104 protein-coding genes and 1 tRNA gene (2 of these 105 running past the window's edge) are annotated in these 115,343 nt (G+C 57.5%); 38 read left to right on the plus strand and 67 right to left on the minus strand.

The genetic code is table 11. From position 1 onward, the window contains the following. Positions 1–1,563 carry the beginning of a phosphoribosylformylglycinamidine synthase gene (gene purL, locus KZH41_RS25515; protein WP_094949454.1) on the minus strand. 2,334 nt of this gene lie to the left of the window's left edge, so 1,563 of the gene's 3,897 nt are visible here — the first part of the coding sequence; its start codon is at positions 1,561–1,563; its stop codon lies beyond the left edge, outside the window. A 286-nt stretch (positions 1,564–1,849) separates the two neighbouring features. Here purL and mltF point away from each other — a divergent pair, with 286 nt between their 5' ends. After that, on the plus strand, positions 1,850–3,310 hold the full coding sequence (gene mltF, locus KZH41_RS25520) for a membrane-bound lytic murein transglycosylase MltF (protein WP_094949453.1): 1,461 nt from the start codon (positions 1,850–1,852) through the stop codon (positions 3,308–3,310). Positions 3,311–3,444: 134 nt separating this feature from the next. On the opposite strand, the gene KZH41_RS25525 is transcribed toward mltF, so the two are convergent. The 5 genes from KZH41_RS25525 to treP form a co-directional block, all read right to left on the minus strand. Continuing rightward, complete coding sequence (locus KZH41_RS25525; RefSeq protein ID WP_242152378.1) at positions 3,445–3,723, minus strand: PTS transporter subunit EIIB; 279 nt, start codon at positions 3,721–3,723, stop codon at positions 3,445–3,447. Between the two features lie 2 nt (positions 3,724–3,725). Further along, a complete protein-coding gene (ptsP, locus tag KZH41_RS25530; protein WP_094949451.1) occupies positions 3,726–6,257 on the minus strand; it encodes a phosphoenolpyruvate--protein phosphotransferase in 2,532 nt (843 codons plus the stop codon). 152 nt (positions 6,258–6,409) lie between these two features. Continuing rightward, complete coding sequence (locus KZH41_RS25535) at positions 6,410–7,630, minus strand: maltoporin (RefSeq protein ID WP_263273934.1); 1,221 nt, start codon at positions 7,628–7,630, stop codon at positions 6,410–6,412. A 72-nt stretch (positions 7,631–7,702) separates the two neighbouring features. Continuing rightward, a complete protein-coding gene (gene treC / locus KZH41_RS25540) occupies positions 7,703–9,349 on the minus strand; it encodes an alpha,alpha-phosphotrehalase (RefSeq protein ID WP_094949449.1) in 1,647 nt (548 codons plus the stop codon). 64 nt (positions 9,350–9,413) lie between these two features. Next, positions 9,414–10,856 carry a PTS system trehalose-specific EIIBC component gene (treP, locus tag KZH41_RS25545; protein WP_263273935.1) on the minus strand — a complete coding sequence of 481 codons (1,443 nt, stop codon included), beginning with the start codon at positions 10,854–10,856 and terminating at the stop codon, positions 9,414–9,416. 253 nt (positions 10,857–11,109) lie between these two features. Between treP and treR the strand changes: the two genes are divergently transcribed. Genes treR through KZH41_RS25565 form a run of 4 tightly spaced genes read left to right on the plus strand, consistent with a single transcriptional unit; the run spans position 11,110 to position 13,121 of the window. Further along, the gene (treR, locus tag KZH41_RS25550; protein ID WP_094949447.1) at positions 11,110–11,814 is read left to right on the plus strand and encodes a trehalose operon repressor; all 705 of its coding nucleotides are present in this window, start codon (positions 11,110–11,112) and stop codon (positions 11,812–11,814) included. Beyond that, complete coding sequence (locus KZH41_RS25555) at positions 11,811–12,605, plus strand: APH(3')-II family aminoglycoside O-phosphotransferase (protein ID WP_406991130.1); 795 nt, start codon at positions 11,811–11,813, stop codon at positions 12,603–12,605. Before treR ends, KZH41_RS25555 begins: the two co-directional genes overlap by 4 nt. 17 nt (positions 12,606–12,622) lie before the next feature. Further along, positions 12,623–12,805: a hypothetical protein gene (locus KZH41_RS25560; RefSeq protein WP_263273937.1), complete on the plus strand. Its 183-nt coding sequence runs from the start codon at positions 12,623–12,625 to the stop codon at positions 12,803–12,805. A gap of 4 nt (positions 12,806–12,809) precedes the next feature. Next, positions 12,810–13,121 carry a hypothetical protein gene (locus KZH41_RS25565; protein WP_094949460.1) on the plus strand — a complete coding sequence of 104 codons (312 nt, stop codon included), beginning with the start codon at positions 12,810–12,812 and terminating at the stop codon, positions 13,119–13,121. Between the two features lie 555 nt (positions 13,122–13,676). On the opposite strand, the gene KZH41_RS25570 is transcribed toward KZH41_RS25565, so the two are convergent. The 7 genes from KZH41_RS25570 to KZH41_RS25600 form a co-directional block, all read right to left on the minus strand. Further along, positions 13,677–15,191: a hypothetical protein gene (locus KZH41_RS25570; protein WP_263273938.1), complete on the minus strand. Its 1,515-nt coding sequence runs from the start codon at positions 15,189–15,191 to the stop codon at positions 13,677–13,679. Continuing rightward, complete coding sequence (locus KZH41_RS25575; RefSeq protein ID WP_122576269.1) at positions 15,191–15,520, minus strand: hypothetical protein; 330 nt, start codon at positions 15,518–15,520, stop codon at positions 15,191–15,193. The genes KZH41_RS25570 and KZH41_RS25575 overlap by 1 nt, the downstream gene beginning before the upstream one ends. Positions 15,521–15,633: 113 nt before the next feature. Next, a complete protein-coding gene (locus KZH41_RS25580; protein ID WP_263273939.1) occupies positions 15,634–15,810 on the minus strand; it encodes a hypothetical protein in 177 nt (58 codons plus the stop codon). A gap of 345 nt (positions 15,811–16,155) precedes the next feature. Next, complete coding sequence (locus KZH41_RS25585; protein WP_263273940.1) at positions 16,156–17,910, minus strand: UvrD-helicase domain-containing protein; 1,755 nt, start codon at positions 17,908–17,910, stop codon at positions 16,156–16,158. Then, a complete protein-coding gene (locus tag KZH41_RS25590; protein WP_263273941.1) occupies positions 17,903–19,981 on the minus strand; it encodes an ATP-dependent nuclease in 2,079 nt (692 codons plus the stop codon). The genes KZH41_RS25585 and KZH41_RS25590 overlap by 8 nt, the downstream gene beginning before the upstream one ends. Before the next feature lie 280 nt (positions 19,982–20,261). Then, positions 20,262–23,411, minus strand: coding sequence for a DEAD/DEAH box helicase (locus tag KZH41_RS25595; protein ID WP_263273942.1), 3,150 nt, complete (start codon positions 23,409–23,411; stop codon positions 20,262–20,264). Further along, entirely contained in the window at positions 23,408–24,277 is an 870-nt protein-coding gene (locus KZH41_RS25600; RefSeq protein WP_263273943.1) for a hypothetical protein, read from the minus strand. The genes KZH41_RS25595 and KZH41_RS25600 overlap by 4 nt, the downstream gene beginning before the upstream one ends. A gap of 1,057 nt (positions 24,278–25,334) precedes the next feature. Between KZH41_RS25600 and trbJ the strand changes: the two genes are divergently transcribed. The 3 genes from trbJ (at position 25,335) to KZH41_RS25615 (ending at position 28,202) form a co-directional block, all read left to right on the plus strand. Continuing rightward, on the plus strand, positions 25,335–26,072 hold the full coding sequence (trbJ, locus tag KZH41_RS25605; protein WP_263273944.1) for a P-type conjugative transfer protein TrbJ: 738 nt from the start codon (positions 25,335–25,337) through the stop codon (positions 26,070–26,072). 193 nt (positions 26,073–26,265) lie between these two features. Further along, complete coding sequence (gene trbL / locus KZH41_RS25610) at positions 26,266–27,921, plus strand: P-type conjugative transfer protein TrbL (RefSeq protein ID WP_263273945.1); 1,656 nt, start codon at positions 26,266–26,268, stop codon at positions 27,919–27,921. Next, positions 27,921–28,202 (plus strand): hypothetical protein, encoded by a 282-nt coding sequence (locus KZH41_RS25615; protein WP_122763837.1) that lies wholly within the window; start codon positions 27,921–27,923, stop codon positions 28,200–28,202. The genes trbL and KZH41_RS25615 overlap by 1 nt, the downstream gene beginning before the upstream one ends. A 797-nt stretch (positions 28,203–28,999) precedes the next feature. Here KZH41_RS25615 and KZH41_RS25620 read toward each other — a convergent pair. Next, complete coding sequence (locus tag KZH41_RS25620; RefSeq protein WP_263273946.1) at positions 29,000–30,103, minus strand: replication initiator protein A; 1,104 nt, start codon at positions 30,101–30,103, stop codon at positions 29,000–29,002. Positions 30,104–30,164: 61 nt separating this feature from the next. After that, a complete protein-coding gene (locus tag KZH41_RS25625; RefSeq protein ID WP_122552950.1) occupies positions 30,165–30,392 on the minus strand; it encodes a helix-turn-helix transcriptional regulator in 228 nt (75 codons plus the stop codon). A gap of 79 nt (positions 30,393–30,471) precedes the next feature. Between KZH41_RS25625 and KZH41_RS25630 the strand changes: the two genes are divergently transcribed. After that, positions 30,472–31,332 (plus strand): hypothetical protein, encoded by an 861-nt coding sequence (locus KZH41_RS25630; protein WP_263273947.1) that lies wholly within the window; start codon positions 30,472–30,474, stop codon positions 31,330–31,332. A gap of 17 nt (positions 31,333–31,349) precedes the next feature. Here the strand turns inward: KZH41_RS25630 and KZH41_RS25635 are convergent, their stop codons facing one another. The 5 genes from KZH41_RS25635 to KZH41_RS25655 all read right to left on the minus strand — a co-directional run bounded on the left by KZH41_RS25635 (position 31,350) and on the right by KZH41_RS25655 (position 37,741). Then, complete coding sequence (locus KZH41_RS25635; RefSeq protein WP_263273948.1) at positions 31,350–32,570, minus strand: tyrosine-type recombinase/integrase; 1,221 nt, start codon at positions 32,568–32,570, stop codon at positions 31,350–31,352. Between the two features lie 308 nt (positions 32,571–32,878). Beyond that, on the minus strand, positions 32,879–34,456 hold the full coding sequence (guaA, locus tag KZH41_RS25640) for a glutamine-hydrolyzing GMP synthase (RefSeq protein ID WP_094949445.1): 1,578 nt from the start codon (positions 34,454–34,456) through the stop codon (positions 32,879–32,881). An 82-nt stretch (positions 34,457–34,538) separates the two neighbouring features. Then, positions 34,539–36,008 (minus strand): IMP dehydrogenase, encoded by a 1,470-nt coding sequence (guaB, locus tag KZH41_RS25645; protein WP_242152385.1) that lies wholly within the window; start codon positions 36,006–36,008, stop codon positions 34,539–34,541. Positions 36,009–36,280: 272 nt separating this feature from the next. Further along, on the minus strand, positions 36,281–36,829 hold the full coding sequence (locus KZH41_RS25650; RefSeq protein WP_015885727.1) for a hypothetical protein: 549 nt from the start codon (positions 36,827–36,829) through the stop codon (positions 36,281–36,283). A gap of 144 nt (positions 36,830–36,973) precedes the next feature. After that, positions 36,974–37,741, minus strand: a complete 768-nt coding sequence (locus tag KZH41_RS25655; RefSeq protein ID WP_263273949.1) for a sulfite exporter TauE/SafE family protein — start codon at positions 37,739–37,741, stop codon at positions 36,974–36,976. 99 nt (positions 37,742–37,840) lie between these two features. Between KZH41_RS25655 and KZH41_RS25660 the strand changes: the two genes are divergently transcribed. The 4 genes from KZH41_RS25660 (at position 37,841) to leuA (ending at position 43,050) form a co-directional block, all read left to right on the plus strand. Then, complete coding sequence (locus tag KZH41_RS25660) at positions 37,841–38,731, plus strand: LysR family transcriptional regulator (RefSeq protein WP_242152390.1); 891 nt, start codon at positions 37,841–37,843, stop codon at positions 38,729–38,731. 10 nt (positions 38,732–38,741) lie between these two features. Beyond that, positions 38,742–40,121, plus strand: a complete 1,380-nt coding sequence (xseA, locus tag KZH41_RS25665; RefSeq protein ID WP_094949441.1) for an exodeoxyribonuclease VII large subunit — start codon at positions 38,742–38,744, stop codon at positions 40,119–40,121. 3 nt (positions 40,122–40,124) lie between these two features. Then, the gene (locus tag KZH41_RS25670) at positions 40,125–40,946 is read left to right on the plus strand and encodes a peptidoglycan DD-metalloendopeptidase family protein (protein WP_094949440.1); all 822 of its coding nucleotides are present in this window, start codon (positions 40,125–40,127) and stop codon (positions 40,944–40,946) included. 424 nt (positions 40,947–41,370) lie between these two features. Further along, positions 41,371–43,050 carry a 2-isopropylmalate synthase gene (gene leuA / locus KZH41_RS25675; protein WP_083356880.1) on the plus strand — a complete coding sequence of 560 codons (1,680 nt, stop codon included), beginning with the start codon at positions 41,371–41,373 and terminating at the stop codon, positions 43,048–43,050. Positions 43,051–43,229: 179 nt separating this feature from the next. Here the strand turns inward: leuA and KZH41_RS25680 are convergent, their stop codons facing one another. The 21 genes from KZH41_RS25680 to trmJ form a co-directional block, all read right to left on the minus strand. Next, a complete protein-coding gene (locus KZH41_RS25680) occupies positions 43,230–44,021 on the minus strand; it encodes an amidohydrolase (protein WP_094949438.1) in 792 nt (263 codons plus the stop codon). After that, positions 44,009–45,157: a pyridoxal phosphate-dependent aminotransferase gene (locus KZH41_RS25685; RefSeq protein WP_263273950.1), complete on the minus strand. Its 1,149-nt coding sequence runs from the start codon at positions 45,155–45,157 to the stop codon at positions 44,009–44,011. Before KZH41_RS25685 ends, KZH41_RS25680 begins: the two co-directional genes overlap by 13 nt. Positions 45,158–45,291: 134 nt before the next feature. Further along, the gene (gene der, locus KZH41_RS25690; protein WP_094949436.1) at positions 45,292–46,761 is read right to left on the minus strand and encodes a ribosome biogenesis GTPase Der; all 1,470 of its coding nucleotides are present in this window, start codon (positions 46,759–46,761) and stop codon (positions 45,292–45,294) included. A gap of 134 nt (positions 46,762–46,895) precedes the next feature. Then, the gene (gene bamB, locus KZH41_RS25695; RefSeq protein WP_094949435.1) at positions 46,896–48,047 is read right to left on the minus strand and encodes an outer membrane protein assembly factor BamB; all 1,152 of its coding nucleotides are present in this window, start codon (positions 48,045–48,047) and stop codon (positions 46,896–46,898) included. Beyond that, entirely contained in the window at positions 48,040–48,681 is a 642-nt protein-coding gene (locus KZH41_RS25700) for a YfgM family protein (RefSeq protein WP_094949434.1), read from the minus strand. Before KZH41_RS25700 ends, bamB begins: the two co-directional genes overlap by 8 nt. A 41-nt stretch (positions 48,682–48,722) precedes the next feature. Then, positions 48,723–50,012, minus strand: coding sequence for a histidine--tRNA ligase (gene hisS / locus KZH41_RS25705; protein WP_094949433.1), 1,290 nt, complete (start codon positions 50,010–50,012; stop codon positions 48,723–48,725). Between the two features lie 21 nt (positions 50,013–50,033). Next, on the minus strand, positions 50,034–51,143 hold the full coding sequence (gene ispG, locus KZH41_RS25710) for a flavodoxin-dependent (E)-4-hydroxy-3-methylbut-2-enyl-diphosphate synthase (RefSeq protein WP_094949432.1): 1,110 nt from the start codon (positions 51,141–51,143) through the stop codon (positions 50,034–50,036). A gap of 2 nt (positions 51,144–51,145) precedes the next feature. Beyond that, positions 51,146–52,144, minus strand: a complete 999-nt coding sequence (locus tag KZH41_RS25715) for a helix-turn-helix domain-containing protein (protein ID WP_263273951.1) — start codon at positions 52,142–52,144, stop codon at positions 51,146–51,148. Beyond that, positions 52,144–52,902 (minus strand): type IV pilus biogenesis/stability protein PilW, encoded by a 759-nt coding sequence (gene pilW / locus KZH41_RS25720; RefSeq protein WP_263273952.1) that lies wholly within the window; start codon positions 52,900–52,902, stop codon positions 52,144–52,146. The genes KZH41_RS25715 and pilW overlap by 1 nt, the downstream gene beginning before the upstream one ends. A 12-nt stretch (positions 52,903–52,914) precedes the next feature. Continuing rightward, positions 52,915–54,063, minus strand: a complete 1,149-nt coding sequence (rlmN, locus tag KZH41_RS25725; protein WP_242152399.1) for a 23S rRNA (adenine(2503)-C(2))-methyltransferase RlmN — start codon at positions 54,061–54,063, stop codon at positions 52,915–52,917. A gap of 29 nt (positions 54,064–54,092) precedes the next feature. Continuing rightward, a complete protein-coding gene (gene ndk, locus KZH41_RS25730) occupies positions 54,093–54,518 on the minus strand; it encodes a nucleoside-diphosphate kinase (RefSeq protein WP_083356869.1) in 426 nt (141 codons plus the stop codon). A gap of 91 nt (positions 54,519–54,609) precedes the next feature. Further along, positions 54,610–54,810, minus strand: a complete 201-nt coding sequence (iscX, locus tag KZH41_RS25735; protein WP_083356868.1) for a Fe-S cluster assembly protein IscX — start codon at positions 54,808–54,810, stop codon at positions 54,610–54,612. Between the two features lie 14 nt (positions 54,811–54,824). Then, on the minus strand, positions 54,825–55,166 hold the full coding sequence (fdx, locus tag KZH41_RS25740; protein ID WP_083356867.1) for an ISC system 2Fe-2S type ferredoxin: 342 nt from the start codon (positions 55,164–55,166) through the stop codon (positions 54,825–54,827). Between the two features lie 3 nt (positions 55,167–55,169). Beyond that, positions 55,170–57,032: a Fe-S protein assembly chaperone HscA gene (gene hscA / locus KZH41_RS25745; protein WP_263273953.1), complete on the minus strand. Its 1,863-nt coding sequence runs from the start codon at positions 57,030–57,032 to the stop codon at positions 55,170–55,172. Positions 57,033–57,080: 48 nt separating this feature from the next. Further along, the gene (gene hscB, locus KZH41_RS25750) at positions 57,081–57,602 is read right to left on the minus strand and encodes a co-chaperone HscB (protein ID WP_094949427.1); all 522 of its coding nucleotides are present in this window, start codon (positions 57,600–57,602) and stop codon (positions 57,081–57,083) included. 8 nt (positions 57,603–57,610) lie between these two features. Beyond that, on the minus strand, positions 57,611–57,934 hold the full coding sequence (gene iscA / locus KZH41_RS25755; RefSeq protein WP_003209680.1) for an iron-sulfur cluster assembly protein IscA: 324 nt from the start codon (positions 57,932–57,934) through the stop codon (positions 57,611–57,613). A gap of 28 nt (positions 57,935–57,962) precedes the next feature. Continuing rightward, complete coding sequence (gene iscU / locus KZH41_RS25760; protein ID WP_003175965.1) at positions 57,963–58,349, minus strand: Fe-S cluster assembly scaffold IscU; 387 nt, start codon at positions 58,347–58,349, stop codon at positions 57,963–57,965. 99 nt (positions 58,350–58,448) lie between these two features. After that, entirely contained in the window at positions 58,449–59,663 is a 1,215-nt protein-coding gene (locus KZH41_RS25765) for an IscS subfamily cysteine desulfurase (RefSeq protein WP_242152402.1), read from the minus strand. Positions 59,664–59,713: 50 nt separating this feature from the next. Further along, positions 59,714–60,205 (minus strand): Fe-S cluster assembly transcriptional regulator IscR, encoded by a 492-nt coding sequence (gene iscR, locus KZH41_RS25770; RefSeq protein ID WP_003194020.1) that lies wholly within the window; start codon positions 60,203–60,205, stop codon positions 59,714–59,716. Between the two features lie 226 nt (positions 60,206–60,431). Continuing rightward, a complete protein-coding gene (gene cysE, locus KZH41_RS25775; protein ID WP_242152404.1) occupies positions 60,432–61,217 on the minus strand; it encodes a serine O-acetyltransferase in 786 nt (261 codons plus the stop codon). 2 nt (positions 61,218–61,219) lie between these two features. Further along, entirely contained in the window at positions 61,220–61,990 is a 771-nt protein-coding gene (gene trmJ / locus KZH41_RS25780; RefSeq protein WP_263273954.1) for a tRNA (cytosine(32)/uridine(32)-2'-O)-methyltransferase TrmJ, read from the minus strand. 145 nt (positions 61,991–62,135) lie between these two features. Between trmJ and suhB the strand changes: the two genes are divergently transcribed. Further along, complete coding sequence (gene suhB / locus KZH41_RS25785) at positions 62,136–62,951, plus strand: inositol-phosphate phosphatase (protein ID WP_003175971.1); 816 nt, start codon at positions 62,136–62,138, stop codon at positions 62,949–62,951. Between the two features lie 205 nt (positions 62,952–63,156). Here suhB and KZH41_RS25790 read toward each other — a convergent pair whose 3' ends face one another. From KZH41_RS25790 to queA, 6 genes are all read right to left on the minus strand, one after another. Then, positions 63,157–63,699 (minus strand): glycine zipper 2TM domain-containing protein, encoded by a 543-nt coding sequence (locus tag KZH41_RS25790; RefSeq protein WP_065908615.1) that lies wholly within the window; start codon positions 63,697–63,699, stop codon positions 63,157–63,159. 123 nt (positions 63,700–63,822) lie between these two features. After that, positions 63,823–64,737, minus strand: a complete 915-nt coding sequence (gene secF / locus KZH41_RS25795) for a protein translocase subunit SecF (RefSeq protein WP_263273955.1) — start codon at positions 64,735–64,737, stop codon at positions 63,823–63,825. Between the two features lie 9 nt (positions 64,738–64,746). Continuing rightward, the gene (secD, locus tag KZH41_RS25800) at positions 64,747–66,618 is read right to left on the minus strand and encodes a protein translocase subunit SecD (RefSeq protein ID WP_094949423.1); all 1,872 of its coding nucleotides are present in this window, start codon (positions 66,616–66,618) and stop codon (positions 64,747–64,749) included. Positions 66,619–66,680: 62 nt separating this feature from the next. Continuing rightward, entirely contained in the window at positions 66,681–67,019 is a 339-nt protein-coding gene (gene yajC, locus KZH41_RS25805; protein WP_003175975.1) for a preprotein translocase subunit YajC, read from the minus strand. Positions 67,020–67,062: 43 nt separating this feature from the next. Beyond that, the gene (gene tgt / locus KZH41_RS25810) at positions 67,063–68,178 is read right to left on the minus strand and encodes a tRNA guanosine(34) transglycosylase Tgt (RefSeq protein ID WP_162490598.1); all 1,116 of its coding nucleotides are present in this window, start codon (positions 68,176–68,178) and stop codon (positions 67,063–67,065) included. Positions 68,179–68,183: 5 nt separating this feature from the next. Then, positions 68,184–69,233 carry a tRNA preQ1(34) S-adenosylmethionine ribosyltransferase-isomerase QueA gene (gene queA / locus KZH41_RS25815; protein ID WP_094949422.1) on the minus strand — a complete coding sequence of 350 codons (1,050 nt, stop codon included), beginning with the start codon at positions 69,231–69,233 and terminating at the stop codon, positions 68,184–68,186. Between the two features lie 108 nt (positions 69,234–69,341). Between queA and KZH41_RS25820 the strand changes: the two genes are divergently transcribed. Together KZH41_RS25820 and KZH41_RS25825 are read left to right on the plus strand one after the other, a co-directional pair. After that, positions 69,342–69,426 (plus strand) — tRNA-Leu (locus KZH41_RS25820). A 94-nt stretch (positions 69,427–69,520) separates the two neighbouring features. Then, positions 69,521–69,850, plus strand: a complete 330-nt coding sequence (locus KZH41_RS25825; protein WP_263273956.1) for a hypothetical protein — start codon at positions 69,521–69,523, stop codon at positions 69,848–69,850. Here the strand turns inward: KZH41_RS25825 and KZH41_RS25830 are convergent. Then, positions 69,800–70,459 (minus strand): LysE/ArgO family amino acid transporter, encoded by a 660-nt coding sequence (locus KZH41_RS25830; protein WP_263273957.1) that lies wholly within the window; start codon positions 70,457–70,459, stop codon positions 69,800–69,802. The genes KZH41_RS25825 and KZH41_RS25830 overlap by 51 nt on opposite strands. Positions 70,460–70,483: 24 nt before the next feature. After that, the gene (locus tag KZH41_RS25835; RefSeq protein WP_263273958.1) at positions 70,484–71,290 is read right to left on the minus strand and encodes a 2OG-Fe(II) oxygenase family protein; all 807 of its coding nucleotides are present in this window, start codon (positions 71,288–71,290) and stop codon (positions 70,484–70,486) included. Positions 71,291–71,521: 231 nt separating this feature from the next. On the opposite strand from KZH41_RS25835, the gene KZH41_RS25840 reads away from it, so the two are divergent. Then, positions 71,522–72,214 carry an NBR1-Ig-like domain-containing protein gene (locus KZH41_RS25840; RefSeq protein ID WP_094949419.1) on the plus strand — a complete coding sequence of 231 codons (693 nt, stop codon included), beginning with the start codon at positions 71,522–71,524 and terminating at the stop codon, positions 72,212–72,214. A gap of 112 nt (positions 72,215–72,326) precedes the next feature. Here KZH41_RS25840 and KZH41_RS25845 read toward each other — a convergent pair whose 3' ends face one another. Continuing rightward, positions 72,327–72,962, minus strand: a complete 636-nt coding sequence (locus tag KZH41_RS25845; protein WP_242152409.1) for a LysE family translocator — start codon at positions 72,960–72,962, stop codon at positions 72,327–72,329. 134 nt (positions 72,963–73,096) lie between these two features. Here KZH41_RS25845 and KZH41_RS25850 point away from each other — a divergent pair, with 134 nt between their 5' ends. Both KZH41_RS25850 and KZH41_RS25855 read left to right on the plus strand, forming a co-directional pair. Continuing rightward, a complete protein-coding gene (locus KZH41_RS25850; RefSeq protein WP_263273959.1) occupies positions 73,097–73,468 on the plus strand; it encodes a PH domain-containing protein in 372 nt (123 codons plus the stop codon). Between the two features lie 261 nt (positions 73,469–73,729). Further along, positions 73,730–74,413, plus strand: coding sequence for a peptidase M12 (locus KZH41_RS25855; RefSeq protein ID WP_141240508.1), 684 nt, complete (start codon positions 73,730–73,732; stop codon positions 74,411–74,413). A 209-nt stretch (positions 74,414–74,622) separates the two neighbouring features. On the opposite strand, the gene KZH41_RS25860 is transcribed toward KZH41_RS25855, so the two are convergent. Further along, complete coding sequence (locus tag KZH41_RS25860) at positions 74,623–74,931, minus strand: DUF3077 domain-containing protein (RefSeq protein WP_263273960.1); 309 nt, start codon at positions 74,929–74,931, stop codon at positions 74,623–74,625. 413 nt (positions 74,932–75,344) lie between these two features. Beyond that, complete coding sequence (locus tag KZH41_RS25865; protein WP_263273961.1) at positions 75,345–80,669, minus strand: reverse transcriptase domain-containing protein; 5,325 nt, start codon at positions 80,667–80,669, stop codon at positions 75,345–75,347. A 324-nt stretch (positions 80,670–80,993) separates the two neighbouring features. Between KZH41_RS25865 and KZH41_RS25870 the strand changes: the two genes are divergently transcribed. From KZH41_RS25870 to KZH41_RS25880, 3 genes are read left to right on the plus strand one after another with little or no spacing between them, the layout of a single operon-like run. Further along, the gene (locus KZH41_RS25870) at positions 80,994–82,130 is read left to right on the plus strand and encodes an S-type pyocin domain-containing protein (protein WP_242152416.1); all 1,137 of its coding nucleotides are present in this window, start codon (positions 80,994–80,996) and stop codon (positions 82,128–82,130) included. Continuing rightward, positions 82,127–82,351: a hypothetical protein gene (locus KZH41_RS25875; protein WP_094949413.1), complete on the plus strand. Its 225-nt coding sequence runs from the start codon at positions 82,127–82,129 to the stop codon at positions 82,349–82,351. Before KZH41_RS25870 ends, KZH41_RS25875 begins: the two co-directional genes overlap by 4 nt. A gap of 39 nt (positions 82,352–82,390) precedes the next feature. Continuing rightward, positions 82,391–82,873 (plus strand): hypothetical protein, encoded by a 483-nt coding sequence (locus KZH41_RS25880; RefSeq protein ID WP_263273962.1) that lies wholly within the window; start codon positions 82,391–82,393, stop codon positions 82,871–82,873. Positions 82,874–82,876: 3 nt separating this feature from the next. Here KZH41_RS25880 and KZH41_RS25885 read toward each other — a convergent pair whose 3' ends face one another. The 3 genes from KZH41_RS25885 to KZH41_RS25895 form a co-directional block, all read right to left on the minus strand. Continuing rightward, the gene (locus tag KZH41_RS25885) at positions 82,877–83,443 is read right to left on the minus strand and encodes a hypothetical protein (RefSeq protein WP_263273963.1); all 567 of its coding nucleotides are present in this window, start codon (positions 83,441–83,443) and stop codon (positions 82,877–82,879) included. A 229-nt stretch (positions 83,444–83,672) separates the two neighbouring features. Further along, a complete protein-coding gene (locus KZH41_RS25890; protein ID WP_094949410.1) occupies positions 83,673–85,025 on the minus strand; it encodes an ATP-binding protein in 1,353 nt (450 codons plus the stop codon). Then, on the minus strand, positions 85,022–85,684 hold the full coding sequence (locus KZH41_RS25895) for a response regulator (protein ID WP_094949409.1): 663 nt from the start codon (positions 85,682–85,684) through the stop codon (positions 85,022–85,024). Before KZH41_RS25895 ends, KZH41_RS25890 begins: the two co-directional genes overlap by 4 nt. 257 nt (positions 85,685–85,941) lie before the next feature. Here KZH41_RS25895 and KZH41_RS25900 point away from each other — a divergent pair, with 257 nt between their 5' ends. The 3 genes from KZH41_RS25900 (at position 85,942) to KZH41_RS25910 (ending at position 89,973) form a co-directional block, all read left to right on the plus strand. Continuing rightward, positions 85,942–87,210: a sialidase family protein gene (locus tag KZH41_RS25900; protein WP_242152422.1), complete on the plus strand. Its 1,269-nt coding sequence runs from the start codon at positions 85,942–85,944 to the stop codon at positions 87,208–87,210. Next, positions 87,210–87,812 (plus strand): hypothetical protein, encoded by a 603-nt coding sequence (locus KZH41_RS25905; RefSeq protein ID WP_263273964.1) that lies wholly within the window; start codon positions 87,210–87,212, stop codon positions 87,810–87,812. Before KZH41_RS25900 ends, KZH41_RS25905 begins: the two co-directional genes overlap by 1 nt. Before the next feature lie 139 nt (positions 87,813–87,951). Then, the gene (locus tag KZH41_RS25910; RefSeq protein WP_263273965.1) at positions 87,952–89,973 is read left to right on the plus strand and encodes an LTA synthase family protein; all 2,022 of its coding nucleotides are present in this window, start codon (positions 87,952–87,954) and stop codon (positions 89,971–89,973) included. On the opposite strand, the gene KZH41_RS25915 is transcribed toward KZH41_RS25910, so the two are convergent. Together KZH41_RS25915 and KZH41_RS25920 are read right to left on the minus strand one after the other, a co-directional pair. After that, the gene (locus tag KZH41_RS25915) at positions 89,974–90,348 is read right to left on the minus strand and encodes a c-type cytochrome (protein ID WP_094949405.1); all 375 of its coding nucleotides are present in this window, start codon (positions 90,346–90,348) and stop codon (positions 89,974–89,976) included. Positions 90,349–90,390: 42 nt separating this feature from the next. Continuing rightward, positions 90,391–90,933 carry a demethoxyubiquinone hydroxylase family protein gene (locus KZH41_RS25920; RefSeq protein ID WP_263273966.1) on the minus strand — a complete coding sequence of 181 codons (543 nt, stop codon included), beginning with the start codon at positions 90,931–90,933 and terminating at the stop codon, positions 90,391–90,393. 195 nt (positions 90,934–91,128) lie between these two features. On the opposite strand from KZH41_RS25920, the gene KZH41_RS25925 reads away from it, so the two are divergent. From KZH41_RS25925 to KZH41_RS25935, 3 genes are all read left to right on the plus strand, one after another. Beyond that, positions 91,129–91,509 (plus strand): response regulator, encoded by a 381-nt coding sequence (locus KZH41_RS25925; RefSeq protein WP_094949404.1) that lies wholly within the window; start codon positions 91,129–91,131, stop codon positions 91,507–91,509. 196 nt (positions 91,510–91,705) lie between these two features. Beyond that, positions 91,706–92,320 (plus strand): biliverdin-producing heme oxygenase, encoded by a 615-nt coding sequence (locus KZH41_RS25930; RefSeq protein WP_263273967.1) that lies wholly within the window; start codon positions 91,706–91,708, stop codon positions 92,318–92,320. Then, positions 92,317–94,560: an ATP-binding protein gene (locus tag KZH41_RS25935; protein ID WP_263273968.1), complete on the plus strand. Its 2,244-nt coding sequence runs from the start codon at positions 92,317–92,319 to the stop codon at positions 94,558–94,560. Before KZH41_RS25930 ends, KZH41_RS25935 begins: the two co-directional genes overlap by 4 nt. Positions 94,561–94,632: 72 nt before the next feature. Here the strand turns inward: KZH41_RS25935 and KZH41_RS25940 are convergent, their stop codons facing one another. Beyond that, positions 94,633–95,952 carry a sensor histidine kinase gene (locus KZH41_RS25940; protein ID WP_263273969.1) on the minus strand — a complete coding sequence of 440 codons (1,320 nt, stop codon included), beginning with the start codon at positions 95,950–95,952 and terminating at the stop codon, positions 94,633–94,635. After that, entirely contained in the window at positions 95,949–96,659 is a 711-nt protein-coding gene (locus tag KZH41_RS25945) for a response regulator (RefSeq protein ID WP_094949400.1), read from the minus strand. Before KZH41_RS25945 ends, KZH41_RS25940 begins: the two co-directional genes overlap by 4 nt. 164 nt (positions 96,660–96,823) lie before the next feature. Between KZH41_RS25945 and KZH41_RS25950 the strand changes: the two genes are divergently transcribed. From KZH41_RS25950 to KZH41_RS25965, 4 genes are all read left to right on the plus strand, one after another. Beyond that, positions 96,824–97,612, plus strand: a complete 789-nt coding sequence (locus tag KZH41_RS25950; RefSeq protein ID WP_094949399.1) for a VacJ family lipoprotein — start codon at positions 96,824–96,826, stop codon at positions 97,610–97,612. A 158-nt stretch (positions 97,613–97,770) separates the two neighbouring features. Further along, a complete protein-coding gene (locus KZH41_RS25955) occupies positions 97,771–97,956 on the plus strand; it encodes a hypothetical protein (RefSeq protein ID WP_094949398.1) in 186 nt (61 codons plus the stop codon). 110 nt (positions 97,957–98,066) lie between these two features. After that, positions 98,067–99,962 carry an alkaline phosphatase D family protein gene (locus tag KZH41_RS25960; RefSeq protein WP_094949397.1) on the plus strand — a complete coding sequence of 632 codons (1,896 nt, stop codon included), beginning with the start codon at positions 98,067–98,069 and terminating at the stop codon, positions 99,960–99,962. Positions 99,963–100,244: 282 nt separating this feature from the next. Then, entirely contained in the window at positions 100,245–101,258 is a 1,014-nt protein-coding gene (locus KZH41_RS25965; RefSeq protein ID WP_263273970.1) for a sensor domain-containing diguanylate cyclase, read from the plus strand. A 108-nt stretch (positions 101,259–101,366) separates the two neighbouring features. Here KZH41_RS25965 and KZH41_RS25970 read toward each other — a convergent pair whose 3' ends face one another. After that, a complete protein-coding gene (locus KZH41_RS25970; protein WP_263273971.1) occupies positions 101,367–102,383 on the minus strand; it encodes an amino acid ABC transporter substrate-binding protein in 1,017 nt (338 codons plus the stop codon). Between the two features lie 144 nt (positions 102,384–102,527). On the opposite strand from KZH41_RS25970, the gene KZH41_RS25975 reads away from it, so the two are divergent. Both KZH41_RS25975 and KZH41_RS25980 read left to right on the plus strand, forming a co-directional pair. Beyond that, positions 102,528–103,421: a LysR substrate-binding domain-containing protein gene (locus tag KZH41_RS25975; protein WP_094949394.1), complete on the plus strand. Its 894-nt coding sequence runs from the start codon at positions 102,528–102,530 to the stop codon at positions 103,419–103,421. An 89-nt stretch (positions 103,422–103,510) separates the two neighbouring features. After that, positions 103,511–104,758 carry an aspartate aminotransferase family protein gene (locus tag KZH41_RS25980; RefSeq protein ID WP_094949393.1) on the plus strand — a complete coding sequence of 416 codons (1,248 nt, stop codon included), beginning with the start codon at positions 103,511–103,513 and terminating at the stop codon, positions 104,756–104,758. On the opposite strand, the gene KZH41_RS25985 is transcribed toward KZH41_RS25980, so the two are convergent. Then, positions 104,755–106,770 carry a c-type cytochrome gene (locus tag KZH41_RS25985; protein ID WP_263273972.1) on the minus strand — a complete coding sequence of 672 codons (2,016 nt, stop codon included), beginning with the start codon at positions 106,768–106,770 and terminating at the stop codon, positions 104,755–104,757. The genes KZH41_RS25980 and KZH41_RS25985 overlap by 4 nt on opposite strands. Positions 106,771–106,971: 201 nt before the next feature. Here KZH41_RS25985 and KZH41_RS25990 point away from each other — a divergent pair, with 201 nt between their 5' ends. Together KZH41_RS25990 and KZH41_RS25995 are read left to right on the plus strand one after the other, a co-directional pair. Then, positions 106,972–107,475 carry a DUF6622 family protein gene (locus tag KZH41_RS25990; RefSeq protein WP_242152448.1) on the plus strand — a complete coding sequence of 168 codons (504 nt, stop codon included), beginning with the start codon at positions 106,972–106,974 and terminating at the stop codon, positions 107,473–107,475. A gap of 69 nt (positions 107,476–107,544) precedes the next feature. Then, on the plus strand, positions 107,545–108,264 hold the full coding sequence (locus KZH41_RS25995; RefSeq protein ID WP_094949391.1) for a hypothetical protein: 720 nt from the start codon (positions 107,545–107,547) through the stop codon (positions 108,262–108,264). 118 nt (positions 108,265–108,382) lie between these two features. Here KZH41_RS25995 and KZH41_RS26000 read toward each other — a convergent pair whose 3' ends face one another. Beyond that, positions 108,383–109,465, minus strand: coding sequence for a pyridoxal phosphate-dependent aminotransferase (locus tag KZH41_RS26000; RefSeq protein WP_094949390.1), 1,083 nt, complete (start codon positions 109,463–109,465; stop codon positions 108,383–108,385). 96 nt (positions 109,466–109,561) lie between these two features. Further along, positions 109,562–110,917: a serine hydroxymethyltransferase gene (glyA, locus tag KZH41_RS26005; protein WP_263273973.1), complete on the minus strand. Its 1,356-nt coding sequence runs from the start codon at positions 110,915–110,917 to the stop codon at positions 109,562–109,564. Positions 110,918–111,173: 256 nt separating this feature from the next. On the opposite strand from glyA, the gene KZH41_RS26010 reads away from it, so the two are divergent. Beyond that, a complete protein-coding gene (locus KZH41_RS26010; protein WP_094949388.1) occupies positions 111,174–111,779 on the plus strand; it encodes a helix-turn-helix transcriptional regulator in 606 nt (201 codons plus the stop codon). Then, entirely contained in the window at positions 111,766–112,644 is an 879-nt protein-coding gene (locus KZH41_RS26015) for a queuosine precursor transporter (RefSeq protein ID WP_094949387.1), read from the plus strand. Before KZH41_RS26010 ends, KZH41_RS26015 begins: the two co-directional genes overlap by 14 nt. 305 nt (positions 112,645–112,949) lie before the next feature. Here KZH41_RS26015 and queC read toward each other — a convergent pair whose 3' ends face one another. The 4 genes from queC to KZH41_RS26035 form a co-directional block, all read right to left on the minus strand. Beyond that, positions 112,950–113,648, minus strand: a complete 699-nt coding sequence (gene queC / locus KZH41_RS26020; protein ID WP_094949386.1) for a 7-cyano-7-deazaguanine synthase QueC — start codon at positions 113,646–113,648, stop codon at positions 112,950–112,952. A 103-nt stretch (positions 113,649–113,751) separates the two neighbouring features. Then, positions 113,752–114,639 carry a heme o synthase gene (cyoE, locus tag KZH41_RS26025; RefSeq protein WP_094949385.1) on the minus strand — a complete coding sequence of 296 codons (888 nt, stop codon included), beginning with the start codon at positions 114,637–114,639 and terminating at the stop codon, positions 113,752–113,754. Positions 114,640–114,650: 11 nt separating this feature from the next. Then, positions 114,651–114,992: a cytochrome o ubiquinol oxidase subunit IV gene (cyoD, locus tag KZH41_RS26030; protein WP_094949384.1), complete on the minus strand. Its 342-nt coding sequence runs from the start codon at positions 114,990–114,992 to the stop codon at positions 114,651–114,653. After that, on the minus strand, positions 114,992–115,343 hold the 3' portion of the coding sequence (locus KZH41_RS26035) for a cytochrome o ubiquinol oxidase subunit III (protein WP_094949383.1). The gene runs 275 nt beyond the window's last position; only the last 352 of its 627 coding nucleotides appear in the window; its start codon lies beyond the right edge, outside the window; the stop codon is at positions 114,992–114,994. Before KZH41_RS26035 ends, cyoD begins: the two co-directional genes overlap by 1 nt.

The following is a 115,343-nucleotide window of genomic DNA, read 5'->3' on the forward strand; positions in this document are numbered from 1 at the left end:
ACCACCGCGCTCGCCATCGTTGACCAGTTCCGGGAAGGCGTTGGACAAACCACCCGCGCCGACGTCGTGGATGAAGCTGATCGGGTTCTTGTCACCCAACTGCCAGCAACGGTCGATAACTTCCTGGCAACGGCGTTCCATTTCAGGGTTTTCGCGCTGTACGGAAGCGAAGTCCAGGTCAGCCGAGCTGGTACCGGTGGCCATGGAAGAGGCTGCGCCGCCGCCCAGGCCGATCAACATCGCCGGGCCGCCGAGCACGATCAGCTTGGAGCCGACCAGAATCTCGCCTTTCTTGACGTGTTCTTCACGGATGTTGCCCATGCCGCCGGCCAACATGATCGGCTTATGGTAGCCGCGCACTTCATCGCCACGCGGGGTGGTGATGGATTGTTCAAAGGTACGGAAATAGCCGGTCAGCGCCGGGCGGCCGAACTCATTGTTGAACGCGGCGCCGCCCAGCGGGCCTTCGATCATGATGTCCAGCGCGGTAACGATGCGCTCAGGCTTGCCGTACGGCACTTCCCACGGCTGTTCGAAGCCCGGGATCTGCAGGTTGGACACGGTGAAACCGGTCAGGCCAGCCTTTGGCTTGGCGCCACGGCCGGTCGCACCTTCGTCGCGGATCTCACCGCCGGAACCGGTGGCTGCGCCCGGGAACGGGGCAATCGCGGTCGGGTGGTTGTGGGTTTCAACCTTCATCAGGATGTGCACCGGCTCCTGCACCGCGCCGTACTGGCGGGTTTCAGGGTCCGGGAAGAAACGGCCGGCGACGGAGCCGACGATCACCGAGGCGTTGTCTTTATAAGCCGACAGAACGCCTTCGCTGTGCATCACGTAGGTGTTCTTGATCATGCCGAACAGGCTTTTTTCCTGGCTCTGGCCGTCGATATCCCAACTGGCGTTGAAGATCTTGTGACGGCAGTGCTCGGAGTTGGCCTGCGCAAACATCATAAGCTCGATGTCATGCGGGTTGCGCGCAAGGCCGGTGAAGGCGTTGACCAGGTAGTCGATCTCGTCTTCAGCCAGGGCCAGGCCCAGTTCGGTGTTGGCCTTCTCGAGGGCGGCGCGGCCACCGCCAAGCACATCAATCGCGGTCAGCGGTTTGGGCTCGGCATGGCTGAACAGGCCGGCAGCCTGTTCCAGCTGGCTGACGATGATCTGGGTCATGCGGTCGTGCAGGCTGCTGGCGATCAGCTCGGCTTCGGCATCGCTGAACTGGCCAGCGACGTAGAAAGCGATACCGCGCTCCAGGCGCTGGATTTTTTCCAGGCCACAGTTGCGGGCGATATCACTGGCCTTGCTCGACCAGGGCGAGATGGTGCCGAACCGTGGCAGAACCAGGAACAAGCGGCCGTTAGGCTCTTGAACGGGAACGCTTGGGCCGTACTTCAGAAGGCGTGCCAGCACTTGCTGTTCGTCGGCGGTCAACACGCCGGTAACGTCGGCGAAGTGAGCAAATTCAGCATACAAGCCTGTAACCGCTGGAACCTTTTGGCTCAGTTGCTCAAGGAGTTTGCTGTGGCGAAAGGCAGAAAGGGCAGGAGCGCCGCGCAGGATCAACATCTTCGGGACAGCCTCGGGAAGGGGTGTGCTTTGAGGCCGTGCATTCTAGCGTAAACCGTCGCCAACGGCACCCGAAACGGCACGGCTGGCCGCTGCCGAACGTCAGTTGGCAGGGTTTGCACGGTATCGGGGCGTTTTCCAAGGGTTGGCGCGCAGTTATTTTAACCGTCATAAACCCTCGCCAACCCGCGTTTCTGCGGGCTGCAGCCCAGTTTTGAGGGTGCTAGCAGACAAGTCCCCTGCTGTCGAGATATGGCGCCGTGGGCCGTTTGCGTATACTGCGCAGATGTTCTCCCCTACTGCTTTGCGCCCGCGATGCGCCAAATGGCTTATCGCAACCGGACTCTTCCTGATGCTCAGCGCCTGTGTTGATAAACCCAGCACGCTCGAGCGAATCAAGGAGGATGGCGTATTGCGGGTGATTACCCGGAACAGCCCCGCTACTTATTTCCAGGACCGCAACGGTGAAACCGGTTTCGAATACGAACTGGTCAAGCGCTTTGCCGACGACCTGGGCGTTAAGCTGGAGATCGAGACGGCCGACAACCTCGATGACCTGTTCGGCCAATTGGGTAAACCCAACGGCCCGGTTCTGGCTGCCGCCGGCCTGGTCAGCAGCGAGCAGCGCAAGCAGCAGGTGCGTTTCTCCCATCCTTACCTGGAAGTGACCCCGCAGATCATCTACCGCAATGGCCAGTCCCGGCCTACTGCTCCGGCAGACTTGGTGGGCAAGAAGATCATGGTGCTCAAGGGCAGCATCCACGCCGAGCAATTGGCGGCGCTTAAAAAGCAGAACCCTGCGATTGAATACGAAGAATCCGACGCCGTTGAGGTGGTCGACCTACTGCGCATGGTCGACGAGGGTCAAATCGACCTGACCCTAGTGGACTCCAACGAAGTCGCGATGAACCAGGTGTACTTCCCCAACGTGCGCGTGGCCTTCGACCTCGGCAATGCCAGCAATCAGAGCTGGGCCGTGGCGGCCGGTGACGACAACAGCCTGCTCAACGAGATCAACAGCTACCTGGACAAGGTCGAGAAGAACGGCACCCTGCAGCGCCTTAAAGACCGCTATTACGGGCACGTGGATGTACTCGGTTATGTCGGCGCCTACACCTTTGCCCAGCACTTGCAGCAACGCTTGCCCAAATACGAGAAGGACTTCCGGGCCTACGCCAAGAAAGAAAAAGTCGATTGGCGCCTATTAGCAGCCATCGGCTATCAGGAATCGCTGTGGCAACCGACCGTCACCTCCAAGACCGGCGTGCGCGGCCTGATGATGCTGACCCAGAACACCGCCCAGGCGATGGGCGTGTCCAACCGCCTGGATGCTAAGCAAAGCATCATGGGCGGCGCCAAATACCTGGCCAAGATCAAGGATGAGCTGGACGATAGCATCGCCGAGCCGGATCGCACCTGGTTCGCCCTCGCCGCCTACAACGTCGGCACCGGCCATCTGGAAGACGCACGCACGTTGGCGAAGAAGGATGGCCTGAACCCGAACAAGTGGCTAGACGTTAAGAAGATGTTGCCGCGCCTGTCGCAGAAGCAGTGGTACAGCAAGACCCGTTACGGCTATGCGCGCGGCGGCGAGCCGGTGCACTTTGTGGCGAACATCCGGCGTTACTACGACATCCTCACCTGGGTGACCCAGCCGCAGCTGGAAGGCAACCAGGTGGTCGAAGGCAACTTGCATGTGCCGGGTGTGGATAAGACCAAGCCGCCGGAAGATAACCCGAAGCTGTAGCGCTCTCCCAAACATCACAAAACTAATGTGGGAGCGGGCTTGCTCGCGAAAGCGGTGGGTCAGTCGATACATCTGGTGACTGACACTCCCTCTTCGCGAGCAAGCCCGCTCCCACATATAGATCTGCTCTTGGCTTAGAGACCGGTGATCAAATGAACGACCCCACCGGTCAAGACCATCACACCCGGCACACCCGCCGCCTTGAGTGCCGGTTCATCCAACCGCCCCGCATCCTGCAATTGCACACGCACCCGCGTCAGCGCCACGCGTTGTTGTGACTTGAGGTTATCCGCGCCGCCCAATGCCTTCAGTACATCGGCCGACAACAGACTCGGGGTCGCCGTCACCGCCGTCTCGGCAATCAAGTCCGGGGTCAGGGCTTTCCAGAACGCCCGCTGCAATTTCTCGAACATGCTCAGTGCTCCACAACAGGTGAGGTTTCAACAGTGGCCGCGTGGTACAGGCGCAGGGCCTCGCGTACTTGGGCGGCTTCTTCCAAGCCCAGCACCTGGCGGGCGATGCTCTGGCAGTCGGCCAGGTCCAGCTCACGCACGGTGGCCTTGATGGTCGGGATCAGCGGCACGCTGACCGACAATTCATCCACGCCGAGCCCGATCAACACCGGCACCGCCAGCGCTTCGGACGCCAGCGCACCACACACACCGACCCACTTGCCATGGGCATGCGCGGCCTTGACGGTGGTGGCAATCAGGCGCAGTACCGACGGGTGAAAGCTGTCGGCCTGGCTCGCCAAACGTGGATGGTCACGGTCCATGGCCAGGGTGTATTGGGTCAGGTCATTGGTGCCAATGGAGAAGAAATCCACATGCGGGGCAAAAACGTCGGCCATCAGCGCCGCAGACGGCACCTCGATCATGATCCCCAGCTTTGGCAGTTCCTTGAGCCCCAGCGCCAGCGCTTCCTCCTCAAGAATCTTGCGCGCCAGGTGCAGCTCCGACAACAGGCTGACCATCGGCAACATGATATGCAGCCGCGCGAAACCGGCGCTGGCGAGGATCGCGCGGAACTGTTCGCGCAGCAGCTCCGGGCGCTCCAGGCACAGCCGAATACCGCGCAAGCCGAGGAACGGGTTGGTTTCGCTTTCCATCGGTACATAGGCCAACGGCTTGTCGCCACCGACGTCCAGGGTGCGCACCACCAAATTACGCTCGGTGCCCAGGGCGCGGGCGATGGCGGTGTAAGTGCCGGCCTGCTCCTCGGGGCTGGGTGCGCGGTTGCGGTCCAGGTAGAGGAACTCCGAACGCAACAGGCCGACGCCTTCACCGCCCAAGGCCAGGGATTGCTCGACCTCCTGCAACGACGCGACGTTGGCCGTGACCTCGACGTGATGGCCGTCGCGGGTGGTGGCCGGCAAGGCGGCTTGCGCCACTTCACGCTGACGGCGCTGCATTTGCTGATAGCGGGCAGCCTGCAGTTTTTCGATTTCAGCCAGGTCCGGCACCAGGTGCAGCTCACCTTTGTCGGCGTCGAGCAGGACTTGTTTGCCATTGGCCAGCGTCAGCACGTGCACCGGCACACCGCAAATCGCCGGCAGGCCGAGCGCGCGAGCGAGGATCGCGACATGGCTGGTCGCCCCGCCGCCGACGGTGACAAACCCCAGCACCTTGCGCGTATCCAGGCTGGCGGTTTGCGACGGGGTCAGTTGCTCGGCGATCAGGATGGCCTGCTCGGGTAAATCCCATGCCCGGTCCTGGATACCGAGGATCAGTTTGAGCACGCGCTGGCCCACATCGGCCAAGTCCGCCGCACGTTCGGCGAGCAGTGCATTGCCCAGGCCCTGGAACAAGGTGGCAGTGGTCACCGTGGCCCGGTTCCAGGCAAAAGCAGCACTTTTGCCATTAGCCAACTGGGCATGGGCTTGCTCGAGCAAGGTTGGATCTTCGAGCAGTTCTTGATGGGCGCGAAAAATCTCCGCCTGGGCACTGCCGGCCGCTTTGGCTTGCAAGGCTTGCAGCGCCTCGGCGGCCGCCAACAGGCCACGCGCCAGTGCGGCACGCTCAATCGCCTCGCCACTCCCGGCTTCGGTAATGTTCAGTTCCGGCTCAGCCACTTGCACCACCTGGCCAAACGCCGAACCCGGCGACGCACACACGCCGCGCAACAAGGTGGCCGACGATACCGGCGCGACAGGTTTGACCACTTCACGCGTTTGCGCGATTGTCTCGCCACAGCCCTCGGCCAACAGCGCCACCAGCGCGTTGATTGCCGCTTCGGCATCGTCGCCGGCCGCGCTCACCTGCAAGGAATCGCCCTGCACGGTTTGCAACGCCATGATCGCCACCAAGGATTTTGCGTTGGCGCTCTGGGTTTGCTTGTGCAGGTAAATGCTCGCGCTGAACCCCTTCGCCGCCTGGGCAAACACCGCCGCAGGACGCGCGTGCAAGCCGTTGGCGTTGGGCAAGGTCAGCGGTTTGGAGAACAGTGCATCGCCCTCCTCCTCATCCACTGTTGCAGCAGCTTCGCCAGGTGACACACGCAGCAGCGGCTGGCCCACATCCACCAGAGCACCGTCCGGCGTCAGCAGCGTAAACGGCTCGCCGCTGACCACCAACATCAAGGTCAGCAAACTGCGTGCATTGAGCGCCACGTAGTCAGCATCGAATTCAATCAGCGGCTGCCCGACCTCCACCCGCTGGCCTTCCTTCACCAGCGGCGTGAAGCCCTGGCCCGCCAGGTTTACGGTGTCCAGGCCGATATGCATCAGCACCTGGACGCCGTTGTCGTCGGTAACGCTGACCGCATGACCACTGTCCTGGATACTGCTGATCACCCCGGCCAACGGCGCGCAAAGGGTCTGCGAGGTGGGATCGATGCACAGGCCGTCGCCGATCATGCGACTGGCGAACACCGGGTCGGGCACCTGATCCAGCGCCAGCAGCACACCGGACAGCGGCGCCAGCAGTTCCAGGGGTTGAGTTGTGGTCATGACTTCACCTGCTGTTTTGTTCTGTAAAAATCATAGGGCCAACAACGGTCCAATGTGGGAGCTGGCTTGCCTGCGATAGCATCGCCTCGGTGTCACTGAAAAACCGAGTCGCTCGCATCGCAGGCAAGCCAGCTCCCACAGTGAGTCCGTGTTTATTTCCACCAGTATTCGACCTGCACACCCACGTTCGAGCCATGCCGCGCCGTGCCGTAGGCGCCGGTGTCGGACAACGCCGAGCCCGCCGCCAGTTCATTTGCCGCACGCTTGGCCGCTTCGTTCCAGGTTGCATAGGTGTAGTACAAACGCACTTCCGGCCGTGCCCAGAAATCTGGGCCTTTAGGCGACCAGGTCGGGGCAAAGGTAAATTTGCTCAGCTTGCGCGTACCGCCGGCAGCGTCGACCTGATCATGCCCAAGTTCGGTGACCAGCTTGAACTGTTCGCTGATGGCATACGCCGGGCGCACACCGATGGACATCCAGGTCTGGTCCTGGCTGCCTGGGCGAATGTCTTTCTGGTACACCGCCTCGACCTGCCCGCCGAAACGCGGGGTGATCTGCCAGTCGAAAAACTCCACGGCGCGGTAGCTTTTGCTGCTGTTATCCAGGGCCGTATTACCGGTGTAGCCCAAGCCGGTGCCGGGGCCTTCGCCGTACTGCAAGGCGAATTTGTTTTTACCGCCAAGGAAAGCTTTTTGCACATGCTGCGCCGTGATCGCCCAGCCACTGTTGGCATCACGCCCGCCGGCTTTTTCAATGTAGCTCAAGCCCAACTCGAGCTCACCGCCGGGGCTGGTCTTGAAGCCCGCGACGTTGAAGTCGTGGCGGGTGGCGTATTCCTTCTGGTACAGGTTGTCTTTGCGCGACAGGGCATAGCTGTATTTGAGGTCGCCGATTTTTACGTCCTCGACACCGCCGCCGGTGGCGCTCTGGTTCCAGTAGTAGAAGTCGGAGATATGGATGTCGTTACGTTTGTAGTAACGACGCCCGGCCCACACCGAGCCGCCATTGAGGCTGGGCAGGTTGGACCACTGCGCATACATCTGCGGCATGCGCGCCGAGCCGTTGTCTTCGCCCTGGAATTTCAGGGCACGGTCGTACTTGTTGTACAGCGATGCCATGGCATCGACGCTGAGCACCGAGCCGTCGTCGAGGGTCAGCAGGTCCTGGCGCAATTCAAGTTCGGCGTATTGCTCGCATTCGTTGCCCAAGCGGTATTTGGATTGCGCCCCCGGCAGTTGGAAGCATTGCTGCTTGCCGCTGCCCGTTGAAGTGCCCGCGCCGCTGCGCAAGTAACCAGCAAACTCGAGGGCCTGAGCGGCAAAAGGTGCGCTAAGACATGATGCAATGAGGCCCAGCTTTATTTTTGTTTTCATGAAGCACTCCGGTATTTTTATTATGATTTTTTCAAGCGCCCCCGCACGCTCATACGGGGGTTACAGCGGGCCTCAATCCTTGAGGTGCAGCACAAACGATTCGTAAGGTCGCAACACCACCGTGCGCGTACGCACCGGGCAGTCGGGGTAGTTGCTGATCAGCAGGCGTTGCTCGCTCGTCGCGTCGATGACGCCTTGGGGCAGTTGGATTTCGCAGGGCTTGGCGTAAAAGTTATTCAGCACCAGCAAGCGCTCGCCCTGCCCTTCGCGCACGTACGCCCAAACCTGGAGATGGTCTTGTAGCAACTGGCGATAAACGCCTTCCTGGATCAGCGGCTCAAGGCGACGCAGCGCGATCAGCGCGCGGTAGTGATGCAACACCGAGTCTGGGTCATCCAGTTGGCTCTCGACGTTGATCTGCTGCGCATTCGCCGGGATGCCGATCCACGGTTCACCCGTGCTGAAACCGGCGTTGGCGTTGCTGCTCCATTGCATCGGCGTGCGGCCGTTGTCGCGGGACTTCTGCATGATCGCCGCCATGCTCGACGCCTCGGATTCACCCGCATCACGCTTGAGACGGAAGATGTTCAGGGTCTCGACATCGCGGTACTGTTCGATTCTGTCGAAGCCCGGATTGGTCATGCCCAGCTCTTCGCCCTGGTACACATACGGCGTGCCTTGGAGGAAGTGCAGCGCGGTGGCAAGCATCTTGGCCGAGACCACACGGTGCTCGCCGTCGTCACCAAAACGCGAAACCACCCGCGGCTGGTCGTGGTTACACCAGAACAGCGCGTTCCAGCCGCCACCGGCCTGCATGCCCAGTTGCCAGTCGGAAAAAATTTGCTTGAGTTGCAGGAAATCGAAGTCGGCCTTCACCCACTTTTGCAGGTTCGGGTAATCCACTTTCAGGTGATGAAAGTTGAAGGTCATCGACAGCTCTTTCGACGCCGGATTGGAGTAGCGAATGCAGTGTTCCAGGCTGGTGGACGACATCTCGCCGACGTTGATCAGGTCGTGCCCCTCGAAGACTTCGCGGTGCATTTCCTGCAGGTATTCGTGCACGTTCGGGCCGTCGGTGTAGAAGCGGCGGCCGTCGGTGTTGTCTTCGGGGAAATCGGCGGGTTTGGAAATCAGGTTGATCACGTCCAAGCGGAAACCACCCACGCCTTTGTCGCGCCAGAAGCGCATCAGCTTGAACACTTCGGCGCGCACCTTGGGGTTGTCCCAATTCAGGTCGGCCTGGGTGTGGTCGAACAGGTGCAGGAAGTACTGGCCGGTTTGCGCCTCGTATTCCCAGGCCGAACCGCCGAACTTGGATTCCCAGTTATTCGGCTGGTCGCGCCAGATGTAGAAGTCGCGGTACGGGTTGTCGAGGCTGCTGCGCGCTTGCTGGAACCACTCGTGCTCAATGGAAGTGTGGTTGACCACAATGTCGAGCATCAGCTTGATGCCGCGCTTGGCCGCTTCGCTGATCAGCAGGTCGCAGTCGGCCATGGTGCCGTAGCTGGGGTCGATGGCGTAGTAGTCGCTGATGTCATAGCCGTTGTCGCGTTGCGGCGAGCGCAGGAACGGGGTGATCCACAGGCAATCCACGCCCAGCCACTTGAGGTAATCGAGCTTGTCCACGATGCCCAGCAGGTCACCGGTGGCGTTACCCGCGTGGCTATGGAAGCTTTTAGGGTAGATCTGGTAGATCACCGAGTGTTGCCAGTTTTGCATGGAGACTCCTTCAGCTTGGAATGCGATCAAATGTGGGAGCGGGCTTGCTCGCGAAAGCGGTCGGTCAGGCGACGCGATACCCCGGCCGCACAATTTTCATGCTTAACGCACAGGTCAGAACAAACGGCACCACAATCGCGATGACCATCCCGATGACAAAAACCGGGATGTACTGCGGAAGGATTGAGATAAACGCCGGCAAGCCACCCACGCCGATGGCCGAGGCGGTCACCTTGTTCAGCGACAGGAAAATGCTGCCCAGTGCCGACCCCAACAGGGCGGCGTAGAACGGAAATTTGAAGCGCAGGTTCACGCCAAACATCGCCGGCTCAGTGATGCCGAAGTAGGCGGAAATCGCCGAGGTCGAGGCCATGCTTTTGTCCCGCGCATTGCGGGTCATGTAGAGCACGCCAAGTGCGGCGCTGCCCTGGGCCAAGTTGGACATGACGATCATCGGCCAGATAAAGGTGCCGCCCTGGGTAGAGATGAGCTGCAGGTCCACAGCGAGGAACATATGGTGCATGCCGGTGATCACCAGCGGCGCGTACAGCAGGCCGAAAATCGCACCGCCGACCATGGGTGCCAGGTCAAACAAGGTGACCACGCCTTCGGTAATCAGGATGCCCAGGTGACGAGTGACCGGGCCGATGATCGCCAGTGCCAGCACGCCGGTCACGACGATGGTGGTGATCGGCACCACCAGCAGTTGAATCGCGTTAGGCACGCGGGCCCGCAGCCATTTTTCGATGACGCTCATCACATACGCCGCCATCAGGATCGGCAGGATCTGCCCCTGATAACCGACTTTTTCAATCTTGAACCAGCCGAAAATATCGAAGTACGGCAGGCTCTGGCCGTCGAGGCCGGCCACCGCCTTGCCGTAGTTCCAGGCATTGAGCAGGTCGGGGTGTACCAGCATCAGGCCGAGCACGATGCCGAGGATTTCACTGCCGCCAAACCGCTTGGCCGCCGACCAGCCCACCAGCGCCGGCAGGAACACGAACGAGGTGTTGGCCATCAGGTTGATCAGGCTCCACAGGCCATCCAGGTTCGGATACGCCTCCAGCAGCGTCTTGCCCTCGATGAACATGCCCTGGGCGCCCATCAGGTTGTTTATGCCCATCAGCAGGCCGGCGATGATCAGCGCAGGCAGGATCGGCATGAACACATCGGAAAATACGCGCACCAGACGCTGCATGGCGTTGGTCTTGTCAGCGCCCTTCTTCTTCACGTCAGCGATGGTGGCGGCGGCAAGGCCGGTCTGTTCGCGCAGGGCGGCGTAGACCTTTTCCACCTCGCCTGGGCCGATGACTACCTGGAACAGGCCGCCAGTGAAGAACGAGCCCTTGACCAGGTCGACCTGGTTCAACGCGCTGCTGTTGACCAGACTCGGGTCCTTGAGCGCCAGTCGCAGGCGGGTCACGCAGTGGGCAGCTTGCTCAAGGTTGTCGCGGCCCCCGAGGTTCTCGAGAATCTGGTGGGCAATAGTCGAATAGTCGTGGCTCATGCTTGGTTTCCACTTTAATTTTTTTATTTGGGGGCAGTCATTGGCAGCACGCCGAGGCCAAAAGTACTCGTCTGTACGAGTTAAATCAACAACTCGTCTGTACGAGTAACAAATTGTTTATATTTCTGAATTTTGAGTCAGATATTTCCCTTTCTTCCATGTGGGTCCAATGGACAAACTTCACCTCTGCCACTAAGGTTCCTGCCTTGAACTGCGCAGTCCACCTTCATCAAGTCGGGCATAGAGCCAAACCATGAGCAAATACAACCAGATCTATACGGATCTGCTTGCCAGCATCACCACCGAACGCCTGCAACGCGGCACGCGCCTTCCCTCCGAAACCGAACTGATGGACGCCTACCAAGCCAGCCGTGGCACCGTGCGTCGTGCGATCGAGCAGTTGCAGGAACGCGGGTTTGCGCAAAAAATCCACGGCAAGGGCACCTTTGTGTTGTCGCCCAACCCCATCGAGTTCCAGTTGGGCGGCATCGTTAGCTTCCACGAAACCCATGCCGACCTGGGCGATGACGTACGCACTGAAGTCGTCGATTTCAGCCAATTCCCGCTGGAAGGCTCGCTGCTGCAACACATCGAAGCCGAACCCGGCACCCTGATCACCCGCATCAAACGGGTACGGCGCATCGGCGGCAAACGGGTGATCCTCGACATCAACCACTTCGTCGCCGAGCTGATCCCAGGCCTTGACCGCGACATCGCCGAGCAGTCGATCTACGCGTTTATCGAGCAAACGCTGCAGCTGCACATCAGCTTCGCCCAACGTACCATCGAAGCCCTGCCGCGCAGCAAAGACGACCAGGCACACCTGGACCTCGATGGCCAAAGCCATGTGATCGTGGTGAGCAACCAGACGTTTTTGCAGGATGGGCGGCAGTTCGAGTACACCGAATCACGGCATACGTTGGATAAGTTTTACTTTTCGGACATCGCGCGGCGCTGAGGCGAAAAAGGGCAAACACCGTGAATATCCCCAGCAAGTGGCGCGAACAGTTCCCGCAGGCGCTGATTGAGCAACAAGCCATCGGCGAATCGCGGGCGGACGTGTTTCGCCTGCACCAGCACGATGGTGCGGACCTGTTCCTGAAGGCTGAGCCTGTGGGCGAATTCGGCGAACTTGCGCACGAAATCGAACGCCTTCGGTGGCTCCAGCAGGTTAATTTGCCTGCGCCCGTCGTGCTCGATGCGCTCACAGAAAACCATCACCACTGGCTGCTGATGACCGCCGTCCCAGGGCAGGATCTGGCCAGCGCGAACACGCTGTCAGCCGCCCAAATTGTCGACATTTTGGCGACAGCCCTGCGTACCTTGCACCAGATACCTATTGCGCAATGCCCCTTCGATCACACCCTTGACCAGCGCATCGCGCTCGCTCGGCAGCACCTCAGTGCCGGGCTGGTCGATGAGGCGGATTTCGACGACGAACGACTCGGACGCAGCGCCGAGGATGCGCTCGCCGAACTCTTGTCGACTCAGCCAAACACCCATGATCTGGTGGTGGCCCACGGTGACGCCTGCCTGCCAAATTTCATGGTGCAAGGCGGCCGTTTCAGCGGCTTTATCGACTGCGGGCGCCTGGGCGTCAGCGACCGTTATCAAGACTTGGCGCTGGCGGCGCGTAGCATCGAACGTAATCTTGGACCGGAATGGGTGAAGCCATTTTTCGAGCGTTATGGTGTTGAGCCTGATGAGCAGCGCATGAGGTTTTACTGCTTGCTGGATGAGTTTTTCTGAAATGCGTGGAGCCCAAAATGCAAAGCCCCAGCACATGGCCGGGGGTTGTTATGGCTTCATGGTCTCGCTGCGCGGTCATGCTGGACAGCGATAAAACAATGCTCAACGGCCATGACAATGATGGAGCCGCTCGCAAGCCTTTCTGGAAAGATTCACCCCACGGCATCTCATACTTATCCGAGTCAAAATATGAAGAATAACGCCATGTGCACGAGAAGCCTGTTGCTGAGTTTTTGCGCTGTATTACTGGTTGGCTGCACGGGAAGGGGCTTTCAACCGCCGCCTCCGGAATTTACCAATTGGAAGAAGGCCGGGGTGTCTGAAAAGGGCGTCAAGAACGCTATGACCGCATGCGGCTATACCAACCTCACAGGGACGGGGGACAGAACGCCGATTGACCAGGTACTCACGCAGTTTTATTGCATGAAAGACTCCGGCTTCAAGCGCACAGATAACATTGACCTGTGCAAGGAAGGCCGCATCGGAGAATCACCGGTGTGCGAAGGCCGCCGGTAATCCATTAGGGATTGAGCCATCTGGCACCGCAGGGATGTCGGCGGTAGCAGCGCTGGGCAGTTGCGCCTTCTCGACCGCCAGCATCGGCGAGCCAGGGGAGCCCCAAAAAGCCAAAAGCCCGCAATTACGCGGGCTCCAGGGCATTTCTTGCTAGATCGTGCCGGACAATGCCGGACGTCCAATCATTCCCACTCAATTATCAATAGCCCCGCATAGACCAGTAAATCCAAAGTCGACAAGGCACGAAAAACTTTAAAACCATGAGAAATACCATAGAGGATCAAAATCACCTTTGTGAGCCTGTCCCGCTTGGAAAATGTCTAGGAGACCAGGGGCGATTCAGTGTTAGTCCTGAGGCGTTTGAACGCGCCTCGTTATGAGGCCGGGAAATGTCTACCGGAGTGGGGGTAGTCCAAGCATAGGCCGGGGATGTCTATCGGAGCGGGGGTAGTCCAACCTACGTTGCAGAAATGGGCCAGAGGAGATTTGGCTTACAGGGTGCTAACAACCATCAATCCCCTGGCGACATTTAGCGAAGCTGGTCTACAGCTTCGTTCAGCGAACAGCCTTGAGGTCTTTCTCAAGCTTTTTGATAGCCTCGTAGTCATCTTCGACCTTGCCCAGGTACCAAGCTTCGCAGAGTGCGTCGAACTTGGGCATGAAGTCCTCATCCTCTTCAGCCCTGAGGGCAAGCTCTTCATAGATATTGATGAGGGGCTCAAGCTTATCGGGGTATCTCGACGCCAGAACTCGAACGCGTGTGGACTGGCACCCTGCGTTGTGCAGGCGATCATCAAGTGATTTTGGCATGAGTTTGCCTCCTTCAATAACGGTCAGCGTGGGTCTGATTCTGATTCCTGTGCGTGCAGTAAATTCAGCTAAGTTGCTGGATCTGTAGGTTTGAGAAAGGTTGATGAGCCTGTCGTAATGCTCTCTTTGGACCCTTGGGTAAACCCAGAGATGCCTCATAGCAGCGGCAAAGGCGAAGTAGTTGAGGTTCCATGGGTCGCCTTTGACAAGAGCCTTGAACGAGCTGCCAGCGCAAAATACGCACTGCGCTGCTATGCGCATGTCCATGTATTTCGGCTGTGCTCTCCACTCTTTGGCCTTTGTGACCAATGAGCCAATCCCGTCTTTGAGGTTGATAAATCCTAGGGATATGCCTTCGGCGAAGGCATAGATCTCAACGCCAACTTCAAGGAGCGCGGTGATGAAAATCCGTCGTTTAGCGCCGCCGAAAGCCGCCCCGAAATCGCTTGTCCAGAAAACGCGTTCATTCAGAGTGCCGGTCTCGTAAAGCTTGAGCATAGCTTCGCCAAGCGATGAGCCCTCTGGAATTGGGTTTTTCACCCCTTCCTTGTGGAAAACCTTGTTGAGCAGCTTGGCCCAATCAATGTTTGGCATATATGCATTGAGCAGTTTATAGAGCGGATTGGCCTCACCGAATTTCTCGGGATTGCCTGCTTTTACGCCCTGCTCCCAAAGCCACGACATTATTTCAAGGGGAAGGCTTTGCTTGGTGCCCCGGTCTGCCCTGATGTGGGCGTCGTAGATTTTCTTGGCCGCTTCATAGCTCATTTCTGGATAGAGCTTGATTTTGAATTTGCCGAATCCAACCTCGCCCTTCATCAGCATCTGAATGACGGCCTCTTCATTCATATGATTAAGGATGCGGTGGTTTTTGGGCCTGAGCTTGTGGCCTTGTCTCAGTTCCATCTCTTCATTGAGGGTTCTGTACCAATCCATGGCTGAGTCGGGATCGCCGTCCTCTCCTCCAGGTTCTACACCGGCCTCCTCCATGGCTTTTTTGGCTTCAGCCTCAAGAACAGCCTGCTCCTCAGGCGTTCGCTCGCGGTGTTTCTTCTCCATTTCCTCGCGGAACATGCTGTCCATGATGACATCAACGATGGCAGCAAAAGTGCCAATGATAACGGCATACCCGATGCTCAGGCTGTCAGTTTCGGAGGATGGCAGTCGCATAACCTGCTGCGATGACTTCACGCTTTCGTAGGTGTTGATCAGGTCATCACCACCCAATGTTGCCAGACGCTTTTTGATCTCGGCGTCCATCAGGCTGCCCTTTGCTGTTCGCCGGGAAAGCGTAGCTGCACCACTCTGTTTGCCTGTATGTCGTTCAGGCCGTATGCCTTGAGGAATTCGCGAAGCTCTTCAGCGTTGGTTATGCTTTCATCTGAGGCTCTGGCCACGATGAACTCCATTTTTTCGGTCGTCATCTCGAAGGTCTTTAGCAGAGCCATGAAGTCGGCATTGGCCTTCTCGACATCATCCTTCATTTTCTGTTTTACAGGCCTGTCAGCCCAGCTCTTGGCGACCCATCCTGCTGCCATCGAGAGTCCCGCGATTACGACGCCTCCGATGACTTGAACGACCTTTGACATGATGCTCCCTCAATTCGAATTCCAGCTAGAGGAATCTAGACATCAAAGTGCCACCTGGCAACGACTGCCTCATAAAATCCGGGCAAATCCGAGGAATAGCAAGTCAGGTTACGTCAGCAAAGCTCAAAGTGGACCAGATCGAGGAATCGCTCATCTTTCGACTTGCCGTCCTGGTCCCAGTCGCCGCCCCGGCGCACTGCGATTTCCATGATATCAGTAGCGGCCTGAACGTACCCTACAAGCTTGCGAACGCCAGTTGTTCTCTCCAGTCGATAGGGTATCCGCAGCATTCATCGTCCTTTACACCATCGTTTACGCGTCAATTTCAATCGCGCTTGGCCAAGTCGGCGAAGGCGGGTTGAGCAGCAATCGCCGCAGGCAGATCGATGGCACTACGGGAGCCATGGTGTTGATAGCCGAAGGCTTCATGGCGGCAGCGAGCTAATAAGCTTACTGCGCGTGTCGGCAGCTTCGGTGCTTGGAATTACGCTTGTGAAGTTGGTCGGGAATGAGGCATCAGAGTGCAGGCCTCTCCAGGTGGATAGTAACCATCGCGGTTTATCCACCTGTCTAGTCAGCTAGTCGGATGTGACATGCGCCGACTAACCTACACAATTAGCGCTGCACGAGAATTCTCAACCAGGGTTAGCAGGCAACTCGAATACATGCTCAGCGCCGAACCACGCGGTGATCTGAGCAAGCGCTGCCTGGCTCAGCAGTTGAGTGAAAAGCAGAGCCAAACGGACCTTTGGTCGAGAGCACGCAACGTAGAAGAGATTCCGATTGCTTTCGAATTTTTCACGCCTGTTCGCCGGTGGCCCCGGCTGAAACCACTCGAGCATTTCAGCGAAATTATATTGGTTCCAGCCGCGCCCCAACACAACGATCACGTTTTCGAATTCGGCTCCCTTGACCCCGTGTTTTGTGGCAAACGGCGTATGCCCATCAATGAATTGGTCTAGCGCGATCAGCTCTGTGTAAGATACTGCCCTGAGCTTTCGAAGCTGGGTAATCCTGCGTGGCTCGTCCTCACCTGGTTCAACACCGGCGGCCTGTAACCCTTGCTCATTCCGTAGCACAGCATTGGGGAGCTGCATCTGCGGCACGGCTATGATGTAGTCAATCACCTCGCCGATGGTACCGGTCAACCTCAGTTCGAGGAGTGCATCCATTGCCTCAGCCCAAGCGACTTTATCGCTGTGCCTTCGAATCGTTGGCCGATCGCTTGCCAGGTGCCCGAACATCGCACCGTATCGGCGCTGTTGGTATGCGACACACGCTGGCTCAAGCTGATCTGCCAAATACTTGATGTGAGGATCTTCCTTCTTCAGCCACGGATCATTGTACTGCCCATAAATTTCACGGATCGAGGAGTACCCCTGCTCACGAGCAATGCCTTTGTGATTCAGGATGAGGATTTTGGTCGTTTTCGGAGAGAAATCCCATCCTTCCACGCTGAGCTGAGCTTTCAAGTATTCGAAGTAGGCACTAGCAGCCTCAGGACTGGTGTCGCCAGTCCAGTGTCCTCCCCCGCTTCCTGTCCGTCGCTCTCCAGGCCAGAGGTTGGTGTGGAACACTCGGGCTTCACCGATCAAGTTAGGATCGCTCACTTCCTGGTGCAGGCCTGGCCGCATCTCATTCAGCACATCGACAATCCGCGATGCTGAGCGGAAATTCGCATTTTTTTCGATCGGCTGAAGGGCGTCATGCACGACTAGGCCGCAGCCCCCGTCGTAGATTTTTTGCCAATGGTCACCAAATAGGCCAACCATCGGTCCCTCACCGCGATCTAGAAACCACGACTTCAGTGCACCGACAAAATGTTCATCCGTGTCCTGATATTCGTCGACAAACAGGATCGGGTATCGGGAAGTCAATACGGCCCTGAACTTCGGAGACGGAAGCGCCTGAACCATCAATGTCAGGACATCTTCGTGCCGAATCGAGACCTCGTCCTCCGATACGCGTGGAATACCCATTTCGTAATGGATGCGCCTGTTACCTACGCCACCCACCGGCTCAAAACGCTCTCGCCAAAAAGCTTCAGCGCCAAGAAATCCTCTCAGTGATGTTTGAAAATCTCTGAGCAACGACCAGCAAAAGCCATGGACGGTCTCGGCTCGGATTGCAGGATGCGCTTGGAAGCGAGAGATGATCTCGTCTTTCGCCACATTGGTGTAAGTGATACAAGCGACTTGCTGACGCTCCCGGATCAACGCAGGACCTCGGTGTTCAATCAATCGACTGAGCGCCTTCTCTAGCGAATAGGTCTTACCAGCCCCAGCACCTGCTTCCAGGCGAAAGCTTAGACCTTCATCCAAACAAGCGAACATGCGTTCCAGCGCTTCTCGCCCTGTTCTGTCCGCGGGACTTTCGTGATTGTCAGGCATCGCCTTGCTCTCCTTCAGCAGCCACTGCCTCACCAACAACCTCTACAACTGCGGCCATGGCCCGAGCAGCCATTTGGGCATCAACGACCGGCGCCCCAACTGCTAGCCAACGCAACCCTTCAGCAATGTATCTAGGCACGTTCCAGTTCGTATCATCGATCGCGTACTTCAACGCAAAAGCTGATTTTTTCTGGTCCGCCGCATGCTCGTAAGCTTGGGATGCGACATCGCCCTGCCCAAGCTGAAATCGATCAAGGTTCGCCAGGATGAACGCGTCCTCAAAGCTTCTGCCTGAAGGCCCGGGTTCGTTCCCCTCCGGAATTTGGTAAGCGATGCGCCTCAACCCTATGGTCTTCTCTGCTGGCGTTTTCGCCAGCAGTTGGGCAGGAGTGACTTCGGCCTCAAACCAGTCTTTGAGGCACGCATTGCTCGTAAACAGACCCTCTGAAACGAGACAAGCTTTCCGCTTTCTTTCTGCATTCGGTTTGACGGAGTCGATGTCGGTAACGATCAGCGTGCGCAGTTCCAAGAAGGTGAGTAGATCATGAAACCGGTGTGCATACGCGCCGCCAACCTCCATAACCGTCAAGTACTGACTAGCCAACTGAGGTTCACCCACCGCAGCCGCGTCAGTTTTGGCGATCATGGTTGGTAGCAGCAATCGCTCTGAAGTCCCCTCGATCAAGATGGCTTTATCTGCAAAGAACAGGTCGCATCGAGTGAGCGTCAGGTACTGATAGAGAAAATCTCTGTCCGGTGCAGGAGCCTGGCCCATGCCCTGCCTCAGGTCTTTGATCTTGGACTGCCGAATCCCGTTTTCACCGCTCACAGAGAGAAAGTAACGCATGGTTTCGAAGCGCGCTTCGTTGGCCATGTGTGGAGAGTGGGTGGAAATTACAAACTGCACTGGCCACCGACGGCTGCCATTCAGCTGCTGCTCGAACGCGCCCTTGATCATGTGCAATTGTCGGATGAAGACCTCCTGCATTTGCGGATGCAAGTGGGCTTCAGGCTCTTCGATGAAGATGAGGTGTACGCTTGCGGCTGCCGGCGTAGCTTGAAACTCTCTGAAGAATTTCAGTAATTGCAGAAGGATGTACACCAGGTTACGGACGCCGAGTCCGTTGTAGCTTTCCGGGAGTGTCAGGCCGTTTACCCCCCTGTATCTGACCTGCGTGTGGTCTTTAAGCAGGCGCTCGACATCGAAGGTCGTCACAGTGGTGAGGCCTGGGTCTTCTAGCCCTGGGTAGCCGAAAAGCTCGAACGTAGGGAGCAGCGAAGTCAGTCCAGCGTTGAAACCGTCATGCAGCTCCTTTTGAATTTTCTCCACCGCTCCATGGAGCTGCTCCGCCGTAGTTCGTTTCTCGGGATCTGTGGGGTCAGTCAATGCCGATTGGAACAGCACCTCCACCACCTTCCCAAGGACATCGCGCTCTCGGTGTGTATCGTCATCCAGGCCCCGTTGCGCATTGATGAATCCGCCGCGGATCAACGTGGTGAGTGATTTTAGGTCGAGGTCCTTGCGGTTCGTAGGATCATTGGGGTCAACCGCTTCCAAACGGGGCTCGTAGGCCCCCGCCAAACGCTTCTTTATCAGGCTGAAGAAGCTAGGACGTTGATCCTCCTGCACAGTGTCGGGGGCATTCGTTTCTGCGAAAAGCGACTCAAGGCCTGTCGCCCGCGGTCCATACGTCAAGACGATGCGCGCGCAAGAGCAATCTGGATCTAGGTCTACTATGCATTCGCTGAGCTGCCCCAGGTCTGGGGCATCCACGTCATAGGAGATGTCCAATGTGACCCTGACAACGGGAAGCATGGCAGCAACGTCGGCGCGAGCTATTCCGCCGTGAAACGCAGTGAATGCCGTCCAAAACTCTTCGTGACTCCCCAGGGAGAAATCCTCAAGCCTGAAAGAGGGAGTCCGGTCTGAAAGGAGCCGGCGGAACACCTCAGCTATGGAGGTTTTGCCGCAATTGTTGCGCCCGACGATCAGTGTTGTGCCGTCTTCTAGGCCAAGACTGACGTTCTGAAGCAGTCTGAAATTTTGAATCTTAACGCGCTCGATCCGCATGATGTTCCTACCGTGTAATCGTATGGCCATCACTGTAGATGCTGAATTGAAGTAGTCAATACAGGGACAATTCCCCTAAAAGCACCCGCTGTATGCGACCGGCAGGTTTGGATGGTGAGCGGCCCTTCACGAATGGCAGGAATTTGCCGTTAGCTGCCTCTCCAGGATGGCCAACTCATCCGCGGTACCATCCCGAACAAACTCGGCTAGCAGCTCCGCCGCATAAAACGGATCTGCCTGGAAAAGCTCACTGGTCGCAAAGTTATTGGTTAGTTGCCTATTAGCTAACTCCGGCACCGTTTAAAATTCTGGAAAAATACGCTGGGGTTGATGCGACTATGCTTTGAATCGCGCTAGGGTTATTTTTTTTTGCGTCTTCAAATTGATCACCCTGAAAACCATCCTCTAAAAGCGCATCGCGTATAGCCTGTGCTAGGAAGCGGTCCGCAAAGCCTGCTCCATAGGTGCTGAGAGCCAGGATATCCGGCAGGCCGGTCTTTAGGCTCTTTTGAAAGTGTGCGAACGACTCTCCCTCGTCTCCCGAAAGCTCTTGTGGAGTAAAGAGGAATTGCGCAATTGCCGCTAGGATGAGTGCACAGTCAAATGCCAAAGCGCTCTCGAGGAAATCAAGAATGTCATCGTCACTAACCTTTTGCTTTCGGCTACCGGCCTGCTTCTTGACCTGCATGCTTGTAGCTTGTTTAAAAATCTCCCCATAGCTCTTTCCTCGCATCCACGAGATTGCAAGCTCGTAACCGGCAGTCGCGGGTTCAACAGTTCGAAAAAACCGATTGTCGCAGAGCTCGATCAGAAGCGGCCAAACGCCAGCGAGCCAACTCTCGTTTGAGTCCAGAGCGAGCAAATAATTACGGTGCTGACCAACCCAGGATTCGATTCTCTTAGCATGCTTTGCTCCGAGTAACGTCTTCCCGAACACAGCTTGTTTCGCTGGGGATTTTTCGATCGACTCAACGCGCCGTGCGACTAGCCTGAAATACTCCTCTAACCTGCTAGCCTCATCTGGTGTGGCGAGTGAGTAAGCCAGTGTTTCCAATGCAAGTTCACCAGCTCTTTGCTCAAATTCGTTAGCATCAGCAGTGCCGCAGTTTGCCATCAAGTAGCTTTCAAGCGTATAAGTCATCTTTTTACGCTCTACTAATGACTTTCGCAGCCCCCTCGCTAGTTCGACTTTCTTTGGCAACGTAAGCCGTGGTACTTGGCTGGCAAGCTCAAGCGCCCATCCCTCCCAGCTGGTTTCATCATCAATAAGGGTTAGTAAATTACCTGCCGAAAATTGCCACTCTAAAGTTCGGGACAAAGAAAATGGCTTTAGTAACAGTAGCAAAGAGCTGGTAATTCCTTCGGCCCGATCGGGTGATAGCAATTCCACCGCATTTTGAAACTTCCAGGACTCCCGAAAGCTGCGTCTGTTGTCGTGCACTGTCGAGTCGGCAAAAATGATAACACCTTCAGTATGCATGCCTGCACGCCCTGCGCGGCCTATTAGATTCTGAAAGTCCCGAACTTTTACTCGTCCCGCGCCTTGATTAACCCCTTGTACTATAAGGTAGCGGATTGGGAGATTGACACCTTGAGCAAGGGTCGACGTACAAGCAATGAAACTAATTAGCCCCTTTTGCATTCCATGCTCCAAAGCAAGCCGAATGCCATGGGGAGTATTGCTGTGATGTGTGTAGATACCAAGAGTAGCGGCTTTTGAAGGTAGAGATTCGCTACCGAAATTACCGTCGATCATACTCTTTAAGGCCAAAACTTCGTTTGGATCGGCGTAGTTCGCGGGCCAGTTAGTATTGTAGCCCGCATCAGCAAGCTGAACGGCACGTTTCGCTATTCCGTTTGCAACCAACTTAGTACCACAAAAAATCGCGACCGCACCGTTGTTTACTACGCGCAACCCTAAATACAACGAAACGTCGCTCGACTTTTGTCTTGCAGGAAATTTTGAGTCTACCGGTTTAAGTCCCGTAAGATCAGCAGCCTCAATAACTCTCGGTACGAAGTAGTCTTGCTGGGAATAGCCGTTTTCATAGAACATCAGTTGTCCTAACGACTCAGTCCAGCTGGCAAAAGCAACTGATCGACTAGTAGGTAGCAAAGATGCCCCGTCTACCACCTGCCCTTCCGCAGGCCCCATCAACCAACTGGCTATTGCCTGTGGGTTCTGCATTACAGCGGAAATGAGTACCGTCTGCGCACTTTCTGGCAAAAGCCCCTTGATTTCAGTTAACAATAGCTCATATGTAATGCCTCTGCCCCCGGTATCGAATTGATGACCCTCATCATAGATTACAAGTCCGAGATACTTTACCGCCTGTGGGGATTGACGAAGAACATAGAGAAATTTTTCTGGTGTAAGAACCAACACATAAGACGTTGAGGGAGGAACACTCCCCAAAAGTTCAGCAACCTGCTCAACAAAGTCGATTTGCAATGCGTCCGATAACTCATTTACCTTTACATCCTCCCCCCAAAGATCTTGTCCCAGAGATACAGCAATCTCATGGCAAAGTGCTCGAAAAGGAGCAACAACAACTGCAAGCTTGGTACGCCCGGACATAAAAGCACTACGTAAAATTATTTCTATCGCCCGAGTCTTCCCCGCACTGGTTGGCATCTGCACTAGGCCAGAGGCGCCTTTAAATAGTCCACTTTCCCCTAGCAGGAGTTGAGAGGGCCAAAGCTCTTTAGGAAAAGTGCTTTTTTGTATTACCGGAGTCCATTGTTCAGCGGGCAATCCTGAATAGGCAGGTAGTTTTACCCAGGCAGACGCGGCAAGCCTCATTCGGCAAATGGATAAAGCGATATCCGAATATAAAAGCTCTTCGGGTGAGCCGAGCGTATAGGCAGCGCTCCGAAGCTGCTTCAATAGCAAGCCAATCTCTTCAAGCTTCGTACCGTTTGAAAAATGATAAGCAATAGCACGCGAGATCGACGTCAGCAGTGAGCCGTAGCGTTCACAATCTAAGGTCCAGTAGGTGCTCCAGTTCGCCCTAAGCAGCCATTGAAGAAGCTGCTCCAAACGATTGTCACCTTCCTGCGGTACAATTCTTCGCGCAAGAACCAAACTACTCCCCGGCCGTCGAGCTAAATAATAGGCCGCCGAAGCTAATAGTAGAGTCGTTCTTTCAAGGCCCCGAGCGAACTTGGAATCAAGAACCGCGTCGAAAAAGCTGGCACAAAAATTTAGTTCTGACTGTAGATCAACAGGAAGCGGCGCGAGAGGATATTCACTTTCAGCAAGAAATCCAGCGACGTCGCCAAGCGTACCTATAGTTAGAAGAAATAGCTGTAAGGGATCGGTACCTTGGGGAACCTTTAGATGCTGCGTTTCATCAAGTCCAAATTCATACATTTTACCTTTTGATCGAGTAATACCAAAAAGGCGCCTACTATTATTCCCGGCTTTCACTTACAAGCCCTCTCGTACAGTTCATGAACCAGCTTCATTAAGAGTTTTGCGCGGACAACCATCAAACCCAGATTATTTTGGTTAGAATGGCTATCGGCTGCTGTCTTCGCGAGTTCCTCTTGCTCAAAAGCCGACTCGGATAGTACCGCAACTGCCCCCGAGAAGTAAGTGTACGGATTGTCAGCTATATTCTGAAAACGCGCGACTCTATTAACTTCAAGACTCTTACCTTCGCGCAAAAGCCTCCGCTTAGTTGCGTTGAGCGTGAACCCTTGCCTCAGGTACAAGTCCTTAGAGCCGTCATCTACCGCACTCTGTAACTGACCACCATATTTTGTACCTGAAAGGGATGCCTTCACCTCAAATGCAAGAAGAGCATCGCTGATAGCCGCTGATGAGGGATCAAGTTGGTGAAAACCCAGTATATCAACACCTTTTACTGACTCGTCTTTACTCGCCTTGTCAGAATATTTTCCTCTAGGCACCCAGTATCCGAGCATGAACTCTAAGTAATCGGAGATAAGAAATTCCGCGAAGTCGCCCGAGCGAATAGACGGCCCAGGAGCCTTTGTCTTGTGAGGAAAAACATGCTCATTGAGATACTGGTCTATAGTCATCCCGGTACCTTCCATGAGCAGAGGAAGCTCTTCGTCAGAACAGTATTGCCGACGAAAATGAAGAGCCCATTTGTCTAGGATCTCCTCGTCCAAAGGAACCTCGAATTCCCATACCTCTATTTTTCGCCCTTCGGTCGTCGCCAAACCTATTGAGCTTAATTTAAAACCGGTCAAATGCTCTGGCAGCATCACTTTTCCTTCTGGAGCATTGGTTATTAACTGGAAAAGCTCACATTCCAGAAATAGCAATGCATTTAACTTCCTAGTTAAACGCAACAGGCTTCAGTACCTGAAGCGAAGTGCGGTGCAGTCAAGGCTCCGCGCACAGCCCGCGAGATTCCGGATCAGGCGAGACTCAAGCTGCCCCCCCTTTCAGTGCTTTTGGACGTCTTTTTAGTCATGACTCGGCTCGTAAACAAGGCGTCTGCCATGCCTATGGTGGCACTATTTTTTTGGATTGCACAATCCAAAGACAACATGTAAGACCGCAACACCTTACGATTGCTACGGTTTGCACAACATTCAGCCAGCCAGTTGGGTAATTGAGTGCTGACGCGGCCGAATGGAGAAATTGCCCACCCTATAAGCGGTATTCGATGACTCGTCGTAAGCCTTTGAAATAAAAGCCTTACCTCAATTCAAGCAAACCTCGGTTTGCAATCCACTTCGGCGAGCTCGCGTCTTTTCTTTGGTGCTGCCTATCTGAGCTCCTCCTGTACGTGCTGTCACGCTTTCCCGCTTAGACGCGGCAGCGGCTGGTCATTTCGTAGAGCAAGATCCGTTGAGCCGAAGGCGAATAAGCGAAAGTGGTGGGGGCTGACAGGCGAAGCCTGTGGGCCCACAACACACATCTTGCCGTCTCGTTGTAGGCGATTTAATGCGATTCAAAATCCAACATCCATAAATTGCATTAACTCTCACTAAATCGCATATAGTCGCGTTAAATCGCCTAAACTTTCTCTAAGTTGCATATAATCGCATTAAATTTCATTAATTTTCGCTACCTCGTCATTACGCGTTTTCCTAGACTTAGATCCATGCTAAAACCAATAGGATCAACAGGAGGAAAGCGGATGCACAGAGATAGTCTAAAGCCTATCAAGAGAAGAGCTGGCCGTGCTGAGTTCTTCTCGGTCAGAAAAGAGTTAGAAACAAAAATACTGCTCGGCCACACTCTCACTATGCTCTACATCGAGTACGTTGATGGATTTAGTTTTGGATATGTGCAGTTCACGCGGTATATATCTCGCTACTGCAAGAAATCGCGCTCATTTATCATGACAGGTTCGCACGGGGTAAAAAAATAATGTGGAAAAAAAGCCTATTAATATCGATTTCCATCTTCCTTTTCACAGGGCAGAATGCCTGGGCCATTTACTGCGCAAACTGCTCTACTTTTTATCAGCAAATGTTCGAATACGCCGAAGCAGTCAATACGGCCCTGAACACGGCAGAGCAGCTTTCGACGCAAGTCCAGCAATACAACAACATGGTCACGCAAGGCGTTTCGTTGCCGAACAGCATGTTTGGTAGGATTACCCAAGACATGCAGCGCGTGGCCAGTATCTACAACCGGGCTCAGTCATTGGGTCGCAACGTGGCGAATCTAGACTCGCAATTCAACACGCAGTATCCCGGCTATGAGACGTATCTGCAGAAGTTCATCCAATCGAGCGGCAAGGCAACGGACGTGATGCCGGATCGCTATGAAAAATGGTCAGCGCAAGGGTTCGATAACGCCAAGACGGCGATGCAAGCTGCGGGCATGAACATCAGCACGTTTGAGACAGAAGATGCGCACCTTGAACAACTGGTGAACCGTTCGCAGTCATCGGTCGGTCGCATGCAGGCGATCCAAGCCGGGAACGAGATTGCAGCTTCAAACGTGCAGCAGCTCCAAAAACTGCGTGACTTGGTAGCGACCCAAATAACCCTGCAAGGCAACTACATTGCTCAAGAAACCGAGCGCCAAGCAACAAATAATGCGGCTGTTGAACAATTCCAATCACGCCCAAACACTCGCGGCCCGTCTCAGGGATTCTAAACATAATGATTCAAAAATGGTTTCTGGCTGTACTGATCACTGTGTCGGGAATTAGTGGCGCGGCCTTGAATAACTTTGTTTCTGCCGGGAGTGACTGCGCAACAGTTGCTGAAACAATTAAACAGTCTGATGCGGTCACTCGAAAATTCCAAGAGCGCCCGAATACTCGCGGCCCATCTCAAGGATTCTAAACATGAGACGCACAACTATTTTCACAGTGGTTCTAGCATCACTGTTGCTGCCCTTTGGAAACGCAATGGCTGCGGGTCTTGATTTGGCGCAAAGCAACACGTCAATGACAGGACCTTTAGTGTTAATACAAAATGCCTCTAATGACTGGGGGCCTCGTCTTCATGGCTATGCCGTAACTGTATTTTGGAGTTTGGCCCTTATCCAATTTATATGGACGTTTGTCCCATTGGTGTTCAAGCAGGCGGATTTCAGCGAGCTAATCGGCGAGTTGATCCGCTTCCTTATGATCATCGGATTTTTCAATATCCTGCTTGATCATTCAACGGAGTGGGCAGGGACCATTATTGATAGCTTCAGGCAAGCAGGTGCACACGCAGCGAGCTTGCCAACTTCTGAGCTAATGCCAGGTGACATGTTTGCCATGGCGGTCGAGTTTTCGCGGTCGATTCTGAGCGGCATAAGCATCTTTAACGGGTCACTAAATATCGTTGTTGCGCTCGCCGCCCTCATTGTTTTACTGTCTTTTTCCTTTATTGCGGCATTCGTCTTTGTGACTTTGGTTGAGGCTTATGTTGTTATTAATGCCTCTGTTTTGTTTATGGCCTTTGGCGCATCCCAATGGACGCGGGAATACACGCTGGCCGTTATTCGCTACACCGTTTCTGTGGGTGCTAAGTTATTCATAATGACGCTGATAGTTGGCCTGATTTTGTCTGTAGCTGAGAAGTGGCAAGCTGCTTATACCAATGATGAGGCTTCTCTGATGACTTTGGTTGGATTGTCGTTGATCTGCGCTTACCTAACCAAAACCATCCCTGATCTGATAGCGGGCATGATTAACGGCTCGTCTATGGGTGGCGGCAGCTCTCTCGGTGGTATGGCTGCGGCTGGTGCGGCCGGTGCAGCCGCCGCAGTGGCCACTATTGCGACCGCAGGCGCAGCAGCTCCGGCAGCCGCAGGGGCACTCGGCGCTGCCGGAAGTGGTGCTAGTGCTGCTAGTGCGGCATCCGGTAGTGGTGGCCTTGCCGCGTCGATCAATTCCAGCTTTGCTGGTGGTAGTAGTGCGGCCGGTGCGGGTGGTGGTGCAGTCAGCACTGGTGCGGGTAGCGCGGGCGTCGGTTCTGGCACTGGCGGTAGTTCTGTCGCTAAATCGGCTGGTGCCAAGGTCGGGGGGAGCGCCTCTGGTGGCCCTAGCGGTAGCGGCCCAGTTCCGCAGTCAAGCCAAGGCCTACAGCAAGCCGCCAAACAGGCCGGGAAAGCGGCGCAACGCAACGTGGACGATCCCAAGGGCGAGGCCGCCGCGCTCCCACAAGGGGTTCAAGGCGGCGGTCGTTCGCAATCAACCTCGCAAGCGTCCCAACAACACACTAGCGACGCGCAGGAGGGTCACGGCGGCATTAGCGGACATCAGGTGGCCAACGCGCTAACGAGAGGCGCTGGCATCCTTTCTGCTATCTCCGTGCCCGGCATGGAAGGCGCGGCAAGCATGAGTGGCGGGTTTGGTGGTGATCAAAGCCAGGTCGATAGTGGTTCTGGTAGCGGTAGTGATAACAGCATTGAAGAAAGCGAGACGTCTAACATCATTCGCCCGACTCAAGAGCCAGCGGCAGTGCCTACTCAATCCCAAAACGACACGAATAAACCGGAGCTTCCCTAATGATCGAATTTATCCTTTTTTGTGTGTTTGCCACTGCTTACGCCTTTGGTATGCAGCTCCTCGGCCGCTGGCTACGCTCGCGTGGCCATGGTGCAAAACTGGAAGCTGTCGGGAAGCATTACTATGCGTTGCAGTCCCGGATCAGCCCGCTGGCCCTGCCTGTGGCTGTTGGTCTATTAGGCGCGGCTCAATCCTACAACCGGTTGCCTCTATTCGGGAGTAAACGACAAGCTGCGCAGCTCGATCAGGTGCGTGCTGATATGTCGAACAACAGAAAGTAGACTCAACTCTGACCCAGTTAAAACCAAGCCCTGCTCATGTGGGGCTTTTTTTACAGCCACCAAAAAGGAGGGCCGCGAGCGGATTCCGTCTATTACACACCGGGATTCCATGTGAGGCCGCTCATAGCACGACAAACCAAGAAGGCCACATACTCGTACCCCGCCACTAAAAAGCGTCTGAAATGCACGACGTAGGCCTGACACGAGGTTATTTTGCCTGCGACGTGGGGTTGATGGGGTTCCGCCCTTCCCTTTTGGTGTCTGACTCTTTTGACTTTGGTTGGTGGGTAATAGACGGGACCTGCTCTTTCTCAAAAGCAAAGAAGGTTTGAGCCTGCACTGTGGGTTGAGGATCGAGCTGCGACGGCTACACCGTCGCTTCTAAACAAAGCTTTGAGCGCAGCGAACTCATTTTGTGCGGGAGGGGGAGCCGCCGCGAAGCGGTGGGGGAACCCCGCAGGGGTGCCCCGTTCTTGCACTGCGATCTTGATTTTTTTTGGATTGGGTTATCCACAAGCGGATCGGGTTTTAAGAGCTTTAATGGTTTTAAAGAGTTTTAGAGAAAAAATTGCCGCTTTTCTCTTTATTTTCAATGAATTACATAAATCAACGATTCCTAATCGACGGGATCCAGTTCCTAATAGACGGGTTTCGGTTCCTAATAGACGAGTTTCGGTTCCTAATAGACGGGATATCCACAGGATGGGTGCCGATTCGGCTCTGTCCTTTAACTGTCCGCCAATCAAGCAGCAAAAATGCCCGATTTCCGGGCCTCATGAGGTATTTACTTCCGTCTATTAGGAACCGGTAACAGGCTCCAGCAGCTCATCTGGTACATCTTTATGCCTCATAACCAACAAGGGGCCTTTCTGACCTGCTTCTTCCTGTAGCGTGTACTCGGGCAGTTCGTTGGCTTTGATAATTTTGCGTAGCGTGAAACAGAATTTATTGAACGGTCCAGCGCTACCGCTATGCTCGTAGATGGTCTTGAACGCCCACTTAGCATCGGTCTTGCCAGCAGCTCGGCGAGCGAGACGGTACACAAAGCGGCCAAGGCCAGACTCAATCAAAAAATAGTCACGATGGACCGTCAGAACGTCAGGCTTGGCCCCCGAAGTGACTTCCCTATAAATCCAATCCGGGGCCGTGATTTCAACGCTGCTCACTTTGCCGGTGTCGGTGCGTGATACAACCCTGTACAGCCCTATCAATCCTTCGGATTCAACCTCGCGGACGTTGCGCTTGCCGTTCCGCGACGGGATTTCTCTAACGCTCTTAATTATCGTCCCTTGTAGACGATCTAATGCGGCCTCAATGTCATCAGTTTGTCTTCCGCCATCACCACGGCGGCAGAATTTGGCAATATCACTGGTATGAGGCGCGAACTTGCGACCGGGCATTTGCCCACGGCCAGCCTTAAACAGATTCATGGACTCAGTGAGATGGGAAACCATCATTAACACTATGTCGTAATCCCATACAGAAGCCATTCCATAACGCCCAGCTGTGACCTCTACGTAGCCGGACGGCAAGTCGTAGCGGATCATCTCGCAAGCCCGCTTGTCACGTTTGGACAGGCGGTATACGGCAACGTCCATCAAGCTGCGGTTGTCTTTTGTTGCTACGTCGTATAAACCCGGCACGAAAAAATCAGGCTGACGGTCGCTTTCTGGCGGGCAGCGCATGACGGTTTTAGCTAGAACTGGAGGCTTTGGCGGTGTCACTCCGTACTGGGGCGGCCGCACCGCTTCATGTTCGGCGCGTAGCCGTTCCTCTGTGTCCCGAATCGACTCGCCCGGAAGTGCTGCGGCCTCCAGCGTCTTGCGATACACAGCGTGTGTTTCTTCGAGCCGTGACAGCAAGTTACCAATTGGCTGTGGCCCATTATTCATGCTGGTCATGTAACCGACCCAGCACAGGCGATTCATTCTCGAACGACGCCCGTAAATCGATAGCCATAATTCAAGCCCCCATTCCGGGGCGGTGGGCTTGGGTGCCTGACGATTTGCGTACTTCAATCCATTCTTCGATCTCGGCCAAATCCCACGCGACATTTCGGCTGGTTAACGCAATACGGCGCGGGAACTCACCCCGCTGTTCCATGTTGTAGATCGTGCGCTCAGCCAGCGGGATCATCGCGTGCAATTTCTTACGGTTGATGAGTGTCTTGCTCTTTGGCTTGATCTCCATGGGGTCACTTTCCTTCAAAGTCGTCAGATGCTTGACAATGCCCTCGATCGCCAGAAACAGGACGCAAAAAAGTTAGAATTTGGTTGTCATTCAGCGTTACCATCAGACGATGAAAAAAAACGAAAAAGCGTCCAGCACCTACGATCCGCTTCTGCAAATGCTGGTTAGAGAAAGCGATACATCGTCTGATCGAATCCGGTCAAAGTTGAGCAATCATTACGATTGGGGCTTCTGCGAACTGTGCTGGCGGTCAACCGAATATGCGATCAGCATGGCGGCGCCAAAGGTGTTCAAGCGTCTGGAGCGCGGAAATGTCAAAGCAGTGCCGCTAACAAACTCTATGCGTGTAGATGCTCAGAAAAAAACCGCTAACTTGGTCACTCGCTACGAACGGGCACTGGGGGGGGAGTTCGGCAAATACGAAGCCTCTCGTATGCTGGGGAGATACTGCGACTGGCAGGAATTACGTGGAGACTTTTCGGTAGAAGCATTCCGTGACTACGTCGAGCGTCGGATGCTCGTTTCTACCTGGGCGTGCCAGGGCGAGTTGATGTGGCCTTCGGCTTTACCGAGCCATCCCGAAGGCGCATCGAGACCGAGCAAACTTTACTGTGAGGCTCACAACCCACGGCGTAGCGATGAAGCTCGGCGCGCTTATCAGCGCGACCGGAGGTATGCACTGGAGTATGAGGATTTAATCGCAAAAATCTGGTCCCAAGGAGCTGCTGTTTTCCCGAGGTGGGATATAGAGACATGGGCTGAGGTCAGGAAAACGGCCTATAGCCAGCTCCAGATACTCAAGTCACCAACAAGCTCGGTGGATGACTTGCTGAATCAAGGCATTACCAACCAGGCTGAAATTGCCCGCCAACTTGGCGTATCACGCCAAGCAGTATCTGCGGCCATCAGACGACGAGCTCGAAAGCAGTCATCATCATAAGATCGAAAATGTTAACTTCACTCTTTGCCGACGTTGCTTCGACGTGGCCGACTAAGTGTCCACTCGTCAATCATATCCGCCCAATCCTGCAACATCGCCCGACGCTGATCGCGGTATTCAGCCTTGTTGTAAACGGCCCTTACGCCCTTCTGCTCATGCGCAAGGCACTTCTCAATCCAATCTGAATTGTAACCAGCCTCATGCAGCAGCGTGCTCGCTGTGCGCCTCAAATCATGCGGTCCGAACTTGCTCAGCGGCTGCCCTTCTTTTTGCGCAAGCCGGTAAGTCAGCGTCAACACCTGATTGATCGTCGCGGTGCTCATCGGCAAATCAGAATCGTACCGGGAGGGAAAGACGTAGTCTGAACCGCCAGCAAACGTCTTCAATGCAATGAAGAAATCCAAAGCCTGCTGAGATAAGAACACCAAATGAGGATTGCGGCGCTTCATCCGCTCTTTCGGAATGGTCCACAGGGCTTCGCTGAAATTGATCTCGTTCCAGGTAGCGTTGGTCAACTCACTTTTGCGGACCATGGTCAGCAACAACAGCTTAGCGGCCACCCTCACGGAGGAGGCGGTACCGATGCGGTCCAGGTACTGATACATCAACGCGATTTCGTCAGGTCCTAAAGCGCGGTCACGTGGCTCGAATTTAGCGATGCTTGCAGGACGTACCAGATCAGCCGGATTCTCGACCTTCTGACCGCGTTCAATCGCCCATCGGAACACCTGCATCACAATCTCGCGGGAGTGCACGGCCGTGGCTGGAGCTCCTCGCTCCACGATTGCATCAGTCAGCGTTCGCAGATCCTCATGATTGACTTCCACCAGTTTCTGATTACCGAAGTGCGGCTTTAGCTCGCGCTCGTAAACAGATCGGCGCATGTCACGGGTCGAGTCAGCCATCTGATACCCACGCAGCCATTTCTCAGCCCACGCATCAAACGTCTCTGCCCCTTTGGTGCGTGCCTTGGCACGGGCTTTCTCTTTGGCAGGTGACTTACCCGCCGAAACCATCTTTTTAGCCTCTCCCAGGCGCTCTCTGGCTTCAGCAAGTGTGATGCCACCCACACCATAGCGACCGAAAGTGATGGTCTCCTGACGGCCGTTGATGGAGTAGTTGTAGCGAAATGAGATGGAACCGGCAGCAGTGACGGCCACGTACAGTCCGTCGCGGTCGTTCACTTTGTAAAGTTTTTCTTTCGGTTTGAGGTTACGCAGCTTGGTATCGGTCAACATGGCAGTTATGGATTCCATGGAAAAAATACCATGCTCAGAAAATCACTCATGCACCACGTTAAAACCCAATGAAACCGGGCTAATGATGAGATTTGATACCATGCCCTTCCCTAACAAGGCGACATGGTATCGAGCGCTAAGCATGGCATTTGGCTCAGTCAATGCCCCGTACCATGCCACATAAACACGGTGCTTGGCGATGCACAAAGCTGCCAGAATTTGCCAGACCCAAAAAGCCAAAAGCCCGCAATTACGCGGGCTCTAGGGCATTTCTTGCTAGTGGATGCCCGGCAATGCCGGACGTCCCATCATTCCCACTCAATCGTCGCCGGCGGCTTGCTCGACACGTCATAAGTAACGCGCGAAATACCTTCGATCTCATTGATGATACGGCCGCTGACAGTTTCCAGCAGCTCATACGGCAGGTGCGCCCAACGCGCGGTCATGAAGTCGATGGTTTCCACCGCACGCAGGGCCACAACCCAGGCGTAACGACGGCCATCGCCTACAACGCCAACCGATTTCACCGGCTGGAACACCACGAAGGCTTGGCTGACTTTGTGGTACCAGTCGGCTTTGCGCAGTTCTTCGATGAAGATGTGGTCGGCGCGACGCAGCAGGTCGGCGTATTCCTTCTTCACTTCACCCAGGATACGCACGCCCAGGCCCGGGCCTGGGAATGGGTGGCGGTAGACCATGTCGTACGGCAGGCCGAGTTCCAGGCCCAGACGGCGGACTTCGTCCTTGAACAGTTCACGCAGCGGTTCTACCAGCTTGAGGTTCATTTCCTCAGGCAGGCCACCCACGTTGTGGTGGGACTTGATCACGTGGGCCTTGCCGCTCTTGGCGCCGGCCGACTCGATCACGTCGGGGTAGATGGTGCCCTGGGCGAGGTACTTGATGTTGTCCAGGTGTTTGGCCTGGGCATCGAATACGTCGATGAAGGTGCGGCCGATGATCTTGCGCTTCTTCTCTGGGTCGGACTCGCCGGCCAGGTTGTTCAAGAACTGATCTTCAGCGTTGGCGCGGATCACCTTGACGCCCATGTTCTCGGCGAACATGGCCATCACTTGCTCGCCTTCGTGCAGGCGCAGCAGGCCGTTGTCGACGAAGACGCAGGTCAGTTGGTCGCCGATGGCTTTGTGCAGCAGCGCGGCAACCACGGAGGAGTCAACGCCGCCGGACAGGCCGAGCAGCACGTTGTCGGTGCCGACTTGGGCACGCACGTTGGCGATGGCGTCTTCAGCGATTTTCGACGGGGTCCACAGCGCTTCGCACTGGCAGATGTCGAGGATGAAGCGCGACAGGATGCGCCCGCCTTGCTTGGTGTGGGTCACTTCCGGGTGGAACTGCACGCCGTAGTAGCCGCGCTCGTCGTTGAACATGCCGGCGATCGGGCAGCTCGGGGTGCTGGCCAGAATGTGGAAGTCTTCCGGCATCTTGGTGACCTTGTCACCGTGGCTCATCCACACGTCGAGGCCGAACAGGCCGTCGGCGTCGATGTGGTCTTCGATGCCATCCAGCAGGCGGCTCTTGCCGACCACGTCGACACGGGCGTAACCGAATTCACGCAGTTCGGAACCTTCAACCTTGCCGCCCAGTTGCTCGGCCATGGTCTGCATGCCGTAGCAGATACCGAAGACGGGCACGCCCAGGTCAAACACGGCTTGCGGGCAGCGCGGGCTGTTGGCTTCGTGCACGGACTCAGGGCCACCGGCGAGGATGACGCCTTTAGGTGCGAATTCGCGGATCGCTTCGTCATCCATGTCGAACGGATGCAGTTCGCAGTACACGCCGATTTCACGCACGCGGCGGGCGATCAGCTGGGTGTACTGGGAACCGAAGTCGAGGATCAGGATGCGGTGGGCGTGAATGTCGAGGGCCATGAAGTCAGTCTCGTCTAATGAATCAGAAACAACTCGGGGCTGAATAAAACAGCCCCGGTTACTTAACGTTTTGCTGGAAGCCTCAACCTACGCGGTAGTTTGGCGCTTCCTTGGTGATCTGCACGTCGTGGACATGGGACTCAGCCATGCCAGCGCCGGTGATCCGCACGAACTCTGGCTTGGTGCGCATTTCTTCGATGTTGGCGCTGCCGGTGTAACCCATCGAGGAACGCAGGCCGCCCATCAGTTGATGGATGATCGCGCTGAGGGTGCCTTTGTACGGCACACGGCCTTCGATGCCTTCCGGTACGAGCTTCTCGGCGCCTGCCGAGGAGTCCTGGAAGTAACGATCGGAGGAACCTTGCGCCTGGGACATGGCGCCCAGCGAACCCATGCCACGGTAAGCCTTGTACGAACGGCCCTGGAACAGTTCGATCTCGCCCGGCGCTTCTTCAGTACCGGCGAACATCGAGCCCATCATCACGCAGGAAGCACCGGCTACGATGGCCTTGGACAGGTCACCGGAGAAACGGATGCCGCCGTCGGCGATCAACGGTACGCCCGTGCCTTCAAGGGCAGCGGCGACGTTGGCGATGGCGCTGATTTGCGGCACGCCCACACCGGCGACGATGCGCGTGGTGCAGATCGAGCCAGGGCCGATACCGACCTTGACCGCATCGGCGCCGGCTTCGGCCAGGGCCTTGGCGGCTGCGCCGGTGGCAATGTTGCCGCCGATCACCTGGACGTCAGGGAAGTTCTGTTTGACCCAGCGAACGCGCTCGATCACGCCTTTGGAGTGACCGTGGGCGGTGTCGACCACTACCACGTCAACACCGGCAGCAACCAAGGCCGCCACGCGGTCACCGGTGTCTTTACCGGTACCCACAGCGGCGCCAACGCGCAGACGACCTTGGTCATCCTTGCTGGCCAACGGGTAGGCCTTGGCTTTTTCGATGTCGTTGACGGTCATCATGCCTTTGAGGGCGAATTTGTCGTCGACGATCAGCACGCGTTCGATGCGGTGCTTGTGCAGCAACTCACGAGCGTCGTCCTTGTCAGCACCTTCGCGGACAGTGACGAGGCGCTCTTTAGGCGTCATCACTTCGCGGACGGTGACTTCAAGACGGTTCTCGAAACGCACGTCACGGGAAGTGACGATGCCGACCAAGTCGCCATCGTGCAGTACCGGAACGCCGGAGATATTGTGCAGGCTGGTCAGTTCGAACAGGTCACGCACGGTGGCGTCGGCTTCGATGGTGATTGGATCTTTCACCACACCGGCTTCGTAACGCTTGACCTTGCGCACTTCGGCAGCTTGCTGCTCGATGGTCATGTTCTTGTGGATGATGCCGATGCCGCCTTCCTGAGCCATGGCAATTGCCAAACGGGCTTCGGTGACGGTGTCCATGGCAGCAGAAACCAGGGGAATATTCAGCTCGATGCCACGGGTTAGGCGGGTCTTGAGACTGACTTCGTTAGGAAGCACCTCGGAATAACCGGGCACTAGGAGAATGTCGTCGAATGTCAGAGCTTCTTGGCTGATACGCAGCATCGCGGGGGCTCCCGAGCGGGAAAATGGAAGCGCGCCATTATATACATGCACCCTGTCAGGCTCAATGTAAAACTCTGACAAACTTGGTAATACTGATAGAAGGGTAATCTGATCGTCCCCACGCGCAGCAAAGGAACGCCTCCTTGGACGCTCCGCGTCCGGGGTCAGCGTAAGGTTAGAACCCTGCGCAATGGTGACGCACAGCGTCACGGGATGCATTCCCACGCAGGAGCGCGGGAACGATCAGAATCAGTACGAGCGCGACGATCGGGTTAAAGCTCGACTTTGACCCAACTCATCTTCTGGTCCAGCCAGTCGGCGAATTCATCGATAAAGCTCTGCTTGAAGCCCGCCTCCGCCCAGTTGTTGAAGATGAACCCCAGGTTGGAAAACCCGCATTCCTGCAGAAATAGAAACCCGTTGATGTCATCTTCATGCCCACACAGCGGGCAGGTGAAGTTGTCGGTGTGGCCGGGCATCCAGTCTTCCAGGCTTTCGAACAACGCCTCGCCGACCTCTTTAAGGCATTCCGGGCAGCCGGCTTCTTCGAGAAAGCCTTTGGCCGGCGTGTAGATGCAGCGCTTGTAGATGATCTCCAGGCCATTGATCGGCTCGTTGAACGGCAGCGCTTCGGGGTGCAGCACCACCGCGCGGGCGCCATCGGCCAGGGCGTAGGCCATGCGGTTGCCGGTGCGCCCGCACGTGGTCAGCTCTTCCTTGATGATGTTCTTGCGCACCAGCCAACGCACGATCGCCCGGGCGCGGGGTTCGTGGACGGGCAAGGTGGAGATTTTCGGGACAAGGATGCTTTGGGAGTTCATGAGGCCTGGGAGTCCTGCGGTGTGGCTTCTGGCCTCATCGCGGGCAAGCCCGGCTCCCACATTGGAATGCGATCAACTGTGGGAGCCGGGCTTGCCCGCGATGAGGCCCTAGAGCCCGGCAGCTTAATCCCTGACACCCACAGGTCAAGTACTCAAGTAACGGGCGATCAACGCAATACCGCTGGCCAACACCAACCACGTCACCAACCGCAGAAAGGCTTCACGCGTCATGCGCATCGTCAGCCTGCGCCCGCACCACAGCCCCAAGGCCATCGCCGGTAACAGGCACAGCGCCAACATCAACAGCGGCAAATCAGCGTACACCCCGGCAATCAGGAACAAGCTCAAGCGCACCACCGTGCTGCAACTGATCAACGCGCTTTGCGTGGCCCGCGCCGCGTCCTTGGGCAAACGACTGTTCAGGTAGATCGCATATAAAAAGCCGCCACTGCCAAACAACGCACCAAACAACCCGCCCACGGTGCCCATGGGAATCGACCAGCGGGCCGCCAGCTGCGTCGGCCGGGCTTTCACCGCCAGGCTGTAAATCGCATAGGCGCTGATAAACAGCCCCATCAATAGCAGCAACAGGTCCGAATGCAGGTTGAGCAAGAAGATCACACCGAGTGTGCAACCGATTGCCATGCACGGCAGCAATCGCAGCAGCTCCGGCGTGTTCACGTCCCGCCGTGATTGCAGCAGGTTGCCAAAGGCCGCGACGAAATCCAGCAGCACCAGCAGCGGGATGATTTTCGACAACGGCATAAACACAATCAGGATCGGCCCGGCGACCAGCGCCGTACCAAAGCCTGCGATACCGAACACGATATAGGCGACGACAATGCCGACGCCGATCACCAGCCAATCAACGCCGCCAAACGACCACTGGCTCATCAGCTCAACCGGGTTCATGGGCACTTCCTTGAAAGAGTTAGCCCCCACTTTAGCCATCGTCGAGTGTTGCGACTAATATCTTCAAAGCCCTCCACCTATCTCGAAAAGGCATGACGCGTGATCTCCACCCGCCAACTGCGCTACTTCGTCGAAATCGCCGACAGTGGCAGCTTCAGCGCCGCCGCCGAACGTCTGTTTGTGGCGCAATCGGCCCTGAGCCGACAGATCAAAGAGCTGGAAACCCAGCTGCAAACCCCGCTGTTCGAACGCACCGCGCGCCAACCACGGCTGACGGCGGCTGGTGAAGCCTTCTACCCACGGGCGCGCAACCTGTTGGGCGAGTTGCTCAAGGCCAGCGAAATGGCCACACAGGTGGGCAACGGTCAGTTGGGCACGCTGCGCCTGAGCCATTCGAGCACCGTGCCGATGAGCGGCCCCTTGCTGCAAGGCATCAGCAACTGGCTGAAGCGTTGCCCTGGCGTGTCGATGGACATCGTCCAACTTTCCTCCGAAGCGCAGTTGGAGGAAATCGCCGACGGCCGCCTCGAAGTCGGGCTGTTGCGCCTGCCGGTGTTGCGCCAGCGCGAAGGCGTGCGAGTGGTGCCTTTATACAGCGAACAACTGTTGCTGGCGGTGCCGCCTGATCACGCGCTGGCGCGCAGCACTGCGCCGGTGGCATTGGCGCAACTCAAGGACGAAGCATTTATCTCGATCCCCCATCCCCAACGCGGCGGCCTGAGTTATCTGTCAGCCGAGTTGTGCATGCGCGCAGGATTTTTCCCCAAGGCGGCACGGGTGATGTCGCGCAAAACCACGCAGTTGCAACTGATCCAGGCCGGCTTCGGTATTGCCTTGTTACCAAAATCCATGCAGGACATCGCCCCCGCCAACCTGCACTTTTTACCCCTGGCCGACCCGGACAGCCTCAGCACCGTGGCCCTGGCCTGCGCGCAGACGCCGAGCGCGCTGGTCGAGCAATTCTGCCAAACCTTGCACGAATGCCTATAAACTGCCGCCCATGATTAAAGATCCTTTTGCCCGTCTGGGCCTGGACCGCGAAGTCCTGACTGTCAGCCAGCTCAACGGCCGCGCGCGGGTGTTGCTGGAAGACGTGTTCACCAATATCTGGGTCGAAGGCGAGATCTCCAACCTCGCCCGCCCGGCCTCCGGCCACGTGTATTTCACCCTCAAGGACAGCGGCGCCCAGGTACGTTGCGCGTTGTTTCGCAACAATGCCGCCAGGGTGCGCCAGGCGTTGAAAGATGGCCTGGCGGTGAAGGTGCGCGGCAAGGTCTCGCTGTTCGAGGGCCGGGGCGACTACCAGTTGATCCTCGACACCGTGGAGCCTGCCGGTGATGGCGCGCTGCGCCTGGCCTTCGATGCCTTGAAGGAAAAGCTCAGCGCTGAAGGCCTGTTCAGTGCCGAACGCAAGGTGCCGCTGCCGGCGCACCCGCAGAAGATCGGCATTATCAGTTCGCCTACCGGTGCGGTGATCCGCGACATCATCAGCGTGTTCCGCCGCCGTGCGCCGCAGGTGCAATTGACGTTGATCCCCACCGCCGTGCAAGGCCGCGAAGCGATCCCGCAGATTGTGCGCGCACTGAAACTGGCCGACGCGCGCGGCTTCGACGCGTTGATCCTGGCCCGTGGCGGCGGCTCGTTAGAAGACCTGTGGTGCTTCAACGAAGAAGCCGTGGCCCGCGCGGTGGATGCTTGCGTTACGCCCATCGTCAGCGCCGTCGGCCATGAGACCGATGTGTCGATCACGGACTTTGTGGCAGACGTGCGCGCACCGACGCCCTCGGCCGCCGCGGAATTGCTCGCGCCGGACGCCAGCAATCTGGTGCGCCAGGTCGAAAGCCTGCATCGCCGTTTAGTCCTGTTGATGCGCAATCGGTTGAGCCACGACCGTCTGCGCCTGGAAGGCATGGCCCGCCGCCTGCGCCACCCTGGCGAACGGCTGCGCCAGCAGGCCCAGCGCCTGGATGACCTGGACATGCGCATGCGCCGCGCCTTCGAGCGCAGCCTCAATACCCGCCGCGAACGCCTGATTCGCCTGGAAACCCGCCTCGCCGGCCAACACCCGGGCCGCCAACTGGCCCTGCTGCGCCAACGCCTGGACAGCCTCGCCGAACGCCTGCCGCGTGCCATGCGCGAAGGTCTCAAGGCGCGGCGCCTGCAACTGCAAAGCCAGGTGCAGACGCTGCAAGTGGTCAGCCCACTGGCGACCCTCGGCCGTGGCTACAGCATTTTGCTGGACGACCGCGGCCAGGCGATTCGCAATGCCGCGCAAACCCACACCGGCCAGCGCCTGACCGCGCGCCTCGGTGAAGGCCAATTGCAGGTGCGGGTGGAAGACAACCACCTGACACCCGTCACCCTTTCGTTATTGGATTGATTGATGCCTCGTCTATTTAGCCTGCTGATGCTGTTGTGCCTCACCGTCAATGCCCACGCCGACAGCTACATCACTCGGTTGCTGAACAAGCCGGTGCCCGGTGGCGTTGCAGTGGTCGACCTGGGTGCTTCGGCAACGGCGCCGAAAGCGACCTACCAGAACCGACCGGTATTGGTGGTCAAGGAACAGAACAACTGGCTGGCGATCGTCGGGATTCCGCTTGCGGTTAAACCCGGCACCCAACGCATCGCCAGTGGCGGGCAAAACCTGCCGTTTGTGGTGGGCTTCAAGAAGTACCCCGAGCAGCACATCACGTTGAAGAACAAAAGCCAGGTGAACCCAGACCCGGCGCAGCTCAAACGCATCGAGGGCGAGTTGGCCGTGCAGCTCAAGGCTTACCGCAGTTTCAGCCCGAACACGCCAAGCAACTTGCTGCTGGATAAACCCGTCAATGGGCCGCTGTCGAGCAAGTTTGGTGTGCGCCGGTTCTTTAACGGCGAGGAGCGCAACCCGCATTCGGGCCTGGACTTCGCTGTCGGCGCCGGCACGCCGATCAAAACCCCGGCGGGAGGTAAAGTGATCCTGACCGGCAACTACTTCTTCAACGGCAACACCGTGTTCGTCGACCACGGCCAGGGCTTTATCAGCATGTTCTGCCACATGTCGAAGATCGACGTGAAGGTGGGCGATCAACTGGCACGCGGTGCGGTGGTGGGCAAGGTCGGCTCGACAGGCCGTGCGACCGGGCCGCACATGCACTGGAACATCAGCCTCAACGATGCACGAGTGGACCCAGCGATTTTTATCGGCGCCTTCCAGCCCTGAGATGATCGGTGGGGCCGCAAGCTTCATCGCGGGCAAGCCCGCTCCCACAGTTGAATGCATTCCAATGTGGGAGCGGGCTTGCCCGCGATAGCGTGAGCCTGTCACCGCAATTGCGCGCCTCGTTTAGCCTGCGCAAATAAAAATGTCATTAGCCACTAATACAGCTACAAAATCTCGCCCAATCGCTCAAAGCAAGAACTTCTCTCAATTTTTAGCGACTGCTTGCCATCTTTCACCCCTGCGGTTAGGGTTGAGCTTATGAAAACCTCTCACACCCTCATTCAGCTCCGCCAGCACCGCAGCCTGTGCCTCGTCAGCGCACGACTGCCAGGCTGAATCGATCTGCCTCGTCCCACGCTTCATCCCCAAAAATAGTTACACGGCAGGCCGCCTTTTCTCGGCCCCTACAACAAAGGATTTCCCGATGAGCATGCTCAAAGACCCGTCTTCGAAGTACCGCGCGTTCCCGACCATCGATATCCCGGACCGCACCTGGCCGTCGAAAACCATCACCGAAGCGCCGATCTGGTGCAGCTCCGACCTGCGTGATGGCAACCAGTCGCTGATCGAGCCGATGGACGCCGCGAAAAAACTGCGTTTCTGGAAGACCCTGGTTGCGGTGGGCGTGAAGGAAATCGAAGCCTCCTTCCCGGCCGCTTCGCAAACCGACTTCGACTTCGTGCGCACCTTGATCGAAGACAATCACATCCCCGAGGACACCACCATCCAGGTGCTGACCCAGGGCCGTGAAGACTTGATCGCCCGTACCTTCGAATCCCTGCGCGGCGCCAAGAAAGCCATCGTGCATTTGTACAACGCCACCTCGCCGTCGTTCCGCCGCATTGTGTTCAACCAGGACAAGGACGGCATCAAGGCCATCGCCGTCAACGCGGCCAAGCTGTTCGTCAAATACGCCGCCCAGCAGCCGGAAACCCAGTGGACCTTCGAATATTCCCCGGAGACCTTCAGCGCCACTGAACTGGAGTTCGCCAAGGAAGTGTGTGACGCGGTGATCGAGGTGTGGAACCCAACACCTGAGCACAAGATGATCCTCAACTTGCCAGCCACCGTTGAATGCGCCACACCGAACATCTATGCCGACCAGATCGAGTGGTTCGGTCGCCATATCAACCGCCGTGACAGCGTAATCATCAGCCTGCACACCCACAACGACCGTGGCACTGGCGTGGCCGCCACCGAGCTGGGCCTGATGGCCGGCGCCGACCGTGTCGAAGGCTGCCTGTTCGGCAACGGCGAGCGCACCGGTAACGTCGACCTGGTCACTGTGGCACTGAACATGTACACCCAGGGCCTCGACCCGCAGCTGGACTTTTCCGACATCGACGGCGTGCGCAAAGTCGTCGAGGAGTGCAACCAGATCCAGGTGCACCCACGTCACCCGTACGTCGGCGACTTGGTGCACACCGCGTTCTCCGGTTCCCACCAGGACGCGATCCGCAAAGGTTTCACCCAGCAGAAAGCCGACGCACTGTGGGAAGTACCGTATTTGCCGATCGACCCGGCCGACATTGGCCGCAGCTACGAGGCGGTGATTCGTGTGAATAGCCAGTCGGGCAAAGGCGGCATCGCCTACCTGCTGGAGCAGGAATACGACATCAGCTTGCCGCGTCGCATGCAGATCGAGTTCAGCCAAGTGGTGCAGGCTGAAACCGACCGCGTGGGTCTTGAGATGACCGCACCGCAGATCTACGCTTTGCTGCAGCGTGAATACCTGCAAGCCAACACCCCGTATGCGCTGGTCAGCCATCGCCTGCAGGAAGAGAACGGCAACAGCTTTGTCGAGGTGGAAGTCTCGGGCAAGGGCCAGGGCGAAACCAACCTGCACTGGAAAGGCAAAGGCAACGGCGCCCTGGAAGCGCTGGTGGCTGGCCTGCCGATTGGCGTGGAGATCATGGACTACAACGAACATGCCATCGGTGCAGGCACCAACGCCAAGGCGGCGGCCTACATTGAACTGCGTGTGAACGGCGAGCGCCCAGTGCATGGCGTGGGCATTGATGAAAACATCACCACAGCGAGCTTCAAGGCGCTGTTCAGTGCGCTGAACCGTTCGTTGAGTCAGCAGGAAGCGAAAGCGGCGTAAGCCAGTACGCTGAAATGCAAAAGGCCCCTGGGTGAGAACTCAGGGGCCTTTTTTGTTGGGTTGCAGATTTGTGTGGTTTGTAAGGGCCTCATCGCGGCATCTACATAACCGCCAGTGGACACAAAATCTGAAGCAACCGAGCTTTTGTGGCGAGCGGGCTTGCCCGCGATAGCGGTGTATCAGACAAACTGAAACCTATCGGCATCCAGGTTCGCCGGAAACTTGGTGCGATACGCCGCCAGCTCGGCCGCTTCCAGGCATACCTGAAACACCCCATCCGCCTCCCCCGCACTCAACAAGGTCTCACCCTGGAAATCCAGCACTTGACTGTCTCCGGTGTAGGCAAAGCCTTTGCCATCGGTACCCACCCGGTTCACCGCCGCCACGTAGCACAGATTTTCGATGGCTCGTGCTGGCAATAACCGGTTCCAGTGCTGGCGCCGTGCACCCGGCCAGTTGGCGGTGTACAGCAGCAAGTCCGTGTCCTGCGCATCACGGCTCCACACCGGGAAGCGCAGGTCGTAGCAAATCAACGGCCGAATACGCCAGCCCTTCAACTCGAACTGCACCTGACGCTCGCCCGGCGTGTAGTGGTCGTGCTCGCCGGCCATACGGAACAGGTGGCGCTTGTCGTAATGCAGCACCTCGCCATCCGGCCGCGCCCAGAGCAGGCGGTTGCGGTGGCTGCCGTCGGCGGCTTGGATGATCACGCTGCCGGTGATCACCGCGTTGTATTTGGCCGCCTGGGCCAGGAGCCACTCATGGGTGGGGCCATTTTCGCGCTCGGCGAGCGTGGCCGACTCCATCGAGAAGCCGGTGGTGAACATTTCCGGCAATACGATCAGGTCGGCGCCTTGGGCTTGTTCCAGCAGCAACTCGAAATGCTCGAAGTTGGCCTGACGGTCATGCCACACCAGGCTGGTCTGGACCAGGGCGATATTCAGGTCGGGTAATGCACTCAGATCACGCATAGTTTCTCAGCTGCTTGTTGCAGCGTTTCCTCGCGTTTGGCAAAGCACAGGCGCACCAGGCGCTGGCCTTGGGGTGGGTGCTGGTAGAACACCGAGACCGGAATCGTCGCCACGCCGTGCTCGCGGGTCATCCACAGTGACATGGCGACGTCATCCAGGTCCGGGCGAATCTGTGAGTAATCCACCAGTTGAAAGTAAGTACCGGTCACCCGGGTAAAGCTGAAACGCGACGGCGCCAGCAGGTCGCAGAACAGGTCGCGCTTGGCCTGGTAGAAGGCCGGCAGTTCTTCGACGTGTTCCGGGTGTTCGGCCATGAAGTCCGCCAAAGCGTACTGCAAAGGGGTCACGCCGCAGAAGTTGACATATTGATGCACCTTGCGCAGTTCAGCGGTCAGAGCGGCGGGCGCGACCACGTAGCCGGTTTTCCAGCCGGTGACGTGATAGGTCTTGCCGAAGGAGCTGACCACGAACGCACGCTGATACAGCTCTTCGTGGGCCAGCACGCTGACATGGGGTACGCCATCGAACACCAAGTGTTCGTAGACTTCATCGCTGACCAGATAGATATCGCGGTCGCGGATCAGTTCGGCCAACTGGTCCAGTTCGGCGCGACTGATCAGTGCGCCGGTCGGGTTGTGCGGGGTGTTGAGGATGATCATGCGTGTGCGCGGTGACAACGCGGCCTTGATTTTTTCGAAGTCCAAGGCGAAGCCTTGCAGGCTCAGTTGTACATGCACGCAGCGGCCACCGGCCAGTTCGACCGAGGGCTCATAGCTGTCGTAGCTGGGGTCGAACACGATGACTTCATCGCCGTTGCGAATCACCGCTTGAATCGCGCAGAAAATCGCGGCGGTGGCGCCGGGAGTGATGGTCACTTCGCTGTCGGGGTTGACTGTCGCGCCATAGCTACGGGCGATCTTGGCGGCCACTTGCTGACGCAGGGCCGGCAGGCCGGTCATCGGTGAATACTGGTTATGCCCGCTGGCGACGTGCTTACCGACCGCATCGAGTAATGCTTTAGGGCCATTGAAATCGGGAAAGCCCTGGGACAGGTTGAGTGCGCCGGTCTCGGCAGCGAGTTGCGACATGGTGGTGAAAATGGTCGTGCCGACATTCGGCAGCTTGCTGGTGATCATCGGAGGCCCCTGCAGGTGAGCCTCAAGTTTTAAGCTGCCGGCTGCGTGGGGTCAAGGCACAAACCATCGCGCACAAAAAAGGGCTCCAAAGGAGCCCTCTCTTGCAGCGTGCAGCTTACGACCTGAAGCGGCGTTTATTTCTTGTCGCGGCGCTTCTTGTCGGCCTTCTTGTGGTGAGTCATCAAACGACGCTTCTTGTTCACCTGACGGTCAGTCAAGGTGTTCTTGTTGCCTTCGTATGGGTTCTCGCCACCTTTGAACTCGATACGGATCGGCGTACCGACCAGTTTCAAGACACGGCGGTAGGTGTTTTCCAGGTAACGCACATAGGATTTCGGCACCTTCTCGATCTGGTTACCGTGAATCACGATAATCGGCGGGTTGGCACCACCCAAGTGGGCGTAACGCAGTTTGATGCGGCGGTTGTTAACCATCGGCGGCGCGTGCTCGCCAACTGCGTCTTCCAGGATCTGGGTCAGACGGTTGGTCGGCCAGCGGGTAACTGCGGACTTGAACGAGTTTTGTACGGAGGCGTAGAGGTTACCCACGCCGGTGCCGTGCAGTGCCGAGATAAAGTGAATATCGGCGAACTCAACAAAGAACAGGCGGCGCTGCAGCTCGATCTTGACGAAATCGCGCTCGCTCGGCGTCATGCCGTCCCACTTGTTGATCGCGATGACCAAGGCGCGACCGGCTTCCAGGGCAAAGCCCAGCAAGTTGAGGTCGTGGTCTACCACGCCTTCGCGGGCGTCCATCACGAAGATCACCACGTTGGCGTCTTTGATCGCTTGCAGGGTTTTGACCACCGAGAACTTTTCAACTTCCTCGTGGATCTTGCCGCGCTTGCGCACACCGGCGGTGTCGATCAGCGTGTACTTCTCGTCGTTACGCTCGAACGGGATGTAGATGCTGTCGCGGGTGGTGCCGGGTTCGTCATACACGATTACCCGGTCTTCGCCGAGCATGCGGTTAACCAGCGTCGACTTGCCGACGTTAGGGCGGCCGATGATCGCGATCTTGATACCGTCTTTTTCGCTCGGGCCAGGAATGCGCTTGGCTTCCTCACCTTCGGCGACGATCTCCTCGCTGCCCTCTTCTTCCTCGGCGTCATCCTTAGGGAAGTCGCGCAGGGCGATTTCCAGCATCTGGGTGATGCCGCGACCGTGAGCACCGGCGACCGGAATCGCGTCGCCCAGGCCCATCGGGCTGAATTCGGCACGGGCGGCCTCAGGATCGATGTTGTCGATCTTGTTGGCGACCAGATAGGAACGCTTGTTGCGCTTGCGCAGGTGCTCGCCAATCATTTGGTCGGCAGCGGTGTAGCCCGCGCGGGCGTCCACCAGGAACAACACGACATCGGCTTCTTCGATAGCGAGCAGCGACTGCTCGGCCATCTTTTCGTCCATGCCATGCTCGTCACCGGAGATACCACCGGTGTCGACAATAATGTAGGAGCGCCCTTGCCACTTTGCCTCACCGTATTGGCGATCACGGGTCAGACCGGACAAGTCGCCGACGATGGCGTCGCGAGTCCTGGTCAGGCGGTTGAACAAGGTGGACTTGCCGACGTTAGGTCGGCCCACCAGGGCGATTACGGGAACCATGCGGCTCTCCACTTCGTTATTTCAGAAAATACAAAAGCCGCTGCAAGGCAGCGGCTGGTGCTCGGGGCAGCATATTCAAATGCCGCATGCCCCGCCGAAGCGGGGCCGCCTGGGTGTTACCCCAAGCATAGTTCTTACTTGATGGTCAGGGCTTGCAGCTTGCCGCTGTTGCCAAACACATAAAGCATGTTACCCACAACCAGCGGACGGGCACGCAGGCCGTCGCTGTCGATACGCTCGCGGCCGACAAAACGACCGTCCACCTGGCTCAGCAGATGCAGGTAACCTTCGAAGTCACCTACCGCTACGTAGCTGGAGAACACTTCCGGTGCCGACAGTTGACGGCGGGCCAGAGAGTCGTTGCTCCACAGTGCGGTGGTAGAACGCTCGTCCACACTTTCAACGGTGCCGGACGCCAGGCTTACGTAGACGCTGCCAAACCCTTGGGCGACACCAGCATAGCTGGAAGCATCACGCTGCCAGTTGATGCGGCCGCTTTGCAGGTCCAGCGCCGCAACGCGGCCCTGGTAAGTGGCCACGTAAATGGTTTCGCCCGACAGCAGCAAGCCGCCGTCGATGTCCACAACGCGGTCCAGCTCGGAACGACCTTGAGGGATGGCCACACGGGTTTCCCAGGCCGGCACGCCGTTCTGAGTATCCAGGGCGACCACTTTACCGGTCGACAGGCCTGCGACGGCCAGGTTGTTGGTCACAATCGGACCACTGGTACCGCGCAGGGTCAACACCGCAGGGGTGCTGTCATACAGCCAGCGCTGGTTGCCGGTGGAGGCATCCAAGCCAATCACACGGTCATCCTGGGTCTGCACCACGACGATATCGCCGTTGGTGGCAGGCGCCGAGAGCACTTCACTGGTCACGCGAGCGCGCCATTTCTCTTCGCCCGTCGCCGAGTCCAGAGCAACCACGTCGCCTTTAAGCGTACCGATCAGCACCATGCCGTAGCCGACACCCACGCCACCGGAAACCGGCAGCTCGAGGTCTTTCTTCCACTTCACGTCGCCATTCATGCGATCCATGGCAATGATCACGCCCGTGGAGTCAGTGGCCACGATGTTGTCGCCGTCGATTGCCGGCTGCAACAGGTTGTACAGGTCGCCCTGGCCATCACCGACGGAGCGGCTCCACTGCTTCTGCAGGACCACTTCTTCCTTGAAGCTGGTCAGCTCGGCAGGAGGCAGTTCTTTTTTACTGTTGCTGCTGCAACCCGCGGCCAGAATGGCCAGAGCCAGCAATGCTGCATGTTTCCAACGGATCACGTCACGCATCCCCTTTGGCCAAGTCGTCCAGCTTGATTTGTAAGCCACCGACCGCCGCTTCATCAGACAGCGCCGCCTTGGCTTTTTGGTACGCAGCATGGGCTTCGTCGGTACGACCCAATTGGACCAACAGGTCGCCCTTGAGCTCTTCACGAGTGGCCACAAATGCTTTGTCAGCATCGCCGTCGAGCAATTTGAGTGCTTCGTCAGCCTTGTTCTGTGCCGCCAATACCTGCGCCAGGCGCTGACGCGCGATTTCACCCAGGGTCGGGTTGGTCGGCTTGTCGGCGATGGCCTTCAGCTCGGTGGCTGCGTCATCCAGCTTGCCGGTGTCGACCGCAACTTTTGCGACGAACAGGCTGCCGTACTGGGCGTAGGTGCTACCGCCGAATTCGGCTTTCAGCTTGCCGGCCAAGTCTGCCACTTGGCCAGGATCAGGCTTGCCGTCCGGCGTCAGCGTGGTTTCCAGCAATTGTTGATAGAGGATCGAGGCGCCTTGGGACTGGTTGGCCTGATACTTTGTCCAGGCTTGCCAGCCGAACACCACCACTAAAGCCAGCAGGCCGCCGGTAACCAGGGGCTTGCCGTTACGCTGCCACCAGTCCTTGAACTCGGCCAGCTGCTCATCATCAGTACTCGACACCCCAATACTCCTTAATCGCTAAATTCGGCTGTTCGACAGCTTCAACCCTGCACGACGCAGGTGGCCAAGTGCGCGGCGAGCGCATCAAAGGCAATGTTCTGTTGCTCGCCCTGGCCACGCAGGGGTTTGAAACCTATCACTTGCTGGGCCAGTTCGTCATCGCCGAGGATTAGTGCATACAGCGCACCGCTCTTGTCGGCCTTCTTGAATTGGCTCTTGAAGCTGCCGGCGCCGGCATTGATCTGCAGGCGCAGGTTCGGCAGTTGGTCGCGCACTTTTTCGCTCAAGGCCAGGGCTGCCAGTTCGGCGGCCTCGCCAAAGGCGCACAGGTACACGTCCACCTGACGGGAGATTTCTTCCGGGACCTGCTCCAGGGTTTCCAGCAGCAGGATCAGCCGCTCGATGCCCATGGCAAAACCCACGCCCGTGGTCGGTTTGCCGCCCATTTGCTCGACCAGGCCGTCGTAACGACCACCGGCGCACACGGTGCCCTGGGCGCCGAGTTTGTCGGTGACCCATTCGAATACGGTTTTGCTGTAGTAATCGAGGCCACGTACCAGTTTCGGGTTGATCACGTACGGAATACCGGCCGCATCCAGGCGAGCCTTGAGGCCCTCGAAGTGGGTGCGCGACTCGTCGTCCAGGTAATCGGCCATTTTCGGCGCGTCGACCAGTACGGCTTGGGTGTCGGCGTTCTTGGTATCCAGCACGCGCAATGGGTTGGTTTTCAGACGGCGCTGGCTGTCTTCGTCCAACTTGTCGAGGTGGGCGGACAGGTACTCGACCAGGGCGACCCGGTAGCGGCCACGGGATTCACTGGTGCCCAGGCTGTTAAGTTCAAGCTTGACCGCGTCGCGGATGCCCAGCAGGCCCCACAGGCGCCAGGTCAGCACGATCAGCTCGGCGTCGATGTCCGGGCCGTCGAGGTTGAACACTTCCAGGCCGATCTGGTGGAACTGGCGATAACGGCCTTTCTGCGGGCGCTCGTGGCGGAACATCGGGCCGATGTACCACAGCTTCTGCGGCTGGCCACCACCGGTGAGGCCATGCTCGAGCACGGCGCGCACGCACGCGGCAGTACCTTCCGGACGCAGAGTCAGGGAGTCGCCGTTGCGGTCTTCAAAGGTGTACATCTCTTTTTCGACGATGTCGGTCACTTCACCGATGGAGCGCTTGAACAGCTCGGTGAACTCGACGATCGGCATGCGGATCTGCTTGTAACCGTAGTTATCCAGCAGGCGCGCGACCGTGCTCTCGAAGTAGCGCCACAGTGGCGTCTGCTCCGGCAGGATGTCGTTCATGCCACGAATGGCTTGCAGAGACTTGCTCACATCTAATCCTTAAATTCGTTCTTAGCCGCGCGCGATCAGCGCTGCGTCAGCCGCGACCTTCTCGGCCGCTTTCTGGCGGATCAGTCTTTCGAGCTCATCCACCAGATTGTCATTCGTCAACTTCTGCGACGGCTTGCCGTCGATGTAAATCAGGTTCGGCGTACCGCCTGTCAGGCCGATGTGCGCCTCTTTGGCTTCACCCGGGCCGTTGACCACGCAACCGATCACCGCAACATCCAGCGGCACCAGCAGGTCCTCGAGGCGCCCTTCCAGTTCGTTCATGGTTTTCACCACGTCGAAGTTCTGCCGCGAGCAGCTCGGGCAGGCAATGAAGTTGATGCCACGGGAACGCAAATGCAGGGATTTGAGAATGTCGTAACCGACCTTCACTTCCTCTACCGGGTCTGCCGCCAGGGAGATGCGGATAGTATCGCCAATCCCTTCGGCGAGCAGCATACCGAGACCCACCGCAGATTTCACTGTGCCTGAGCGCAAACCGCCCGCTTCAGTGATACCCAGGTGCAGCGGCTGCACGATTTCCTTGGCCAGCAGGCGGTAAGCTTCTACGGCCATAAACACGTCGGAAGCCTTTACGCTGACCTTGAAGTCCTGAAAATTCAGACGTTCAAGGTGTTCAACGTGGCGCAGCGCCGATTCAACCAGCGCGGCTGGGGTCGGCTCGCCGTATTTCTTTTGCAGGTCTTTTTCCAGGGAACCGGCGTTGACGCCGATACGGATCGGAATCCCGCGATCACGGGCAGCATCCACCACCGCGCGCACACGGTCTTCGCGACCGATGTTGCCCGGGTTGATGCGCAGGCAATCGACGCCCAGCTCGGCAACGCGCAAAGCGATCTTATAGTCGAAGTGAATGTCGGCAACCAGCGGCACCTTGACCAGTTGTTTGATGCGACCAAAGGCTTCGGCAGCGTCCATGTCTGGCACGGAAATCCGCACGATGTCTACGCCGGCGGCTTCCAGACGGTTGATCTGGGCCACGGTGGCGGCAACATCATTGGTGTCGCTGTTGGTCATGCTCTGTACCGCGATGGGGGCATCGCCACCCACCGGCACCGAGCCGACCCAGATCTTGCGCGATACGCGACGTTTGATTGGAGATTCGCCGTGCATGACTATTGTCCCAACTTGAGGCGAGCAGTCTCGCCACTGGTGAACGGCGCTACGTCCACAGGCTGGCCGTTGTAGACCACTTGCGCGCCACGGGCAAAGCCCAGACGCAGCGTCAAAGGAGGCTTGCCGCCCTGGTCAAGCGTATCTCCCTTACGCTTCAAACCGCTAAACAGCACTTTGCCGTTGCCATCGGTGACTTGCGTCCAGCAGTCAGCGACGAAGGTAATCTGGATATGCCCGTCACCGGCGATCAACGCAGGCGCGGTAGCCGGCGCAACTGCCGGCGCTGCCGGTGCAGCTGGCGTGGTGGCCACAGGAGCCGGTGCCGCGACAGCGGGTGTGTGGGCCTGGGCAGCCGGAGCGGCCGGGGTTGCCGGCACAGTGGGAGCCGTCACGGCGGCGGCCGCAGGCGCAGTGCCAGCTTCCGGCACTGGCTGCTCGGCGGTGGCCGGCGCTTGCGGCGCGGCCTGCCCTTCGGCAACGGCCTGGTCTTCTGGCTCGTCCAGCGGATGAATTTGGGTGGTGCCGTCAGCGCTTTCGACTTCGACGTGCTCCATGGCGTTGCTGGTCAGGTCCTTGCTGCGCTGGGAGGCCTGGTCTTGCCACCAGACGAAACCGCCGCCGATCACGGCAATCAGCAGCAACAGGCTGACAATTCGCAAAATTGTGTGGGAAACCCGCACCGGCTCTTCGATGCGACCCAGGCCATGCACATTGCTGCCTTGGGAATCGGTGCCGGTGAACTGGTCGAATTCCTGTACCAGCACGGTCTGGTCAATGCCCAGCAACTTGGCATAAGCGCGGATATAGCCGCGGGAGAAGGTATGCCCAGGCAGCTTGTCGAACGCGCCGGCTTCAAGGTTGCCCAGAGACGTCGTGGTCAAATTGAGCTTGAGGGCCACTTCTGCCAGCGACCAACCATTGCTTTCGCGGGCCTGACGCAAGGTCTCGCCTGGGTTTACGCGATTAGCTGCTACAACTTCCGGGTGCGACGCTTTCATCATTGCTCCGACAGGTATTGCTGATATTCCGGCGTACCGGGATAGAGTCGTTCGAGTTGCTGGCCAAAACGTGCGGCCGTGTCGCGTTCTTCATGAACCGTCGCCAGGCGCACACCGAGCAATAGACTACGTGCATTTTGCCCGCTGAGCAGGCTAAAACGCTCGTAATAGTCACGTGCCGGCACATAATGCCTGTCTTCGTAAGACATCTCAGCCATTTCGAGCAACGCACGTGGCTGGCGACTGTTCAGGTGCAGGGCTTTTTCCAGTTGCTGACGCGCGCTATCGCGCTGACCGAGGCGCACCGAGGTGACCCCAAGGTTCTCGAACACCCGCGACCGCTCCGGGTAGAGGGCATCGGAGGAAGCTTGCTGGAAATAACGGGAAGCCTGGTCATAACGTTTCTGCGCGAACAGGAAGCTGCCGTAATTGTTCAGCAGCCGAGGGTCTGCAGGACGCGCGGCCAAGGCCTTTTGGAAATACTGATCGGCCAGCTCAGGCTCGGCCTGCGCCTGGAACACCAAGGCCAATGCGGCATTCGCGTCGGCATCGTCGCCGTCCAGCTCAAGGGCCTTTTTCAACGGCACCTTGGCCTGCTCGCTCATACCTTGGCGCAGGTAACCCAGGCCCAGTTGCACATAGGCCACTCGCGCCTCATCACGGCCTTTATCGGTTTGCAAAGGGCTGTCATAGCCCGATGAAACACAACCGGCCACGAGGCCGGTAAAAAGTAAAAGCAGCGCAAGGCGCAAGTGCATAGAGATCCTCTCTCAGATTCGATTCACAGCAATTTGCGGCAAATCTTCGGCGGCGTTAAGTTCGCGCACGGCGATATAACGTTCGCTGCGACGGGTGCGATCCAGCACCTGCCCTACCAATTGGCCACACGCGGCGTCGATGTCCTCACCACGGGTGGTGCGTACGGTGACGTTGTAGCCCGCCTGGTGCAGTTGATCCTGGAAACGGCGGATGGCGTTATTGCTCGGCCGCTCGTAGCCAGAATGTGGAAACGGGTTAAACGGAATCAGGTTGATCTTGCACGGGGTGTTCTTGAGCAGCTCGATCATCTCGACCGCGTGCTCAACCTTGTCGTTGATGTCCTTGAGCATGGTGTACTCAATGGTCAACACACGCTTCTCGCCCAAGGTCGCCATGTAACGCTGGCAGGATTCGAGCAGCATCTTAAGCGGATACTTCTTGTTGATCGGCACCAATTGGTTACGCAATGCGTCATTGGGTGCGTGCAGCGACAACGCCAGGGAGACGTCGATGTGCTTGGCCAGCTCATCGATCATCGGCACCACGCCTGAGGTCGACAGGGTCACACGGCGCTTGGAAATGCCGTAGCCCAGGTCGTCCATCATCAAATGCATGGCCGCAATCACGTTGTCGAAGTTCAGCAGCGGCTCACCCATGCCCATCATCACCACGTTGGTGATGGCACGGTCGACGGTTGCCGGGACGCTGCCAAAAGATTTGTTGGCAATCCACACCTGGCCGATGACTTCGGCGGCGGTGAGGTTGCTATTGAAGCCTTGCTTGCCGGTGGAGCAGAAACTGCAGTCCAGGGCACAGCCTGCCTGGGACGAAACGCACAAAGTGCCGCGCTTGCCCTGGGGAATGTACACGGTCTCGACGCAGCTGCCGGACGCCACGCGCACCACCCACTTACGGGTGCCGTCGCTGGAGATGTCCTCGCTGACCACTTCGGGGCCACGGACCTCAGCAATGACCTTGAGCTTGTCGCGCAGGGCCTTGCTGACGTTCGTCATGGCATCGAAATCGTCGACGCCAAAGTGGTGAATCCACTTCATTACCTGACCGGCACGGAAACGCTTCTCCCCGATTGAGTCGAAGAATTTCTCCATTTCCGGCTGAGTCAGACCCAGCAGGTTGGTTTTTACAGTCGATGTAGTCATGGATTCACCCTCACTCTTTAAGCCGATGCTTAGCGAGCGGTTACTTCAGTAGCAGCGAAAAAGTACGAGATTTCGCGAGCAGCAGCGGCTTCGGAGTCCGAACCGTGAACAGCGTTGGCGTCGATGGATTCAGCGAAGTCAGCACGAATGGTGCCGGCAGCTGCTTCTTTAGGGTTGGTAGCGCCCATCAGCTCACGGTTCAGAGCGATAGCGTTTTCGCCTTCCAGAACCTGAACAACAACAGGACCGGAGATCATGAAGGAGACCAGGTCGCCGAAGAAGCCACGAGCGCTGTGCTCAGCGTAGAAGCCTTCAGCTTCAGCTTTGGACAGTTGCTTGAGTTTCGAAGCTACAACCTTCAGGCCGGCTTTTTCGAAACGAGTGGTGATCTCGCCGATGACGTTTTTTGCAACAGCGTCAGGCTTGATGATGGAGAAAGTACGTTGAACAGCCATGGTGTAACTCCAGAAACGGTAATTTACGAAAAATTAAACCCGCGAATTATACGCGGGTTATTGGGTATTGCCTAACTGCGTAAGGGAGGCGTCAGTCCTGCTCTTCTTTCCAGGCAGTCTGGATAGCTTCCAGGACCTTTTCACCGCCACGATCCCGCTCATCTTCAAACCCTGGCAACGCCATGACCATGTCACGCAAAGCTACAAAGTTCAGGGAGTAAGGATCCAGATCCGGGTTGCCGTCGGCCAACAGGATAGCGATCTCTTGCACATCAACCCATTTAAGAATCATGACACTTCCTTGAATCAATGCGGCGCTTCGGCCGCATGGTTGAGCGAGTACTTCGGAATTTCGACCGTGATGTCTTCAGTCCCAACCTTTGCCTGACAGCTTAGGCGAGAAGTCGGCTCCAGGCCCCACGCGCGGTCGAGAAAATCCTCTTCCAGCTCATCGGCTTCTTCCAGAGAGTTGAAACCCTCGCGAATTACGCAGTGGCAGGTGGTGCAGGCGCAGACACCGCCGCAGGCACTCTCGATCTCGATGTGGTTGTCATGGGCAACTTCGAGGATGGACTTGCCGGTCTCAGCCTCCACGACCATACCGTCCGGGCAATGCTCGGCGTGTGGCAGAAAAATGACCTGCGGCATTAATTATTCCTCGATTTCATTCAGATTGCGTCCCGCCAGGGCGGCTTTTACCGACTGGTCCATACGACGGGCGGCAAAAGCATCGGTCACTTGCGACAGACGCTTGGTCTGTTGCTCGATGGCATAACCATCAGTGCTTTTCATCAGTTCGGCCAGTTCCTGCATCTGCAGGTCGATGACCATGCGCTCTTCGGCATCCAACAGGCGCTCGCCGTCAGCATCAAGGGCACCCTGCACGGCTTCGAGCAGGCGCTGGGCGTCGACTTGCTGCTCGCGCAGTACGCGGGCGACCTTGTCGTCACCGGCATACTGGAACGAATCCTTGAGCATCTTGGCGATTTCGCCGTCGGTCAGGCCGTAGGACGGCTTAACCTGGATGCTGGCTTCAACGCCCGAGGCCAGTTCACGCGCAGCCACGCTGAGCAGGCCATCGGCGTCGACCTGGTAGGTCACGCGAATCTTCGCCGCGCCCGCAACCATCGCCGGAATGCCGCGCAATTCAAAACGCGCCAGGGAGCGGCAGTCGCTGATCAGCTCGCGCTCGCCTTGCAGCACATGAATCATCATGGCCGTCTGGCCATCTTTATACGTGGTGAAATCCTGGGCGCGGGCGACGGGGATGGTGGTGTTACGCGGAATCACCTTCTCCATCAAGCCACCCATGGTTTCCAGCCCCAGGGACAGCGGGATCACGTCGAGCAGCAGCAATTCGCCACCATCGCGCTTGTTGCCGGCCAAGGTATCAGCCTGGATCGCGGCACCAATGGCGACGACTTGATCCGGGTCGATTTCAGTCAGCGGCTGGCGACCAAAGGCTTCGGCAACGGCTTCGCGAACCCGTGGGACGCGGGTCGAACCGCCGACCATGACCACGGCGGCGACGTCTTCGAGCTCAACACCGGAATCACGTACGGCACGGCGGCAGGCTTTAAGGCTACGGGCGACCATCGGCTCGATCAGCGCGTCGAACGCTTCGCGGGTCAGTTGAGCCGACCAGGAACCGTAGGAAACGTCTACAGAACGGGTGTCAGTCAGCGCTTCTTTGGCCGCACAGGCGGTTTGCAGCAGATTACGCTGCTCGCCCGGGTCCAGGTCGGCCGACAAGCCGGCGCTGGTGATGATCCAGCCGGCAATCGCATGATCGAAGTCATCGCCGCCCAGGGCAGTGTCGCCACCGGTGGCCAGTACTTCGAACACACCGCCGGTCAGGCGCAGGATCGAAATATCAAAGGTGCCGCCGCCCAGGTCGTAGATAGCAACCAAGCCTTCGGCGTGCTGATCCAGGCCATAGGCCACAGCGGCCGCAGTCGGCTCGTTGAGCAAGCGCAGCACGTTGAGACCGGCGAGTTTCGCCGCGTCTTTAGTGGCTTGGCGCTGAGCGTCGTCGAAATACGCCGGAACCGTGATCACCGCGCCGACCAGTTCGCCGCCCAAGGTGGTTTCCGCGCGCTGGCGCAGTACCTTGAGGATATCGGCCGACACTTCCACCGGGCTTTTTGGGCCCTGGACAGTGTCGATGAACGGCATATGCGATTCGCCGCCGACAAAGCGGTACGGCAGCTGCTCGCCTAATTGCTTGACGTCGGACAGACCACGACCCATCAAGCGCTTGACCGACAGCACGGTGTTCAGAGGATCGGAGGACGCCGCCAGCTTGGCTGACTCACCGACCTCGATGTGGTCAGCGTGATAGCGCACGGCGGACGGCAGGATAACCTGGCCATCGGCGTCGGGCAGCGGCTCGGACAGGCCGCTGCGCAAGGCGGCGACCAGGGAATTAGTGGTGCCCAGGTCAATCCCGACCGCCAGGCGACGCTGGTGCGGTTGAGGGCTTTGGCCGGGTTCGGCGATCTGCAGTAGGGCCATGGTAATCAGGTCTTATCTGTCTATCAGGCGTGCACGGGCAGCACTGGGTTAATCGTCGAGGCGCTCTTCTAGCTGGCGCACTTCGTAGGTGAGCTTGTCGAGGAACTGCATGCGCCGCATCAGGCGTTCGGCCTGTTCACGTTGCGCTGCATCATCCCAACAGGCTGCGAAGCTTTCGTTGAGCTCATCCTGGGCCACTTTCAGACGGCGCTTGAAGACTGCGACACCGGCCACATCGGCTTCGTCCTGTAAGTCTTCGAGTTCTTCGCGCCACTGCATCTGCTGCATCAGGAAGTCCGGGTCGTGCACCGTGACTTCAATCGGCAACTCACCACCGTTCATCGCGAGCAGGTAACGCGCGCGTTTCGGGGGGCTTTTAAGCGTCTGATAGGCTTCATTGAGGCTGGCCGATTGCTCCAGCGCCAAGCGTTGCTCACGCTCGGAAGCGTCAGCGAAGCGGTCCGGATGCACACCACGCGCCAATTCTCGGTAGCGCGTGGCAAGCTGCTCGAGGTCCAGCCGAAAGCTCGGCTGCAGCTCGAATAAAGCGAAATGACAAGGAGTACCCACAAATAGCCTCAGATGTTGAAGCTTTCGCCGCAGCCACATTCACCGCGTACGTTGGGGTTGTTGAACTTGAAGCCTTCGTTCAACCCTTCCTTGACGAAATCGAGCTCGGTGCCGTCCAGGTAGGTGAGGCTTTTAGGGTCGATGATCACTTTCTCGCCGTGACTTTCGAACACCTGATCCTCTTCAACCACCTCGTCGACAAACTCCAGCACGTAGGCAAGGCCGGAACAGCCCGTGGTGCGAACACCCAGACGAATCCCCTCACCTTTACCGCGCCCATTCAGGGAGCGGCGAATGTGCTGCGCAGCCGCTTCTGTCATGCTGATAGCCATCGTTGACTCCTTACTCGTCGCCAAATGCTTAGATCAAGCCTTTCTTCTGCTTGTAGTCGCGAACGGCCGCTTTGATAGCGTCTTCTGCGAGTACGGAGCAGTGAATTTTCACCGGCGGCAGAGCCAGTTCTTCGGCCAGCTGGGTGTTGCTGATAGTGACAGCCTCATCCAGGGTCTTGCCTTTCATCCACTCGGTAGCGAGGGAGCTGGAGGCAATGGCGGAACCGCAGCCGTAAGTCTTGAACTTGGCGTCTTCGATAACGCCTGCGTCGTTGACCTTGATCTGCAGGCGCATAACATCGCCGCACGCCGGAGCGCCGACCATGCCAGTGCCGACATCAGGGTCTTCCGCGTTCATCTTGCCGACGTTGCGCGGGTTTTCGTAGTGGTCGATGACCTTTTCGCTGTAAGCCATGGTACTGAATCCTCACTCATCAGGGCCGCTCTGGAACCCTGTAAAAACGCCTGCGTTTTCCGCCACGTTCCTACAGAGCTTGGGTGGCGGCTTCTATATTTAGTGTGCCGCCCACTCGATCTTGGAAATGTCGACACCGTCTTTGTACATGTCCCACAGCGGCGACAGAACACGCAGTTTGTTGACGGCTTCGCAGACTTTCTGCGCGGCGTAGTCGATTTGCTCTTCGGTGGTGAAGCGGCCGAACGTAAAGCGGATCGAGCTGTGTGCCAGTTCGTCGTTGCGGCCCAGGGCGCGCAATACGTACGAAGGCTCAAGCGAGGCCGAGGTGCAGGCCGAACCGGACGAAACCGCCAGGTCCTTGAGCGCCATGATCAGCGACTCGCCTTCGACGTAGTTGAAGCTCAAATTCAGGTTGTGCGGTACACGGGCGGTCATGCTGCCGTTGATGTACAGCTCTTCAAGGTTCTCGACCTGCTTGTAGAAGCGATCGCTGAGGGCCTTGATGCGCACGTTTTCGGCAGCCATGTCTTCTTTGGCCACGCGGAAAGCTTCGCCCATGCCGACGATCTGGTGGGTCGCCAGGGTGCCCGAACGCATGCCGCGCTCGTGACCGCCGCCGTGCATGGTGGCTTCGATACGCACGCGAGGCTTGCGGCTCACGTACAGGGCGCCGATGCCTTTAGGACCGTAGGTTTTGTGGGCCGAGAACGACATCAGGTCGACTTTCAGCTTGGACAGGTCAATGTCGACCTTGCCGGTGGACTGAGCAGCGTCGACGTGCAGCAGGATGCCCTTGGAGCGGGTCAGCTCGCCGATGGCCTCGATGTCGTTGATGGTGCCGATTTCGTTGTTCACGTGGATCACGGAAACCAGGATGGTGTCTTCACGCAGAGCGGCTTCGATCATGGCCGAGGTGACGATACCGTCGGTGGTTGGCTCAAGGTAGGTAACCTCGAAACCTTCACGCTCCAGTTGGCGCATGGTGTCGAGGACAGCCTTATGCTCAATCTTGGTGGTGATCAGGTGTTTGCCTTTGGTCGCGTAGAAATGCGCCGCGCCCTTGATTGCCAGGTTGTCGGACTCGGTAGCACCGGAGGTCCAGACGATCTCGCGTGGGTCAGCGCCCACCAGGTCAGCAACTTGGCGACGAGCGTTCTCGACCGCTTCCTCAGCTTTCCAGCCGAATACGTGGGAACGGGAGGCCGGGTTGCCGAAGTTTCCGTCAACCAGCAGGCATTCACTCATTTTTTGCGCGACACGCGGATCAACCGGGGTGGTCGCTGAGTAATCAAGGTAAATCGGCAATTTCATGGACTTTCTCCTAAATCAGGCTGGCTGGCGTGCCGTTAGCTCTGCGGCTGTCACTCGACGGCGGACGCTTCGATCTTGTCCAGGCGCGGCGCCTTGGTGTTGCAACGGCGCTGATCCTGACGCTGGGCTACTTCTTGCACCTCACGGCGAGTCACAAGATCAGCCAAGCTGATACCACTCAAAAACTCATGGATCTGCAGGCTCAAGTCACACCACAAGTGGTGTGTCAGGCAGGTGTCGCCAGCGTGGCAATCACCCAAACCCTGGCATTTAGTGGCATCGACGGATTCGTTGACCGCGTCGATCACCTGGGCTACCTGGATGCCCTGCATGTCACGGGACAGTTGGTAGCCGCCACCCGGCCCACGTACGCTGGAAACCAAATTGCTACGGCGCAATTTGGCGAACAGCTGCTCGAGGTAGGACAGGGAAATGCCTTGGCGCTCGGAGATATCGGCCAGGGACACCGGCCCAGTTTGCGCGTGCAAGGCCAGGTCTAGCATGGCGGTTACCGCGTATCGGCCTTTTGTAGTCAGTCTCATGGACAAGTACCAAGGTGTTTCAGAATGGGAGCAAGTATGCGATTCCCGAGTATTTAAGTCAACTATAAGACCTAGTACTTTAGTCAGGATTACCCGTAAAAAGGGCGCGCGAATCATAGCAGGATGGGGTGGGATCGAACAGCAGGAACGGGGCCAGCGCTCAATCTCAAGACTAATGGAGATCAAATGTGGGAGCTGGCTTGCCAGCTCCCACAGGGGACCGCGCTCAGCCAGCCTTGGTGGTAGCCGCTTCGCTCTTGATCTCAGCGAAGTCTTCTTCGCGCAGCTCAGGCAGGTCCTTGGCGCAATAGCTGCTGCCCAACTCCTTCAGCGCGCCACACATGCCGTCCAGCTTGCCGTCCACCGCCTGCAGGTGATCAAGCAACTGCCCAATGGCACGGGCCACCGGGTCGGGCATGTCTTCGCTGACGCCGTAGGCATCGAAGCCGATCTTCTCGGCCATGGCCTTGCGCTTGGCTTCCTGCTCGTCGCCGACTTCCGGCTTGACGATGATGCGCCCAGGAATACCCACCACGGTGGCGCCAGGCGGTACAGCCTTGGTCACTACGGCATTGGAACCGACTTTGGCACCGGCGCCGACTGTAAATGGACCGAGCACCTTGGCGCCCGCCCCCACCACCACGCCATCACCCAGGGTGGGATGGCGCTTACCCTTATTCCAACTGGTGCCGCCCAGGGTCACACCCTGATACAGCGTCACGTCGTCGCCGATCTCGGCGGTCTCGCCAATCACGATGCCCATGCCATGGTCGATAAAGAAGCGACGCCCCACCTTGGCGCCCGGGTGGATCTCGATCCCGGTCAACCAGCGGCCGAAGTTCGACACCAGCCGCGCCAGCCATTTCCAGCCCATGCTCCACAAGGTGCCGGACAGGCGGTGAATCCAGATCGCATGCATGCCCGGGTAGCAGGTCAGCACTTCAAAGGCGTTGCGCGCCGCCGGGTCACGGTGGAAAACACTCTGGATATCTTCTCGCAAACGCTCGAACATTTTTAATCCTTCCGCTTAAGAAGCTCGCCACGGGCCGCCTTCTGGGTTTCCGTGAGGATGCCACGCAATATATTCATTTCCGCTCGGCTGACCGAACTGCGCCCGTACAGGCGACGCAGGCGCGCCATCAAGTGCCGTGGTTTTTCCGGATCGAGGAATTCGATGGCCACCAGGGTTTGCTCCAAGTGCTCATAGAACCGCTCCAGCTCGTCCATCGTGGCCAACTCGCCACTTTTGGTCGAGGCGACTTCATCCTTTTCCACCTTGCTCGGCTGGCCTTCAGCGGTCAGCCAGGCCATGCGCACTTCATAACTCAACACCTGCACCGCTGCCCCGAGGTTCAGCGAACTGAACTCAGGGTCTGATGGAATGTGCACGTGGTAATGACATCGCTGCAGCTCTTCATTGGTCAGGCCGGAGTCTTCACGGCCGAACACCAAGGCGATTTCAGCGCCGCCGGCAGCCTCTTCCACGACTTTGGTGCCGCACTCACGCGGATCCAGCAGCGGCCAGGGGATACGACGGTCGCGGGCACTGGTGCCGAGCACCAGGTTGCAGCCGACCAAGGCATCTTCCAGCGTGGCGACGACCTGGGCTTTTTCCAGGATGTCATTGGCGCCGGATGCACGGGCATCGGCCTCGTGGTGCGGGAACACGCGAGGTTCGACCAGCACCAGGCGCGTCAGCCCCATGTTTTTCATGGCTCGCGCCACCCCGCCGATGTTGCCGGGATGACTGGTATTGACCAAGACGACACGAATGTTTTGCAGCAAGGGAGGCGCTCTCGGACACGGGAAAGGGGAGCAAATCTTACAGAACAGCCTAAGGTTATGCCATGAAAGCTAACGTCGTCCTTCACCTGAAGAAAGTTTCTGCTAGAATGCTCGGCTTTCTTTAACAACCTTAGGTGACACATCCATGCAGCCCATGCTGAATATCGCGCTGCGCGCCGCCCGCAGCGCCAGTGAATTGATCTTCCGCTCCATCGAGCGCCTGGATACCATCAAGGTCGACGAAAAAGACGCCAAGGATTATGTATCCGAGGTGGATCGCGCCGCCGAACAGAAAATCATCGACGCTCTGCGCAAGGCCTACCCTACCCACGGCATCCTCGGTGAAGAAACCGGCTTGCACAAAGGCAGCGGCGAAGGCGAAGACTACCTGTGGATCATCGACCCACTGGATGGCACCACCAACTTCCTGCGCGGCATCCCACACTTTGCTGTGAGCATCGCCTGCAAATACCGTGGCCGCCTGGAACACGCTGTTGTGCTGGACCCGGTTCGCCAGGAAGAATTCACCGCCAGCCGTGGCCGTGGCGCCCAGTTGAACGGCCGCCGCCTGCGTGTAAGCGGTCGTACCAGCCTGGACGGTGCCCTGCTGGGCACGGGCTTCCCGTTCCGTGACGACCAGATGGATAACCTGGAAAACTACCTGGGCATGTTCCGTGCCCTGGTTGGCCAGACCGCCGGCATCCGTCGCGCCGGCGCTGCCAGCCTGGATCTGGCCTACGTGGCCGCCGGCCGTTTTGATGCGTTCTGGGAGTCGGGCCTGTCCGAGTGGGACATGGCTGCAGGCGCCCTGCTGATCCAGGAAGCTGGCGGCCTGGTGAGCGACTTCACCGGTGGTCACGACTTCCTTGAGAAAGGCCACGTCGTTGCCGGTAACACCAAATGCTTCAAGGCAGTACTGACGGCGATCCAGCCGCACCTGCCGGCTTCGCTGAAGCGTTAAGCGAGCGAGCACAAAAAAGCACCCCCTAGGGGTGCTTTTTTTATGCCTGGGATTTGAGCAAACCCAATACCACTGACCCAAACACAAACCAATGTGGGAGCTGGCTTGCCTGCGATAGCGGTCTGCCAGCTAATTCATTAGTTGCTGACCCACCGCTATCGCAGGCAAGCCAGCTCCCACATTTAGATCTATGTCAGGCTTGGAATTACTGCTGGTTCTGACCGAGAATCAGACGACCTTCTTTATCCACCGGAATTTGGCCACCTGGATCACGGTCCATGCGCACCGAACCTTCCTTGCCGTCCAAGTTGTACCGCACGTCATAGCCGACCACCTTGTCACTGATGTCGTTAACGGTATTACAACGGGTTTGCGTGGTGGTGTAGGTATCGCGGTTCTGCATGCCTTCCTGAACCTTGTTACCGGCGTATCCGCCACCGACCGCACCAGCCACAGTGGCCAGCTTCTTGCCATTACCGCCACCGACTTGGTTGCCCAACAGGCCACCGGCCAGCGCACCGACCACGGTGCCGACGATTTGATGCTGATCCTGCACCGGCTTCTGCCGGGTCACGGCGACATCCTTGCAGACCTCGCGCGGGGTTTTAATCTGGGTCTTCACCGGCTGCACCGCCAGCACTTGCGCATACTCAGGGCCGCTTTTTACCAGGCTGTAGGTGGCAACAGCACCCCCGGCAGTCACACCGACAGCACCCAATACTGCACCAACCAGCAACGACTTGTTCACGTGAACCTCCTGACCATCACAAGCGGACTGAAACGTCCGCGCTATACCCAGCCTTGGAGCAAAAAAAAAGGCGCGAGTTCAATACTCGCGCCTTCTTTGTAACAGCGTGTCAACAAGCGCCCATCAAGGGCGGTCGTCGACCTCCTTGCCGGTAGCGGCAGGAGGGATCAAGTCTTCGCTGTTGAGGTTCAGCCAGATCAGCACCACGTTAGCGATGTAGATCGACGAGTAGGTACCCGCCAGAACGCCGATGAACAGCGCCAGGGAGAAGCCCCACAGGTTGTCGCCACCGAAGATCATCAACGCACCAATCGCCAGCAAAGTGGAGATCGACGTTGCCATGGTCCGCAGCAGGGTCTGGGTGGTGGAGATGTTGATGTTCTCGATCAACGTCGCTTTACGCAGCACGCGGAAGTTCTCACGAACCCGGTCGAATACCACGATGGTGTCGTTGAGCGAGTAACCAATGATCGCCAGCACCGCCGCCAATACCGTCAGGTCGAAGGTGATCTGGAAGTAGGACAGGATACCCACGGTCACGATCACGTCGTGGATCAGCGACACAATCGCGCCGACGCCGAACTTCCACTGAAAGCGGAACGCCAGGTAGATCATGATGCCGGCCAGCGCCATCAGCATGCCGAGGCCGCCTTGGTCGCGCAGCTCTTCACCCACTTGTGGGCCAACGAACTCAACACGCTTTACCGACGCCGGGTTGTCGCCACCGACCTTCTGCAAGGCCTCAGCTACCTGGTGACCCAGTTGCGGGTCTTCACCAGGCATACGCACCAGCAGGTCGGTAGTCGCACCAAAGCTCTGCACGATGGCTTCGTGATAGCCAGCCTTGACCAGCTCGTTGCGCACCAGGGAGACGTCGGCCGGTTTCTCGTAGGTCAGCTCGATGAGCGTACCGCCGGTGAAGTCCAGACCGTAGTTCAGGCCCTTATGGAACCAGCTGAACAACGCCAGAACGGTAAGGAGCACGGTGACGCCGAACGCAACGTTGCGAACGCCCATGAAGTTGATTGTACGTAACATGGCAGCCCCTTAAATCCACAACTTCTTGAAGTCACGCCCGCCAAAGATCAGGTTGACCATTGCGCGGGTCACCATGATGGCCGTGAACATCGAGGTAAAGATACCGAGGGACATGGTTACCGCAAAACCTTTGACGGGGCCGGTGCCCATGGCAAAGAGAATCCCGCCGACCAGCAAGGTGGTCAAGTTGGAGTCGAGAATCGCGGTAAATGCCCGGCCGAAGCCTTCGTTGATTGCACGTTGTACGGTCATGCCCGCCGCGATCTCTTCACGTATCCGCGAGAAGATCAGTACGTTGGCGTCTACCGCCATACCCATGGTGAGTACGATACCGGCGATACCTGGCAGGGTCAGCGTAGCGCCCAGCAGCGACATCAGCGCCAGCAGCATCACCATGTTGCCCGCCAGGGCCACGGTGGCGATGACGCCGAAGAAACGGTAGATGGCGATGATGAACAGCGACACAAACAGCATGCCCCACAAGGCTGCATCGATACCTTTGGTGATGTTGTCGGCACCCAGGCTCGGGCCAATGGTACGCTCTTCAACGAAGTACATCGGCGCCGCTAGGCCACCAGCACGCAGCAACAGTGCCAGTTCGGACGATTCGCCCTGACCGTTCAGGCCAGTGATACGGAATTGAGCACCCAGCGGCGACTGGATGGTCGCCAGGCTGATGATCTTCTTCTCTTCTTTGAAGGTCTGCACCGGCACGTCTTTCTCGACGCCGTTGACCATTTGCTTGGTGTAGGTAGTGACTGGGCGCTGCTCGATGAAGATCACCGCCATGCTACGACCGACGTTGCTGCGCGTGGCGCGGCTCATCAGTTCGCCGCCGTGGCCATCCAGACGGATGTTCACCTCAGGAGAGCCGTGCTGCGAGTCAAAACCCGCCTTGGCGTCAGTTACTTGGTCACCGGTGATGATCAAGCCACGCTCGATCAACGCAGGAGGACGGTTGCCTTCGCGGAACTCGAATTCTTCTGCAGTGGCGCGCGAAGCACCCGGCTCAGCCGCGAGGCGGAACTCAAGGTTGGCGGTTTTACCCAGGATACGCTTGGCTTCAGCGGTGTCCTGTACGCCCGGCAGCTCAACCACGATGCGGTTGGCACCCTGACGCTGAACGATCGGCTCAGCCACACCCAGCTCGTTGACGCGGTTACGTACCGTGGTCAAGTTCTGCTTGATGGAGTATTCGCGGATTTCCGCCAGCTTGGCTGGGGTCATCGCCAGACGCAGCACAGCTTGGCCATTGAGGTCAGCCGGTACGATGTCGAAATCGTTGAAGTTCTTGCGGATCAGTGCACGGGCCTGTTCGCGGGACGCTTCGTCAGAGAAGCCCAGCTGGATGGCACCGTTGAGCTGCGGCAGGCTGCGATAACGCAGTTTCTCTTTACGCAGCAAGCTCTTCACATCGCCTTCGTAGACTTTCAGGCGTGCGTCGAGGGCTTTGTCCATGTCGACTTCCAGCAGGAAGTGCACACCACCGGACAAGTCCAGGCCCAGCTTCATCGGGTGCGCGCCAATGCTGCGCAACCATTTTGGCGTGGTCTGTGCCAGGTTGAGTGCAACAACGTAGTCGTCACCCATGGCCTTGCGCACAACATCTTTGGCAGGCAATTGGTCTTCTGCCTTGGTCAGGCGCAGCAAGCCGCCCTTCGCATCAGCCGCCAACGTTGCCGCCTTAACCTGGATGCCCGCGTCGGTGAGCGCTTTGCTCGCGCGTTCCAGGTCAGCCTGATTGACTTGCAGCGAAGTGCTGGCGCCAGTGATCTGGATCGCAGGGTCATCAGGATAGAGATTGGGAGCGGAATAAATAAAACCGATCGCCAGCACCGCCAGGATCAGTACGTATTTCCACAGAGGGTATTTGTTCAGCATCACGCCGCCCGCTTATAACGCGGGGCGCCTTGCGCGCCCCGTCGATTGGTAAAGGTTGTTACTCAGATCGCTTTGAGCGTGCCTTTTGGCAGCGTGGCGGCGATGGCGCCCTTCTGGAACTTCATTTCTACGGTGTCGGAGACTTCCAGAACCACGAAAGCATCGGAAACCTTGGTGATCTTGCCGGCGATGCCGCCAGTGGTCACAACTTCGTCGCCTTTTTGCAGGCTGCCCAGCAGGTTTTTCTGCTCTTTGGCGCGCTTAGCCTGTGGACGCCAGATCATCAGGTAGAAGATGACCAGGAAGCCGACCAGGAAAATCCACTCAAAACCACCGCCCATAGGGCCGGCAGCGGCAGGCGCAGCGGCGTCAGCCATGGCATTAGAGATAAAAAAGCTCATTTAGCACTCCAGTTGCAAATAGTGAATCTTAGGGTCGGAAAACTCAGTCCAAGGGCGGCACAGGGAGCCCGCGCTTGGCATAGAAGGCATCGACGAAGGCGGCCAATGTACCCTGTTGAATAGCCTCGCGCAAACCAGCCATCAGGACTTGGTAGTGACGCAAATTGTGGATGGTATTCAACATGCTACCCAGCATTTCCCCGCACTTGTCCAGATGGTGCAGATAAGCACGCGAGAAGTTCTGGCAGGTGTAGCAGTCACAGGTGGGATCCAGCGGCGAATCATCATGGCGATGGAACGCGTTACGGATCTTCAGCACGCCTGTATCGATGAACAGATGCCCATTGCGGGCATTACGGGTTGGCATCACGCAATCGAACATGTCCACACCGCGGCGCACACCCTCTACGAGATCTTCCGGTTTGCCAACGCCCATAAGGTAACGAGGTTTGTCAGCCGGCATCAGGCCCGGCAGGTAATCCAGCACCTTGATCATCTCGTGCTTGGGCTCGCCCACCGACAAACCGCCGATAGCCAGGCCATCAAAACCGATTTTATCCAGGCCTTCCAGCGAGCGCTTGCGCAGGCTTTCGTGCATGCCGCCCTGGACGATACCGAACAGCGCCGCCGTGTTGTCGCCGTGGGCGTTCTTCGAACGCTGAGCCCAACGCAGCGACAGCTCCATGGAAATGCGCGCCACGTCTTCATCCGCCGGGTACGGCGTGCATTCGTCGAAAATCATCACGATGTCGGAGCCCAGGTCGCGCTGCACCTGCATCGATTCTTCCGGGCCCATGAACACTTTGGAGCCGTCCACCGGCGAGGCGAAGGTCACGCCCTCCTCCTTGATCTTGCGCATGGCGCCCAGGCTGAACACCTGGAAACCACCGGAGTCGGTGAGGATCGGGCCTTGCCACTTCATGAAGTCATGCAGGTCGCCATGCTTCTTGATCACTTCCGTGCCCGGGCGCAGCCACAGGTGGAAGGTGTTGCCGAGGATGATCTCGGCGCCAGTGGCGACGATGTCACGCGGCATCATGCCTTTGACGGTGCCGTAGGTGCCCACAGGCATGAAAGCCGGGGTTTCGACGGTGCCGCGAGGGAAGGTCAAACGGCCGCGGCGAGCTTTACCATCCGTGGCCAGCAATTCAAACGACATACGACTCATAAGGTTTCCTCTGGGCCGCGCGGCGCCGGGTTTCGGGTGATAAACATCGCATCACCGTAGCTGAAAAAACGGTACTCGTTGGCGATGGCGGCTTGATAAGCGGCCATGGTCTCCGGGTAACCGGCAAATGCCGACACCAGCATCAACAGCGTGGATTCCGGCAAATGGAAGTTGGTCACCAGGCAATCGACCACATGGAACGGCCGGCCTGGGAAAATAAAGATATCGGTGTCACCACTGAACGGCTTGAGCACGCCATCACGCGCCGCACTCTCCAGCGAACGCACGCTGGTGGTGCCCACGGCAACCACCCGCCCGCCGCGCGCCTTGCACGCGGCCACGGCATCCACGACTTCCTGGCTGACTTCCAGCCACTCGCTGTGCATGTGGTGGTCTTCGATGTTATCCACACGCACCGGCTGAAACGTCCCGGCCCCCACGTGCAGGGTCACATAGGCGCTTTCGACGCCCTTGGCGGCAATCGCGTCCAGCAGCAGTTGGTCGAAATGCAGCCCGGCCGTCGGCGCGGCCACAGCACCCAGGCGCTGGGAGTACACCGTCTGATAACGCTCGCGGTCCGAGTCTTCGTCGGGGCGGTCTATATAAGGAGGCAACGGCATATGGCCGACGCGCTCCAGCAGCGGCAACACCTCTTCGGCAAACTTGAGCTCGAACAGCGCGTCATGACGCGCGACCATCTCGGCCTCGCCACCGCCATCGATCAGGATGCTCGAACCCGGTTTCGGCGACTTGCTGGAGCGCACATGGGCCAGCACGCGATGGCTGTCCAGCACCCGCTCCACCAGAATTTCCAGCTTGCCGCCGGACGCTTTCTGGCCAAACAGCCGTGCCGGAATCACCCGGGTATTGTTGAACACCATCAAATCGCCTGGGCGTAAATGCTCAAGCAAATCAGTGAATTGACGGTGTGCGAGGGCACCGCTCACCCCGTCCAGGGTCAGCAGTCGACTGGCGCGACGCTCGGCCAAAGGGTGGCGAGCGATCAGCGAATCAGGGAGCTCAAAAGTAAAGTCAGCAACGCGCATGATGGGGTTCGTCTAGCAGGGCCGGGAAGTCTAGCGGAAATAGTGAAAATAGACCATGAAACGTGATTGACCAACGGTAATCTCATCTCTATACTTCGCCGCCATTGAGCCCTGATGGCGGAATTGGTAGACGCGGCGGATTCAAAATCCGTTTTCGAAAGAAGTGGGAGTTCGATTCTCCCTCGGGGCACCATCTTAAAGAAAGACCTTGAAATTCAAGGTCTTTTTTTTCGCCTGTAAAAAAGTGAGTATGCGCAGGCCAACGCAGACGTTGAGGAGCCGAGACCATGGAATTGACGCTGGAAGCTGTTGCGCTTTTTGCTCTCAAGCTGGTGCATGAGACCGAAGGCGCGAGCCCGGTTCTGCGGGATGACCTGGTCATGGATGGGTATGAGCGCGAGGTGTTCGGGTTGTTGGTGCGCCAAGGGGATTTGGCCACGATTCAATTCAAGCTTAATGAGTGCATTGCCCAGGCTTTGACTACGTTAGGCGGCGCCGACACCGTACTCGGGCGCGAGCTGCACAAGCTGGCCACTGATGTGCAACAGGCCCCCAGCCTTGATGAGCTAAGCGCGCCGCTGACCACCCTCCAGGACTATCTGAAAGATATCCAGTGAATCAATGATCAACACACCGGCCAAGTAAACCATCAGCACCGCAACACCAGCGTCCAAGCATCGCCAGACCACGGGCGCGCGAAACAGCCATGTCAAACGCTGACATCCCAACGCCAACAGCACAAACCACACCAACGATGCCGTCATGGCCCCTGTCGCGAACAGGGCTTGTTGGCCTGCGGGTTTGGCCGCACCGATAGAGCCGATCAGCACCACCGTATCAAGCCAGGCGTAGGGGTTGGCGAAGCCGAGCACTATCGCCGTGCGTAACAGCCCGCGTTGCGAGTTGCCGCCTTGAGTGTCCGGCATGGACTGGTTGCGGATGCAGGCCAGCAAGCGCTGACCACCGAACCACAGCAGATAGGCCGCGCCGGACAAGAGCAATAGCGCCATCACCGCCGGCCAACTTTCCAGCACAGACCCTAACCCCGTCACGCCGATAGCGATCAGGAGGATATCGGCCAGCACACAAATAGCGACCACCCACCAGATGGGACCACGGCCGACACCTTGGCGGATTACCAAGGTGTCTTTTGGGCCGGGGGCGGCGAACAGTCCGATGCCCAGGAGCAAGCCTTCAAGGTACAGGGCGTTGAAGTGTGGAAACATGGAATGTTCGAGTCCGCGAGGCGATTAAAGAAGTTGAATAGGCTGATTGCCGAAACCGGTATGACGAGCGTTGACGGCGCTGTTCAGGTCAATGGGTTTGCGGCGGAAAAAGCTTGTCGGCAGCTGTTCCGGGCTCGGATTTGCAAAGTAAATCAACGAGCTTCTGGCGACCGGCTGCTTAGGCGCCAGCACAGCATGATAGGCAGCAGGAATGGACTGGTCGGAAAGCTCAGTGAGCAAAGAACCTGCCAGCACTGCAATCTCGCCTTCCAGAAGCCGGACCGGCTCTAATGAAGCGCCCTTCACCAACACCAGCCCTTCGCGGGTAGGCTTGATAAACGACAGCATGTGCCCATCTTCATGAGGGTCCTGAGCAAATTGACGCACGCCGTTTGAGGCCTGAGCACCGTAGACACAGAGTTGGATGTAAGACGCCAAACGCAAGGGCGCTAATGGAGCAACGCCAAACTCTGCACAAATGCCGTCCATTAACGCTTGGGCGAGCTCGCTGATCTGGCGCTCAAAACTATCCACTGCAGTGAAGAACGGGCTTTGGGTGAACTCCAGATCCGTTCGCTTCGACGCATGCGCAGGCCAGTAACAGAAGCGCTCACACAGGTCCGGGTGGTCTTCGATGCTCGAATACTCAGCGCCAAAAGGGAAAAAACCGTCAGTGTCTTCGGCAAAGGAAAATGATTGCTTAGTGGTTTGGGAAATTGCCGAGTACCCATCAATGATCTTTTTGTAGTCCTGCTGCATCGCATCTGAGATTTGCAGGGTGCCAAAGCCTGATCGAGCAATGGATTCACAGCACGCTTTTATCTGTTTCATAGCTATATCCAGAGATGGTTGTAAAGGAATGCAACAAACACGGGGTCGCAAGCATGCGAGAAACCGCGACACTGGATATAGCCAATCAAAACGCGGACTATCCATGTCCTTCACAACGTCGCCAGCAGGATGCGAGTGTGCATGGCCCATTACACGTTGCGGCGGGCAGGTTGTCCTTTTTAGCTAACAACGTAACGACTTTCACCAAGGATTGGGGATGAGTAATCAACTATGAGCATCAAGACGCGCGACACCCTCCGAGCGCTGGTCGTACGACGCAGCCGGGAACTGGGCAAATCCATGACCACCCTGGCCAAGGAAGCGGGCATATCCAGAACCTACCTCTACGGGTTGGCCGGTGGCGCCTCTAAAGATCCCTCGGTGCGCACACTGATCAAGTTGGCCAAGGCGCTTCACGTTTCACCGCTGCTACTGTTCCGCTACTTCGCCGATTTGGCAGGCGCTCCGGTTGACGCTCACTCGATGGCTACCACCAACCGTGCTATCGGCCTGCTAGCCCCCAACGACGTTGCCGTCTTCAACGCAGACGTCACCACGCCAGACCAAACCGTCGTGTTACCCGGTGAGACGTTTCAGAAGACCTGGGAGATCCAAAACCTCGGCACCCGCCCCTGGCGCGGCCGCAAGTTGGTGCGAGTAGACGGCGAATACGTGATCGCCCGACGCACCGCCACGGGTGCGCCATTGGAAGTGGTGATGGACACACACCTGCGCAGCCTGAACAACGAAATCCCGATTGCCGACACACTGCCCGGCCAGCCGGTGCACCTCACGGTGGAATTCGCCGCGCCCAAGGAAACCTGCACCGTCACGTCGATCTGGCGGATCGAGGATGAACACGGCCAGCCTTGCTACGGCCCCGCCTTCATCCTGCATGTGATCGTCAACGTCATGGCCCGCTGAGTAACTACCCATTAGCTATGGAACGAACACTGCCATTGTGGCGAGCAGGCTTGCCACAACAAACCTGCTCGCCACAGGTTCCGGAACCAAACGCCGCGCTGCGACCACCCACTTACCGCCGCCCTTCAACCGCCATACGCACCGCCAAGCCCATCAGCACCGAGCCCATCAGCCAACGCTGCGCCACCTGCCAACCCGGCCGGGTGACGAAGAACACCGCGATAGAGCCCGCCATGATGGCGATCACCGAGTTAACGCTCACGCTGATGGCAATCTGCGTAAAACCCAGGATCAGCGACTGCGTCAGCACACTGCCATGGCCGTTCGGGTCGATGAACTGCGGCAACAACGACAAATACATCACCGCCACTTTGGGGTTCAGCAGGTTGGTCACCAAGCCCATCATGAACAGCTTGCGCGGGCTGTCCTGGGGCAAGTCCCGCACTTGAAAGGGCGAACGGCCACCCGGCTTCACCGCCTGCCAGGCGAGGTACACCAGATACACTGCACCACCGAGCCGCAGCACGTCGTACGCAAAGGGCACCGCCATCACCAACGCGGTGATGCCCAATGCTGCGCAAAACATATAAACCAGAAAACCCAACGCAACACCGCCGAGCGATATCAACCCGGCCTTACGCCCCTGGCAAATCGAACGGGAAATGAGGTAAATCATATTCGGCCCGGGCGTGAGCACCATGCCGAGTGAGATCAGGCCATAAGCAAGCCAGCTGGACAGCTCGGGCATGGTGTCGCTCCTTAAGGTGTGTGCTGGGCGCCATGGTAGGGCGTTGAACAGCAGGCCGTTAGATACAGATCCGCGAGCAAAACGTCATACACACACGCAGGCGGTTACCGCCCCATTCACCCAAGGACAGGCACATGATCGACTTCAACAACAAAGGCTTCTTCAAACTCAAGCAAAACAACGAATACGCCGAACGCTTATCAGCCCTGCTGCTCGACGGCGAAGAAGTCATCGACGCCTACAAAGCCATGCGCGATGGCGTGGTCTTCACCACCAAACGCATCATCGCGGTGAACGTGCAGGGGATTACCGGCAGCAAGAAGGACTTCACCTCGCTGCCGTACAAAAACATCGTCGCGTACTCGGTGGAAACGTCCGGCACGTTTGATCTGGATTCGGAGCTGGAGATTTACTTTTCGTCGCTGGGGAAAGTGAAGTTTGAATTCACCGGGAAGACTTCGATTGTGGAGATCTCGCGGATCATCTCCAAACACTTGCTGGGCTGATCCCTTGTGCGCTTATTGTTTCTCAGTTGCTCAAGCCTGTCGCTCGGAAGCCCGCGACAGACAACGCAATTGACTGAAACAAGACTGCACAGGGAACTGTAGGCCTCAGCGGTACCACACAATGGTTCCTATAGCCTTTGGGTGATAAGTCTTTTGGTCAACGCTCCCAGTCTCCTTCAACCGTTCCATAGCGCCACCTACGCGGACAACGCCTCAAGCCCTGAGGCGCAGTCTGTCAGCCCGATACGAACCAAGCGCAACGTGATCGACAAAACCAAGCTCTGGCCCAATGGTTCGACGCTCAAGATAGCGCTCTATGACGTTAACGAGGAGGAGGCAAAGGCGATAAAGGATGCGATCAACGAATGGAAGCCTTACGTCAATCTCAAGTTCGATTTCGTCCTGGGCGAGGAAGGCGACATCCGTATCGCTCTCAACCATATCAATAACACCTACGGCACTGCGGCAGGAATAGACGCGAAAAAAATACCGCCACACCTGCCCACAATGATCCTGCTGGACGACATCCACTCACCCAAATTCCGCTTCGTGGCGCTGCATGAGTTCGGGCATGGCTTGGGCGCAATGCATGCTCACCAACACCCCGACTCAGGCATTCCTTGGGACAGGCAGAAGGCGTATGACCACCTGCTCAAGCGCTATGGTTGGACCCAGGATCTCGTCGACAAAAATATCTTGCCCTTGGAACGCAGTGATAAGTACAGCTACCAACCTTACGACGGCGATTCGATAATGCATTACGAGGTCACCGACGACTGGACATCCGGCGGCTGGGGTCAATCGGAAAACTGGGACATCAGCGACGGCGATAAAGCCCAAATGCAAGAGGCTTACCCCAAGCCAAAGCCACCTGTTCCGGCGCCTCTTTCCAAAGCGTTGCTTAGCGCCCGATTTGATGAGCCAACACAATCGCTGACCGAGTGATGCCGGGCGAGTTTTTACACCATCAGGAGTGTGGGGTACGCAGGAGCTGAAGAACAAACGACGCTTTGACTAACCGCTCGGCAAAAAAAGACCTTGGCGTCCCAAGGTCTTTTTTACTGCTAACACGGTTCAGCGGGTGCACCACGATCCAAATGTGGGAGCTGGCTTGCCTGCGAAGACGCCAGCCGCCATACCCTCAAACCAGCCGCTTACACACCAACAGCCTCCCCCTCCTCCATCACCCCATTCGGCAACATCCCATTGGCCAAATCATCCACCACCGCCTTCGCCATCTCCCCCAAATAATGCGCCGCCCAGGCGTAACGGTCTGCGCTCTTGTCCATGGCTGCATCCAACGCGAGCATTTTGGAGCAGTGAAGCAGCTCGGAGACATGCTCCAGGGCGTCGCGAATGGGTACGCCGGAGTTGACGCGGAATAGGCGGTGGAGGTTGGGCTGTTCGCCGCAGGTGGAGAAGGTGATGACGCCGAGGGTTTTGTTGAGGGGTGGGTTGATCATTGAGCACCTCCGAACTGCGCGGTAGAGGTGAGTATAGTGCTGCGTGGGTACGACCTATCAGAAACGCTCATTGGCTTAACTCCTAATGTAGAGAAGAGCCGCCACGTTCGTTTCCAGGCGAATGGGTGGCAGCTATGCGCAGGCTGGAAAACCGGGACAATAGGAACCCGGCAGACCCGAAGGCCTCCCGCGCACAGCCGCCATAACACGGATATGCTGGCACAAAAACACCAGCGATCGTGATAAAAAGTGGCGCCTATGCGCTATTGTTCCACGGGATTCCAGGCCCGGCCGCTGAGTAAACAGCGACGGCCTAGAAGGTACCGCAGCAAAAGCATTGTTCAAACAAACGCTTCGTGGCTAAAGATTTCAGCTATAGACATTTTCAACATACCCCATACTTAAGACATGAATCAATATTCATACTTTTCTAGGACCCGTTCGAATGGTGCACCCTCGTTATCGTGCAGCAACTCCATCGTAAGAAATTCAAAACATTTCTTAGGAAGTGAGCGATACCTTGCCACTAAATTGATACCATCTATACGGAAATACTTGCGAGAATCTATATCTCCTTGAAGATTTTTAGAAAGCTGTTTCAATTTTTGTTTATCTTGGAAAAGTTCTCTAATAAGCTTTTTGTCTTTTTCACCTAGATTCTGAGTGCTTCCAAAAAAAGCAGCCCCACCAATATCTCGCCCGCCCAAAATTCTCACTTCTACATTCGGCCCCAGAATAGACTTGCATTTTTCTGCAACATATTCCAACCCCTTCTTCGTATGAAAAACCTGACACAGATTAAGAACTTTTAACCCCTTAAGAACAGATACCAACCGAGCCAACTCTAACTCATAATATTTGTAATAATTTTCGTCAACCGAGGCGCAACCAACATAAAATTCAAGCGCCTTAACAATCTGACTTCCGGATATAATATTATCCACTATCAAGGTTGCCTCGACGGCGCCCTCTTGTATATTAAGCGGATGAAAAGCGTCAATTCTTCTTCCGATACTTTGATCTTTATATAAAATTCTATGCGCCCCGTTAAAATCGCCAACCTTTTTTATAAAAAAGGGATTTTTGCTACTATCAACAAGCAACTGCTTAACCGTTATAATAAACTCATCAACTTCGCTATGGGTCATTACAACGTGACCAGCAACCAGAGAGCACAACCCCTGATGAAATTCAACAGGCAAACCAGATAGCCAAACATTAAATAAAGTTTCAGCACTGGCAAAGCTAATATCTCTATGAACAGATATATTTGTTACAGCCTGAGTAAAACAATCCAAATGAGGGGAGACCTTTACAACTGAACGGATCGGATAAGATGCAGGCAACTCTTGATCCGCCCTAATTCTAATCCACTGCTTTTTAATCGAAGCATACATCTTACTTACCGCACTACTTAAAGGTAGCAATACCAAATAACCATTTTTATAAACAAAATATATATGCTCAGATGAGCGAAGCACATAGCCATGCGCGGCCAAACTAAACATTTGTACTTCCTCACCCTCCACATGTACTACATAAACACTCTCAAAAGGGCATTCCAAACTCAAAACCGAAACAACTTTATCTGTATGCCGTACATCAACACGACACTTAGAAAATAGATTCAACGACAAGTCAAAACCCAACATAGCATCTGACTCAACTATCACTGCCAACTTTGAAAAATACTTACCAACATCTAGATCCAAAAAGAACCTTAATACAGGAGCTAAAACCTGTACAACTCTTTCTAGCGCAAGCACTATAGTCCCCCTTATCATTAAAGGGGACGAATCATCCACTGAGTCTTCCTTCTGAACACAATATATATACTTACTCCTTACCTCTTTATTGAACCGATCATAGTTATCAACAAAAACCTCAATACGTTTCTCGCAACCTTCTAAAGACTGATACAAGCTGGAGGCTACAGCAAGATCCAAATATCTCTCACGATCATTTACAGAAACTCTTTTTAAGTCATCCCGCAAAAAACCCAAAAACAATACAAGATCGACCCCTCTCAACGCCGAAAGATACTTATCTCGTATCAGCTTAATCACACTATTTGTTTCATCCGCAAACCTGAGTTCAAAAAAACAATCAATGAAGTGCTTTGGATCATTTGGAAAAGACAGAACATCACCATTAGCCTCTTGCCTAAGTAGTCTAGGCAGGCCATTCAACTCCTCCGAGAAAGGTTGTAGATTTGTGCGCAACAGAAAACTTTCATTATTAAATACGTTAGGGAATCCACCGTCTTTAAAGCAATTAAACAAACCTAAAAAACGATCTATTTTCTCAGAAACCGTAATCCCTGAAAGCGCACTACTTAGAGAGCAATACGAGGCACGATCAAAGCTTTCGATTTTCTCACCATAGCCATTTTCATAAAGTCTTACTCCCTCATGAGAAAAAAAATCAGAACCGTTTTTTCTAATAAGTATTTGACCATCTTTCTTTAAAAGAATGCAGTTGTTTTCAAAAGCGTTTTTTTCAAACCAGTTCTTATTCGGAAAAAAACCAACGCCATCATTCTCTATAAGCCACTTATAAAAAACACCGCTAACTTTCAATTCTTCGAGGGCAGCCCCGACATCTACAAGCTTAACAATTGCCGAATTATTGGCTAAAAATATAATTACTGCATTATGAAACAAACCAAACAAATTGCAAGTATCAGTCACGCCACGACAAATAGAACCATCAATAATTGCAGTCAGCACTACATTACTTTTAGGATCACTAATACTGACACGAGAAAGTTGCTCATACCAGTTATCTGGTTTAAAGGAGCGATCCGACAGCATAATATTACTAAATATACTGATGCAGTACTCCCATGCTGCTCTCAAAACCTCCAAGTCTTCATTAACATCCGAAAGAGAGAACAGACAAAGGAGATGATAAAAACGAGTCGCAGGTAGCTCGTACAAAAGGCCTGGATACGTAGCTAATTGGAGGTACCCTAACCTCGACGCGTTGGAGAATTTTGCATAGAACACGCTAGAAAGTTTATTCAGAGAATGCGGAGTGATCTTTTGGCACATGCTTAACGGATAGATACAATTAACAAAAACCGTAAGGTCCTGTTCAGCATTTAATCGCATTGCTAGAGTTTCTATAAGCTCATCTTCGACTTCCACATTAAGTGGTTCGGCACAGCAAGATAAAACTGCAACAACAACTTCGATGTCGATTCTAGATAAATCCAAATCTAGCCCATGGCTAAACTTAAGAAAGCAAATATTTTCGTCCACAAGTTTAGTTCTTGTTAACTTTCTAAAAAAAGGCAACACAACTGAGTCAAATAGCAACCTTTCATTTATTGTCGACTCCATACACGACAACAAAACACTTGTAAAAACTTCAGACTGCAAACCATTTAAGCTTTCGACGTCAGACAGCAAACTCCAGCGATCTGAACTTTCTAGAACAAAGCCAAATAAATGACGAAACATACTGCCACGACCGACGCCTGAGGCAAGCGTAGGTAGAACCTTTTCCAACTTAAGATGCTCAACCTCTGGTACGCCCGACAGATGCGAAAAGACGAAAGCTAGATCATCTTCACATGTATCAGCCTGAATTATTGAGATAAACTCATTTATAGCAAGATTTTTTTGTGTATCCGTAGCTGTATTATAATTCCTAGAAGCCCGGTCCACGGTATATTTTGATTGTGATTTGTAACGCTGAAAATCCTCTGTAAAATATTCGATCTTCGTTATTTTTGTTTTTTCATCATTCATCGACAATCCTAGATTTTCAACTTCCCTTTTTAATCTAGATAGATTTTCACGGGCCTCCTTCTCAGAGCGACATATTATAAATATGTCATCAACATATCTACGATAAAAAAGAACTTCTCCTTGCTTTAAAGACTCATCAAAACCTTGATCGATATTATCAAGGTACAATTCTGCTAAAAAGCGAGCGTACGCCGGCCCTTGCGGAAATCCCCTTTCAGCTCCGCGACCGGCCAAATTGCTTGTAACAAAAAATAGAACTTCAATTAACCTGCGATATGATGCTATTGAGTCACCTTGTAAAGTATCAAGCCTCTTATCTATTTTTTTGTTAACCTTACCCAGAAGCAGCCTCTTAATAGGTTCATGGGGGATCTGATCGTAAAACCGGGAAATATCGGCCTTAACTATGTAATACTCGCTATTATCCTCATCCTCTATAACTGAACTAATACCAGCTACAAACTCAACCCATAAGTTCAACCAAGGCTTAAATATATACCTATCTTTAAAACCTGGATTTATTTGATAACCAAAAGAGTTATTACTAGACTCAAACTCTAAGAAATATATTAATTGCTTAAGTATAAGGGATGTAGCCAACCGTTCAACGCCCTCAAGCGTAATCAACGTTCTATCCTTACCAACCTCTTTACGCTCATGCTTATAACACCCTACAAGAGAATGTTTATCAACATACTCCGTTACTTTACTTAGCAAGTACGCATCATCTGCATTATAAAGGAAACTTAAAACCTTATTTGCCTGAACTTCGTCATTCTGAAAAATATAGTTGACTTCTGCAGCTCTGACAACCTTTATATCATCTAAAGAGAACTCAAAGCTCCCTTCTATAAAACTTCTATATTTAGGAATGCAGATACCTAAAAGCTCGTCCACAGGTAACACCTTGTCGAATCTCTCTCCGGTCACACTTTCAATTTGTTGCTGCGAAGGGAAGTAAAATGACTTCAGTTGCTGCATAGCTCTTAAGCTTTTTTCTTTATCAAAATTTGGCATTTTTGAAAATATGCCCAGCAATATACGCTTGCTAAAATCCTCATGACGAGAAGACTTCACATTGACTAGAACCCCCACAAGCAACATTCTTTCTGCATGACTCAGTGCTTTCTCCATTAAAACTCTATTCGTCATCTTCAAAAGAGGTTTGTGCGCACTCCAGTGCGCGAAGAGCTCCTCCAAATTGAATGACGCGTCGTCTTCAAGAAGTATTGAGCTTACTCGAGCGGCAGTCATACTCTCGTCTTGAGTCAGCTCAAAAAAAACACCTAAAATGCTTTCCAGCTCCGCTTTGGAGGTACGCCGAGTGGCTTTTAATAGAACCAACTGTTCTTCCAATATCTCATCTGTCAACATTCCAAAATTATGCGCAGTCCCAGATTTCGTTTGATCGGGAACTAAAAACGAATAAAATCCGGATTTCACATGCTTAGAGATCGGTATCTTCACTCCCATACCAACCCCACCGGAGGGAGCTTTCGCCTTTGGAAAAAGATCAACTGCAACCATTGCAGACTCAGATAGCGATATCCAATTTGAACTAATTTTATTAATTATTTCGAAAGCAGTTCTATACGTCATTCTCTCTGAAAATATTATCCAAACATGCATTCCTCTCTGCCCTGAAAACTCTAGAATATAGGGTATGCCTGCCCCAGTTAATTTCTCACAGAATGAGTTAACCGCTAAATTTAGCTCAGCTACAGCGTCAACAAAAAGCTGTCCTCCTAGAAATTTTTTCTTTACGTCAAAATCAAAGCAGATCCAGTTAACCGATGAGTCGACATTTTTTTGGTATGGCCCAATCGCTCCGCTTTCTTTAATAGAACCAGAAATAACATCAGAAGTTAAAGCGCCGCTTCGCCGAACGTAATTGCCGTCAGGTTTTTGCTTTATGTGGAAATTCTGATCTGAGCTAAAGATGTCACTTAATACTGCGGCTACTTCATTCACTAGACGCGACATAAAAATCCCTTTTAAATTTTAAAACCATACCAAATTGAATAATACAGCCAAGTGACATTTAGCTTATGCGACCTGCTTTCACTTGGTCGTACGAAAGGCAGTCTGTGATGCCACTGTTTTGCCATCCTCCCCTATATAAATCAAGGTTTCAATACTCAATTTTAGTGACCGAAAATCAGGAGTGAAGAAATCGGCACGTCCATGGTGCTCTGAACCATTTTTTACTTTAAGCGCCTTTTCTCACATCTTCCATCGACCGAAGCCGACATCAGTTTTTTATTCCCCCTCGTACGCTCACTCCTCGCACAAGGAAGTGAGCCCGTCATGCCAGAACGCGCGTACCCCATCACCGAAGAGGACCAACTCAAACGGCGAATCCTGACTCCGCAGCCGAAGCGGGAGCCCTATTCGCCGCCGATAGATTTATTCGACTCAGCACCCGCCCCGGCGCCTTCGCCCGCAAAGCTTCCCGGCTGCGTGTTCACTAAACCCTGCCAACTGCCCGACGGCATTATTCGCTACAACAACCCCACCGGTTACGTACCGTTGGAGCTGATCAAGGATTACGGCCATTTCAGCCTGTTGGGTGGGCGCGAGGTGGACAGCCGAGGCGCGGTTGCCTTGAGCAAGATCAGCGGCAGTGCGCTGCCCGTTGGTTTGGGGCAATTGGCGTTGCGCTCAGCGGTGGTGGAGTCCGCAGTCGGCGCCGCTGGCACTGTGGCGGGTGGGCTGTTGGCGGGGTTAGTGGCGCTGGCTTGGCCGTCGGCGCTGGGCGATAGCGCGCTTTACAGCGAGGAGCAACTGCGTTCGCTGCAACGGGCGCGGTCGCAGATGCGTTTGCATGTGGAGCAGCGTGAGGATGGCACGCTCAAGGGGTATGGGTTTTACACGGGCAACCATGCCGATTGGCAGATGATTGATGTGGTGCAGTTCCAAAGCCGTGGCGATCAGTTTGTCGCGGATTTGGGTGAGGGCGTGGAGCTGATCTGGACGCCTGCGGTTGATCGGGGCGACACGCTGGGTATTCCGGCGTTGGAGGCTGCGCCGCAAGCGCCGGTAATTTGGATTTACCCGCCGACGGAGAAGGCGGCGCAGATTCTGGTGAACCCGATTTATCCGCCGGAGTATCGGGATTTTATTCTGGTGTTCCCGGTGGAATCGGGGGTTCGGCCGCTGTATGTGGTGGTTAGCGTTCGGGCTGGGGATCACAAGTATCAACCGAGCCCACGGTTTTTAACCGCGTTTCCAGAGGCCGTACGTGCGCCGTCCAAATCCGGAGTCAAGGGCGGAGGCCACCTTAGGCCGCGCTGGAAGGATCCCCATGGCTATATCTACGAATGGGACTTCGAACGAGGCAAGGTCGAGAAGTACAACAAGCGAGGGAAGCACTTGGGTGAATTCGATCCTATAACAGGTGAACGGACCAAAGATGCAGAAGACAAGAGAAGGATAGACCCATGAATCACCTGATCTACGTAGTCCCAGCGGGGAGCGAGCATATTTCGACTGAGATCCCGCTCAACCTGAAAGCTGCCGATTTGCTGCCTATTATGGGTTGGGAGGACGAACACGAATGTGTTTATGACTACCTACTTACTCCCCAACAAATCGAAGGCATCGAAAAATTCACCTCATTGGTATTTCCAAAAAATGCGTCGCTGTATTTGGCATGCGACGCGTAATGGCCACACCACGCTAACTTTCCAAAGAGTCCAAGTTTGATGCGTAGAATTTCACTTTCAGAGAAAAAGCCCCTCCTCTACCGCTCAGTCAACACCCGAACCCATGGTGTGCACCACGGTAGTCATTGCGCGTATCGCTATGAGCGGCATACCAAAAGTGAAAAAAGCTCACTGTCTAACCGTGGCTCAATGCACAGCCATCAACGACACGGTTTTGACTACACGCCACTATTCCGCTTTCTCCTGTCCAAAGTCGGCCAGCCGTGGGACAAGGTTTTCAGCGAAGCTAACGCTCGCCTGGATCGCACAGAGCCGGTGTTCTGGATGGTTGCGCTGCATGAAAGCGACAAAGACGAATATGTGCGATTAGGTGATTCCAGCTATTACAGCGGTTTGTGGGTCGACGCCGCAGGCCTCCTGCAAAAAGTTAACCCCCAACTGACATCCGAACAGATGACGCCAAATTGTAACTGCTGCACCCACACCTTCAACGGTGTGGTATTTCCGCAGGCTCCACGTTAAAACTCACCCCGACTTCACCCCACTCCCCGCCCCCTCAACCAACACCCGATTCGCCGGGTCCGTCACATCAAACACCTGCTGCACACACACCTCCCCCTTGAACTGAAACTCCACCAAATACACCTTCGCCCGCTCCGGCACGAAGCTGCTGAGCACCGGCCCGCACATTGAGTAGATACCCGGTCGAGACTCTCTCGCGGTGCTGGATACGGTCAACTGCTTGCCCGGATCAGCCTGTATCTCCAACTGAGGAAAGCGCTTGAGCCCGGCACTGGCGACCGTCTGGTTTAATTTGGCGATCCAGTTGAAAACCCGGCCTTCGCCGGTGTCCATCACCGTGCCGAGGATTTCCATGCGTGGGTCGGCATCGCCCTCACGGCGTATCGAGAATTCCACCGGCGCAGTGCCGCCATAGGCTTTCATCACTACTTTGGCGTGGTCTGCGTCCACGGCCACGGTTTTTTGGCGCAGCTGGATGCCGTCTTTGAGCAGGGAGGGCGATGAGTCACGCTGGTTGGATTGGCAGGCGCACAGGGCCAGAGCGAGGGTGAGCAGCGCGATTCGCTTCATCGGGGATGTCCTTATCGAGGGTGAACGTGATGACTGGAGCGGAGTTTAAACGAATGATCTGCAGCAGAGCAGCAATGCGGGCGCTTGGGTTGGGCAGGCGTACCGAGGTGATCCCATCGTCGCCTCGCTGGGGCTCGACAACTCCCACCGTTCCTACATGCCCTGCATTTCCTATATTTCCTACGCGCCCCACATTTCCCATATTCCCCACCGTTGAGCCGGGGCCGCTTCAGGTTTGGTTGAATACCAACCGCGCACACAACCCGCCCTGCTCCAGGTTGTGCAACATCAACCGACAACCAATCTTGCCCACGATCATGTCCACAATCGCCAAGCCCAAGCCCGCGCCATTGGCGTTATCGCGGCTGTAGAACCGTTCGAACAAGCGGCTCAGTTCGGCTTCATCAATCCCCGGGCCTTGGTCTTCCACGCTCAAGCAGTTAGCGCCAATCAGCACTTTCACTTCGCTGCCTGCCGGGGAAAAATTCAGCGCATTGGTTACCAGGTTCTGCAGCGCGATGGCCAGGGCCACCGGTTCGGTTTCCACCCAGCAATCTTCGTTGCCTTCCAGCACCAGCTCCACGCCCTTGTCCATCGCCAGTGGCGCCAGCTCAGCGAGCTCTTCGCGCACTAATTCCATCAGTTGCACGGGCTTGCACACGAGGTTGCTCAGGTGCGGTTCGATGCGCGCCATGGTCAGCAATTGGCTGCCAACCCGTGTCGCGCGGTCCACACCCTTCACCAGAAAATCCAACGCTTCGCGCCGTTGCTCCTCGGTGGCGGCGCTTTGGGCGTTTTGTGCATGGATGCGCAGGATGGCCAGCGGCGTGCGCAGTTCATGGGCAGCATCGGCGATAAACCGGCGTTCGCGTTCCAGCAGGTCATCCATGTGCACCAACAGCCGGTTCAGCGCGGTTTGCATGGGTTCCAGGTCGGAGGGCAGGGGCTTGAGGCTCAACGGTTGCAAGGCGTCGGTGTTACGCCCACGAATCGCCAGCACCATGGCGCGCAGGGGTTTGAAGCCCCAGCCGATGGCCAGCCAGATCAGTACGGTCAGCAGCGGCACGCCGATCAAGGTGGGCCAGAGGGTGTGGCGCACGATGCGTTCGATCAGGTCTTGGCGCATGTCGTCGCGCTCGCCCACCCAAATCAGCAGACCCTGCTGTGGGTCAACGAGGAGGAAGGCGCACCAGTCGTTGCCATCGTGGGTCAGGTCGTGGGCGCCGAGGTGGGTGGGCGGTGCATCGAGGATCGGCGCTTGGGCGGAGCGCACCAGGAGTTGGCCGTCGGTGCGCCATACCTGGAAGGTCAGCGGCGTTTCATATGGGTGGGCGGCGCCGTCTTCGCCGATGCGGCTCATGGCGTGGTCGAAGGCTTGGTAGAGGCGGTCAAAGTCGGCCTCACCGAGGTCGCGTTGGCGCAGCACGCCTTGCAGCAGGCGGGCGCTTTGGGCCAGTTGGGCGTCGTAGACTTCTTCGATTTCGTGGTGGCTGTCGCGCAGCATCAGCCAGCAGATCAGGGCGTCGCCCAGCAGGATCAGCATCAGCACGGGAATAAGGATGCGCGCGCGAACCGAGTTCACAGTTTGAGCACCAGCACATAGCCAACACCGCGCACGGTGCGGATCAGCTCTGTGGATAACTTTTTGCGCAGGTTATGGATCAACACTTCCAACGTGTTGCTCTCAACCCGGTCCTGCCAACCATATAAAGCGCGGGCCAGGCGCTCGCGGGTCACGACTTTGCCAGGGCGCACCATCAGTTGGTGCAGCAGTTGGTATTCCATCGGGGTGAGGATGATGTCTGCGTCCTGGTAGCGCACTTGCTGGGTGGCGGGGTCGAGGCTGACGCCGGCGTGTTCCAGCATCGGTTGCGCGCGGCCCTGGCTGCGGCGCAACAGGGCGCGCACGCGGGCTTTGAGTTCTTCGACGTCGAAGGGTTTGATCAGGTAGTCGTCGGCGCCTGCGTCCAGCCCGGCGATGCGCTCGGTGGTGCCGTCGCGGGCGGTGAGGATCAGCACCGGCAAGTCGTGTTGCTCGGCGCGCAGTTGTTGCAGCAGGTCGAGGCCGTCGAGGCGTGGCAGGCCGAGGTCGAGCAGCAACAAATCGAAGCTTTCCGTGCGCAGGGCGTGTAGGGCGCTGAGGCCATCTTGCAGCCAATCCAGGGTGTAGCCTTCGGCGCCCAATGCCACGCGAATGCCCTGGCCGAGGGCACGATCATCTTCGACTAGGAGTAGGCGCATAGCAGATTCTCTGTAGGAAACGGCGGAATCATGCCGGTTCTGGTGCGGGCCCTTGCGGGAAAGATGTTACGCCACGTTGCCAACTAAGGTTGCGCTAAGGTTGGTTTTGCACTGTGAACCTTCCCACGTATGCAGAGAAATATTCCTGCGTTTATGGGACCAGGTACGGGACAACCTGTCGTTATCCATGCTCACCGGCCGCAGGAGCACCTGCCGGATGAACATGCGCAGTTATCCTTTTTTCCGACAGGTTCTCTATGCGCCCCGTTTTACTGATCTGCAGCCTGCTAGGGGTCTTCATCGCCGCCTGGCTTAGCCATCCGCCCCATGTGCTGGCGCCCTTTGCCCAAGCGAGCCCGAACAATTCAAAGGTCGCGGCGGCGCCGCAATACACCAGCCGCTTCGTGTCCTCGCAACTCACCGACTTTGTGCACTCCTCCTCCGTCACCGCCCTGCCCGGCGGCGACTTGATGGCCGTGTGGTTTGCAGGTTCGCGCGAAGGCGCCGCCGATGTGCAAGTGCGCACCGCGCGGTTTGATGCGCGCAGCGGTGAATGGGGCGCCGAACAGGTGCTGGCCACGCGCGAAAGTACCCGCGACGGCACTCAGCGCTACATTCGCAAACTGGGTAACCCGGTGATTGCGCTGGGGCCGGATAAACGCCTGTGGATGTTTTACGTGTCGGTGTCGGTCGGCGGCTGGGCCACCAGTGCGATCAACGTGATGGTCTCGGAAGACCTCGGTGCGAACTGGTCAGCGCCTCGGCAATTGGTGACCTCGCCGTTCTTTAATATCAGCACCTTGGTGCGTGCCGCGCCGGTGTTTCACGCCGACGGTTCTATCGGCCTGCCGGTGTATCACGAGTTCATGGGCAAGTTTGCCGAGTACCTGTACTTGAGCGCCGACGGTGCGGTGATCGACAAATTCCGCATCAGCCGTGGCAAGAACTCTCTGCAACCGACCATCGTGGCGCAGGATGGCCTGCGCGCCGTGGCGATGTTGCGCTATGCCGGTGACACCTATCACCGCGTGCTCGCCAGCCGCACCATTGACGCCGGCCAAACCTGGAGCGAGCCGTACCCGCTGGAGCCGGCCAACCCCAACTCATCGCTGGCGGCGGTGGCCACCCGGGACGACGGTTTGTTGGTCGCCCTCAACGACCTGCAAGACGGCCGCTTCAAGCTCAGCCTTTACGGCACCGATGCCCAGTTCAGCCAATGGCGTACGGTGATAGAGCTGGACCAGTCGCCCGACCCGCTCGGCCAGCCGTTCGCCCATGAGGCCTACAAAGAAATCATCGGCGAAGGCTTCCGCGCCTCCAGTGGTGCCCAGCGCCTGCCGCTGGAGCAGCGCTTTCTGAGCAACCTGGATTACCGCGTGTGCAAACCCAGTGGCTGCGATTTTGAGTACGAGTACCCGTACTTCAGCCGCAGCCCGGACGGCATGTACCACTTGGTGTACTCGTGGAATAACACCTTTATCAAACATGTCAGCTTCAACGAAGCCTGGCTGGCGGAGCATTTGTAATGGTTTCTGTGTGGCAAGCCCATTTGAGTTTTGTGCTGCTGGGGTTTGTGGCGTTGTGTGCCCTGCGCTTTACCGCACCGTGGCGGCCGTGGCTGCTGCCGGTGTTGGTAGTGCTGAGTTTTATCCCGGTGAATGAACTGCCCTTGGCGGCGTATGTGCGCAGTTTTACCGATGACCTGGCCATCAGCACCTTGGTGTTGCTGGCGTGGGTGGGGCTGTGCCGGTTGGGCGTGGTGCAGCCGGTTACTCGTCAACATCAGCTGCAACTGCTGGTGCTGTTTGGCGTGCTGAGCCTGCTGTTGTACCCCGCCACGCTGGGCCTGACGTATTACGACCCGTACCGCTGGGGCTTCAACCCTCGGCCGATGATTGTGCTGGTGGGCGCGGCGGCGCTGTTGATGCTGTGGCTGCGCAATACGCTGGCGGTGTGGATGCTGGCGCTGGGCACCCTGGCGTTCGCGTTGCGGTTCAAGGCGTCGGAGAACTATTGGGATTACTTGGTCGATCCGCTCTTGACGGGCTACTGCATAGTCGCAGGATCCTGGCTGCTGGTAAAAGCAGCCTGGAAATACCCGAGCCGAGCACTGTCGAGAAAGCAATGAAGTTCAAAACGGTGGGAGCGGGCTTGCCCGCGATAGCGGTGTATCAGGTACCGGGTAAGGTGGCTGACACTCCGTCATCGCGGGCAAGCCCGCTCCCACATTTGCCCTATGTAGTTTTTGAAATTGGGAAGAGTCAATGATGGGTGTGTTGCAATCACGCCGCCTGCGCTACGGCGTGGGCGCGATCGGGTTGGTGTTTGTGTTGCTGGCCGCTTTGCGGCTGGTGTTTTTAATAAGCTTTTCCGGCCTTGCTCTTAACACCCCGGCGCTGCTGGAAACCCTGGGCATCGGCTTGCGTTTCGACCTGCGCCTGGCGGTGTTGATCCTGCTGCCGCTGGCGCTGCTGGCCTGGTTCCCGCGCTGGAACCTCACCACCCTGCCCGCCTTGCGCTGGCTGGCGCGCGGCTATCTGGTCGTAGCCCTGGCCGTAGTCGGCCTGATGTACATCATCGACTTCGGCCATTACGCCTACCTTGGCGTGCGCATCAATGCGACGGTGTTGCGCTACCTGCAAGACGCACAGATTTCGCAACAGATGGTGTGGGAAACCTACCCGGTGCTGTGGATAACCGCCTGTTGGCTGGCCGCCGTGGCGCTGTGGGTGTGGGCGTTGGTGTGCCTGGAGCGCTTGACCCTGGATCGCGAAGCCAAAACCATCGGCAAGTGGGCGGTGGCGTCTGTGGCCGTGGTCGGCGTTGTCGCCGTGCTGCTGGCCCTGCTCGGCCGCGTGGCCAACCTCAACCTGGAAAACCCGGTGCCGCTGCGCTGGAGCGATGCGTTCTTTTCCGGCAACAGCCAGGTCGCCGCCGTGGGCCTGAACCCGGTGCTGTTTTTGTACGACACGCTCAAGGTTGGCCAATCGCAATTCGATGAAGCCAAAGTGCGCGACCATTACCCGCAGGTTGCGCAGTATTTAGGCGTTGCTCAGCCCGATCCCAAGCAACTGAATTTCACCCGCGAGCAAGGCGTGCAGCCCTATCGCCTGCAAGGCGAGCGCCCGCCCAATGTGATCTTCGTGATGCTCGAGTCCCTAGGCACCAGCGCCGTGGGTGCCTACGGCAACCCGCTGAACCCCACGCCGAACCTGGACAAACTGGCGACGCAAAGCTGGTTCTTCAAACACTTCTACGTGCCCGTCACCGGCACTGCCAAAACCGTGTGGGCAAGCATCACCGGGGTGCCCGATGTCACGCGCCAGGAGACCGCCACGCGCAACCCGCTGATCACGCGGCAACACACGCTGATCAACGCGTTCGAGGGCTACCAGAAGTTCTACATGATCAACGGCAACGCCGGCTGGGCGAATATCAATGCGCTGATTCGTCAGAGCATCGATGGCGTGCAGCTGTTTGACGAAAGCTACTGGCGCTCGCCACGGGTGGACGTGTGGGGCATCTCCGACCTGGACCTGTTCAAGGAAGGCGACCAGTTGCTGCGCGCCGTGCCCAAGGACCAGCCCTTCTTCGCCTACGTGCAAACCTCCGGCAACCACCGCCCGTTCACCATCCCCAAGCAGAACGACGGCTTCCAGGTGCATGACGTGACGCTGGAGCAAGCCCAGGCCGCCGGCTCGCGCAGCGTCGAGCAATACAACGCAGTGCGTTTGCTGGACTTCAACATCGGCCGCCTGATGGACATCGCCAAGGCCGGCGGCTGGTACGACAACAGCATTTTTGTGTTCTTCGGCGACCACAACACCCGCATCAGCCAGATCCCGCACATGGCACCGGCCTTCGAGCAATTGGGCCTGGAAAGCAACAACGTGCCGATGCTGATCCACGCGCCGGGCCTGCAACCGCGGGTGATTGAAGAGGCCGTGGGCCTGGCGGACTTGCTGCCCACTGTTGCCGGCATGGCCGGCATACCGTTTCGCAATGGCGCGATGGGCCGCGACATCCAGCAACCGGCGCCAGAAGGCGAACGCGTGGTGCCGCTGGTGTTGCACGAGGGCACCTTCCCGATTATCGGCGGCGTGACCAAGGACTTCCTGCTGCAGATGCAACACGACGGCAGCTTACCAACCCTGCACGACCTTGCCTCGCAAACGCCTCGGGACGACGTGGCCGAGCAGCATCCCGAAGAGTTTCAACGCTTACAGGGGCTGACGCGCGGGCTGCATGAAAGCGCGCGGTTGATGCTGTTCAAGAATGTGCGCGAGTGATCACTTGGGCTGGAAAGTTTCCAGGTAGGCCAGGATGTTTTCAATCTTCTGCGGGTCGCTGATGCCCCAGAAGATCATGCGCGTGCCGCTGACCACCTTCTTCGGCGCCTCGATGTAGGCGGCGAGCTTGTCGCGGGACCAGACCACGCCGGAGTTTTTCATCGCGTCGGAGTACTGGTAATCCGTGGTGGTGCCGGCGGGTCGGCCGATGATGCCGTTAAGCTCTGGGCCAAAGCCGCCGCGCGCACCTTCGCCGATGCTGTGGCAGCCGCCGCAGGTCTTGCTGAACAGCTTGCCGCCCGCCTCGGCATCGCCGGCCGCAAAGGCCGGGGCGGTGTTGAGGATCAGGGCGAGGGTCAGTAACGCGTACTTCATGGTGGGCTCCACAGCGGGTGTTACGGCGATTATGCCTGTTTGTCAGGAGCGCATGCCCATCCAGATCACCGTTTCCGTCCACGCCGTGACCACCGGCGTGAGCGCCCTGAACCACGGGTCACGCACATCAATCTGTGCGGCCGAGTGGTCGTGGTGGTGTTGTTCCTCCTCGACGATCGAAGCAATCGCCGCCACGGCTAAGGGGTCGATGTCGTGCAAGGTATGAAGTTGATGCGCCAGGTGTTTGAGCACCACGCTTTCGACCGCGACCGAGGTAGCGACGATAGCCTTACGCCCGCACAGCCCGGTGATCAACCCCAGCACCAGCCCACCCAGCCCGCATAGCCAATAACTGCGGCAACGGCGATAACCACGGCGCTGCAGCTCGGCCTGGAACACCGCGCGGTGGCGGCGCTCATGGGAAAGAAACTCCGTCAGCTCAGCCACCATGCTGGGAGCAAAAAACCGCGCCATGAACAGTTGGCCACTGTAGATACAAATCGCGCCATGCTCGCCGGCGTGGTCGACTTTGATCATGCGGTTGCCAAGGTTTTGGTCGATCAGCAGGGCGGAAGGCGTGTTCATGATTGACGGCCTTGTGCGGCGGCTCGTGGGAAGTGGGCCGGCCTTGGTGGGAAGCGTCGGTATCGTGCAATACGCCCTGCAGATGCGCAACCTAGACCGTTCAAACAACCACCCATCGCCTCAGGCACATCTAATCGAACCTATCCCCACCCGCCCCACTCCACCTTACTGAACCCTGATGGTGGAGTAAGGATCATGGCTCAGCCATCGATTTTAGTGCTGGAAGACGACGAGATCATTCGCTCGTTAATGGTGGATGTACTGGAGGACTTCGGGGCGCACGTCACCTCGTTTCCTTCGGCGGATGAAGGCATGATTTACCTGGAACGCTGCGATGACCCGGTGGACCTGATTGTCAGCGATATCCAGATGCCGGGTTTGCTCAACGGCTACGACCTGAGCAAGGTGGTGGCGCATCGCTGGCCGTCGGTGCCGGTGGTGCTGACCTCCGGCAATACTAAGCTGGCGGAGCAACTGGGCGGGTCTGTGCGTTTTTTGCCCAAGCCGTGGAGCGCCGAGCACTTGGTTGAGTGCGTGCAAACCGCGCTGATCCAAAAGGGCTCGTCCCTGCATTGATAGCACCGCAATATCACTTAACGCGAACTTGATGAGTTGCCCTGTGGTCATTAATCACGCAAGGAGCGACTTTTCTGATGCGCCGGTCAGCCTTTTCGCCTTGTGCGTGCAGTTGACGGCAATGAGTTGTGTAGAATTGTCGCCGGTTTCACCCGCGTCATTCATGGCCGAAAGGCCCCCAGTTCGAGCTCATTGAATGCATTCACAGGCCCTTGACGTTGGTGCGCCCTCATTGCTGGAAACGTTGCGCTCAGGCACTGGCCTGCTGCATGTAGCGTTGGAAAAACGCCTGCCGTTTTTCTCCGAGTGCCTGGATGCCGACTGGTACCAGCGCTTGCTCCAGGCGTACTACGGATTTTATAGGCCGATGGAAGCGGTGCTGTATGACAGCGGCTTGATCCCTAATGGATTCGATACGTCGTTGCGTGTGAAAACGCCAACGCTGCTGCGCGACCTCTACGCCCTTGGCCTGACGGACGACGCTATCAGCGCCCTGCCCCGTTGCTGCGAACTCCCCACTTTCGATACCCCCGCCGCCTGCCTCGGTGCCCTGTATGTGCTGGAAGGCGCGACCTTGGGCGGCCAAGTATTGCGCCGGAAAATGGCTCAACGCCTGGCCGTCGACGCGGACAACGGCGGCGCGTTTCTCAATGTGTACGGCACCGAGACCGGCCGGCGCTGGAAAGACTTTCTCGATTACCTGAGCCGCCAGCCACTGGACGCGCAGGCCAAACAGCACGCGGTGATTGCTGCCTGTTCGACATTCAGCGGCTTTGAGCAATGGCTTGCCAGCCAGGAGGTACTGCTATGAAACCCGAAGATTTTGAGGAACTGCATGCCAACTGTTCCGACGAACCCATTCGCACTCCAGGCGCGATTCAGCCCCACGGCGTGTTGCTGACGTTATCGGCACCTGACCTGAACATCATGCAGGTCAGCGCCAATGTGGGCACTGTGTTCAACCACGCGCCTGAGGCGCTGTTGGGCCAGCCACTGCACACCTTGATTGGCGCGCAACATGCCCAAGCCGTGCAGGCCATGGCTGAACACGACACTTTTTTCGACGCGACGGCGCTGCACGTCACCTTCAACGGTGTGCGATTCGAAGGGCTGTTGCATCGCCATCAAGACGTGCTGGTGCTGGAATTCGAACCGCACCTGGAAGACTTCAAACCGCGCACCCTGAATGGCCGCACCAGCGACCTGGGCAAGATGCTGCAACGCTTGCAGTCGGCGAAAAACCTGCAAGCGCTGTACGAAATCAGCGTGAATGAAATCCAGGCCATGACCGGTTATGACCGGGTGCTGATCTATCGTTTCGAAGAAGAAGGCCACGGGCAGGTGATTGCCGAAGCGTCGTCGCCGTCCATGGAGCAGTTCAACGGGCTGTTCTTCCCAGCCTCCGATATCCCCGAGCAGGCCCGCGAGCTCTACCGCACCAATTGGCTGCGTATCATCCCGAATGCTGCCTACGAGCCGGTGCCGTTGCTGCCCAAGCTGCGCCCGGACACCGGCCAGCCGCTGGACTTGAGCTTTGCCACCCTGCGCAGCGTGTCGCCGATTCACTGCCAGTACATGCAGAACATGGGCGTGCTGTCGTCCATGAGCATCTCGTTGATGGCGGGTGACAAGCTCTGGGGCTTGATCAGTTGCGGTAACCGCGAGCCGCTGTTGGTGCCCAATGACCTGCGCATAGCCTGCCAAACCATCGGCCAGGTACTGTCGTTGCAGATCAGTGCCATGGAAGCCCTGGACCTGAGCCGCCAACGCGAAGAAAAGGTTGAAGCCCTGGCCCTGCTTGATCAGGCGATGAAAGCGTCTGAACAAAATGTGTTCGATGGCCTGGCCCAGCAGCCGCACGTGCTGATGGACCTGACCCTGTCGGGCGGCGTGGCGATCATCGAAGACAAACAGCTGCACTGCTACGGCAATTGCCCGCAGCCTGAGCAGATTCGTGCGCTGCACACGTGGCTGCAAACCAGCGGCGAACCGGTGTTCTCCAGCCACAACCTGACCTCGGTATACCCGCCAGCTGCCGAGTTTCAGCCCGTGGCCAGTGGCGTGTTGGCCATGAGCCTGCCAAAGCCTGTGGATAACGGCGTGCTGTGGTTTCGCCCGGAAGTGAAAGAGAACATCAACTGGAGCGGCGACCCGAATAAACCGCTGAACTTGGAAAATTCCGACGCCGGCTTACGTCTTCGCCCACGCACCTCGTTTGAAATCTGGAAAGTGGAAATGGCCGGCATCTCCACCAAGTGGAGCCATGGCGACCTGTTTGCGGCCAACGACCTGCGCCGTTCCGCCCTGGAAAATGACCTGGCCCGCCAAGTGTTGCGCGAACAACAAGCCGTGCGCGCTCGCGATGATCTGGTCGCCGTGGTGTCCCACGACCTGCGTAACCCGATGACAGTTATCTCGATGCTTTGCGGGATGATGCAAAAGGCCTTCAGCTCCGAAGGCCCACACACCTCGCGGCGGATTTCCTCGGCCATCGACACCATGCAGCAGGCCGCCGGGCGGATGAACGTGCTGCTGGAAGACTTGCTCGACACCTCGAAAATCGAGGCCGGGCGCTATGTGGTCAAACCGGTGGTGCTGGACGTCAACCAGATGTTCGAAGAGGCCTATGCGCTGCTCGCGCCGTTGGCGATGGAGAAAGGCATCGAGCTGTCGTTCAACACAGAGCCGGGCCTGCAGATCAATGGGGACCCGGAGCGTCTGTTCCAGGTGTTGTCGAACTTGATCGGCAATGCCATCAAGTTCACCCCGCGCCAGGGAACCATCAGCGTAAGCGCCTTGAGCAACGGCGAGGAAATCATGTTTTCAGTGCGCGATTCCGGCGAAGGCATTGCGCCGGAGCAGTTGCCGCATGTGTTTGATCGCTACTGGACGCAAACGGAGAACAACCCCACCGGCAGCGGGCTGGGGCTGTACATCACGCAGGGTATCGTGCAGGCCCACGGCGGGCGGATCGAAGCGCAAAGTGAGGTGGGCCAGGGCAGCGAATTCATCTTTACGGTGCCAAAGGCCATCGAGTTGTCGCCGACCTGACTGTCAACAGTGAGCTTCCTGTGGCGAGCGGGCTCGCCACAGGAAGCCCGCTCGCCACATAAAACCCGCCTGTTAAACCGGCAACACCAGCACCGCCACCAAGCCGCCACCCTGGCGGTCTGCCAGGGTCAGCGTGCCGCCGTGCTCCAACACAATCGCCCGTGCGGTGGAGAGCCCAAGCCCTACACCGCCGGTGCTTTTGTTGCGTGAGCCTTCCAGGCGATAGAACGGCAGAAACACCTGCTCACGATGCTCGGCAGGAATGCCCGGCCCGCGATCCAGCACGTGGATCACCACCTCTCCGGCGATGTACAGCAGCTCGATTTCCGGCGTCTTGCCATAGTGGATGGCGTTGTCCATCAAGTTGGTCATTACGCGTTTGAGACCCAGCGGGCGACCGAAATACACCAGCCGTGGCGGGCCACAAAAGCGGATGTCGGTGCCTTGGTCGCGATAGTCGTCAATCAGGGTTTGCAGCAGTTCCGCCAAGTCCAGCTGGGTGGCCTGCTCCAGGCGTGCATCATCGCGGAAGAATTCCAAGGCGGTCTTGATCATCGCCTGCATTTCATCCACATCACGAAACAGTCGGCGCTGCTGGTCGGCGTCTTCGATGAACTCGCCGCGCAGGCGCAACCGCGTAAGGGGCGCGCGCAAGTCGTGGGAAATCGCCGCGAGCATTTGCGTGCGGTCCTGGATGAAGTGCCGTAGCTGCGCCTGCATGCTATTGAAGGCGAGGATTGCCTGGCGAATTTCGTGGGGGCCGACCGGCTCGATAGGCGGCGCGCGAAAGTCAGAACCGAAGCGCCGTGCGCCTAGGGCGAACTGCTGCAGCGGGCGCGCCAGGCGGCGCGTCGCTACCAGAGTCACCAACGCGGTAGAGACCAATACCAGCAGCAACACGATCACGCTGCGCTCGCCGTCCCCAAGGCCCCAACTGCGCGATGGCGCGCTGAACATCAGCCAGGAATGGTCGACCAGTTGCACCAACAGGGCGTAATGGCCTGTGTCGCCCGGCCAATCGGACGGCTCATACGCTTCCATCGGTCGCGGCGGCCCGGGCAGCAGATGCTTGAACGCCTCATCCCCCGAATGGAAATCCGGGTCTTGCAGTTCGGGCAAGCCAAAAGTCTCACGCTGGGTGGCCCACGCCACGCTGAACTGCGCATCGCCGACCGCCTGGACCAGTTGCGGGCGCTGCGCGGGCTCGGAGGCTTCGACCACACGCACCAACACGGCGACTTTTTCCAGCAGCCCGATTTCAGTCAATGGCGGCCGCGCCCATACGCCAGCCAATTGCACAAACAGTGCGTTAAACGCGAGCGCCGTGAGCATCGCAATCAGGATAGTCAGGGCGATCCAACGCGCCACCGTGTCGCGGGGCAGGCGCCTCATGAACGGGTGACCATGGCGGTGAATTGGTAACCGCCGTTGCGCACCGTGCGAATCATCGCCGGGCGCTTGGTATCGAACTCCAGCTTGCGGCGCAGGCGGCTGACCTGCACGTCGATGCTGCGGTCGAACGCATCGTGGCTGTGGCCGCGCGCCAGGTTCAGCAATTGCTCACGGGTCAGCACGCGTTGCGGGTGCTCGGCAAACACCAACAGCAGGTCGAACTCGCCAGATGACAGCGGGATCATCACCTGGTCGGGCGAGCGCAATTCACGCCGGGTCAGGTCCAATTGCCAGCCGGCAAAACGGATCAGCGGCCGTGACACCTCGCCCATAGGTGGCCGGTTTTCACCGGCCCGGCGCAACACAGCGCGCACTCGCGCCAGCAGCTCGCGAGCGTCGAAGGGTTTGCTCAGGTAGTCGTCGGCGCCCATTTCCAGCCCCACCACACGGTCACTGAGCTCGCCCATGGCGGTCAGCATGATCACCGGTGTCGCGTACTGCTGGCGCAAACGCTGGCACAGCAGCAAGCCGTTATCCCCAGGCAGCATCAGGTCGAGGACGATCAAGTCGGCAGGCTCGCGCTCCATGGCCGCCCATAGGTCGGCGCCACTGGCCGCCGTCTCGACTGCGTAGCCGTGTTGCAGGAAAAATTTCTTCAGCAGCGCGAGGACTTCAAGGTCATCGTCCACGATCAAAAGGTTACTCACCGGCGGGCATCACTTGGCTGGGTCGAGGCGCCATCTAAAACCATTCGGCGCGGTTCGTCATATATTTCAACCGTGCAACAAAGCGTCAACCGCGCAATAAACCAGACATCTTTGCGCAAGCTCGGCCTGCCAGCATCGGCCTCCTTTTTGTGGAGACTGTGCCCATGCGCTCGCTGACCTACCCCCAGCATTTGGCCTGCCAGGCGGTGTTGTTGATGACCGTGTCTTACCTGACCGGCTGTGCCAGCCCGGCCAATGTGGCGCCCACCACCCGCTGCGCGCAGGTGGCCTACCCGGTGTATGACCCCGCCGAGCCGGTCAACCGTCGTGTGTTCGCGTTCAACCGTGCTGTGGATAACTACGCCTTGGCGCCTGTAGCGCGAGGTTACCGTTACCTGCCGGATTTTTTCCAACAGGGTGTGCATAACTTCGCAAGCAACTTCAACGAACCAAAGGTGTTTATCAACGATCTGTTGCAAGGCAATCCGCATCGCTCGGTTAATACCCTTGGCCGGTTCGCGGTGAACACCACGGTGGGTGTGGTGGGGTTGATCGATGTGTCGGACCACCTTGGTATCCCACGCCATACCGCCGATTTCGGCCAGACCTTCGGCGTATGGGGTGTAGGCAACGGGCCCATCGTCGAGTTGCCGTTGCTGGGCACCGGTAACAGCCGCGATGCCGCCGGCAAGGTCCTGAGTTTTCTGGTCTCACCGCTGGGCGACAGCGATACCCTGCAGACACTGGGCACGGTCAGCCTGGTGGGTGGCACGGTGGATACGCGGGCGTCACAGTTGCCGCTCACCGACAGCCTACAGAAGCTGCCGGATTACTACAGCGCGTTACGTAATGGGGTGGCGGAACACCGTGCGGCCTTCGTAGTGGAAGGCAAGGAAGGCGCAACTACGCCACGGGAGAACACCTGTGGGGCGGGCGCCGGGGGTGATTTTTAAAGCAGTTTGGCCCCGTTTGCGGCGGTGAAGTGGCCCCTAGCCTTGTCACGTTTTGACCCAAGACGTATATAGCTCGGTCGGCCGAGGCTTTGTAAGTTCAGTGCGCGTTTACAGCGCGATAACTCAACACCACTCTTAGCCTGACAGAGGACACCACCATGGATCTTTTTTTCAACATTGCCGCGACCAGCCTCAGCTTTACCCAGGTCGCCAACATCAAACCGATCACGCCTGCGCCAACGCCCGCTCCGGGATCGACCATAGACTTCAGCAGCGCAAGCGAACCGCAAAAGGACAGGCGCTCCGGCAACCTGGATAGCCTGGGCCAAGGCAATCTTCTCTAGGTAATAAAAAAGGAGGGCGACAACCCTCCACTTGCGCGCAGTCACTTAACAAAACACTGACATCCACTGGGTTAATCTACGTGCCTAACTTGCACAGAGTCGTCATCCCTATGCTTCAAGCAGGCACCCTGCCCGCCGTCCTTGCTGGGCCGCTGCTGCGGCGACTGGCGCCCCAGCGCCTGGTGTTGTGGCTGGTGGCAAGTCGTGAACTGTCGCCGACCCTGAGGCTGCACGTTGCCGAACACACCCAGGACATTCGCTTGGACCAAGGCCAGTGCCAAATCGTACCGGTGGGGCGCCATGCCTTTATTCACCTGATCGACGTGCAACTGGACGAGGCCCTGCCGTTGGACGTGGTTATCGGCTACGACCTGCTGATCGATAACATCGGCATCGCCGAGTGGGCGCCGCACTTGCTGTATGCCGAAGCGCAGCACCCCAATTTCGTACTGCACAGCCGCATCCACCAGTTGGTGCATGGCTCGTGCCGTAAACCACACCACCCAGCCGACGAAGGTTTGCTATGCGTCGACCGCGTGCTGGCCGAGGCACACACGCCGGCTCAACGCCCGGCCCTGCTGATGATGAGTGGCGACCAAATTTACGCCGACGATGTCGCCGGGCCGATGCTGCGCGCCATTCATGCATTGATTGCGCGCTTGGGCCTGTACGACGAATACCTGGAAGGCGCGGTGGTGGACGACAGCGCCAGCCTCTATGGGCATCGCGCCAGCTATTACCATCGGGCGGATCTACTCCCGGCGTTGGACAGCAACGAGACCCTGCGTGAACGGTTTTTTGGAGGGGTAAAAAAGCCGATTTTTACCAGCAGTACCGCCGACAATCACCTGGTGACCTTTGCCGAAGTGATTGCGATGTACTTGCTGGCCTGGTCGCCCACGCCCTGGCAGTTGATCACGCCACAAGCGCCGCAACTGAACGTCGAAGAACAGCGGCGGTATGCCCGCGAGCAGGTGCACATCGATCAATTCCGTGACGGCCTGCCGGGCGTCGCACGGGTGTTCGCCCACCTCTCGACGCTGATGATCTTCGATGATCACGACATCACCGATGACTGGAACCTCAGCGCTCAATGGGAAGAAACCGCCTACGGCCACCCGTTCTCCAAGCGCATCATCGGCAATGCTCTGCTCGCTTACCTGCTGTGCCAGGGTTGGGGCAACCAGCCGGATGTGTTTGGTGAACTGTTGAGCCAAACCCAGGCACTGACCACCCAAGCGCAAGACAACCACCTGGACGCCATTGCGCAAGATGACCTGCAGGCAGCGCTGCTGAAATTCCAACGCTGGCATTACGTACTGCCCACCACGCCCGCCCTGGTGGTGCTCGATACCCGCACCCGGCGCTGGCGCAGTGAATTTGTTCTCAAGCAACCGTCCGGCCTGCTGGACTGGGAGGCGTTGAGCGAGCTGCAACAGGAACTGCTGGACCACCCTTGCGCCATCATCGTTTCGCCCGCGCCGATCTTTGGCGTCAAGCTGATCGAGACCGTGCAGAAGATGTTCAGTTGGTGTGGCTACCCGCTGCTGGTGGACGCCGAAAACTGGATGGCCCATCGCGGCGCCGCCCAGGTGATCCTCAACATCTTCCGCCACTCGCGCACGCCGGGTAACTACGTGATCCTCTCGGGTGACGTGCATTACTCGTTCGTCTACGAAGTGCTGATCCGCCACCGCAATGCCGGCCCCAGGATCTGGCAGATCACCAGCAGCGGCATCAAGAACGAATTCCCCCCACGGCTGCTGGAATGGTTCGACCGCCTCAACCGCTGGCTCTACTCGCCCCGCTCCCCGCTCAACTGGTTCACTCGCCGGCGCACCATGCAGGTGGTGCCGCATATTCCGCAGCATGCGCAAGCGGGTGAGCGGCTGTGGAATTCGGCCGGGATCGGCCAGGTGTTTTTCAATGCGCAGGGCCAGCCTGAGGCGATTTACCAGCACAACGCGGATGGGAAGCCTCGGACGCAGATGGTGGCGCCGCAGTAAGTTTTCATACGCACCGAGCATTCCCACGCTCTGCGTGGGAATGCCGCACCGGGCGGTCCGCCTCCTGATGCAGGCGTAAATCTTAAGCCCGGAGCGAGGTGACGCAGAGCATCACAGGGTGCATTCTCACGCAGAGCGCGACGGCCTATTGCCACACGCCTAAAGCAGCACACCCGCCCTATTCAAACCGCGCAAGCCCCGATGTACAGTAGCGCCAGCCACGGAGTATCGGCGTCAACGAAGACTGGCCTCAGGAGCCAGCATACGCAGGGAAGCGCGAAGATGGACGATACATCCGGCAATAAATCGCTGCGCAATGACTTTTCCGAGCTCAACGCCGACATGTTGCATGCCGTCATGGAGCTGGTCAGTGACGGCATCTGGGACTGGAACGCCAATACTGGCTTCGTCTACCGCAACCCCGGCTGGTACGAAATGCTTGGCTACCCCCGCCACTCCCTGGAGAACAGCGTGTTCACCTGGGAGAACGTGATCCACGCCGAGGATTACTCCCGCGTCATGGCCCTGTTTGATGACTACATCAGCCAACGCGCGCCCCATTACCAAGCCGAATACCGCTGCCGCAAAAAAGACGGCACTTACCTGTGGATCGAAGACCGTGGCTACGTCATTGCTCGCAACCCCGACGGCTCAGTGGCGCGCATGATCGGCGCGCACCGCGATATCCATACGCGCAAAAACTCCATCGAACAGCTGCAACGGCGCAACCAATCCCTGGAAGCGCTGGTAGCCGAACGCACCCGCGAACTGTCGCGGGTCAATCAGCAATTGCAATTACAGCTGGACGAAAACCGCTCCCTGGCCGAACAGGACGCCCTGACACACATCGCCAACCGCTATCGCCTGGAAAAAGTACTGCTGGAGGAATGCGAGCGTGCCGAGCGTTTTCGTTTGCCGCTGGCACTGGTGGCCATGGACATCGATGATTTCAAGCCAATCAATGATCAACATGGCCACGGCGTAGGTGACAAGACCCTGATACAGGTGGTGCAAGGCTTGGAAGCCTGCGTGCGCTCCAGTGATTTACTGGCGCGCTGGGGCGGTGATGAATTTATGGTAATCCTGCCCAAAACTACCGTGGAGACCGCGAAACAACTGGCTGAAAGGATTCGACAAAAAATCACCGAGATACCCGTCGTCGGCGATTTCAAAGTGACCCTAAGCCTAGGCGTGGTGGAGCGTCGTGTGGGTGAAGCCCCAGCCGCCTTGATGGCGCGGGCCGATCAAGCGCTGTATCGGTCCAAGGCGGCGGGCAAGGATGTGGTGTCGGAGTAAATCCACTCCATGTGGGAGCTGTCGAGCGTTAGCGAGGCTGCGATGGGATCACCGCGCTGCATCTTCAAACCGCAGTGCCTGCATCGCTATAGCCCGACAGCTTGTCCATCAGCGCACCGGCGGCGCGTACTGAATGCCGCCATTGCTCCACAACGCATTGAGCCCGCGCTTGATCTTCAGCACGCTGCCCTGGCCGATATTGCGTTCGAACACTTCGTCGTAGTTGCCCACTTGCTTGACGATCTGCACCACCCAGTCCTTGCGCAGCTTCAGGTCCTTGCCGTAATCGCCGTCGGCACCGAGCAGCCGCGCAATATCGGGGTTCTGGGTGGACTTGGCCTGCTCTTCGACGTTCAGCGAGGTGATGCCCATTTCCTCGGCATTGAGCATCGCGAACAGGGTCCATTTGACGATGCTGAACCACTCGTCATCGCCCTTGCGCACTAACGGCCCCAGCGGTTCTTTGGAGATCACTTCTGGCAACACCACGAACTCGTCCGGGTGGGCCATTTTGATGCGTTGGGCGTACAAGCCCGACTGGTCGGTGGTAAGCACGTCACAACGGCCAGCTTCGAGGCCCTTGGCGCTTTCGTCGGCGGTGTCGAAGGTGATCGGCGTGTACTTCATGCCGTTGGTGCGAAAGTAATCCGAAACGTTGAGCTCAGTCGTGGTGCCGGCCTGGATGCAGACGGTCGCGCCGTCCAGCTGCTTGGCGCCGGTAACGCCCAGTTTGTTGTTCACCAAAAAGCCGATGCCGTCGTAGTAGGTCACGCCGGTGAACACCAGGCCCATGCCCGCATCGCGGGAACTGGTCCAGGTGGTGTTGCGCGAAATCAGGTCGATTTCACCCGATTGCAGCGCGGTGAAACGCTCCTTGGCGGTCAACTGGCTGAACTTCACTTTTGACGCGTCGCCGAATACCGCGGCGGCGACGGCGTGGCACACGTCTACGTCGATGCCGGTCATCTTGCCATTGGAGTCCGGCACGCCGAAGCCCGGCAAACCATCACTGACACCACACTGGATAAAGCCTTTTTTCTGGATCGCGTCCAGGGTCACGCCCGCGTGGGCACTGCCGGCCAGGGCCACGGCCGCAGCAGCGATGAGGGTTTTGAGGTTGTTCATGCGAGGCACTCCCTGTCGATCTTTATTATTCGGCGCCGCACAGCCCGCGCCGGTTTATAGTGTTGCCGCGCAGTATCGACGGCTTTACACACCTGCCACAAACGACCTTTAGGCAAAGGCTCCTTCCGATTTGGAATGAACTGCATGATCTCAAAACGCTTGACCCCTTCGATGACCGCCCTGCAATGCTTCGAAGCCGCCGCCCGTCACCTGAGTTTCACCCGCGCCGCCGAAGAACTGCACCTGACCCAGAGTGCGGTGAGCAAGCAAGTGGCACAGCTCGAAGAGATGCTGTGCCACAACCTGTTCGAACGGGTGCGCCAGCGTTTGTACCTGTCGCCGGCGGGCTCGCTGTACCTGGCCGAAGTGCACAAGATCCTCACCCAGGTGGACATCTCCAGCCGCTACATCCTCACCTACGGCGGCGAGACCGAAGTGCTGCGCATCGCCACCCAGCCGACGTTCGGCGACCGCTGGCTGGTGCCCAAGCTCAAGGATTTTGCGGCCAAACACCCGAATATCCACCTGGATGTGCGCAACGAACTAGAGCCCTTCGACGTGTTGCAGGCCAAGGCCGACATCGCGTTTTTCTTCGGCCAGGGCTCGTGGCCGGGGGCGACTTGCATCGAGCTGTTTCGCGAAGCCGTGGTGCCGGTCTGTGCGCCGGGCTTTGTCGCTGAAGGCAGCGATGCTTCGTCGCGCCACACCTTGCTGCAATGCACGTCCCGCCCGCAAGCCTGGCACGAGTGGTTCCTGGAACAAGGCCTGCATTCGCAGAACAGCTACCACGGGCCGCGTTTCGACACGTTCTACATGTGCATCCGCGCGGCGCAATCGGGCTACGGCGTGGCGTTGGTGCCGCAGTATCTGGTGGCTGACGAGTTGGCCAATGGCAGCCTGATGATTCCCTGGGATTACACAATGCCCAGCACCGGCGCGCACTTTATCGCGCATGCCGAACATGCGGGCGAGATCCCCAAAGTGAAGGCCTTCCTCAACTGGATGGTGGACTACCTCAAAGCACATCCCGACTTTTAATAATGACCCGGCGACTTTATTTCGTTTGCGGCCAGGCCGGGCGCGCGGCTTAGATAAAAAGACGCCCGCCATTGCCGAGTCCGAGATTCATGAGCCGCGAAACCATCAGCCAGTCGATTTCCATCGTTCACCCCATCAGCCTCAGCCACGGCAAGAACGCCGAGGTTTGGGACACCGCGGGCAAGCGCTACATCGATTTTGTCGGCGGCATCGGCGTGCTCAACCTCGGGCACTGCCACCCAGGCGTGGTCGCGGCGATTGTGCAGCAAGCAACTAAACTGACCCATTACGCGTTCAACGCCGTACCGCACGCGCCCTACATCGAACTGATGGGCCGTCTTACTGCGTTTATCCCAGTGGATTACCCGGTGAGCGGCATGCTCACCAACAGTGGCGCGGAAGCGGCGGAAAACGCCTTGAAGATCGTACGCGGCGCCACCGGCCGCACGGCGGTGATCGCCTTTGACGGCGCCTTTCACGGCCGTACCCTGGCCACGCTCAACCTCAATGGCAAGGTGGCGCCCTACAAACAAAAAGTCGGTGTACTGCCCGGGCCGGTGTATCACCTGCCCTACCCCAGCGCTGACAACGGCGTGACCTGCGCTGAGGCGCTGAAGGCCATGGACCGCCTGTTCAGCGTGGAAATCGACGTTGAGGATGTAGCCTGTTTCATCATCGAGCCGGTGCAAGGCGAAGGCGGTTTTCTGGCCTTGGACATCGAATTCGCCCACGCCCTGCGACGTTTCTGTGATGAGAAAAACATCCTGCTGATTGCCGACGAAATCCAGTCCGGCTTCGGGCGTACCGGCCAGCGCTTCGCCTTCTCGCGCCTGGGAATTGAACCGGACTTGATCCTGCTCGGCAAAAGCATCGCTGGTGGCGTGCCCTTGGGCGCGGTCGTCGGGCGTAAAGCCTTGCTCGACAACCTGCCCAAAGGCGGCCTGGGCGGCACCTACTCCGGCAACCCGATTGCTTGCGCGGCCGCATTGGCCACGCTGGAGGCAATGACGGATGAACACCTGCAAACCTGGGGTTCGCAACAGGAAGAAGCCATCGTCAGCCGTTATGAACAATGGCGTGCGCAAGGCGTGCCCTATCTGGGCCGCCTGACCGGCGTGGGCGCCATGCGCGGCATTGAGCTGGCCAACGCCGACGGCTCGCCGGCACCCAAGCAACTGAGCCAACTGCTGAGCCTGGCGCGGGACGCGGGTTTGCTGCTGATGCCCAGCGGCAAGTCGCGGCACATCATCCGCCTGCTGGCACCGCTGACCATTGAGCCTGCGGTGCTGGAGGAAGGCCTGGATATGCTCGAGGCCTGCCTCAGACAGCTGACTTAGTAGCGTGCATCAACCGGCTTACCGCCATTGGGCCAGTCTTTGACCTTGTCCGGGAAATCCGGGCGAGGTTGGCCAGAGAAATACGCCGCCACGTCCACCGCTTCCTGGTCCGACAAGCCGCCCTGCCCTAATGGAAATTTCTCGTGGAAGCCGATCGGCATGTTGCGTTTGACGAACGCCGCCGCCGTGTAGGGCCGCGCCATGCCCGCGCCAATATTGAACGACTGCTCGCCCCATAACGGCGGGTACACCAACTCGCCGTCGGCACGCGCCAGGCCTTGGCCGTTATCGCCGTGGCACACCGCGCATTGCTTGGCATACACCTGCTTGCCGTTCTCCAAGTCCGGTTTGATCGACGGGTCGACCTTGCCCACACCGCGCCCGGCCACTTTGTCTTCGGGGCGGGTGTTGTTTTTCATCCAGTCGAAGTACGCGACCATCGCCTGCATATCCGCCGATTGGGGCGGCAGCGGTTGGCCATTCATCGAGCGACGCAAGCACCCGTTGATGCGCTCCTCCAGCGTGACCACCTTGCCTGCACGCGGCGCATAGCTGGGGAAGAACGCCGACACGCCCACAAACGGCGAACCGTCCGCCACGGTGCCGGCGTTGAGATGGCAACTGGTGCAATTGAGCGAGTTGCCGACATTGTTGGGCAGCAGTTCCTTGGTTTGCAGGTGCAGGCGCATGCCGCGAACGACTTGGTCGGCATTCGGTGCGGCGAGCAAATTTGCCAGTCTTGGGGTATCGAAGGCCGACGAATCGGTGGTGGTGGGGTTAAGTTGGTCACGCAGTTTCTTGACCTGGGCGGCGCTGATCGGCGTGCCCTCGTTGCCCCAGCGAGTGCGCACGAAGCTTAGGATCTCGGCGATTTCCTGGTCGACCAACCGGCTGAAACCAGGCATGGTGTAGACCCGTGGGTGAGTGGCAGTTTGTGCGGTCTCCCAGCCGGTCAGGGTGATGTGCAGCAGCGAAGTCGGGTTGCTGGCGGCAATGCTCGGGTTGCCGGCCAGCGGTGGGAACAAGCCTTTTACGCCGCCGCCGTCGCCGCGGTGGCAGTCGCTGCAAAACTGCAGGTAACCCAGGCCGCCACGGCTGGTGAACAGGTCCGCCGGCGGCGCGGCAGGTGCGTGGGCGATTGATGGCATCGGCAGATCGTCTTTGCCCGGCGGCAGGGATTTGAGGTAGCTGGCGATGGCCGTGAGGTCGTAGTCACTGAAGTGTTGGGTACTGTGCTGGATCACATCGGCCATGTTACCGGCCACCGTGGCGAAGCGGTTCTGCCCGGTCTTGAGCAGTTGCACGGTGTCTTCCACCGTCCATAGGTTGCGCAAGCTCAGGGCGCGCCAGTGTTCGACGGTTTCGCCGGCCAGGTAATGCTGGCCGCTGCGGCCGTCATCGCTCATGGCTTTTTCCTGGAAGGCGATGCCCCGTGGCGTGTGGCAGGAGCCGCAGTGGCCCAGGCCCTGGACCAGATACGCGCCACGGTTGAGCACCTCGTTACGGCCTGGGTCCGGCTGGAACGGCTGCTTGTCGAGAAAGGCAAAATTCCACAGTGCCAAGCCCCAACGTTGATTGAACGGGAAGCACATGTCCGCCTCAAGGTTGGCCTGTTGCACAGGCTCTACGCCGTGCATCAGGTAGGCGTACAAGGCGCGCATGTCCTCCTCGCTCATCTTGGCGTAGGACGGATACGGCATCGCCGGGTAAAGATTCATGCCTGTGGGCGTCACACCTTCGCGCATCACCTTGTCGAACTGCTCGAAGGTATAGGCGCCGATACCGGTCTGGCGGTCCGGTGTAATGTTGCTCGAATAGATCGTGCCCATCGGCGTGCTCAGCTCCAGCCCACCGGCCATCACCTTGCCTTGCTTGGCGGTGTGGCAGGCGATGCAGTCGCCCAATTGCGCAACGTATTTGCCGTGTTCAACGTCGGTGGGGGCGGCGTGCAGGGGTAGCGCCAGACAGAGCGTCGCCCCCAGCAAGGCCTGGCGGGACAGGGAAAAGGCCATGGCATTAATCCTTTAATAACCTGGCCTGGAGTGGTCCCCTCGGCGCAGGTAGGTCATCGTTTTTATGGGTTCATCAGGCCTCTGAGTTCTAACGGATTTCGCGGCGCGGGGTGTTGATGTGGGTCAGGGACAAATCGATGGACAAAACCGTGAAGTCTCAACGACTATCCACCGCCTAACCACACTGCACGCAAGCACCCCATGCTCGATATCCTCCAAGGCACGCCCCTTTGGGTGTACGCCGTTTACCTGTGGGTGTGTTACTACGGCATCAAGGCCTGCCTGGGTGGGCGCGAGAATCGTCGTTCGTTGATGATTCTGCCGGTGGTGTTGGTGGTGTGGTCGTTGATCTCGCTGACGCCTTCGATACTGTCGAGCAGCGCCTGGGTTGGCGGTGCTTTGGTCGCCAGCCTGGTGGGCATGTTGCTGTTCAACGCCGAAGGCGCGCGGCTCGATGCCAATGGCGAAACCCTGGTGTTGCCGGGCACCTGGAAAACCTTGCTGATCTCGCAGCTGTTTTTCGCGGTGAAGTATTACTTCGGCTATCAGCAGGCGGTGCATCCGCTGCTGCTGAGCACGCCAGAGATGCTGGTGGCAGTGGGCGCCGTGTCGGGGTTTACCGTTGGTCTGTTCTGCGGGCGCGCCGTACGGCTGCAGCGGGCGCTGACGGCCTTGCGCCGCGATAAGGGCGTTGTGCTGCCTTGACCTGATCTCGCCAGCCACTGAAAATGCGCGACGCTTTTTTGTCCCGTTTACTGAAGTAGTGAAATTTCAATGTCCGATTCTTACACCGAACAATCAGCCCAAGAAGAATCCGTAACAGCCCTGCAATCCAAAGCTGAATACGAAAACGCCATCAATCTTTCACAGCATGTGCCTGCGGCCAAGATCATCAGCGAGATGGTGCTGGATGCTTTCCACACCTCCAAGGAAAGCGACCAGATCCGCGAGCTGCGTGTGGCCATCCGCCAGGCCCACGACGCCTTTGACGACGACACCGCCTACGACCTGATGGGCCAGCTCAAGCAACTCAAAGACGCCGAGGCTGCCGATAACATCGCCTTGGAAGACCTCAGCAGCAAATTCTCGATCAGCCGCATCCTGTCCAGCTTTAAGGACGACCCCCAGTTTCAGGAGCTGGTCTACGGCCTGGCCCTCAAGGTGCTGAACCAGTCGCACCAGGCCATCAGCAACCCAAGCGCCGGCAAGGGCAAGGCCTCACGGCCGAAGAAAGAAGCCGAAGTGTTTGTGATCAGCAAGGACGGCATCAGCGTCACCCTGCCGCTGCGCACGCCGCGCTCCAAGCTGAGCGTTGACCGCGAGGCGTTCGAGTTCCTGGGTTTCAGCTTTGTGGGTGAAGGCGATGAAGCCGAGCTGGAAGTCGAAAGCTTTGTGGATAACTTGGGGGCTGAGCAGCCGTTGAGCCGCAAGAGTGTGATCACTGCATTGCAGCAGCAGACGGCGTTTGATGGGTACAGCATCGCGCAGCAGTAATACCGATGAACTAAATGTGGGAGCTGGCTAGCCTGCGATGGCATCACCGCAGTGTGATTGACACACCGAGGTGCCTGTATCGCAGGCAAGCCAGCGCCCACAGTGGATTTGCGTCGACTCAAACGGCGGCCGCGAACACCTCACGAAAACGCTGCATCTCCTGCTTATTGCCCACCGTCACCCGCACCCAGTGCGGCCAGTCTTTCCACACTCGCCCGATCAATACACCCTGTGCGGCGAGCTTCTCGATCACCCGCTCCGCCGGTTGCTTCACATCGATCATGAAGCAGTTGCTCTGCGACAACGTGCAGGTAAACCCGCGGCCCTTAAGCCACGCTACCGTCTCATCGCGCACCTGGGCGTTGAGCGCCTTGCGCTGTGGCAGCAGCTTAATGTCTTCCAGGCTCGCCCGGGCGCCGAGCAAGGTCACGGCAGCCGGCACATTGTCGCCGCCAAACACCGCCAGCCGCTCCAGCAGCGCCGGGTGGCCGATCGCCAGGCCCAGGCGCGCGCCGGCCATGCCGTAGATTTTCGAGAAGGTGCGCAGCACCAGCAGGTCGTCGTGGTCCTTGACCCAACTGACGACGCTTGGGGTGTCGGAGAAGTCGATATAGGCCTCGTCCACCACCAGCACGCTGCCTTTGGGTTTGTTCGCCAGTGCCTGGCGGATCGCTTCGGTGGGCGTGATCGTGCCGGTCGGGTTGTTGGGGTTGCACAGGTACAGCATGCCCGCCTGGGGATCGGCGGCGAGCATGGCCGGCACGTCATGGGCGTGCTGGGCGTCGAGGCTCACTGCGTGAACCTGCGCCTTCCAGGACTCGGCGGCTTGGCGCGGCACTTCGTAGGACGGCGTGGCCATGACCAGGCTGCGGCGTGCGCTGGTAAACGCCAAGACGGCGTAGCGCAGCGCGACCATGGAGCCGGCAAACACTGCGACCTGTTCCTCGGCAAGCCCCTGTTGCTGGGCAAACAACCCAGCCAGCGCGTACATGTCGTTGTACGGATAACGCCCGGACGTTGCGATTGCACGCTGCATGGCTTCGCGGGCGGCGGTTGAGGGGCCGTAGGGGCTTTCGTTGTAGTTGAGCCGCACCGTGTCAGCCTTTGTCGGCGGCGGGCTGGCGACCGCCCAATCCAGGCGCGCCAGCACCGGCAGGGCCGCACCGAGGGCCAGAAGGGACCGACGACTTACGCTGATCATGGGACTACTCCTTGTAGACGGGTGATCGATTCGCACAGTGCGTACAAGGAAGTATGACGAGGAAGGTCTCGGCGGATTTAACCGAGCACCGGGGAATCAGCCCTCCAGGTAGTCAGCAATGGGATAGCGCGCGCACAAGGCTTCCACTTCGCTGCGCACCTGCTTACACACCGCAGGCTCCAGCTGGTAATCCTGCTCGCCCAGCGGCGTCACGCTGTCCAGCACCCGGCAAACCAGTTCGATGACTTGGCGGCAGCCTTCGCGGTCGAGCCTGCGTTGCGCCAGGGAACCGGTGCCGATACACACGCCGCTGGTGACCAATGACGAGCGCGTCTCGCCGGGTACGCGGTGCTTGTTCACCACAATGGCGCAACGCTCCAGCGCCGACTCGGCGATGGCACCGGTCATGGCGCCCTGCAACCGGATCAACACCGCATGGTTGTCACTGCGCCCGCCGACCACGGTGTAGCCGTGAGCCTGGAACGCGCCGACCACTTCATCGGCCAGCGTACGAACCCGCCCCATGCAGGCGTCGAATTCCGGCGATTTTGCGTAGCCCAAAGCGGCGGCTTTGGCCGCGATCAGGTTGACCGCCGGCGCGCCCTGCATGCGCGGGAACACGGCCTGATCAAGGACCCGGCTGAAGGTTGAGCGCAAGCCGGGCACCTTGGTGTTGGCGTCGCGGCCCGACAGGATGAGCCCGCCGCGAGGGCCACCGAGTTGTTTGTGCGTGCAGGTGACGGTGACGTGTGCGGCGTTGATCGGGCTCGGATGGCGGCCCGTCATCACCAGCCCGGCGATATGGGAAATATCCGCCAACAAGATCGCGCCCGCCTCGTCGGCAATCGCGCGAAAGCGCTCGAAATCCACCACCCGCGAGTAAGCCGACGCACCGCAAATAATGATGCGTGGGCGATGTGCGAGGGCCAGGCTACGCACCTGCTCGTAATCGATCAGGCCGTCTTCGGTGGTGCCATAGCGCATGGCCTTGTAATAGGCCCCGGTGAACACCGCCGGGCTGCCGAGGGTGAGGTCGCCGCCATGGTCATGGGCCATGCCGAGCAATGTATCGCCCGGCTCAAGCAACGCCGAGAGTACCTGGGCAATCGCGTTGGAGGCCGAGTGCGACTGCACGCCGGCGTAATGGGCGTCGAACAGTTCCCGCGCGCGGCGAATGGTCAGGGCTTCGACCAAGTCGACGTTCTCGCAGCCGGCCCGCTGGCGTTTGCCGGGCATGCCTTCGGCGCTCACGTTGACCAATGCCGAAGCGCAGGCCACCAAGGTTCGCGGTGTGACCGCGCAGGAAGATGAAACCAGAGAGAGGGTGCGATGCTGGCGCAAGACCTCAGCATCAAGGAGGCTCGCCAGCTCGAAATCTTCATTGTGCAGATCCGCCAGGCCGCGACGCAGCAGGTCGGCCTGATTTTTGAGGTGTGGGGTATTGACTGCCATCAGTGCGGGTCCCTTCCTTGGCGTGCGTGCCGGTTCGTCCTGAACCGAGGGATTTTATTAAACAGGAAATTAAACAGGAAATTAAACATTTTCCAAATTAAATGTGCTTTTTTGCCCGAGCCGGACACGACTGCAACGCACAAACACGGCATCCGGGACTTTATTGTTAGGGCTCACGCATGCAACACTCCCGCCGCCGCGACGCCGCAAGCGCCGCGCACAAGGACGGCTATGACTAAAAGGAAGTGGTGAGCACGTGATACACAGACGGGAAAAAACCGAGCACTTGAAGAGCAACATCAAGTACTTGATCAAAAGCCGAGGCGAGACGCAGCTGTCGTTATGCAGTGCCGCCGGGCTGACCAGGACCACCATCTACAACATCCTGGAAGGCAAGGTCGTCAACGTCCAGCAGTCCACCCTCCGCAAGATTTCGGATTTCTTCGGCGTCTCTTACGACGAAATTGAAACCATCGATTTTGAAGCCAAGGAAATCATCGAGAGCAGTGTTTCCCCGCAGGGCAACATGAACCCGGCGGCCGTGCCGATCCTCAAGGAGAGCCTGGTTATCCAGAACCTGGATAAGCGCATTGGCGAATTGGCGACGTTGTATCCGCTGACCTACTACTTCGGCACCTCGCATAACCTGATCGCGGTGCGACTGGAACATGCGATCCCCGGCCTCAATGAACCGGGCGATGTATTGATTGTGCAAAAAGGCTCGTCGAGCGACGGCAAAGAAAAGCTGGTGTACGACCGGGCCACCAAACGCATGCTGATTACCCTTGAAACCTGTGCTCACTCAGATCGCCTGTGCGTGGTCGGCGATATCATTGAGGAGCGCTTCAATGACAACGCATGAAGCAGGCATCGAAAACAGCAAATACAAGCTGCTGGGCTTTGAAAATGACAAGCGCCTGGCCGTGATCATGGTGATCGCCACGGGCAAGGTCATGAAGCTGAAACTGAGCGAAGTACTCAACAGCGAAATAATGGACGACCTAAACAAAATGGAAGTTAAGAACATGTACAAGAAGTTTTATTCACAAGGAGGGGCACTCACCGCCTACGACATAAACGACCGCAACGAAAATTCTTGGATGATTTACATCATCCTGAACTTGCTGTTGTTCACGTTTTACATCTTCACCAGTATTGCCGCGACCAAGCCTCTTTACCTGGAATCACTGGGCATCATCGTCACGCCGGGCACCTTTCTGTACCCGCTGACCTTCTTGATCGTGGACTTGCTCAACGAGCAATTCGGCCTGCGGCTGGCCAGACGGGCCATTCTGTTTGCGTTTGCCAGCAACGCGATGATCATCATCTTGCTCTATGGCTCGACCTTCCTGCCGGGGCTGCCGGGCTGGAAGCTGGATGGGCCGTATAACGATGTGATCATTCAAGTGTCCTCGGTACTGGTCGCCTCCTCCGTGTCGTTCCTGGTGTCGGAGAATATAAACTCGTACCTGCTGTGCAAGATCAAGGAGCTGACTAACTCCAAATACTTGTACCTGCGCATATTCCTCAGTACGTTCTTTGCGGTCATCATCGACAGCTTTCTGTTTTGCTTCATCGCCTTCTATGGCGCCATGCAAACCAGTGACATCCTGAGCATGATCTACGTGCAGATTGCGATCAAAGTCGGCTTTGCGTTCTTCAACATCTTGCCGGCCTATGGTGCGCGCGCGTTGTTCAAGCGCTGGATCACCGGCAGCGCTGCCTGATTCAAATACGCCGCCTCTTGTCAGAAAGAATGCGGCGTCTGGTCTTAGGGCTGCTGCGCAGCCCAACGCGCGGCAAGCCCTAATGCCGTTCAGTTAAGCGAACGCAATGCCCAAAGCAGCGAAGATAAAATGTGGGAGCGGGCTTGCCCGCGATGACGTCGGCCCAGCAAACATGGATGTTGACTGACCCACCGCTTTCGCGGGCAAATCGAATCGTCGCACCGCCGCTCCCACAGGGGATCTGCGCTTAACTGAACGGCATTACGGCAAGCCCGCTCGCCACAGAGGATTGCGGCGCCAATCGCTTAGTTCAGCTGCAACTTCTGCTTCAGGCTCTGCATGACATCCGCCTTGTTCTGCAGATACTCATTCAAACCGCGTGCACGCAAGTTGCACGCGTCGCAGTTACCGCAGCCACTGCCGATGATGCCGTTGTAGCAGGTCAGCGTCTGGTGACGAATGAGCTCAAGCTGGTTGTGGTAATCGGCCAGCGCCCACGTCTCGGCCTTGTTCAGCCACATCAACGGGGTTTCCAGGCGCAATGGGTATTCCATGCCCAGCTCGAGCGCCTTGTTCAAGGCTTTGACGAACTCGTCGCGGCAATCGGGGTAGCCCGAGAAGTCGGTTTCGCACACGCCGGTAATCACGCTTTCAGCTTTAACCTGGTAGGCGTAGATCGACGCCAATGTCAGGAACAGGATATTGCGGCCCGGCACAAAGGTGCTGGGCAGGCTGCCGCCTGAACTGTCCACGGTCGGTACGGGAATGTTGTCACGGGTCAGGCTGCTGATGGCCAGCTCGTTGAGCAAGGACACATCCATGACTTTGTGAACGGTGGCGCCCAGCTGCTTGGCGAGCTTCTGCGCGACTTCAATTTCCGCCACATGGCGCTGGCCATAATCGAAGGTGATGCAGTGCACTTCGTCATACAGCGGCAATGCCTGGATCAGACAGGTCGTCGAGTCCTGCCCACCACTGAACACGATCACAGCTTTTTTACTCATTACGTTGCTTCCTGCATTTGTAGAATGTGCGCATAGTTTAAAGGCCACTCAATAAAAAACCCCGCGCTTCTTTCGAAGGCGGGGTTTTTTAATACTCAACCACTCAGTGAGCGTAGGTCAGCAACAGCTCTTTCGGCACTTGGAAATCCAGGGACATCATCACGCTGAGCGCGGTGATGGTGAAGATCGAGAACACGAACAGCTTGCGCGCCCAGACGGTGTCATCCACCGCCTTGTAGCCGGTCCAGGCCATGTACAACCAGTACATGCCCATGGCCGCGGCGACGGCGAGGTAGCTCATGCCGGCGTAGCCACTGAAGGTCAACATCAAGGTCGCCACGAGGAAGGCCAGGATGTAGAGCAGGATGTGTTTCTTGGCCACCTGGATGCCACGCTTGACCGGCAGAACCGGAATTGACGCAGCCAGGTAGTCATTGAAGCGGAAGATCGCGATGGCATAGGAATGCGGCATCTGCCACAGGCTGAACATCACCAGTAGCACCAGCGCGGCCATGTCGAAGCTATTGGTCACAGCCACATAACCAATTACCGGCGGCATCGCGCCCGACAGACTGCCCACCAGCGTGCCGTGAACCGACTTGCGCTTGAGGTACATGCTGTAGAGGCCGACGTAGATGACAAAACCGATCACGGCAAACAGTGCCGCCAGCGGGTTGGCCACCGTGTACAACAACACCACGCCGGCAACACCCAGGACGGTCGCGAACAGCAGTGCCAGTTTCAGGGAGATAAGGCCCTGGACCAGCACGCGATTCTTGGTGCGTTCCATCTTGATGTCGATGTCGCGGTCGATGCAGTTGTTGAACACACAACCGGAAGCTACCACCAGGGAGGTGCCGATCATTGCAGCCAGGAAAATGGCCAGATCGACATGTCCCTTGGAGGCCAGGAAGAAACCGCCTGCCACAGAAAGCACGTTACCGAAAATGATCCCCGGTTTGGTGATTTGGATAAAGTGCTTAAGCGACATCGGGTCTTACCTCACTTCGCCATCATGAACGTATGGATGCTGAACATGATCCATATCGACAGGCCAACCAGCAGCAGGATTACTAAGCCTGCGAACACGAACGCAATCACGTTATCGCGCTGCTCTTTAGAACGATCCAGGTGCAGGAAGTACACCAGGTGAACCAGAACCTGAATCACCGCGAATACCAGAACGATCATCAACGTGATCGATTTCGGCAGGGTCGGGTACATCACCAGACCAAACGGGATGAGCGTCAGGATTACCGACAGGATGAAGCCGATGGCGTACGACTTAACACTGCCGTGGCTCGAATCATGGCTGTCATGGTCATGGGAGTGTGCATTAGCCATTACAGAGTCCCCATCAGGTAAACAACGGTGAAGACGCAGATCCAGACCACGTCCAGGAAGTGCCAGAACAGGCTCAGGCAAGTCAGGCGAGTCTTGTTGGTGTTGGTCAGGCCGTGCTTATTGACCTGATACATCATCACCGCCATCCACAGCAGGCCAGCCGTTACGTGCAGACCGTGGGTGCCGACCAGCGTGAAGAACGCCGACAGGAAACCGGAACGGTGCGGGCCGTAGCCTTCGGAGATCAGCAGGTGGAACTCGTTGATCTCCATGCCGATGAAGCCCAGGCCGAGCAGGAAGGTCAGGCCCAGCCAGGTCAGTACGCCTTTCTTGTTGCCCTTGAAGAAGGCC

Source organism: Pseudomonas sp. YeP6b, from assembly GCF_025642995.1.
In the GTDB taxonomy this organism is placed as follows: Bacteria; Pseudomonadota; Gammaproteobacteria; order Pseudomonadales; family Pseudomonadaceae; genus Aquipseudomonas.

Bases quoted from the DNA above. Each gene is read 5' to 3' on its own strand.
- mltF (WP_094949453.1), top strand. From the start codon at position 1,850: ATGTTCTCCCCTACTGCTTTGCGCCCGCGATGCGCCAAATGGCTTATC.
- KZH41_RS25525 (WP_242152378.1), bottom strand. From the start codon at position 3,723: ATGTTCGAGAAATTGCAGCGGGCGTTCTGGAAAGCCCTGACCCCGGAC.
- ptsP (WP_094949451.1), bottom strand. From the start codon at position 6,257: ATGACCACAACTCAACCCCTGGAACTGCTGGCGCCGCTGTCCGGTGTG.
- KZH41_RS25535 (WP_263273934.1), bottom strand. From the start codon at position 7,630: ATGAAAACAAAAATAAAGCTGGGCCTCATTGCATCATGTCTTAGCGCA.
- treC (WP_094949449.1), bottom strand. From the start codon at position 9,349: ATGCAAAACTGGCAACACTCGGTGATCTACCAGATCTACCCTAAAAGC.
- treP (WP_263273935.1), bottom strand. From the start codon at position 10,856: ATGAGCCACGACTATTCGACTATTGCCCACCAGATTCTCGAGAACCTC.
- treR (WP_094949447.1), top strand. From the start codon at position 11,110: ATGAGCAAATACAACCAGATCTATACGGATCTGCTTGCCAGCATCACC.
- KZH41_RS25560 (WP_263273937.1), top strand. From the start codon at position 12,623: ATGCAAAGCCCCAGCACATGGCCGGGGGTTGTTATGGCTTCATGGTCT.
- KZH41_RS25565 (WP_094949460.1), top strand. From the start codon at position 12,810: ATGTGCACGAGAAGCCTGTTGCTGAGTTTTTGCGCTGTATTACTGGTT.
- KZH41_RS25570 (WP_263273938.1), bottom strand. From the start codon at position 15,191: ATGGACGCCGAGATCAAAAAGCGTCTGGCAACATTGGGTGGTGATGAC.
- KZH41_RS25575 (WP_122576269.1), bottom strand. From the start codon at position 15,520: ATGTCAAAGGTCGTTCAAGTCATCGGAGGCGTCGTAATCGCGGGACTC.
- KZH41_RS25580 (WP_263273939.1), bottom strand. From the start codon at position 15,810: ATGCTGCGGATACCCTATCGACTGGAGAGAACAACTGGCGTTCGCAAG.
- KZH41_RS25585 (WP_263273940.1), bottom strand. From the start codon at position 17,910: ATGCCTGACAATCACGAAAGTCCCGCGGACAGAACAGGGCGAGAAGCG.
- KZH41_RS25590 (WP_263273941.1), bottom strand. From the start codon at position 19,981: ATGCGGATCGAGCGCGTTAAGATTCAAAATTTCAGACTGCTTCAGAAC.
- trbJ (WP_263273944.1), top strand. From the start codon at position 25,335: ATGTGGAAAAAAAGCCTATTAATATCGATTTCCATCTTCCTTTTCACA.
- trbL (WP_263273945.1), top strand. From the start codon at position 26,266: ATGAGACGCACAACTATTTTCACAGTGGTTCTAGCATCACTGTTGCTG.
- KZH41_RS25615 (WP_122763837.1), top strand. From the start codon at position 27,921: ATGATCGAATTTATCCTTTTTTGTGTGTTTGCCACTGCTTACGCCTTT.
- KZH41_RS25620 (WP_263273946.1), bottom strand. From the start codon at position 30,103: ATGACCAGCATGAATAATGGGCCACAGCCAATTGGTAACTTGCTGTCA.
- KZH41_RS25625 (WP_122552950.1), bottom strand. From the start codon at position 30,392: ATGGAGATCAAGCCAAAGAGCAAGACACTCATCAACCGTAAGAAATTG.
- KZH41_RS25635 (WP_263273948.1), bottom strand. From the start codon at position 32,570: ATGTTGACCGATACCAAGCTGCGTAACCTCAAACCGAAAGAAAAACTT.
- guaA (WP_094949445.1), bottom strand. From the start codon at position 34,456: ATGGCCCTCGACATTCACGCCCACCGCATCCTGATCCTCGACTTCGGT.
- guaB (WP_242152385.1), bottom strand. From the start codon at position 36,008: ATGCTGCGTATCAGCCAAGAAGCTCTGACATTCGACGACATTCTCCTA.
- KZH41_RS25650 (WP_015885727.1), bottom strand. From the start codon at position 36,829: ATGAACTCCCAAAGCATCCTTGTCCCGAAAATCTCCACCTTGCCCGTC.
- KZH41_RS25655 (WP_263273949.1), bottom strand. From the start codon at position 37,741: ATGAACCCGGTTGAGCTGATGAGCCAGTGGTCGTTTGGCGGCGTTGAT.
- xseA (WP_094949441.1), top strand. From the start codon at position 38,742: ATGATTAAAGATCCTTTTGCCCGTCTGGGCCTGGACCGCGAAGTCCTG.
- KZH41_RS25670 (WP_094949440.1), top strand. From the start codon at position 40,125: ATGCCTCGTCTATTTAGCCTGCTGATGCTGTTGTGCCTCACCGTCAAT.
- leuA (WP_083356880.1), top strand. From the start codon at position 41,371: ATGAGCATGCTCAAAGACCCGTCTTCGAAGTACCGCGCGTTCCCGACC.
- KZH41_RS25680 (WP_094949438.1), bottom strand. From the start codon at position 44,021: ATGCGTGATCTGAGTGCATTACCCGACCTGAATATCGCCCTGGTCCAG.
- KZH41_RS25685 (WP_263273950.1), bottom strand. From the start codon at position 45,157: ATGATCACCAGCAAGCTGCCGAATGTCGGCACGACCATTTTCACCACC.
- der (WP_094949436.1), bottom strand. From the start codon at position 46,761: ATGGTTCCCGTAATCGCCCTGGTGGGCCGACCTAACGTCGGCAAGTCC.
- bamB (WP_094949435.1), bottom strand. From the start codon at position 48,047: ATGCGTGACGTGATCCGTTGGAAACATGCAGCATTGCTGGCTCTGGCC.
- ispG (WP_094949432.1), bottom strand. From the start codon at position 51,143: ATGCACGGCGAATCTCCAATCAAACGTCGCGTATCGCGCAAGATCTGG.
- KZH41_RS25715 (WP_263273951.1), bottom strand. From the start codon at position 52,144: ATGAAAGCGTCGCACCCGGAAGTTGTAGCAGCTAATCGCGTAAACCCA.
- pilW (WP_263273952.1), bottom strand. From the start codon at position 52,902: ATGCACTTGCGCCTTGCGCTGCTTTTACTTTTTACCGGCCTCGTGGCC.
- rlmN (WP_242152399.1), bottom strand. From the start codon at position 54,063: ATGACTACATCGACTGTAAAAACCAACCTGCTGGGTCTGACTCAGCCG.
- ndk (WP_083356869.1), bottom strand. From the start codon at position 54,518: ATGGCTGTTCAACGTACTTTCTCCATCATCAAGCCTGACGCTGTTGCA.
- iscX (WP_083356868.1), bottom strand. From the start codon at position 54,810: ATGATTCTTAAATGGGTTGATGTGCAAGAGATCGCTATCCTGTTGGCC.
- fdx (WP_083356867.1), bottom strand. From the start codon at position 55,166: ATGCCGCAGGTCATTTTTCTGCCACACGCCGAGCATTGCCCGGACGGT.
- hscA (WP_263273953.1), bottom strand. From the start codon at position 57,032: ATGGCCCTACTGCAGATCGCCGAACCCGGCCAAAGCCCTCAACCGCAC.
- iscA (WP_003209680.1), bottom strand. From the start codon at position 57,934: ATGGCTATCAGCATGACAGAAGCGGCTGCGCAGCACATTCGCCGCTCC.
- iscU (WP_003175965.1), bottom strand. From the start codon at position 58,349: ATGGCTTACAGCGAAAAGGTCATCGACCACTACGAAAACCCGCGCAAC.
- KZH41_RS25765 (WP_242152402.1), bottom strand. From the start codon at position 59,663: ATGAAATTGCCGATTTACCTTGATTACTCAGCGACCACCCCGGTTGAT.
- iscR (WP_003194020.1), bottom strand. From the start codon at position 60,205: ATGAGACTGACTACAAAAGGCCGATACGCGGTAACCGCCATGCTAGAC.
- cysE (WP_242152404.1), bottom strand. From the start codon at position 61,217: ATGTTCGAGCGTTTGCGAGAAGATATCCAGAGTGTTTTCCACCGTGAC.
- suhB (WP_003175971.1), top strand. From the start codon at position 62,136: ATGCAGCCCATGCTGAATATCGCGCTGCGCGCCGCCCGCAGCGCCAGT.
- secF (WP_263273955.1), bottom strand. From the start codon at position 64,737: ATGTTACGTACAATCAACTTCATGGGCGTTCGCAACGTTGCGTTCGGC.
- secD (WP_094949423.1), bottom strand. From the start codon at position 66,618: ATGCTGAACAAATACCCTCTGTGGAAATACGTACTGATCCTGGCGGTG.
- yajC (WP_003175975.1), bottom strand. From the start codon at position 67,019: ATGAGCTTTTTTATCTCTAATGCCATGGCTGACGCCGCTGCGCCTGCC.
- tgt (WP_162490598.1), bottom strand. From the start codon at position 68,178: ATGTCGTTTGAATTGCTGGCCACGGATGGTAAAGCTCGCCGCGGCCGT.
- queA (WP_094949422.1), bottom strand. From the start codon at position 69,233: ATGCGCGTTGCTGACTTTACTTTTGAGCTCCCTGATTCGCTGATCGCT.
- KZH41_RS25825 (WP_263273956.1), top strand. From the start codon at position 69,521: ATGGAATTGACGCTGGAAGCTGTTGCGCTTTTTGCTCTCAAGCTGGTG.
- KZH41_RS25830 (WP_263273957.1), bottom strand. From the start codon at position 70,459: ATGTTTCCACACTTCAACGCCCTGTACCTTGAAGGCTTGCTCCTGGGC.
- KZH41_RS25835 (WP_263273958.1), bottom strand. From the start codon at position 71,290: ATGAAACAGATAAAAGCGTGCTGTGAATCCATTGCTCGATCAGGCTTT.
- KZH41_RS25840 (WP_094949419.1), top strand. From the start codon at position 71,522: ATGAGCATCAAGACGCGCGACACCCTCCGAGCGCTGGTCGTACGACGC.
- KZH41_RS25845 (WP_242152409.1), bottom strand. From the start codon at position 72,962: ATGCCCGAGCTGTCCAGCTGGCTTGCTTATGGCCTGATCTCACTCGGC.
- KZH41_RS25850 (WP_263273959.1), top strand. From the start codon at position 73,097: ATGATCGACTTCAACAACAAAGGCTTCTTCAAACTCAAGCAAAACAAC.
- KZH41_RS25860 (WP_263273960.1), bottom strand. From the start codon at position 74,931: ATGATCAACCCACCCCTCAACAAAACCCTCGGCGTCATCACCTTCTCC.
- KZH41_RS25865 (WP_263273961.1), bottom strand. From the start codon at position 80,669: ATGTCGCGTCTAGTGAATGAAGTAGCCGCAGTATTAAGTGACATCTTT.
- KZH41_RS25870 (WP_242152416.1), top strand. From the start codon at position 80,994: ATGCCAGAACGCGCGTACCCCATCACCGAAGAGGACCAACTCAAACGG.
- KZH41_RS25875 (WP_094949413.1), top strand. From the start codon at position 82,127: ATGAATCACCTGATCTACGTAGTCCCAGCGGGGAGCGAGCATATTTCG.
- KZH41_RS25880 (WP_263273962.1), top strand. From the start codon at position 82,391: ATGCGTAGAATTTCACTTTCAGAGAAAAAGCCCCTCCTCTACCGCTCA.
- KZH41_RS25885 (WP_263273963.1), bottom strand. From the start codon at position 83,443: ATGAAGCGAATCGCGCTGCTCACCCTCGCTCTGGCCCTGTGCGCCTGC.
- KZH41_RS25895 (WP_094949409.1), bottom strand. From the start codon at position 85,684: ATGCGCCTACTCCTAGTCGAAGATGATCGTGCCCTCGGCCAGGGCATT.
- KZH41_RS25900 (WP_242152422.1), top strand. From the start codon at position 85,942: ATGCGCCCCGTTTTACTGATCTGCAGCCTGCTAGGGGTCTTCATCGCC.
- KZH41_RS25905 (WP_263273964.1), top strand. From the start codon at position 87,210: ATGGTTTCTGTGTGGCAAGCCCATTTGAGTTTTGTGCTGCTGGGGTTT.
- KZH41_RS25910 (WP_263273965.1), top strand. From the start codon at position 87,952: ATGGGTGTGTTGCAATCACGCCGCCTGCGCTACGGCGTGGGCGCGATC.
- KZH41_RS25915 (WP_094949405.1), bottom strand. From the start codon at position 90,348: ATGAAGTACGCGTTACTGACCCTCGCCCTGATCCTCAACACCGCCCCG.
- KZH41_RS25920 (WP_263273966.1), bottom strand. From the start codon at position 90,933: ATGAACACGCCTTCCGCCCTGCTGATCGACCAAAACCTTGGCAACCGC.
- KZH41_RS25925 (WP_094949404.1), top strand. From the start codon at position 91,129: ATGGCTCAGCCATCGATTTTAGTGCTGGAAGACGACGAGATCATTCGC.
- KZH41_RS25930 (WP_263273967.1), top strand. From the start codon at position 91,706: ATGCATTCACAGGCCCTTGACGTTGGTGCGCCCTCATTGCTGGAAACG.
- KZH41_RS25935 (WP_263273968.1), top strand. From the start codon at position 92,317: ATGAAACCCGAAGATTTTGAGGAACTGCATGCCAACTGTTCCGACGAA.
- KZH41_RS25940 (WP_263273969.1), bottom strand. From the start codon at position 95,952: ATGAGGCGCCTGCCCCGCGACACGGTGGCGCGTTGGATCGCCCTGACT.
- KZH41_RS25950 (WP_094949399.1), top strand. From the start codon at position 96,824: ATGCGCTCGCTGACCTACCCCCAGCATTTGGCCTGCCAGGCGGTGTTG.
- KZH41_RS25955 (WP_094949398.1), top strand. From the start codon at position 97,771: ATGGATCTTTTTTTCAACATTGCCGCGACCAGCCTCAGCTTTACCCAG.
- KZH41_RS25960 (WP_094949397.1), top strand. From the start codon at position 98,067: ATGCTTCAAGCAGGCACCCTGCCCGCCGTCCTTGCTGGGCCGCTGCTG.
- KZH41_RS25965 (WP_263273970.1), top strand. From the start codon at position 100,245: ATGGACGATACATCCGGCAATAAATCGCTGCGCAATGACTTTTCCGAG.
- KZH41_RS25970 (WP_263273971.1), bottom strand. From the start codon at position 102,383: ATGAACAACCTCAAAACCCTCATCGCTGCTGCGGCCGTGGCCCTGGCC.
- KZH41_RS25975 (WP_094949394.1), top strand. From the start codon at position 102,528: ATGATCTCAAAACGCTTGACCCCTTCGATGACCGCCCTGCAATGCTTC.
- KZH41_RS25980 (WP_094949393.1), top strand. From the start codon at position 103,511: ATGAGCCGCGAAACCATCAGCCAGTCGATTTCCATCGTTCACCCCATC.
- KZH41_RS25985 (WP_263273972.1), bottom strand. From the start codon at position 106,770: ATGGCCTTTTCCCTGTCCCGCCAGGCCTTGCTGGGGGCGACGCTCTGT.
- KZH41_RS25990 (WP_242152448.1), top strand. From the start codon at position 106,972: ATGCTCGATATCCTCCAAGGCACGCCCCTTTGGGTGTACGCCGTTTAC.
- KZH41_RS25995 (WP_094949391.1), top strand. From the start codon at position 107,545: ATGTCCGATTCTTACACCGAACAATCAGCCCAAGAAGAATCCGTAACA.
- KZH41_RS26000 (WP_094949390.1), bottom strand. From the start codon at position 109,465: ATGATCAGCGTAAGTCGTCGGTCCCTTCTGGCCCTCGGTGCGGCCCTG.
- glyA (WP_263273973.1), bottom strand. From the start codon at position 110,917: ATGGCAGTCAATACCCCACACCTCAAAAATCAGGCCGACCTGCTGCGT.
- KZH41_RS26015 (WP_094949387.1), top strand. From the start codon at position 111,766: ATGACAACGCATGAAGCAGGCATCGAAAACAGCAAATACAAGCTGCTG.
- queC (WP_094949386.1), bottom strand. From the start codon at position 113,648: ATGAGTAAAAAAGCTGTGATCGTGTTCAGTGGTGGGCAGGACTCGACG.
- cyoE (WP_094949385.1), bottom strand. From the start codon at position 114,639: ATGTCGCTTAAGCACTTTATCCAAATCACCAAACCGGGGATCATTTTC.
- cyoD (WP_094949384.1), bottom strand. From the start codon at position 114,992: ATGGCTAATGCACACTCCCATGACCATGACAGCCATGATTCGAGCCAC.